At 61.6% G+C, this 111,902-nt stretch carries 116 protein-coding genes (2 of these 116 only partly in view); 58 read left to right on the top strand and 58 right to left on the bottom strand.

Going from position 1 to position 111,902, the window contains the following annotated elements; genetic code table 11:
- The 3 genes in view from H351_RS06060 to H351_RS06070 are tightly spaced (at most 3 nt apart) and all read right to left on the bottom strand, a layout consistent with a single transcriptional unit that may run on beyond the window.
- A protein-coding gene (locus tag H351_RS06060; RefSeq protein WP_020971053.1) for an MFS transporter crosses the window boundary here: on the bottom strand, positions 1-796 show its 5' portion. Its footprint begins 407 nt before the window's first position; only the first 796 of its 1,203 coding nucleotides appear in the window; it begins with the start codon at positions 794-796; its stop codon lies off the left edge, out of view.
- 3 nt (positions 797-799) lie between these two features.
- A complete protein-coding gene (locus H351_RS06065) occupies positions 800-1,828 on the bottom strand; it encodes a 3-oxoacyl-ACP synthase III family protein (RefSeq protein ID WP_020971052.1) in 1,029 nt (342 codons plus the stop codon).
- The gene (locus H351_RS06070) at positions 1,825-3,060 is read right to left on the bottom strand and encodes a sedoheptulose 7-phosphate cyclase (RefSeq protein WP_029256450.1); all 1,236 of its coding nucleotides are present in this window, start codon (positions 3,058-3,060) and stop codon (positions 1,825-1,827) included. Before H351_RS06070 ends, H351_RS06065 begins: the two co-directional genes overlap by 4 nt.
- A gap of 176 nt (positions 3,061-3,236) precedes the next feature.
- Here H351_RS06070 and H351_RS06075 point away from each other — a divergent pair, with 176 nt between their 5' ends.
- A complete protein-coding gene (locus tag H351_RS06075) occupies positions 3,237-3,851 on the top strand; it encodes a TetR/AcrR family transcriptional regulator (RefSeq protein ID WP_020909395.1) in 615 nt (204 codons plus the stop codon).
- Positions 3,852-3,944: 93 nt separating this feature from the next.
- On the opposite strand, the gene H351_RS06080 is transcribed toward H351_RS06075, so the two are convergent.
- From H351_RS06080 to H351_RS06095, 4 genes are all read right to left on the bottom strand, one after another.
- Positions 3,945-4,388, bottom strand: a complete 444-nt coding sequence (locus H351_RS06080) for a hypothetical protein (protein WP_244891447.1) — start codon at positions 4,386-4,388, stop codon at positions 3,945-3,947.
- A 21-nt stretch (positions 4,389-4,409) separates the two neighbouring features.
- A complete protein-coding gene (locus tag H351_RS06085) occupies positions 4,410-5,078 on the bottom strand; it encodes a FadR/GntR family transcriptional regulator (RefSeq protein WP_020909393.1) in 669 nt (222 codons plus the stop codon).
- 102 nt (positions 5,079-5,180) lie between these two features.
- Positions 5,181-6,389 carry an MFS transporter gene (locus H351_RS06090; protein ID WP_051636607.1) on the bottom strand — a complete coding sequence of 403 codons (1,209 nt, stop codon included), beginning with the start codon at positions 6,387-6,389 and terminating at the stop codon, positions 5,181-5,183.
- Positions 6,390-6,510: 121 nt separating this feature from the next.
- A complete protein-coding gene (locus H351_RS06095) occupies positions 6,511-7,485 on the bottom strand; it encodes a helix-turn-helix transcriptional regulator (RefSeq protein WP_029256447.1) in 975 nt (324 codons plus the stop codon).
- A 102-nt stretch (positions 7,486-7,587) separates the two neighbouring features.
- Between H351_RS06095 and H351_RS06100 the strand changes: the two genes are divergently transcribed.
- Positions 7,588-8,055: a VOC family protein gene (locus H351_RS06100; protein ID WP_029256446.1), complete on the top strand. Its 468-nt coding sequence runs from the start codon at positions 7,588-7,590 to the stop codon at positions 8,053-8,055.
- Positions 8,056-8,306: 251 nt separating this feature from the next.
- Here H351_RS06100 and aztD read toward each other — a convergent pair whose 3' ends face one another.
- The 3 genes from aztD to H351_RS06115 all read right to left on the bottom strand — a co-directional run bounded on the left by aztD (position 8,307) and on the right by H351_RS06115 (position 12,566).
- Positions 8,307-9,554 (bottom strand): zinc metallochaperone AztD, encoded by a 1,248-nt coding sequence (aztD, locus tag H351_RS06105; protein WP_037119876.1) that lies wholly within the window; start codon positions 9,552-9,554, stop codon positions 8,307-8,309.
- A 687-nt stretch (positions 9,555-10,241) separates the two neighbouring features.
- Positions 10,242-11,699, bottom strand: coding sequence for an APC family permease (locus H351_RS06110; protein ID WP_037120598.1), 1,458 nt, complete (start codon positions 11,697-11,699; stop codon positions 10,242-10,244).
- A gap of 273 nt (positions 11,700-11,972) precedes the next feature.
- Entirely contained in the window at positions 11,973-12,566 is a 594-nt protein-coding gene (locus tag H351_RS06115) for a TetR/AcrR family transcriptional regulator (RefSeq protein ID WP_019745642.1), read from the bottom strand.
- 341 nt (positions 12,567-12,907) lie between these two features.
- Between H351_RS06115 and H351_RS06120 the strand changes: the two genes are divergently transcribed.
- From H351_RS06120 to H351_RS06160, 9 genes are read left to right on the top strand one after another with little or no spacing between them, the layout of a single operon-like run.
- Positions 12,908-13,582, top strand: coding sequence for a hypothetical protein (locus tag H351_RS06120; RefSeq protein WP_019745641.1), 675 nt, complete (start codon positions 12,908-12,910; stop codon positions 13,580-13,582).
- Positions 13,575-14,954, top strand: coding sequence for a glutamine synthetase family protein (locus H351_RS06125; RefSeq protein ID WP_029256443.1), 1,380 nt, complete (start codon positions 13,575-13,577; stop codon positions 14,952-14,954). The genes H351_RS06120 and H351_RS06125 overlap by 8 nt, the downstream gene beginning before the upstream one ends.
- Positions 14,955-14,974: 20 nt before the next feature.
- Entirely contained in the window at positions 14,975-16,060 is a 1,086-nt protein-coding gene (locus H351_RS06130; protein WP_029256442.1) for a Zn-dependent alcohol dehydrogenase, read from the top strand.
- Positions 16,038-16,796 carry a gamma-glutamyl-gamma-aminobutyrate hydrolase family protein gene (locus tag H351_RS06135; protein ID WP_029256441.1) on the top strand — a complete coding sequence of 253 codons (759 nt, stop codon included), beginning with the start codon at positions 16,038-16,040 and terminating at the stop codon, positions 16,794-16,796. Before H351_RS06130 ends, H351_RS06135 begins: the two co-directional genes overlap by 23 nt.
- Positions 16,783-18,273 carry an amidase gene (locus H351_RS06140; protein ID WP_244891449.1) on the top strand — a complete coding sequence of 497 codons (1,491 nt, stop codon included), beginning with the start codon at positions 16,783-16,785 and terminating at the stop codon, positions 18,271-18,273. The genes H351_RS06135 and H351_RS06140 overlap by 14 nt, the downstream gene beginning before the upstream one ends.
- On the top strand, positions 18,270-19,754 hold the full coding sequence (locus H351_RS06145; protein WP_019745636.1) for an aldehyde dehydrogenase family protein: 1,485 nt from the start codon (positions 18,270-18,272) through the stop codon (positions 19,752-19,754). Before H351_RS06140 ends, H351_RS06145 begins: the two co-directional genes overlap by 4 nt.
- Positions 19,755-19,769: 15 nt before the next feature.
- Positions 19,770-21,251 (top strand): flavin-containing monooxygenase, encoded by a 1,482-nt coding sequence (locus H351_RS06150; RefSeq protein WP_029256439.1) that lies wholly within the window; start codon positions 19,770-19,772, stop codon positions 21,249-21,251.
- 5 nt (positions 21,252-21,256) lie between these two features.
- Positions 21,257-22,132 carry an NAD(P)-dependent oxidoreductase gene (locus tag H351_RS06155; RefSeq protein WP_037120596.1) on the top strand — a complete coding sequence of 292 codons (876 nt, stop codon included), beginning with the start codon at positions 21,257-21,259 and terminating at the stop codon, positions 22,130-22,132.
- 10 nt (positions 22,133-22,142) lie between these two features.
- On the top strand, positions 22,143-23,033 hold the full coding sequence (locus H351_RS06160) for a phytanoyl-CoA dioxygenase family protein (protein ID WP_020971037.1): 891 nt from the start codon (positions 22,143-22,145) through the stop codon (positions 23,031-23,033).
- Between the two features lie 186 nt (positions 23,034-23,219).
- Here the strand turns inward: H351_RS06160 and H351_RS06165 are convergent, their stop codons facing one another.
- Positions 23,220-24,848 (bottom strand): 4-hydroxyphenylacetate 3-hydroxylase family protein, encoded by a 1,629-nt coding sequence (locus H351_RS06165; RefSeq protein ID WP_020971036.1) that lies wholly within the window; start codon positions 24,846-24,848, stop codon positions 23,220-23,222.
- 11 nt (positions 24,849-24,859) lie between these two features.
- Positions 24,860-25,429 carry a flavin reductase family protein gene (locus H351_RS06170; protein WP_019745631.1) on the bottom strand — a complete coding sequence of 190 codons (570 nt, stop codon included), beginning with the start codon at positions 25,427-25,429 and terminating at the stop codon, positions 24,860-24,862.
- A gap of 275 nt (positions 25,430-25,704) precedes the next feature.
- Here H351_RS06170 and H351_RS06175 point away from each other — a divergent pair, with 275 nt between their 5' ends.
- Positions 25,705-26,643, top strand: coding sequence for an AraC family transcriptional regulator (locus H351_RS06175; RefSeq protein ID WP_020909386.1), 939 nt, complete (start codon positions 25,705-25,707; stop codon positions 26,641-26,643).
- On the opposite strand, the gene H351_RS06180 is transcribed toward H351_RS06175, so the two are convergent.
- The gene (locus H351_RS06180) at positions 26,640-27,410 is read right to left on the bottom strand and encodes an IclR family transcriptional regulator (protein WP_037120593.1); all 771 of its coding nucleotides are present in this window, start codon (positions 27,408-27,410) and stop codon (positions 26,640-26,642) included. The genes H351_RS06175 and H351_RS06180 overlap by 4 nt on opposite strands.
- Positions 27,411-27,608: 198 nt before the next feature.
- Between H351_RS06180 and catA the strand changes: the two genes are divergently transcribed.
- From catA to catC, 3 genes are read left to right on the top strand one after another with little or no spacing between them, the layout of a single operon-like run.
- Positions 27,609-28,448 carry a catechol 1,2-dioxygenase gene (catA, locus tag H351_RS06185; RefSeq protein WP_029256437.1) on the top strand — a complete coding sequence of 280 codons (840 nt, stop codon included), beginning with the start codon at positions 27,609-27,611 and terminating at the stop codon, positions 28,446-28,448.
- Positions 28,449-28,477: 29 nt separating this feature from the next.
- The gene (locus H351_RS06190; RefSeq protein WP_029256436.1) at positions 28,478-29,599 is read left to right on the top strand and encodes a muconate/chloromuconate family cycloisomerase; all 1,122 of its coding nucleotides are present in this window, start codon (positions 28,478-28,480) and stop codon (positions 29,597-29,599) included.
- A gap of 13 nt (positions 29,600-29,612) precedes the next feature.
- The gene (gene catC / locus H351_RS06195) at positions 29,613-29,894 is read left to right on the top strand and encodes a muconolactone Delta-isomerase (protein ID WP_029256435.1); all 282 of its coding nucleotides are present in this window, start codon (positions 29,613-29,615) and stop codon (positions 29,892-29,894) included.
- A gap of 20 nt (positions 29,895-29,914) precedes the next feature.
- On the opposite strand, the gene H351_RS06200 is transcribed toward catC, so the two are convergent.
- Both H351_RS06200 and H351_RS06205 read right to left on the bottom strand, forming a co-directional pair.
- Positions 29,915-30,544: a response regulator gene (locus tag H351_RS06200; RefSeq protein ID WP_020909383.1), complete on the bottom strand. Its 630-nt coding sequence runs from the start codon at positions 30,542-30,544 to the stop codon at positions 29,915-29,917.
- Entirely contained in the window at positions 30,541-31,710 is a 1,170-nt protein-coding gene (locus H351_RS06205) for a sensor histidine kinase (protein WP_029256434.1), read from the bottom strand. The genes H351_RS06200 and H351_RS06205 overlap by 4 nt, the downstream gene beginning before the upstream one ends.
- A 184-nt stretch (positions 31,711-31,894) precedes the next feature.
- Between H351_RS06205 and H351_RS06210 the strand changes: the two genes are divergently transcribed.
- Both H351_RS06210 and H351_RS06215 read left to right on the top strand, forming a co-directional pair.
- Positions 31,895-32,485 (top strand): GlcG/HbpS family heme-binding protein, encoded by a 591-nt coding sequence (locus tag H351_RS06210; RefSeq protein ID WP_029256433.1) that lies wholly within the window; start codon positions 31,895-31,897, stop codon positions 32,483-32,485.
- A 201-nt stretch (positions 32,486-32,686) separates the two neighbouring features.
- The gene (locus tag H351_RS06215; RefSeq protein ID WP_029256432.1) at positions 32,687-33,682 is read left to right on the top strand and encodes an alpha/beta hydrolase; all 996 of its coding nucleotides are present in this window, start codon (positions 32,687-32,689) and stop codon (positions 33,680-33,682) included.
- A gap of 57 nt (positions 33,683-33,739) precedes the next feature.
- Here the strand turns inward: H351_RS06215 and H351_RS06220 are convergent, their stop codons facing one another.
- The 3 genes from H351_RS06220 to H351_RS06230 all read right to left on the bottom strand — a co-directional run bounded on the left by H351_RS06220 (position 33,740) and on the right by H351_RS06230 (position 38,149).
- A complete protein-coding gene (locus H351_RS06220) occupies positions 33,740-34,855 on the bottom strand; it encodes an NDMA-dependent alcohol dehydrogenase (RefSeq protein WP_029256431.1) in 1,116 nt (371 codons plus the stop codon).
- Positions 34,856-34,934: 79 nt separating this feature from the next.
- Positions 34,935-36,662: a PucR family transcriptional regulator gene (locus H351_RS06225; protein WP_244891450.1), complete on the bottom strand. Its 1,728-nt coding sequence runs from the start codon at positions 36,660-36,662 to the stop codon at positions 34,935-34,937.
- Between the two features lie 77 nt (positions 36,663-36,739).
- Complete coding sequence (locus H351_RS06230) at positions 36,740-38,149, bottom strand: ABC1 kinase family protein (RefSeq protein ID WP_019745620.1); 1,410 nt, start codon at positions 38,147-38,149, stop codon at positions 36,740-36,742.
- A 132-nt stretch (positions 38,150-38,281) separates the two neighbouring features.
- Here H351_RS06230 and H351_RS06235 point away from each other — a divergent pair, with 132 nt between their 5' ends.
- The 5 genes from H351_RS06235 to H351_RS31355 are packed head-to-tail and all read left to right on the top strand — an operon-like array spanning position 38,282 to position 42,164.
- On the top strand, positions 38,282-38,701 hold the full coding sequence (locus tag H351_RS06235) for a MerR family transcriptional regulator (protein WP_007729752.1): 420 nt from the start codon (positions 38,282-38,284) through the stop codon (positions 38,699-38,701).
- A 46-nt stretch (positions 38,702-38,747) separates the two neighbouring features.
- Positions 38,748-40,124: an MFS transporter gene (locus H351_RS06240; RefSeq protein WP_029256429.1), complete on the top strand. Its 1,377-nt coding sequence runs from the start codon at positions 38,748-38,750 to the stop codon at positions 40,122-40,124.
- Positions 40,121-41,140, top strand: a complete 1,020-nt coding sequence (locus tag H351_RS06245; protein ID WP_021331795.1) for an ABC transporter substrate-binding protein — start codon at positions 40,121-40,123, stop codon at positions 41,138-41,140. Before H351_RS06240 ends, H351_RS06245 begins: the two co-directional genes overlap by 4 nt.
- A gap of 21 nt (positions 41,141-41,161) precedes the next feature.
- The gene (locus H351_RS06250) at positions 41,162-41,881 is read left to right on the top strand and encodes a 2OG-Fe(II) oxygenase (RefSeq protein WP_021331796.1); all 720 of its coding nucleotides are present in this window, start codon (positions 41,162-41,164) and stop codon (positions 41,879-41,881) included.
- Complete coding sequence (locus H351_RS31355) at positions 41,871-42,164, top strand: Ada metal-binding domain-containing protein (RefSeq protein WP_078377346.1); 294 nt, start codon at positions 41,871-41,873, stop codon at positions 42,162-42,164. The genes H351_RS06250 and H351_RS31355 overlap by 11 nt, the downstream gene beginning before the upstream one ends.
- On the opposite strand, the gene H351_RS06255 is transcribed toward H351_RS31355, so the two are convergent.
- From H351_RS06255 to H351_RS06265, 3 genes are read right to left on the bottom strand one after another with little or no spacing between them, the layout of a single operon-like run.
- Positions 42,127-42,555: a VOC family protein gene (locus H351_RS06255; protein WP_019745616.1), complete on the bottom strand. Its 429-nt coding sequence runs from the start codon at positions 42,553-42,555 to the stop codon at positions 42,127-42,129. The genes H351_RS31355 and H351_RS06255 overlap by 38 nt on opposite strands.
- A gap of 40 nt (positions 42,556-42,595) precedes the next feature.
- Positions 42,596-43,078 carry an SRPBCC family protein gene (locus tag H351_RS06260; protein WP_029256428.1) on the bottom strand — a complete coding sequence of 161 codons (483 nt, stop codon included), beginning with the start codon at positions 43,076-43,078 and terminating at the stop codon, positions 42,596-42,598.
- A 2-nt stretch (positions 43,079-43,080) separates the two neighbouring features.
- The gene (locus tag H351_RS06265; RefSeq protein ID WP_029256427.1) at positions 43,081-43,425 is read right to left on the bottom strand and encodes an ArsR/SmtB family transcription factor; all 345 of its coding nucleotides are present in this window, start codon (positions 43,423-43,425) and stop codon (positions 43,081-43,083) included.
- A 94-nt stretch (positions 43,426-43,519) separates the two neighbouring features.
- Between H351_RS06265 and H351_RS06270 the strand changes: the two genes are divergently transcribed.
- Both H351_RS06270 and H351_RS06275 read left to right on the top strand, forming a co-directional pair.
- Complete coding sequence (locus tag H351_RS06270) at positions 43,520-44,176, top strand: alpha-ketoglutarate-dependent dioxygenase AlkB family protein (RefSeq protein ID WP_029256426.1); 657 nt, start codon at positions 43,520-43,522, stop codon at positions 44,174-44,176.
- A gap of 218 nt (positions 44,177-44,394) precedes the next feature.
- Complete coding sequence (locus tag H351_RS06275) at positions 44,395-44,901, top strand: hypothetical protein (protein ID WP_020909371.1); 507 nt, start codon at positions 44,395-44,397, stop codon at positions 44,899-44,901.
- Between the two features lie 218 nt (positions 44,902-45,119).
- Here H351_RS06275 and H351_RS06280 read toward each other — a convergent pair whose 3' ends face one another.
- Entirely contained in the window at positions 45,120-45,962 is an 843-nt protein-coding gene (locus tag H351_RS06280; protein WP_029256425.1) for an NAD-dependent epimerase/dehydratase family protein, read from the bottom strand.
- Positions 45,963-46,048: 86 nt separating this feature from the next.
- On the opposite strand from H351_RS06280, the gene H351_RS06285 reads away from it, so the two are divergent.
- Complete coding sequence (locus H351_RS06285; RefSeq protein ID WP_003940238.1) at positions 46,049-46,693, top strand: ScbR family autoregulator-binding transcription factor; 645 nt, start codon at positions 46,049-46,051, stop codon at positions 46,691-46,693.
- 38 nt (positions 46,694-46,731) lie between these two features.
- Here the strand turns inward: H351_RS06285 and H351_RS06290 are convergent, their stop codons facing one another.
- Positions 46,732-47,619, bottom strand: coding sequence for a ScbA/BarX family gamma-butyrolactone biosynthesis protein (locus tag H351_RS06290; RefSeq protein WP_029256424.1), 888 nt, complete (start codon positions 47,617-47,619; stop codon positions 46,732-46,734).
- A 167-nt stretch (positions 47,620-47,786) separates the two neighbouring features.
- Positions 47,787-48,332 (bottom strand): helix-turn-helix transcriptional regulator, encoded by a 546-nt coding sequence (locus tag H351_RS06295; RefSeq protein ID WP_244891451.1) that lies wholly within the window; start codon positions 48,330-48,332, stop codon positions 47,787-47,789.
- Between the two features lie 633 nt (positions 48,333-48,965).
- On the opposite strand from H351_RS06295, the gene H351_RS06300 reads away from it, so the two are divergent.
- On the top strand, positions 48,966-50,465 hold the full coding sequence (locus tag H351_RS06300) for a flavin-containing monooxygenase (protein ID WP_029256422.1): 1,500 nt from the start codon (positions 48,966-48,968) through the stop codon (positions 50,463-50,465).
- Between the two features lie 101 nt (positions 50,466-50,566).
- Here the strand turns inward: H351_RS06300 and H351_RS06305 are convergent, their stop codons facing one another.
- The gene (locus H351_RS06305) at positions 50,567-51,025 is read right to left on the bottom strand and encodes a hypothetical protein (protein ID WP_029256421.1); all 459 of its coding nucleotides are present in this window, start codon (positions 51,023-51,025) and stop codon (positions 50,567-50,569) included.
- Positions 51,026-51,102: 77 nt separating this feature from the next.
- Here H351_RS06305 and lexA point away from each other — a divergent pair, with 77 nt between their 5' ends.
- Positions 51,103-51,792, top strand: a complete 690-nt coding sequence (gene lexA / locus H351_RS06310) for a transcriptional repressor LexA (protein ID WP_201026962.1) — start codon at positions 51,103-51,105, stop codon at positions 51,790-51,792.
- A gap of 13 nt (positions 51,793-51,805) precedes the next feature.
- On the opposite strand, the gene H351_RS06315 is transcribed toward lexA, so the two are convergent.
- The 4 genes from H351_RS06315 to H351_RS06330 are packed head-to-tail and all read right to left on the bottom strand — an operon-like array spanning position 51,806 to position 55,162.
- The gene (locus tag H351_RS06315) at positions 51,806-52,219 is read right to left on the bottom strand and encodes a (R)-mandelonitrile lyase (protein ID WP_020971009.1); all 414 of its coding nucleotides are present in this window, start codon (positions 52,217-52,219) and stop codon (positions 51,806-51,808) included.
- Between the two features lie 29 nt (positions 52,220-52,248).
- Positions 52,249-52,635 (bottom strand): DUF2255 family protein, encoded by a 387-nt coding sequence (locus tag H351_RS06320; protein ID WP_029256419.1) that lies wholly within the window; start codon positions 52,633-52,635, stop codon positions 52,249-52,251.
- Positions 52,610-54,082, bottom strand: a complete 1,473-nt coding sequence (locus H351_RS06325) for an MFS transporter (RefSeq protein WP_029256418.1) — start codon at positions 54,080-54,082, stop codon at positions 52,610-52,612. The genes H351_RS06320 and H351_RS06325 overlap by 26 nt, the downstream gene beginning before the upstream one ends.
- Before the next feature lie 42 nt (positions 54,083-54,124).
- Positions 54,125-55,162, bottom strand: coding sequence for a zinc-dependent alcohol dehydrogenase family protein (locus tag H351_RS06330; protein WP_029256417.1), 1,038 nt, complete (start codon positions 55,160-55,162; stop codon positions 54,125-54,127).
- A 167-nt stretch (positions 55,163-55,329) separates the two neighbouring features.
- Here H351_RS06330 and H351_RS06335 point away from each other — a divergent pair, with 167 nt between their 5' ends.
- Positions 55,330-56,214 (top strand): helix-turn-helix transcriptional regulator, encoded by an 885-nt coding sequence (locus H351_RS06335; RefSeq protein WP_029256416.1) that lies wholly within the window; start codon positions 55,330-55,332, stop codon positions 56,212-56,214.
- Positions 56,215-56,240: 26 nt separating this feature from the next.
- On the opposite strand, the gene H351_RS06340 is transcribed toward H351_RS06335, so the two are convergent.
- The 5 genes from H351_RS06340 to H351_RS06360 all read right to left on the bottom strand — a co-directional run bounded on the left by H351_RS06340 (position 56,241) and on the right by H351_RS06360 (position 60,066).
- Positions 56,241-57,383: a GGDEF domain-containing protein gene (locus tag H351_RS06340; protein ID WP_020909360.1), complete on the bottom strand. Its 1,143-nt coding sequence runs from the start codon at positions 57,381-57,383 to the stop codon at positions 56,241-56,243.
- Positions 57,384-57,501: 118 nt separating this feature from the next.
- Positions 57,502-57,966 (bottom strand): RrF2 family transcriptional regulator, encoded by a 465-nt coding sequence (locus H351_RS06345; RefSeq protein ID WP_020909359.1) that lies wholly within the window; start codon positions 57,964-57,966, stop codon positions 57,502-57,504.
- A gap of 62 nt (positions 57,967-58,028) precedes the next feature.
- Positions 58,029-58,778, bottom strand: coding sequence for an SDR family oxidoreductase (locus H351_RS06350; protein ID WP_029256415.1), 750 nt, complete (start codon positions 58,776-58,778; stop codon positions 58,029-58,031).
- Positions 58,779-58,852: 74 nt separating this feature from the next.
- Positions 58,853-59,701 (bottom strand): LLM class F420-dependent oxidoreductase, encoded by an 849-nt coding sequence (locus H351_RS06355; protein WP_029256414.1) that lies wholly within the window; start codon positions 59,699-59,701, stop codon positions 58,853-58,855.
- 44 nt (positions 59,702-59,745) lie between these two features.
- Complete coding sequence (locus tag H351_RS06360) at positions 59,746-60,066, bottom strand: GYD domain-containing protein (RefSeq protein WP_007729728.1); 321 nt, start codon at positions 60,064-60,066, stop codon at positions 59,746-59,748.
- Positions 60,067-60,147: 81 nt separating this feature from the next.
- On the opposite strand from H351_RS06360, the gene H351_RS06365 reads away from it, so the two are divergent.
- From H351_RS06365 to H351_RS06380, 4 genes are all read left to right on the top strand, one after another.
- Positions 60,148-60,330: a hypothetical protein gene (locus H351_RS06365; RefSeq protein ID WP_007729726.1), complete on the top strand. Its 183-nt coding sequence runs from the start codon at positions 60,148-60,150 to the stop codon at positions 60,328-60,330.
- A gap of 44 nt (positions 60,331-60,374) precedes the next feature.
- Positions 60,375-61,190 (top strand): DUF72 domain-containing protein, encoded by an 816-nt coding sequence (locus H351_RS06370; protein WP_019745594.1) that lies wholly within the window; start codon positions 60,375-60,377, stop codon positions 61,188-61,190.
- A gap of 70 nt (positions 61,191-61,260) precedes the next feature.
- The gene (locus tag H351_RS06375; RefSeq protein ID WP_029256413.1) at positions 61,261-61,770 is read left to right on the top strand and encodes a hypothetical protein; all 510 of its coding nucleotides are present in this window, start codon (positions 61,261-61,263) and stop codon (positions 61,768-61,770) included.
- Between the two features lie 33 nt (positions 61,771-61,803).
- A complete protein-coding gene (locus H351_RS06380; RefSeq protein WP_029256412.1) occupies positions 61,804-62,259 on the top strand; it encodes a PPOX class F420-dependent oxidoreductase in 456 nt (151 codons plus the stop codon).
- A gap of 2 nt (positions 62,260-62,261) precedes the next feature.
- Here the strand turns inward: H351_RS06380 and H351_RS06385 are convergent, their stop codons facing one another.
- Complete coding sequence (locus tag H351_RS06385) at positions 62,262-62,705, bottom strand: winged helix-turn-helix transcriptional regulator (RefSeq protein ID WP_029256411.1); 444 nt, start codon at positions 62,703-62,705, stop codon at positions 62,262-62,264.
- Between the two features lie 118 nt (positions 62,706-62,823).
- Between H351_RS06385 and H351_RS06390 the strand changes: the two genes are divergently transcribed.
- Complete coding sequence (locus H351_RS06390; protein WP_019745591.1) at positions 62,824-63,228, top strand: PaaI family thioesterase; 405 nt, start codon at positions 62,824-62,826, stop codon at positions 63,226-63,228.
- Between the two features lies 1 nt (position 63,229).
- Here H351_RS06390 and H351_RS06395 read toward each other — a convergent pair whose 3' ends face one another.
- Positions 63,230-63,745, bottom strand: a complete 516-nt coding sequence (locus tag H351_RS06395; protein WP_019745590.1) for a MarR family winged helix-turn-helix transcriptional regulator — start codon at positions 63,743-63,745, stop codon at positions 63,230-63,232.
- A gap of 58 nt (positions 63,746-63,803) precedes the next feature.
- On the opposite strand from H351_RS06395, the gene H351_RS06400 reads away from it, so the two are divergent.
- Both H351_RS06400 and H351_RS06405 read left to right on the top strand, forming a co-directional pair.
- The gene (locus H351_RS06400) at positions 63,804-65,237 is read left to right on the top strand and encodes an FUSC family protein (protein WP_051636510.1); all 1,434 of its coding nucleotides are present in this window, start codon (positions 63,804-63,806) and stop codon (positions 65,235-65,237) included.
- Between the two features lie 75 nt (positions 65,238-65,312).
- Positions 65,313-65,912, top strand: coding sequence for a TetR/AcrR family transcriptional regulator (locus tag H351_RS06405; RefSeq protein WP_029256409.1), 600 nt, complete (start codon positions 65,313-65,315; stop codon positions 65,910-65,912).
- Positions 65,913-65,933: 21 nt separating this feature from the next.
- Here the strand turns inward: H351_RS06405 and H351_RS06410 are convergent, their stop codons facing one another.
- Entirely contained in the window at positions 65,934-66,374 is a 441-nt protein-coding gene (locus tag H351_RS06410; protein ID WP_029256408.1) for a VOC family protein, read from the bottom strand.
- 175 nt (positions 66,375-66,549) lie between these two features.
- Here H351_RS06410 and H351_RS06415 point away from each other — a divergent pair, with 175 nt between their 5' ends.
- Entirely contained in the window at positions 66,550-67,713 is a 1,164-nt protein-coding gene (locus H351_RS06415) for an alpha/beta hydrolase family protein (protein ID WP_007729711.1), read from the top strand.
- A 64-nt stretch (positions 67,714-67,777) separates the two neighbouring features.
- Here the strand turns inward: H351_RS06415 and H351_RS06420 are convergent, their stop codons facing one another.
- Positions 67,778-68,509: a TetR/AcrR family transcriptional regulator gene (locus H351_RS06420; RefSeq protein WP_019745586.1), complete on the bottom strand. Its 732-nt coding sequence runs from the start codon at positions 68,507-68,509 to the stop codon at positions 67,778-67,780.
- A 146-nt stretch (positions 68,510-68,655) separates the two neighbouring features.
- Between H351_RS06420 and H351_RS06425 the strand changes: the two genes are divergently transcribed.
- From H351_RS06425 to H351_RS06450, 6 genes are read left to right on the top strand one after another with little or no spacing between them, the layout of a single operon-like run.
- Complete coding sequence (locus tag H351_RS06425) at positions 68,656-69,678, top strand: ABC transporter substrate-binding protein (RefSeq protein ID WP_029256407.1); 1,023 nt, start codon at positions 68,656-68,658, stop codon at positions 69,676-69,678.
- The gene (locus H351_RS06430) at positions 69,675-71,222 is read left to right on the top strand and encodes a multicopper oxidase family protein (RefSeq protein WP_029256406.1); all 1,548 of its coding nucleotides are present in this window, start codon (positions 69,675-69,677) and stop codon (positions 71,220-71,222) included. Before H351_RS06425 ends, H351_RS06430 begins: the two co-directional genes overlap by 4 nt.
- 10 nt (positions 71,223-71,232) lie before the next feature.
- Positions 71,233-71,580: a plastocyanin/azurin family copper-binding protein gene (locus H351_RS06435; protein ID WP_029256405.1), complete on the top strand. Its 348-nt coding sequence runs from the start codon at positions 71,233-71,235 to the stop codon at positions 71,578-71,580.
- Positions 71,577-73,391 carry an ABC transporter ATP-binding protein gene (locus tag H351_RS06440; protein ID WP_244891452.1) on the top strand — a complete coding sequence of 605 codons (1,815 nt, stop codon included), beginning with the start codon at positions 71,577-71,579 and terminating at the stop codon, positions 73,389-73,391. The genes H351_RS06435 and H351_RS06440 overlap by 4 nt, the downstream gene beginning before the upstream one ends.
- On the top strand, positions 73,388-75,121 hold the full coding sequence (locus tag H351_RS06445) for an ABC transporter ATP-binding protein (RefSeq protein WP_020909347.1): 1,734 nt from the start codon (positions 73,388-73,390) through the stop codon (positions 75,119-75,121). Before H351_RS06440 ends, H351_RS06445 begins: the two co-directional genes overlap by 4 nt.
- 25 nt (positions 75,122-75,146) lie before the next feature.
- The gene (locus H351_RS06450; protein WP_019745580.1) at positions 75,147-75,836 is read left to right on the top strand and encodes a SanA/YdcF family protein; all 690 of its coding nucleotides are present in this window, start codon (positions 75,147-75,149) and stop codon (positions 75,834-75,836) included.
- A gap of 95 nt (positions 75,837-75,931) precedes the next feature.
- Here the strand turns inward: H351_RS06450 and H351_RS06455 are convergent, their stop codons facing one another.
- The 8 genes from H351_RS06455 to H351_RS06490 all read right to left on the bottom strand — a co-directional run bounded on the left by H351_RS06455 (position 75,932) and on the right by H351_RS06490 (position 82,432).
- Positions 75,932-76,768: a hypothetical protein gene (locus H351_RS06455; protein WP_021345733.1), complete on the bottom strand. Its 837-nt coding sequence runs from the start codon at positions 76,766-76,768 to the stop codon at positions 75,932-75,934.
- 74 nt (positions 76,769-76,842) lie between these two features.
- Positions 76,843-77,166 carry a cupredoxin domain-containing protein gene (locus tag H351_RS06460; RefSeq protein WP_019745578.1) on the bottom strand — a complete coding sequence of 108 codons (324 nt, stop codon included), beginning with the start codon at positions 77,164-77,166 and terminating at the stop codon, positions 76,843-76,845.
- Positions 77,166-77,513, bottom strand: coding sequence for a plastocyanin/azurin family copper-binding protein (locus H351_RS06465; RefSeq protein ID WP_003940240.1), 348 nt, complete (start codon positions 77,511-77,513; stop codon positions 77,166-77,168). The genes H351_RS06460 and H351_RS06465 overlap by 1 nt, the downstream gene beginning before the upstream one ends.
- A gap of 27 nt (positions 77,514-77,540) precedes the next feature.
- On the bottom strand, positions 77,541-79,130 hold the full coding sequence (locus H351_RS06470) for a multicopper oxidase family protein (RefSeq protein ID WP_029256403.1): 1,590 nt from the start codon (positions 79,128-79,130) through the stop codon (positions 77,541-77,543).
- Positions 79,127-80,446, bottom strand: a complete 1,320-nt coding sequence (locus H351_RS06475) for a hypothetical protein (RefSeq protein ID WP_020909344.1) — start codon at positions 80,444-80,446, stop codon at positions 79,127-79,129. The genes H351_RS06470 and H351_RS06475 overlap by 4 nt, the downstream gene beginning before the upstream one ends.
- Complete coding sequence (locus tag H351_RS06480; RefSeq protein ID WP_029256402.1) at positions 80,443-81,114, bottom strand: methylamine dehydrogenase light chain; 672 nt, start codon at positions 81,112-81,114, stop codon at positions 80,443-80,445. The genes H351_RS06475 and H351_RS06480 overlap by 4 nt, the downstream gene beginning before the upstream one ends.
- A gap of 75 nt (positions 81,115-81,189) precedes the next feature.
- Complete coding sequence (locus H351_RS06485) at positions 81,190-81,798, bottom strand: redoxin domain-containing protein (protein WP_019745575.1); 609 nt, start codon at positions 81,796-81,798, stop codon at positions 81,190-81,192.
- Between the two features lie 43 nt (positions 81,799-81,841).
- A complete protein-coding gene (locus H351_RS06490; RefSeq protein WP_029256401.1) occupies positions 81,842-82,432 on the bottom strand; it encodes a MauE/DoxX family redox-associated membrane protein in 591 nt (196 codons plus the stop codon).
- Positions 82,433-82,780: 348 nt separating this feature from the next.
- Here H351_RS06490 and H351_RS06495 point away from each other — a divergent pair, with 348 nt between their 5' ends.
- Entirely contained in the window at positions 82,781-84,319 is a 1,539-nt protein-coding gene (locus tag H351_RS06495) for an APC family permease (protein ID WP_020909340.1), read from the top strand.
- Entirely contained in the window at positions 84,316-85,101 is a 786-nt protein-coding gene (locus tag H351_RS06500) for an IclR family transcriptional regulator (protein ID WP_051636509.1), read from the top strand. The genes H351_RS06495 and H351_RS06500 overlap by 4 nt, the downstream gene beginning before the upstream one ends.
- A gap of 2 nt (positions 85,102-85,103) precedes the next feature.
- Here H351_RS06500 and H351_RS06505 read toward each other — a convergent pair whose 3' ends face one another.
- Genes H351_RS06505 through H351_RS06520 form a run of 4 tightly spaced genes read right to left on the bottom strand, consistent with a single transcriptional unit; the run spans position 85,104 to position 89,212 of the window.
- Positions 85,104-86,426, bottom strand: a complete 1,323-nt coding sequence (locus H351_RS06505) for a bifunctional adenosylcobinamide kinase/adenosylcobinamide-phosphate guanylyltransferase (protein WP_029256399.1) — start codon at positions 86,424-86,426, stop codon at positions 85,104-85,106.
- On the bottom strand, positions 86,426-87,214 hold the full coding sequence (locus H351_RS06510) for an ABC transporter ATP-binding protein (RefSeq protein WP_020970985.1): 789 nt from the start codon (positions 87,212-87,214) through the stop codon (positions 86,426-86,428). The genes H351_RS06505 and H351_RS06510 overlap by 1 nt, the downstream gene beginning before the upstream one ends.
- Positions 87,211-88,245 carry a FecCD family ABC transporter permease gene (locus tag H351_RS06515; RefSeq protein WP_019745569.1) on the bottom strand — a complete coding sequence of 345 codons (1,035 nt, stop codon included), beginning with the start codon at positions 88,243-88,245 and terminating at the stop codon, positions 87,211-87,213. The genes H351_RS06510 and H351_RS06515 overlap by 4 nt, the downstream gene beginning before the upstream one ends.
- A gap of 7 nt (positions 88,246-88,252) precedes the next feature.
- Positions 88,253-89,212: an ABC transporter substrate-binding protein gene (locus H351_RS06520; protein ID WP_029256398.1), complete on the bottom strand. Its 960-nt coding sequence runs from the start codon at positions 89,210-89,212 to the stop codon at positions 88,253-88,255.
- 308 nt (positions 89,213-89,520) lie between these two features.
- Here H351_RS06520 and H351_RS06525 point away from each other — a divergent pair, with 308 nt between their 5' ends.
- The 3 genes from H351_RS06525 to H351_RS06535 are packed head-to-tail and all read left to right on the top strand — an operon-like array spanning position 89,521 to position 91,858.
- Positions 89,521-89,937 carry a GntR family transcriptional regulator gene (locus H351_RS06525; protein WP_007729675.1) on the top strand — a complete coding sequence of 139 codons (417 nt, stop codon included), beginning with the start codon at positions 89,521-89,523 and terminating at the stop codon, positions 89,935-89,937.
- The gene (locus H351_RS06530) at positions 89,934-90,803 is read left to right on the top strand and encodes an ABC transporter ATP-binding protein (protein WP_029256397.1); all 870 of its coding nucleotides are present in this window, start codon (positions 89,934-89,936) and stop codon (positions 90,801-90,803) included. The genes H351_RS06525 and H351_RS06530 overlap by 4 nt, the downstream gene beginning before the upstream one ends.
- Positions 90,800-91,858 (top strand): hypothetical protein, encoded by a 1,059-nt coding sequence (locus H351_RS06535; protein WP_020909333.1) that lies wholly within the window; start codon positions 90,800-90,802, stop codon positions 91,856-91,858. Before H351_RS06530 ends, H351_RS06535 begins: the two co-directional genes overlap by 4 nt.
- 1 nt (position 91,859) lies before the next feature.
- Here H351_RS06535 and H351_RS06540 read toward each other — a convergent pair whose 3' ends face one another.
- Positions 91,860-92,501 (bottom strand): DUF4232 domain-containing protein, encoded by a 642-nt coding sequence (locus H351_RS06540; RefSeq protein WP_029256395.1) that lies wholly within the window; start codon positions 92,499-92,501, stop codon positions 91,860-91,862.
- Positions 92,502-92,692: 191 nt separating this feature from the next.
- Here H351_RS06540 and H351_RS06545 point away from each other — a divergent pair, with 191 nt between their 5' ends.
- Both H351_RS06545 and H351_RS06550 read left to right on the top strand, forming a co-directional pair.
- Positions 92,693-93,538 carry an alpha/beta hydrolase gene (locus H351_RS06545; RefSeq protein WP_029256394.1) on the top strand — a complete coding sequence of 282 codons (846 nt, stop codon included), beginning with the start codon at positions 92,693-92,695 and terminating at the stop codon, positions 93,536-93,538.
- Positions 93,539-93,562: 24 nt separating this feature from the next.
- Entirely contained in the window at positions 93,563-94,636 is a 1,074-nt protein-coding gene (locus H351_RS06550; protein ID WP_020909330.1) for a VIT1/CCC1 transporter family protein, read from the top strand.
- Between the two features lie 8 nt (positions 94,637-94,644).
- Here H351_RS06550 and H351_RS06555 read toward each other — a convergent pair whose 3' ends face one another.
- Together H351_RS06555 and H351_RS06560 are read right to left on the bottom strand one after the other, a co-directional pair.
- A complete protein-coding gene (locus H351_RS06555) occupies positions 94,645-96,477 on the bottom strand; it encodes an APC family permease (RefSeq protein ID WP_029256393.1) in 1,833 nt (610 codons plus the stop codon).
- Positions 96,478-96,571: 94 nt separating this feature from the next.
- Positions 96,572-97,783 (bottom strand): DUF2254 family protein, encoded by a 1,212-nt coding sequence (locus tag H351_RS06560; protein ID WP_029256392.1) that lies wholly within the window; start codon positions 97,781-97,783, stop codon positions 96,572-96,574.
- A 117-nt stretch (positions 97,784-97,900) separates the two neighbouring features.
- On the opposite strand from H351_RS06560, the gene H351_RS06565 reads away from it, so the two are divergent.
- Both H351_RS06565 and H351_RS32075 read left to right on the top strand, forming a co-directional pair.
- Entirely contained in the window at positions 97,901-100,267 is a 2,367-nt protein-coding gene (locus H351_RS06565; protein WP_029256391.1) for an arylsulfatase, read from the top strand.
- Positions 100,268-100,314: 47 nt separating this feature from the next.
- Positions 100,315-100,452 (top strand): hypothetical protein, encoded by a 138-nt coding sequence (locus H351_RS32075; RefSeq protein WP_153211511.1) that lies wholly within the window; start codon positions 100,315-100,317, stop codon positions 100,450-100,452.
- Between the two features lie 8 nt (positions 100,453-100,460).
- Here the strand turns inward: H351_RS32075 and H351_RS06570 are convergent, their stop codons facing one another.
- From H351_RS06570 to H351_RS06580, 3 genes are all read right to left on the bottom strand, one after another.
- The gene (locus H351_RS06570; RefSeq protein WP_029256390.1) at positions 100,461-102,116 is read right to left on the bottom strand and encodes an FAD-binding dehydrogenase; all 1,656 of its coding nucleotides are present in this window, start codon (positions 102,114-102,116) and stop codon (positions 100,461-100,463) included.
- Positions 102,113-102,778: a TetR/AcrR family transcriptional regulator gene (locus tag H351_RS06575; RefSeq protein WP_020909325.1), complete on the bottom strand. Its 666-nt coding sequence runs from the start codon at positions 102,776-102,778 to the stop codon at positions 102,113-102,115. Before H351_RS06575 ends, H351_RS06570 begins: the two co-directional genes overlap by 4 nt.
- A 141-nt stretch (positions 102,779-102,919) precedes the next feature.
- Positions 102,920-104,251: an MFS transporter gene (locus H351_RS06580; RefSeq protein ID WP_020909324.1), complete on the bottom strand. Its 1,332-nt coding sequence runs from the start codon at positions 104,249-104,251 to the stop codon at positions 102,920-102,922.
- A gap of 157 nt (positions 104,252-104,408) precedes the next feature.
- Here H351_RS06580 and H351_RS06585 point away from each other — a divergent pair, with 157 nt between their 5' ends.
- The 3 genes from H351_RS06585 (at position 104,409) to H351_RS06595 (ending at position 106,979) form a co-directional block, all read left to right on the top strand.
- Positions 104,409-105,572 (top strand): LLM class flavin-dependent oxidoreductase, encoded by a 1,164-nt coding sequence (locus H351_RS06585; RefSeq protein ID WP_003940457.1) that lies wholly within the window; start codon positions 104,409-104,411, stop codon positions 105,570-105,572.
- Between the two features lie 150 nt (positions 105,573-105,722).
- A complete protein-coding gene (locus H351_RS06590; RefSeq protein ID WP_007729952.1) occupies positions 105,723-106,259 on the top strand; it encodes a hypothetical protein in 537 nt (178 codons plus the stop codon).
- An 87-nt stretch (positions 106,260-106,346) separates the two neighbouring features.
- Positions 106,347-106,979, top strand: coding sequence for a hypothetical protein (locus tag H351_RS06595; RefSeq protein ID WP_003940176.1), 633 nt, complete (start codon positions 106,347-106,349; stop codon positions 106,977-106,979).
- Positions 106,980-106,989: 10 nt separating this feature from the next.
- Here H351_RS06595 and H351_RS06600 read toward each other — a convergent pair whose 3' ends face one another.
- A complete protein-coding gene (locus H351_RS06600; protein WP_003940315.1) occupies positions 106,990-107,505 on the bottom strand; it encodes a CGNR zinc finger domain-containing protein in 516 nt (171 codons plus the stop codon).
- Between the two features lie 25 nt (positions 107,506-107,530).
- Here H351_RS06600 and H351_RS31875 point away from each other — a divergent pair, with 25 nt between their 5' ends.
- The 4 genes from H351_RS31875 (at position 107,531) to H351_RS06615 (ending at position 110,615) form a co-directional block, all read left to right on the top strand.
- Positions 107,531-107,722, top strand: a complete 192-nt coding sequence (locus H351_RS31875) for a hypothetical protein (protein WP_021331840.1) — start codon at positions 107,531-107,533, stop codon at positions 107,720-107,722.
- Between the two features lie 103 nt (positions 107,723-107,825).
- On the top strand, positions 107,826-109,433 hold the full coding sequence (locus H351_RS06605) for an AMP-binding protein (RefSeq protein ID WP_029256389.1): 1,608 nt from the start codon (positions 107,826-107,828) through the stop codon (positions 109,431-109,433).
- Between the two features lie 127 nt (positions 109,434-109,560).
- Positions 109,561-109,845, top strand: coding sequence for a hypothetical protein (locus H351_RS06610; RefSeq protein WP_003939785.1), 285 nt, complete (start codon positions 109,561-109,563; stop codon positions 109,843-109,845).
- Positions 109,846-109,883: 38 nt separating this feature from the next.
- Complete coding sequence (locus H351_RS06615; protein ID WP_019745548.1) at positions 109,884-110,615, top strand: hypothetical protein; 732 nt, start codon at positions 109,884-109,886, stop codon at positions 110,613-110,615.
- Positions 110,616-110,629: 14 nt separating this feature from the next.
- Here the strand turns inward: H351_RS06615 and H351_RS06620 are convergent, their stop codons facing one another.
- On the bottom strand, positions 110,630-111,902 hold the 3' portion of the coding sequence (locus H351_RS06620; protein WP_244891453.1) for an ABC1 kinase family protein. The gene runs 683 nt beyond the window's last position; 1,273 of the gene's 1,956 nt are visible here — the last part of the coding sequence; its start codon lies off the right edge, out of view; it ends in the stop codon at positions 110,630-110,632.

The raw sequence follows: 111,902 nt of genomic DNA on the forward strand, positions 1-111,902 counted from the left end.
ACCCGACGCCGAATACGAACAACACCACCGTCACCGTCGACACCGAGATGCCGGCATGCTCGGTGAGATACGGCGAGATGTAGGTGAACACCACGAAAAGCGCTGCCTGACTGAGAGCGGTCAGCCCGATCGCCCACAGAACTGGGCCCCGGGTGAACACCCGTAGCTCTGAGCTGACGTTGCCGGTCTGGTGCGAGGGAGCGGCGTTGCGCGTCGAGGCGATCAGCGCAGCGGTGACCAGCAGTTGGAAAACGGCGATGATCGCAAAAGACCAGCGCCAACCCAGTTGTGTACCGATGAGAGTTCCCAAGGGGACGCCGAGGACCGTCGCCAGGTTCAGTCCGAGGGTGACGCGGGCGATCACACGCCCTTGGAATTCAGGCGCCACCAACGACGTCGCCAGCACCAGGCACAGAGCGAAGAACGTCGCGTGTGGCAGAGCAGTGATGATCCGAAATATCACCATGGTTGCGAAGTTCGGTGCCAGCGCAGTTCCGATGTTGCCGATGACGAAGAGAGCCATCAGAGCCGCGATGAGAGGTGTCCGCGGCACCCTGGTGGTAGCGATCGTCAGTAGAGGGCCACCGATGACCACTGTGACGGCATAGATGGTGACGAGCAGTCCGGCTGTGGAGGTGCTGACCCCGAGGTCGGTGGAGATGTCCGGAAGTACGCCGGCCACAAGGTATTCGACAGTGCCGACGCCGAACACTGCCAGGAGCATCCAGATTATTGCGGCATTCGCGTTGGTAGAGCGAGCCGTTGTCGTCAATTCGTGCGGAGTTTCGACCACCATGGCCTATCCCTTCTCGTATCCGGTGTATTCGACGACTGCGCATCCCCATGTGAACCCGACGCCGATGCCGGTGAGCATGATCCGGTCTCCGGGGTGCAGGGCCTTGCTGCGGCGGAGCAGGTCGAGGCCCAGTAGTGGGTCGGCAGCACCGGTGTGGCCGATGGTTCTGCCGAGTTCGACCAAGGTCTGCTCGGCGCGGATCTTCAGCGGCTCGAAACATTGTTTGCGGAGTAGGACGTTGCCGAAATTCGGTACGATCCAGGTGGCGATGTCACCGTGATGAGTGGCGGCATCACCCAAAGCTGTTTCAGCGCATCGAGACAGAGCGGCCGCGTTGCGTGACCAGAACTCGTCGATGGAGTGAGTCTCGGTGAAGCCCCCCACCCGTGCTCGGAGATCGATCGGGTCGGCGGTGCCGTAGACAGGCATGCTTGTGCGCTCGTGCCCGCGGTGCATCTGCTCGAGGTGTGCATCAGTGACTACGGAAGTCGAAAGAATACGAAAGGGACCCGGATCCGGGCCGATGACAGCAGCGGCCGCGCCGTCTCCGTAGGCGAGACCGCTGTCGGAATTCCACCGGTCGAACAGGGGGAGACGCCAAGCGTCGGATGCAGTTACCAGGCCTTTGCCGTGTCCGTCGAACCAGCGGCCGATCAGTTCGATTCCGACGATTGCTCCGGCGCAGGCTGTTCGGATCTCGATCGGCAGGCAGTCGTCGATGCCAAGTTCGTTCTGAATGTAGGCGCCGCAGTTCCACGCCTCCAGGCCGTTGTGCAGAACCACTGCATGCACGAGTAGGTCGATTTCGTTGCTGCTGATTCCGCTGTCGGCCAACGCAGCTCTGCCTGCGAAGACTGCCATCTCCGGCGCGGATTCGCCGATATCAGGGTCCGACACTGCAACCGAAGTCTGTCCGGTCTTCTGCTGTTCGACGGGATCGAACCGTCCTTCGGTCACCATGTCGGAGGCTTGTTCCCGCCTGTCCGGTAGGTATGAGCCGAAGCCTTCGATGTAGAGGCCGCCCCACCTCATGACGCGACCTTCGTCACCGACGTCTCACGGACGCGTAGCTCGTCGCTCTTCCTGTTCAAAAGGGCGGAGGCAGAGTTGATTCCGTCGATCGTGACATCATTGACGAAGTGGTGTCCACCGATCCCGACCGGCAAAGGCAGCCGTTGCCGCCCGTCCCGATGACGCACTGTGTCGGCCAATGCGGCGCCGAGGACGCCCGGTGTGGACAAGACGTCGTTCCAGGTGGGAAGGCCGAGGCGCCTCATTACAGTCAGGGCGCGATCAAGTTCAGCTTCACTGATACTTCCCCGCAAATAACCCAGTGCAGACGTCAATGCCATGTCGACAGCTACGGCTTCACCGTGCAGAAGTTCCGGTAGTGCTTCCATCTCGAGCGTGGGCGAGAATGTGTGGCCGTAGTCGACGCAGCGTTCGAGGCAGGATTCCCACAGATTGGGCTGCAGTTCCTCGAGCATCAGGTGGATCGACTCGGCGATGACTTGTGTTGCTGCTGTGTCGAGTTCGTCGGAAGAGCCCTGAAACCTGTCATCGATCAATCGTTCCCCGAAGATTTCCAGCAGTTCGAAGAGGTCGAGGGATTTGATCAAGGCCATCTTGAGTATCTCGGCAAGGCCGTTGGACAAGTGTCGGTTGTCGAGGGTACGCAGGAATGCTCGGTCGACAAAAGTTGCCAGGGCCGGTGCATACGTCCCCAGTCGATTCTTGCCCATGCCGTAGTTGACTCCGGTCTTGACGCCGACCCCGGCGTCGACGAGGCCGATCAGTGTGGTGGGGACCCGGATGTACGGCGTTCCGCGGCGGTAGACGCTCGCGGCGAAACCGACAATGTCGAGTAGAACACCCCCGCCGATCGCGATTACCGGCTCCCTGCGTCGGTCGATGCCGAATCCGTTCATCGCGTCGACCACCCGCACCGCAGAACCCCACTCTTTGACCGTCTCGTCGGCTCGCATCGGTACGAAGGATGCTCGTATTCCGTGGTGTTCGAAGTAGCCTCGAATTCTATCCCCGTGAATTCGGTCGACGTTCGCGTCGATGATGATCAAGCGTCGGTCTCCGCGGTGTAGCGACGCTGCGCTGCACCCGTCGAGTAGTCGAGTGCTGTCCTTGGCGAACAGATTTCGTGCGGCAATCACGTGATACTCGACCTGTTTGACCGCTTCGACCTTCCATGTCGAATCGGTGGCCGCGCTGTGGCTGAGACCCAGTTTGAATGAAGCGGCACTACGCATGTCGATCCCCCTAGACGGTGTGAAAGAGCGTTCGCGAGCTGTGTCAGCAGTACGGCGGTACTTCAGTGAACGAAATGAACTTTCGAGGAGAACAGTAGGACATTCGCATAGTGATCGCTACAAGAGTAGAATAGATCACATTTGGATCGGTAGATGCTGCGGAATTGGGAGGTTGCATGGCCGGGGTGCCGGGACAAGGGCGGAAGTTCGACGTAGACGCGGCCTTGGACAAGGCGATGTATGCCTTCTGGGAGCACGGCTACGAGGGGACATCCGTTGCCATGTTGACTGCTGCGATGCAGATAAATCCACCGAGTCTCTACAGTGCTTTCGGCGGCAAGGAAGGAGTGTTCTTTGCCGCCGTCGATCACTACAACGCGACTCGCGGCGACTTCATGGACCGGGCGTTCGCCGAAGAGCGCGAGGCATCCGAATTGATTCGCCGCCTCTTGAACGACGCGGCGTCCCATTACACCGACGAGTCTTGTCCGGGTGGTTGTCTGATCATCAGCGCGGCGGTCAGCGTGACCGACGCCAACAGTCACATAGCAAACCGATTGCGCGACATGCGAAATGCCAACGTGGTGTTGCTGTCGCAGAGGATCGCAGCCGATATCGCCAACGGACTCATGCCCGCTGACTCCGATCCCGAGGACCTTGCCGAGTTCATCGGTGTAGTCATCCAAGGCATGTCTCAGCGCGCCCGAGACGGTGCAACACAGAGGCAATTGGAACTCGTAGCGAACAGGTCTTTCGACTCGCTGAACTTCTCGAAAGACCTCATCGGCTGAACAGATTTCAGTTGACGGTCGGGGGTCGAGCTGGATTGGGCGATGGAGAGCATCGAGGTCGGTCCTAGTGACCTTCTATCCCAATGTAATTCGTCACTGACCGTGATGGCTGTCGGTTCGTTGGAGGAAGGGGCGGGGCCAGGCGCCGAGTGCGAGAACGGCGAGGATCGTCTGGACTAGTCCGGTGGTGAAGAAGATGCCCTGCAGCGGCGACCAGGCGAGAACGATGGCGATCTCGACGAAGATCCAGATCATCATCGTCAGGCCGGCGGCGGCGTGCAGGCCCCATGCCAGGCGGAACCTGTTGTGCTGAGCGAAGAGTGCGACGGCTTGGATGCCTCCGACGACGACGCCGAGGAGGATTCCGGGCAAGAAATATGAAGGGAAGACGGTTCCCTCGATCCACTCCGGAGGCAGGCCCATCCCGCCGCCGATCGTCAGGCCCGCCATTCCTACGAGCGCAGAGAGCAGGTTGAGCCACGCGATGGCGGACAGACCGATCCGGAGACCCCGTGGAGGGAGCGATGTGGACGTCATGCCTGACAACGATAGAGAGGGTCAGTCGAGCCCGTCCATGTTCCTGCGCGTTGCCGCGCTGGCAGCGTCGGCATCACCCGCGACGATTGCTTCCACCAGATCTCGGTGGGCAGCGGCTTCGTCGTCGATGGATTGGGGGTTTCGTGCCGTGACGTCGGTGATAACGTCCAGGGCCGAGTTGCGGAGCGTTTCGATGAATGAATCGAACACCATCGACAACACGCTGTTGTGCGCAGCATTCACCACGGCGCGATGTAGTTCCATGTCAGCGTCGACAAATTCTGTTGGTGTCGAAGCATTTTCACGGGCTTCGAGTGCTGCCCGTAACAGGTCGACGTCGGCAGAGGTCCGACGCATGGCAGCCAGGCGGCCAGCTTCCACTTCCAGAAGTCGGCGTACTTCGTAGACTTCGCGGCGGTCCGAGCGTTTGAGTTCTCGCTCGAGTTCTGTGACCGGAGTCGAGGACATGACGTAGGTGCCGGATCCTTGATGAGAGTAGAGCTGTCCCGACGCGATCAGTGCACGCACGGCTTCCCTGCCGGTCGAACGCCCGACTCCGAGGAGCGTGCTCAGATCCTGCTCGTTCGGGATTTTCGTCCCGACCGGCCACTCGCCGTCGCCGATGAGGCGCGCAAGTTCGTCTGCGGCTTTCTGTACCAGTGACTGCTGCTTGACCTGGCGCACTGCCATGTGTCTGCTCCTGACTGACTCGGTGAACCGCCGTGGAGCGGCCCACCGAGTGACACTTCATGTCCTCCGATGAATCTTCAGACTACGGTGCAGTCTGTCGGGTTATCGAAGGGCGATGACGTCCAGTTCGCGCTCCGTCTCGTCCTCCGGGTCGAGGCGTCGATCGCGCAAGGTGAATGCGATGACGGCTCCGACCAACAGCACTGCAGTTGTCGCCCCGATCGCCATGCGCGGTCCGAAGTGATCTGCCAGGTAACCGAACAGCGGAGAGGCGATGCCTCCCACTGACATTGCGAGTCCGAGGGTCACCCCACTTGCCGTGCCTGGGCGGTTCGGTAGGTAGTCCTGCGCCAATGTCACCTGTGGCGCGAAGGGCAAGAACATCGCGAATCCGAGACAGACGATTCCCAATTCGGCAATTGCCACGTTCGGAGCCGCGGCGAGCAATGCCAGTGAAGGTACCGCAAGCAGGTAACCGAGTCGGATGGATGCACGTCGACCACGACGGTCCGCGAGGACTCCGCCCAGTAGCGTGCCGGCCGCTCCCGCCAAGGTGAAGGAGGACAACACGATTGCTGCACTCAAGGACGATCCGTTCAGTCCGTTGAGTACGTACGGTGAGACCAACGACAGCGTGGTCACATATGGAATTGACCAACACACCGTTACCAGCACGAGTCGGGTGAACGAGCGCCAATCATCTGACACGGGACCGTTCGCTGCTAGCTGCAAACTCAACGGCTGGGCTGATTCGGCGTCCGTGCCCGTGCCGGCCGATCGTGATTGGGCGACGATCCACCAAATAGCCGCTACCACTGCAGGAACTGCGAGCAGGTAGCCGCCGGACAATCCGAGCGAACCGACCACGAGCGTGACGAACGGTGGCGCCAGTGAGGCTCCCAACGTGCCGCCCACGGAGAACACGCTCATGGCCTTCTGCGAGTGACCTCCAGCTGCGCGTGCCAAATTTGTGGCGGGCGGATGGTATGCGGCAATGCCGATGCCGGCCAAAGCAATTGCCAGCCAAGTAACGATGTAGGTGGTGCTCATCGCGGCCACGACAATTCCCGTTGCGGCCGTCACAAAACCTGTGGGCACCAGCCAATTCCGGCTCTTTCGATCGACCAGCATGCCGAATGCGGGTTGCACGACACTGGATAGTCCGGTCGCGGCGAGCGTGATTCCGGCAACCGCGGAGTAGGAATATCCGCGTTCCAGCATCATGAACGGCAACAGTGCAGGCACAGCCCCCTGGTACAGATCGTTCACGACGTGTGTGCCGGTGAGAAACGCAACTTGCCCCTTCTTCATCTCCTTGGGCATCCCTTCGTTCAGGTCTTCAAGTCCTCAGGTCCTCTGAGGACTTGAAACCTACATGAACTCACGAACGCACGGTTGTGTTGGAGACCTGGATCTCATTCGCGACGACTGCCTAACTCGCAGCAGTCGCGGTATTGCGGGCGGCGAGTTGTGCGAAAGCGTGGGTCAGTTCTGCCGGGCCGACGACATCGATGTCGGTGTCGAATCGGTTGAAGGAGGCTGCCAGCGCCGTCCAGGACCATGATCCGGCTTCGAGGCTGCACTGGTCGGGGCCAAGATCTTCGACGATTCCGTCCCCGACAAAGGGAAGAACATAACTGGCTGGTCGATGGAGAACGACCTTGCCATGGCACGGCCAATTGTTGATATGTTCCGATCCTTTGAAGCGCGCGGAAACGTATTCGCTGACGTCGCCGCCGGGGATTTCCTTCGGTGTGAACCGCGGGCCGTTCGGGGTGCGTGGAGTGATGCGATCGGCGCGGAAGATTCGCCAGTCGTCTCGCTCGAGATCCCACGCGACGAGGTACCAGCGACGCTTGGAGGTCACCAGATGATGTGGCTCCACGCGGCGTGGGGGTGTTATTTCGATGTTGTCAGTTGAGCGCCCGTTCGAGTAGTCGAAGCGGAGCACCTCGCGAGCGCGCACTGCTGCGGAAATCGCTACGAGCACCTCAGGGGACACCGAGTCTGCGTCGCTGGAATCGGTCGAAATCGTGGTGAACGTGAGTGCGTCGAGGCGATGGCGCAGACGCGACGGCATCACTTGCCGCAAGGTGGTCAGCGCACGCACTGCGTCCTCTTCGATGCCGACGCCGGTCAGCGTCGCCGCCTGCAGAGCGACTGCCAAGGCGATGACCTGATCGTCGTCGAACAGCAGGGGTGGTAGCTCGCTGCCGGCGTCGAGTCGGTATCCGCCGTCCGGGCCCATGGTCGCCGCAGTGCTGTAACCCATCTCCCGGAGCCGGTCGATGTCGCGGCGGACCGTGCGGTGGCTGATGTCGAGCCGCTCGGCGAGTAGAGCGCCCGGCCAGTCGCGCCTCGTCTGCAAGAGGGACAGCAGATTCAAGAGCCGAGTGGTGGTCGCCATGTCGTGAGACTACGACGAGTCTAGGACGAAAACAGTCCTATACGGCTGTGAGAGTCGACGTTGTCAGGGAAAACCCGGGCGACGTTCGTACTAGGAGCAGACATGAGCATCAAGACAACGACCCACCTCAACTTCCGCGGAGACGCCCGCGCGGCTCTGGAGTTCTACCAGTCCGTCTTCGGTGGCGAGGTCACGATCGCAACCTACGGCGACTTCGGAATGCCCAAGGATGTGCCTGGCGCTGAGAACATTGTCTTCGGCCAAGTCGAAACCGCGGACGGCTTCAGCGTGATGGCGTACGACATCCCAGGACAGTCGGGCGGTTCGACCGCCAATGCCGGCACGACGCACCGTGAGAACGGCACCACGATCACCGACCAACCGTTCTTCGTCTCGGTTCGCGGTGAATCGCTCGAAGAGGTGCAGGGTTATTGGGCCAAACTCTCTGTCGGTGGATCCATCATCGAGGGTCTTGCCGCGGCGGCGTGGAGCCCCGGATTCGGCATGCTCACCGATGCGTTCGGGGTGACGTGGATCCTCGACGTCGCTGCCGGCGAAAACCCGGCCTGATCATTCAGACGACAAAGCCGCTGGCACCGAAAGGTGTCCAGCGGCTCCAGCGCGTCGGTGCCCGTCTTGCGCCTCTCGGCAAGTGGCCACTCGAAGTGGCAATTCTGGGGTGGTACCCGGGGCAAAGAACCGAACACCGACACCATCTACAACGAACCTCTGCGGAGAGTTATTCCAAGCTGACTTGTGCCGCGGTCAATCGTGGTCCTGCTCATCGCTCAGCTCCAGCAGAGCTGAGATGAGGATCTGAATCAGCCGGTGACACCGGTCAATTCGTTGGGGGCGTGATCGAGGGTGGTCTCGGTCAGGATGCTGCCGTCTTCGAGGTCGACGGCGATCAGCTTCTTCGACGTGGGATCGGTGACGTACGCGGTGTGGTCTTCCACGAAGAGTGCCGGCCTGGGCTCTTGCCACTTGGTGGGCTCGGTCCATGCGTCGATGACGGCGATCTTCTTGGTGACGACGCCGGTGTTCGGGTCGACGACGTGGATGGCGCCGTCGGTGCCGAGCACCAGTGCCTCTCCGTGCGGTCCGCGGCCGAGTGAGCGGAAGGTGTAGCTGGTGCCGAGGTCGACGAGCTTGAGTTCGGACGTCGTCGTGTTGGTCAGCGAGACCCGTTGCGGACGTTCGAGTTCGGCGTCCTTGTCAGTCTTGTAATCACCCAGGACGATGTCCGACTCCTCCGAGCCTGCTTGATTTCCGATGCGGCCGTATGCATCCGGACTCTGGACCTTGGTGATCGCTCCGTTCTTGTACACGAGCAACCCGTCCTGGCAGCCCAGCACGATGGCTTCGCCGGCAGCGACTGCTTCGCCGTGGACACCGGGGCACTGTTCGTTGCGCAGGATTTCCTTGCGGTCGGCATCGAGGATGGCAATGCCGTTGCGGGACTCCGAATTTCCGATGGTCGTCAACAGGCTACCGTCGGCAAGTGCGACCGCAACGCCGTGATGGGGTTCTGGCGTGGTGTACGTCTCGACGCGAGGTTGGCGCTTTGCCAGTTGCGCCGGATCGAAGATCTCGACGAGTCCCGAGCCGTCGTTGAAGAGAACGGTTTTTCCGGCATGGCGTACAACGTGTCCGGGTTCGTTGGCTGCGAACTCGACCTCGGACATCGCGGGATCGGCTGTGTAGTAGTGGGAATGGTCGCCGTGGGCCGAGGACCACGTGCCGGTATCGAGCACCTTGAACGCCTCACCCGACGAGATCATGACGTGGCGACCGTCGCCGGCCGGGTTGAGTCGCGTGAAGCCGTCGATCTTGGTCTCGCCGACCACGTCGAGCGAAGTTGCATTTAACACCAGGATGCCGCCGTCGTAGGAGACTGCGAGACGCGGTGTTGCCGAGGCTTGTTCGGTGGGTGCGGACGCGGTTGTCGTGGTGGTCTCCGACGGGGCCGAGTCCTTGTTGTCGGACGAGCAGCCTGTGACGAGGGCGAGTGAGAGGCCAACTGATGTGGCAAGGGTGAGGCGCCGCGACATGCGGGTGTTGAGGTGCATGGGTATAGATCTACTGCTTAATGTAAATGATTGTCAAAGTCGAGTATGCGAATGTTCGCATGTCGGGCGTGGGCACCGCGCTCGAGCATTCGCGAGCCGACGACCTCGAACACGAGTTCCCAGAAAGGGCGTTCCGATATTGAGCGGTTGAGAACATGCCTGCGATTCTTTTGCCGCGTACGGAATCAGCCGCGTCGAACGCCTCGACATTGGATCATGGCCGTCGGCGTCAGTCATGACCCAGGATTCCAGGACTGGCAGCAGGCCTGGGCATAGTGTGTATTCCCGCCCAGGTCGGCCGGTGTTCGAGTATGTGGGTCCTGATGTCGGCCTGATGCCGAGGACTCCGAATTCGGTGTTGATCAGGAATCCGGAATCGCTCAGTATCGATCCGAAGGCTCCGTCAGCGAGTGCATGGTCGAAGGGCATTCCATGCGCCACAGCGTTGTTGGCTGCCGCGCACGCGTAGTAGCCGAAGGGGCTGCGTCCGAAGGATGGCGCGTACGCGACGTAGCGACGGCTTAAAGGGCCATGTCTTTGGCCCACTGATCCAACTCGAGCAAATTGGCGCCGACGGCGCTTCCGCTTTTAGTTCCAGTGCAGGTTGGGCGGCGTGGTTTTCATGCTCCAGTGGGCCCGTGCCTCGCGACGGGGAAGCCGGTTTGTTGGCTTGAATTTGAGGTTCGTCTACTGCTCTCGGGCCGTCGCTCGTTCCGAGTTCAGGTGAGGTGGCGGCTGGGAGGCGTCAGCGTGGCTTCGACGCCCCATCAGGTAAAAGGCGATAGTGGCCGGCGTGATGGTTGCGAGCGCAACGTAGGACATGGCACTGACTGGAGACGGTGCGGGGAAGAAGATTCCGTTGAGATAGATCCATGAGGTTGCGACGGCACCGGCGATCAGTGCTGCGATTGTCACGGCGGTGGCTGCGCGCTCGCGGAAGAGGAGCATCACGGCGCCGATGCTGATGACGACGTATGGGCTCACCCAGAAATAGACGACCAGAGTTGACACTGCGTTATAGATGGAAGGAAGTGGGCCCGTGGCGCCGATCACCAAAGTGCAAATGCCGAAGAGGCCACCGAGAATGATCAGCAGGATTGCGGAAACAGGGCTGTGGAATCGGGAGTGTATGCGTGTGAACCTTTGTGGTAGAAGCTTTTCGGCTGACAGGGTGGCGACGAAGCGGGATCCGTAGTTGACGAATCCGATCAGTGCGGCGAAGGTCGCTACGGCGACAACGAGGTCCGTCATTTGTCCCATTGCGGTCGGTAAGCCCGCATTCTCGGCCAGGGCGGCGGGGGATGATGTGCCGGAGAGGATTTGGTCGGACGTCTCCGTGATTCCTGGTGCCTGTAGGAAGGTTGCGATCACGTACAAGGTTCCAAGCACGATGGGGACACTCATCACGGCGGCCGGCACATTCTTCTTCGGGTCGCGGGTCTCCGTGGCCAGGGCCGCGCTCCCCTCGAAACCGACCAGGAACGCAGTTCCGGATGCGATGCCGGCCACGATCCCGCTGACGGACGCGCCCTGAAGAGTCAGTTGTTCCTGCAGATGTAGACCAGTGTGAATCGCACTCGCCCCGGTAATGGCCAGCAACAGTGGAAGACAAATCGCAGTGAGTAGGACCGCGATTACGATCGAAACATCTAGGCCGCGACAGGTGATCGCCGCGACAATTGCTGCGGAGGCGAGGTAGATCGCGATTTGTGCAGGGCGATCGAGGCCGCCGTCGATGCCGATAGATTGCAGGAAGCTACCGCTGTACGCGCCGATGACCAGCAAAATGCTTGCGACCATCGCCAGATACCCGAGGAACAACGAGGCTGCGATCAGTGACTGTGCCCATCGCCCGAATACTTCGCCGGCGTAGGAGTAGAGCGATCCGGAGGCGACATACCGGCTAGCGAAGACGGTTACTGCTCTGCCGACGCAGATGACTGTCAGCGCTGCGAGCAGAGCAGCGACCCAACCACCGAGTCCTGCGTTGAGTACCAGCAGCATTGGAAACGACGCCATGCCGACGGCAGGGATCATTGACGAGATGGCCAGCGAGGTCAGTTGAAGGCGGCTGAGATGGCCGGATTCAAGGTTGATGGACTCCGTATCAGTCTGTGCTACAGCATTATTCGACGAGTGATTCATGTGTGCGTCCTTGAATTTGTGCACTGTCGAGTGCGGGCAGGGGCTATATGCCGGGATCGGCCGCGATCGCGCGTGTGAGGATCGGGATAGCCCTCAGGAGATGGTGATGTCAGTCACATGACTGAGTCGATCGACTGAGATTAGCTTCGCCCTTGCTGTTCGTCAATGAGTTCCGGGAAATTCCTTGAATGCAGCTGCGGGATTCCGATGATGACGGGCACGACTGCGGCCCGGCGCTGTCGATTGCAACGCCGGGCGGGAAACGGGAAAACTCTAGTGGGGCGGGTGGATCGAATCGATGATGCCGACGATTGCGGACGAGATGGCGTCGAGTTCGGGTGCGCTCACTCCGGTCGCGCCAGTTGCGAGATTTTGCATGTAGATTCCGTCGATTGCGCCGATCGTGTAGCGGGCGAGCAGTGTGGCGTCGCTGCCGGCGATGTCGGTTGCGTGCCGAAGCTCATCGGCGAAGGCGGATATGTACGTCGTGTAGCTGGCTCTGGCGAGTTCGGCCTTGTCCGGATTGCGCAGCGCCCACAGCAGCAGCTCGTATTGGGCGATCGGGACGTCCCGATCGGCGTGGAGAAGATCTTGGAAGCGTTCGAGCAATGAACGGATGATCTCTTGACGTGTCCAGCCAGTTGTCGGTACCAGGCGTGATCCCACTGTGGTGGCACGAAACATGTCGTCCACGGCGGTATAGATCTCTCCTTTGCCGTCGAAACTGTAGTGCAACGCAGCGAGGTTGACTCCGGCTTCGTCGGCGATGCGGCGGGTGGTCGCCGCGGCCAGTCCGTCGCGAATGATGACTCGGGCGGCGGCCTTGACGATCGCAGTCCGCCGCTCGGATGCTGTCAGATACGCCATTCGCTTTACCGTTCACCTTCTCGTTGTCGTGGGACTCCAGGGGTCGAGCGTATCGATGTCACTCAGCGTGCGTGACACCCTGGTCGATCCTTTATCTGCCCGGTGCGTTCCGGGTGCGTCGTTGCCGCTCTTCGGGATCTCTTGCAGTTTGCCTATTGACGCTAGCTCCGATCCGCCATAATCTCAGTCACATGAGTTAGTCATGTGACTGACTTCATTGCTCGACTATAGCGCTTGGCAGATCACACCAGGGCGAGAGCTGCGACATCGCACAAAACCGCGTCTCTCTGACGCGCAACCAAATCGCTTGCCCCATGCCCCGAAACTGGAGGGACCACCCCATGACCGACATCCGAGAGCGGGTGGATACAGATCCACCGCGACCCGATGAATCCCATACCCGGTGTGCGCCCGACGTCGCCGTCACGATGGAGTTCGACCCACCCCCGTTGGTACGAGCTGTCGTGACCCGCCTGCGCGTTGCTCTCGATTCCGACTCAGGCAGGAAAGCTCTCGAGGCAATGCCCCCCGAGGTCGACCTGCAGTCGACCAGTGATCCGCAAAGCGCGCGATTGACTCGAACAGCAACCGGCGTGCACGTCAGTAGCCCCGAGGGGTCGACAGTTCCTGTTGTCGGAATCAGCGTCGACGAACTGGCGATATCCGAGGACGAGCCCCTGGCGGGCACTGCGAATGTTGCCGCGTTAACCCCTCTTATCGAACCAGAGCCACCGACGCTGGACATCGCAGCGTGTGAATTCTGGGAGAAAGCTTCGGGCCTGCCTGGAATGCCCGGATTGTCATTGGCTGCTCTCGACACGGGCGCAGCCGTGCACGTGGGGCCGACAACGGATGCGTATGAAATTCACGGGCTCGAGATGGATCTACGTCGACTGCTAGCGGGTTTCGAGTTGTTCGTCTATTCCCTGCGCGCAGGGAAGTTCTACATCAAAGGCACGAACCGACAATTGTCGGTCGTCGCGGGAGCATCAATGAAGGCGGTCCTCCATGTCTGACACGACGAACCTCGGTGAATGGATCGGCAACAATTCCGTTCGCACGATTCGCGCACAAACCGTGACGTTGGATGGTGCCTTGGTCGGAAAACATCTGTCACCCAAAAAGTTTGAGTCCGGAGCGCAATCGGGCTGGGGATTCGCTGATATCGCCCTCGCAGTCGATCTCGGGAATACCGCTCAGCTCGGATTCGATTTCGGTGATTGGCGCGGTGAGATGCACGACGTCTTCCTTCGTCCCGACCTTACGACTCTGTCAACCGACGCATCACTACCAGGTCTCGCCACGGTGATGTGTGATCTGGTCGATCAACACGGGGCACCGCTTCCGGTGTGTTCGCGATCCACGCTCGCACGTGTGGTCAAAGAGCTTGCCGAGCTTGGATTTACAGGTAAGGCGGCCGTGGAGATCGAGGCCACGGTGTTCGAAGAGTCGATCGAGCAGGCCCGCGAAAAGCGTTTCACGAACCTGCATCCACTCGGCGGTACCCAGGGCGCGATCTACCTGTTGAGCAGATCACGGGACTACACGACGCTCATGGACGCAATAGCTGACCGCATCGAACGGGCCGGAATCCCTTGGGAAGGCTGGGCAGACGAGTCCGCGCACGGCCAAATCGAAGTAAATCTCCCACCGACCGACATTCTCACCGCAGCGGACTGGTACGTACGAACGAAGCAGATCATGCGGGAAGTCGCCTACGAGCACGGTCGCACCATCACCTTCATGGCTCGGTGGTCGCCGGACCAGTTCGGGCAGGGCGCTCACATCAACCTTTCGCTTCAACAGGACGGACGGAACGCCTTCTTCGATGAAGTTGAGCCCTCGCGCCCGTCGGAGACGATGCGGAACTTCATCGGTGGCGTCCTCGACACAATGGCGGCGGCCAGTTCTTTCCAGTATCCGACCGTGAACTCATACCGCAGAATCGCAGAATTCGACGGACCTCCCACCACCGTCACGTGGGGTGTTGACAACAAGAGTGCGGCCGTTCGAGCCGTCTGCACGACCGAGAAGCTCTCTCGTGTCGAGTATCGCGTCCCGTCGGCGGACGTGAACATCTATCTGTCGATGGCATCGTTCCTTGCCGGCGGTCTGATCGGCCTGCGCGATCACAGCGATCCTGGCCTCGAATGCACCGTCATGGCCTGGGGATTGCCGCCGGGAACCCCGAAGTTGCCAGCCAGCCTCTCTCGAGCGATCGCGGAATTGAGTGGCGATGTAAACCTGACGGAGGTTTTGGGGCGAGAGCTGGTGGAGTACTGGATCGGCACGCGCCGGTGGGAATGGTTGCAGTTCTTCACCACTGGGGGAGACCCGGCCGCAGGAGTCTCCGACTGGGAGCTCGAACGCTACTTCGAGCACGTCTGACAACGAGGACAGGTCTGAAGATGAAAGCAGCAATACTGAACGCTGCCCCTGGTCGGCTCGAGTTCGAAGAACTCGACATCGACGTGGCCGGACCTCGAGAAGTTCGCATACGTACAGCAGCCGTCGGGCTGTGTCATACCGATCTGCACTACGTGGACGCGCTCTGGCGAACAGAACTTCCGGAGGTGCTCGGTCACGAGGCATCGGGCATCGTCGAATCGGTTGGGTCAGACGTCACGGCTGTAGCGCCTGGCGACCACGTCGTGACGTGCATGACAGCTTTTTGTGGCCGATGCCGATACTGCATTGCAGGTCGACTCACCCTCTGCTCCAATCATTCCCGCCTCCGCTCGCGGCCCCAGCCGGCGTTGACGACCAAGGCCGGGCGCGCAGTGGGACGAATGGGTGGCATCGGTGGATTCGCCGAACAGATGCTCGTGCACGAGAACAGCGTCGTCCGCGTCGACGATTCGGTACCTCTCGATCGCGCGAGTTTGCTCGGGTGCGCCACCATCACCGGCGTCGGGGCGGTCTGGCACAGTGCTCGCATCGAACCAGGGTCGTCGGTTGCCGTCATCGGTTGTGGAGGCGTGGGGCTTTCGGTAATTCAGGGCGCCCGGCTAGCCGGCGCGGCCCGGATCATCGCGATCGATGTGGACCAGCGAAGTATCGATCAGGCTCTTCGAGTCGGGGCGACTGCGTCAGTGAACGCGGCTGAGATCGAGCCCGTCGACGCCGTACGCGCGTTGTGTCCGGGTGGGGTGGACTACTCATTCGAGGCGATCGGCCGCAGAGTCACTGTCGAGCAGGCATTCTCGATGCTCGCTCCCGGCGGAGTGGCCACGGTCCTCGGCATGGTTCCTGATGACGAGCCGCTGCGGATCACAGCGTCGGAATTGTTTTTCCAGGAGAAGCGATTGCAAGGCTCCCTCCTCGGGTCGAACCAATTCCCGACCGATATTCCGCGATTGGCCGAGCTGTACGTCCAGGGCCGACTCGAACTCGACGAGATGATCTCGTTGCGAGTCCCCTTCGACGAGATCAACACAGGAATCGCAGCGCTTCGTGAAGGAGGGGTGAATCGTGTCGTCGTCGAATTCGCCTGAGCGTGCGCGTCGCCCATTGATCGGAGTGACCGGTCGGCGCTCGAGCGCGGAACGCCTGGCCGTCGAACCTCGGTACCGCCATCTCGAGTTCGACATGCACTACTCCGATTTTCCCACCCGGCTGTCGTCCGAAGGCGCCCTGGTCGTCCAAATTCCCTATGAGGCAAGCGGAATCGACCTGATTGAGCGGCTCGACGGAATAGTCATCTCTGGTGGGCAGGATGTTCACCCCGAAACACTGGGTATCGACGCCGCGCCCACCGACCCGGACAGTGACCCGCGTCGAGATGCGTATGAGATCGAATTAATATCGGGTGCAGTAGAACTCGGTACTCCACTGCTGGGTGTCTGTCGCGGGATGCAGATGCTGAATGTGGCATTGGGAGGCACGCTCGTGCCTGATCTTCCGACCATAGACATCAACCACAAGTCACCAGGACTGGGCATAGCCGAGGAGACCCACCCCGTACGGATCGCCACTGATTCGACGGTGTTCGAGATATACGGCGCACACGTAGAGGTCAACTCCTTGCACCACCAAGCAGTGGACCGGCTCGGCCCGGGCCTCACTCCCAGCGGGTGGGCTCCGGACGGTGTCGTCGAAGCGGTGGAGATGCGCGGGAGACCGATCGTCGGCGTCCAATGGCATCCGGAATGGCGCCGGAAGGACCCCGTCTTCGCTTGGTTGGTCCAGGTCGCTCTCGCGCGAAAGGAAGTGCTCGATGGAGTTGCATGAATACTCGGACATGGACGCCACGGATCTGAAAGGTCGACTCGACCGGAAAGAAGTAACCCCTGCTGAAGTGCGCGAAGCCGCACTAGCTGCAATCTCCCACGTCGATACGCACCTCGGTGCCACCGTCGGTCCTCCACTCGACCCACCACCGACGTATTCCACATCCGGTCCTTTCAGTGGAGTTCCGTTCGCGCTCAAAGATCTCCTGTGCACTGCGGCGGGGATAGCGAACGAGAACGGTAGCGCAGCAACCGCAGGCTATATCGCCACACGTGACTCCGATCTGATGGCTAGGTGGCGCGCTGCCGGACTGTCCGTGACCTGTCGCACTGCCACACCAGAATTCGGATTCAGCGCAACGACGGAATCGGCAGTGAACGGTCCTACCCGCAACCCCTGGAACCCACAGCGGGTCGCCGGTGGATCCAGCGGTGGCTCCGCGGCGCTCGTTGCCGCCGGGGCCTTGCCGTGGGCGCACGCCAACGACGCCGGCGGATCCATAAGAATCCCTGCCGCACTGTGCGGGGTGGTGGGACTCAAACCGACCCGCGGGCTCGTTCCACCCGGCCCGGATTCGGATGAACCGCTCTTCGGCCTCACGACTGAGTTCGCGGTCACCCGGACAGTTCGCGACGCCGCCGCGTTGATGGACGTAGTGCACGGCAGCGCACCGGGGGACCGGTACTTTCAGCCGCGTCGAAGCCCCGGCCACTACAGCCGAGCAGTCGGCCGGCGACCGAAAGGCCTCCGGATCGCTGTGTCGACCGAATCACCTGGCAGTCGTCACGCTGCGGACCCCGCCGTGACAGCCGAGGTGATGCGCATCGCGCGCTTGCTCGAACAGTTCGGCGGCCACGTCGAGATTGCGGCACCAGATGTTGACCCCGAACTGTTTCGGGATCTCAATCTCACTTTCTGGTCTGCGTCGATCGCAGAGTCCATGCGCGCACTGACCGGAGTACGCGCCATCGAGGACATGTACTCCTCGCTGGAGAGCTCGACTGCCGCCATGGTTCGTCACGGATTCACCGTGGAATGGGCGGACATCGCCCGCGCCCGCCGCTACCAGAATCACCTGACCCGTGGCACGGCGAGCTTCTTCGAATTCTTCGACCTCACTCTCACGCCCACCACACCGACGACCGCCTGGCACGTCGGCGAACTCGACTCCAACCGGCGGGGTATCACCGCCGGCGAGTGGGTGGACACCTTGGCGAAGTACTCGCCCTTTACTGCCATCTACAACGTCACGGGCCAACCGGCTATCTCCATCCCCACAGGAATGTGTGACGGACTGCCGATCGGAGTGCAGCTCGCCGCAGCTCCCGGCCGTGACGATCTGTTGCTTGCCGTGGCCGCGCAACTCGAGGAAGCCGTCCCATGGGCAGGCCGCGTCCCACCGATTCATGCCGGCAAGCCGCTCCTCCCAGAAACGGAAAAAATGCCGACCCTCTACTCGGAAACGGAACGCACATGAACACCCGCGAGGAATGGACACGATTCGCGACGTCAATCGAAGCGCCATCGGCTATGTGGCTGAACGGTCAATGGTTCAACGGTGACGGGAGTGAGCGCCACCATGTCTTATCCCCGCATGACGACACCGTCGTAACCAGTGTCCCGCTGGCCACTCACGCCGACGTCGACAGAGCCGTCGAAGGTGCTCGCGCGGCGTTTCTCGATGGCCGGTGGGCGAGGATCAGTGCGCGCGAGCGTGGTGCGGTACTGCAGCGGTGGGCAGAGCTCGTCTACGAGCACCGCGACGAACTCGCTGCGCTCATCACACTCGAGATGGGTAAGCCGATCCAGATGGCACGTGATATCGAGCTGCGCGCCGTCGAGAACACCTTCCGCTGGTATGGAGAACTGGCTGACAAACTCTACGACGAGTCGCCACGCGGCCTGATCGATGCGGTCGCGTTGGTGAGCCGTGAGCCGGTGGGGGTGGTCGCGGCGATCACCCCATGGAACTTCCCACTCACTCTCAGTAGTTGGAAAATCGCCCCTGCGTTGCTTGCAGGCAACAGCATGGTCATCAAGCCCGCTACACAGTCACCGTTGTCCTTGCTTCGCTTGGCTCAGCTGGGTTCGGCTGCAGGACTTCCCGACGGCGTGCTGCAAGTTGTCACAGGTAGCGGTGGACAGGCCGGAGCTGCCCTTGCTCGCCACAACGGCGTCGACTGTCTCACCTTCACCGGATCACCGGACGTCGGCAAACAGCTGCTGATCTACGCGGGTGAGTCGAATGCGAAACCCGTGCATCTCGAACTCGGCGGCAAGAGCCCACAGTTGGTATTCGCCGATGCTCCGGACCTCGCCGTTGCAGCGCGCACCGTGGCGTGGGCAATTACCTTCAACGCCGGACAGATGTGCACTGCAGGTGCTCGCTTGTTGGTCGAGGAAACGATCGCGGATCAATTCGTCGCCGAGGTCGTTTCGGAAATCAAGCGCTGCACTGTCGGTGACCCTTTCGATCCCGATACCCACATCGGGCCCGTCGCGAGTCGGGCGCATCGCGCGGACGTCCTCGAACACGCGAGAACTGCTCACACAGAAGGCGCAACGCTCGCCCACGGTTCGCTGCAGGAACGAGCAGGTTCGGGGGCGTACCTGGATCCGATCGTGTTCACCGATGTTCAGGCCGAGCACCGCCTGTTCCTCGAAGAAGTTTTCGGACCGATCCTCGCAGTCACCCGTTTCACTGACGACGCTGACGCCGTCAGGTTGGCTAACGCCACACCGTTCGGTCTCGGAGCGGGGGTGTGGACGTCGAATCTCACACGAGCCCATCGGCTCACGCGCGAAATCGACGCAGGTCTTGTCTGGGTGAACTGCTACGAGGAAGGGGATCTCTCCGTCCCCTTCGGCGGTCGCAAACTCTCAGGCCACAGTGTGGACAAGAGCATCCATGCACTCGACAAATTCACGTCGACGAAGTCGACGTGGATCCATCTCTGAACAAAGGCACAGCACATGTCATCACGGGTCAACGACGGCCACATCGCGATCATCGGAACCGGGTTTTCCGGGCTGTGCATGGCGATCGAACTGAAGAAGAAGGGCATCGACGACTTCGTCCTGTACGAACGCGCCGACGATGTCGGCGGAACCTGGCGCGACAACACATACCCAGGGGCAGCCTGCGATGTGCCCAGCGTGTTGTATTCCTACTCCTTCGCTCAGAACCCGAACTGGACCCGTATCTTCCCGCCATGGTCGGAACTGCTCGACTATCTCAGATCTGTTGCTGCGCAGTATGATTTGCTGCCGCACATCCGCTTCGGTGTCGAGGTCTCCGAAATGCGGTTCGACGAGGACCGGCTCCGGTGGAACATCCAGTTCGCATCCGGCGAATCAGTGACGGCGGCCGTTGTCGTCAACGGCTCAGGGGGCTTGAGTAATCCGTACATCCCGCAGCTACCCGGACTGGAATCATTCGAGGGTGCCGCATTCCACTCCGCCAAGTGGCGACATGACCTCGACATGTCGGGAAGGCGTGTCGCGGTGATAGGTTCCGGCGCCAGTGCGATCCAGTTCGTCCCCGAAATCGCCCCGCACACCGAGACCCTGCATGTGTTTCAGCGATCACCCAACTGGGTCATGCCACGTGGTGATGCCGCGCTGTCGCCCGCCACCCGCGAAAGATTCTCACGGCGTCCTTATCGTCAACGGTGGCTGCGATGGCGGACCTACTGGGCATTCGAAAAGCTCGCCAGCGCCTTCCTCGGAAATCGCAAACTCGTCGAACAGTACCGATCCCAGGCGCTCGCCAATCTTCAACAGCAAGTGCCGGATTCGGACTTGAGGCAGAAGGTCACCCCAGATTACGATCCCGGCTGTAAACGTCGCTTGATATCCGACGACTGGTACCCCGCGCTGCAACGGGAAAATGTGCACTTGAACACCTCGGGGGTTTCCGAGATCCGCCCGCATTCGATCATTGACTCAGAGGGAGCGGAACACGAAGTCGACACCCTGATCTTCGCGACGGGATTCCAGGCAACCAGCTTCCTGGCACCGATGAAAGTATTCGGCCGCGAAGGAGTCGAACTCTCCGACAGTTGGCGCGAGGGCGCCGCAACAAAGCTCGGGCTTGCATCCGCCGCGTTCCCGAACCTGTGGTTCCTCAACGGCCCGAATACCGGTCTCGGTCACAACTCGATCATCTTCATGATCGAAGCACAAGCCAGATACATCGCTTCGGCAGTGCAGTACATGCGCCGAAAGAGTATCTCTGCCCTCGAACTCGATCGCACCGTCCAGACAGGCAGCTACGCCGCCACCCAAGAACGCATGCGCCGAACTGTATGGGCATCGGGTGGCTGCGACAGCTGGTATCAATCCGCTGACGGTCGAATCGACACCCTGTGGCCGGCCAGCACAATCGAATACTGGTTGCGCACCAGGCTATTCCGCAAGTCCGACTTCCGTGCACTGACGACAGGCAAAGGATGAACAACATGGACGTATCAATACTCGGCACCGGCTTGATGGGAACAGCTCTCGCTCAGGCGCTCATACGCAGCGGGACAAAGGTGACGGTGTGGAATCGAACCGCCGACAGAGCGTTACCCCTCGCTGCGACTGGAGCTACAGTCGCCGAATCTCCACAATCTGCGATTGCGGCCAGCCCGCTAATCGTCATCAGTCTCCTGAACTACGAGATCGCCAAAGATGTCGTTACAGAAGCAGATTCGATTGCCGGAAAAATCATCGTCAACACCGCAACCGGTACGCCGGAGGAAGCGAACCAGTTCGCCGAGTGGATCGCAGGGCGAGGCGCTCGGTACCTCGACGGAGCCATAGCTGCATACCCGGAGGACATCGGAACCGAAAGTTCAGGGATCAACTATTCCGGAGACGAGGACGTGTGGGAGGACGTCCAGAGCCTTCTGACACCCATCGCCGCCCAATCACGATATGTCGGAGCCCGTCCCGGTGCCGCCAACGTGATCGACGCGGCCATGGCAGGCGCATTCTTCAACGTCGCGCTCGGTGCCTTCCACGAAGCAGCAGCGTACGTGCGGTCCGAGGACGTCGCGATCGCGGAGATGCGCCACAGTTTGCACCTGTGGACCGACAAACTTCTCGAACTCCTTCACGAAGCACTCAAAGCGTTCGAATCTGGAGAGTACGAGACCGATCAGGCAACCTTGAACGTATACGCAGCCGCAGTAGAAGCCTGGCAACAATCGATGCAGCGAGCAGGCCAACGCGCCGCTCTGATGACGGCGAATCTCGACAACTTGCAACGTGCATGCGCAGCCGGGCACGGGGACAAGGGCATCTTCGCCCAAATCGAAACACTCTCCGCCAACCCTCAATCCGCAATCTAAGGAGACATCAATGACAACCATGGCCAATCACCTCACCGCCCTGCCCTCGACAACAACAGTCGACGAGATCGTCGACGTGATCCACCGTGACGGCGGTGTCATCGTCGAAGATTTCCTCGACACCCCCCAGCTCGACGAGCTGCGCGCCCAACTTGGCCCCGTCCTTGAAAGCACCGGCTACGGAGAAGACGAATTCTTCGCCGGAACCCAAACGCGAAGAGCAGGAGGGCTGTTCGGTCGGATCGACCTCATGCCCCAGATCGCGCTCCACCCGCTCTACTACGGGGCCGCCAAGAAGATCCTTCAGGTGCCCCTGTCCGTCTGGGTCGGAGACGACCAGATCGAAATCACGCCTGATATCCAGATCGGTGTCACTCAGGCAATCGAAATCCACCCAGGGCAGGGTGCCCAGCGTCTCCATCGAGACGACACGAGCTTTCTGTGGCGCCACCCCGACTACGGACGCGAGGGCCGACTGCAGATCATGGTGGCGGTCAGCGATTTCACAGCAGAAAACGGCGGCACCCTCGTCATACCCGGAAGCCATCGGTGGGACGACCAACGAGGCCCGAAACAAGCCGAAGCGGCGCCGACCGTGATGCGGGCCGGTGCTGCCCTCATCTGGACCGGTTCTACGTACCACGGCGGTGGTAACAACTCGTCCGAGGCGCCACGGACCGGCTTGACGATGGCATTCGACCTCGCCTGCTTACGTCAGGAAGAGAACCAATACCTGTCAATCCCGCGTGAAAAACTGCTTGATCTTTCCGAAGAGGTACAGCGACTGCTCGGCTGGGGGTCCGGAGCGAACCTGATGGGTTACGTCGAACGGGGCGGTCAGATGATCGACGCACACGTTCTCCTCGAAAACGGCGCCGTCGAACTCCCGACTGCCCGCTGAACCCTCGATCCTGCACGTCGCTTGCCACCCGCAACCCAACTCGCACAGTAGTTTCTGGGTTTCGAATCGAGAAACATATCCGTCATGGGCATACTCCAGCTGATTCACCTTGACATCGTGTGTCTCAGGTCAGGACTAGGCAATTGCCTAGTCCTGATCAAGGGTGCAGTGTTCGTACCGCGTGAGCTACCGGTTCTTGAAGAACGAGACGTCGTCGTTGCCGATGAGGTCAGGGACCGTCCAGCCGTCGAGGTCGTATTCACTCAGACACTGCTCGGCCAGTCCCTTCATGGAACTTGCGTGTCCACGATTCTGGGCTGCGAACAGCAATTCCGCCTTGACGTTTTCGTGGTTGCCGGAGTAGTTGCGTTCGTAGAGCTCGTGGCGCCCGCCGAACTCGGTGCCGATCGAATCCCACAGAGCCTTCATGACTTTCACCCGGTCGACGGCGGTGATGCCGTCCGAACCACGAACGTACTTGTCGAGGTACGGACGCACGTCCGGGCTCTTGAAGTCGAGTGAACTCGAAGGCAGGTAGATCAGGCCCGACGCCACGTCCTGTTCGATGATCTCCTTGATCCGCGGGTACCCCTGGATCATGAACATTCGATAGGTGAGGCCGTACTCGAGCTTCGGGATCACCGAATCGCCGACCCACTGTTCGGGATCGCGTGCCATCGATTCGGTCAACGACCAGAAGAGGTTTCGCCACCCGATCACCTCGCCGACACGGGTCTGAACTCCGCGGAAGCCGCCGGCGCCGGTGGCTTCGAGTGCTTTCATCAACAGTCCGGCGATGAAGTCGAGCTTGACGGCCAGGCGAGTGCAGCCCTGAAAGGTGAAGCGCGGCAGGAAACCCGACTGAGGGAAGAATGCGTTGATCCGGTCGACGTCGCCGTACATGAAGACGTTCTCCCACGGAACCAGCACCTTGTCGAAGACGAAGATGGTGTCGTTCTCGTCCATGCGGCTCGACAGCGGGTAATCGAACGGACTGCCCATCACCGCAGCATGTTCGGTGTACGAGGTGCGGCAGATCAGCTTCACACCCGGAGCGTCCATCGGTACCGTGCAGATCAAGGCGAACTGCTTCTTCTTGATCGGCAGACCGTAGTGAGCGATGAAGTTGTAGTTCGTGATCGCCGATCCGGTGGCGACCACCTTGGCGCCGCTGACGATCAAACCGGCGTCGGTTTCCTTCTCCACCTTCATGAAGACGTCGCCGACTTCGTCCGGTGGAAGTTGGCGATCCACCGGGGGATTGATGATCGCGTGGTTCCAGTACAGAACCTTCTCCTGCGATTCGCGGTACCAGCGCTCGGCATTGTCCTGGAACGGTGCGTACAACTCTTTGTTGGCGTGGAGGGTTCCCAGGAAACTTGCCTTGTAGTCGGGGGAGCGGCCCATCCAGCCGTAGGTCATACGTGCCCACGTCGCGATGGCGTCGCGTTCCTTGAGTAGATCAGCCGACGACGTCGGAGTGCGGAAGAACGGCATGGTGACACCGCCGTTGCCCGTGTCCGTCGGAACGGTCAAGGCGTCCACGTGCTCGCCCGTGTGCAGAGCGTCGTACAGCCTTGCGGTCATGCGGATCGGATTCCGGAACGCGGGGTGCGTCGTGACGTCCTTGACGCGATCACCGTGAAGCCAGATCTCGCGACCGTCCTGCAGGCTCGAGATGTACTCGTCACCCGTCATCGGCCGGGTGGCGAAGTTCTTCGTGCGGTTGGCTTCGCTGTCGGCGGCCGGATTGACCTGTGGCGCTCCGGAATCTGCGGGGTCGACGCCGGTGGGAGGAATTTCGGTGGTCGTCATGGCAAAGCCTTTCAGATCGTTTGGGGTGCGGGCTGAAGATGAATCGGGGTGAAGGAAGTGGTGGCGTCGAACCATCCGCTGTGGGGGTCGTCCTGACTGCCGTTCCAGACTGTGGTCGACGAGGTGGCGCCTAGGTCGTGAAAAGTGCTTCGGTAGAACAGAAGCGGATCCTTGCCACTCGACTGCGCATCGACGATCTCACCGATGAAGATGATGTGGTCACCACCGTCGTACTCCTTCCACGGGACGCACGAGATAGTTGCTGCGGCGCCGTCGAGCAGGGGAGCGGTCGGCCCGTCGATCCACTTCGGTTCGGTGCGCTGCGGTCGGCCGGCAAAATGCATGGCCGTGTCCACTTGGTCGGCGGCAAGGATGTTGACGGCAAACGGCGCGTTGCCGAGGTAGCCGCACGCTTTGGACTTTCGCGTCATCGTGATCTGGCACAGGCGTGGTTCCAGGGAGATTGCCGTGAATGCGGTGACCGTGGCCCCATGTGGCTGACCGTCGGCGTTGGTGCAGGTGATGACGGTGACGCCGCTGGCGAATTGGCCGAAGATGCCTCGAAGCTGATTTTGTTCCATGACCGGACCTCCTTGTCGGATGGCTGGTGAGTGAGGGTGCCGCGAAGTGCGGGAGGCGGAGGTGCTGGACGACTCGCGCCGGGAGTGAAGACGAACGTACGGCGAGCGCGGCGTTCGGTCGATCCGTACAGCGCGGTGTCTATCCGGATTGCGCACCCGATCGAAGTCTGTATCCGTTTCCTCTTGGAAGTGACCGGGGACACAGTGTTCAATGATGTTCAGCGCTCATGCTCGGCAATGTGGCTGGTCACGGGTTTGGAAGGTGAAGAAGGGCGATGGTCGACTCCATGATCGGTACAGCTCCCCGCGACTGGGACGAGGCGTGTGATGCGGTTTCGGACGCCTATTTTCCGCACACGCTCACGCCGTTGTCACGGCACGCGGCCAGCGGCGTCGGGGTGTGCACCGCCGAGTTGGGTCCACTGCGGATCGCTCATATTCGATGGGGAGCAGACGTCGCGGTCGAATCCGAGCATCCCGGTGCCTACGGGGTGAACATCCCGCTCTCGGGCGAGCTCGAGTCGGTGTTCGCGGGCTCGCACGTGCTCTCGACGGAGGGCGTTGCGACGGTGTGTCCGCCCGACATCACCACAAGAATCACGCGGTGGAGCGCGGACTGCGAAATTGTCGGAGTCCGGATGGACCGTCAGTACCTCGACCGCGAGATGGAGAAGGTACTTGGCCGGCCCGGAATGCACTTGCCTGATCAGGTGGATCTTCGGGGAGACGACGGAGCCAGATGGCTGAAATTTGTTCGCTCACTGTCGGATCAGATACTCGGCCCGGTCGGCGTGCTGCACAACGAACTGGTGGCAGCTCAGCTCTCCGGTGCCGTGGTCACGGCATTCGTCCTCGCTGCAATGCCCGAAAGTGAGGACGCGGTGCGACATGCCAGGCCACGCATCGTCAAGCGGGTGCTCGACGAGATGCACGACGACCCGGCCCGCGTGTGGACCGCAGCAGAGATGGCCGAGGTGGCGGGCGTCAGCGTACGGAGATTGCAGGAGGGATTTCGGCAGTACGTGGGCCGGAGTCCGTCGGAATGCCTGCTCGACATCCGCCTCGGGCGGGTCCACGCAGATCTGGTGGATGCCGACGACTCGACGACGGTCACCGATGTCGCTGTGAGATGGGGTTTTACGCACACCGGACGATTCGCGTCGTCTTTTCGGCGTAAGTACGGTGTGTTGCCTTCCGAAGTATTGAGAAGTTAGCTCCGGTACCCCATGTCCGCGCTGAGCTGATTCGCCTTCTCGACAAGGAAAGGCGCGACGTCGGTGCGGAAAGCTTCCGGGGTTGTCCTGCCTGCCGAGGTCGAACACGCTGCCACGCCGACGACGCTTCCGCCGGCGTCGCGGACGGGGGCGGCGAGGGAAATCAGGCCGTCTTCCAGTTCCTCGGACGTGAGTGCGTAACCCTGCTCACGCACCACTCGAAGTGCGGTGTGGAATGCGCCTTCGTCGGTGATCGTGGTGGGTGTGAGGGCGTCGAACGTGGAGTTCGCGATGACGTTGTCGACGATTTCGGTTGGCGCCCAGGCTAGCAGGGCGCGGCCCATGGAGGTCGCATATGCAGGCACTCTGGTACCGACGCTGACGTTGATGCTCATGATCCGGCGTACGGGTACTCGCGCGGCGTAGACCACGTCGACGCCGTCGAGGACCCCGAGCGACGCCGACTCGTGGGTGTGTTCTGCGATCTCCAACAGGCGGGGGAGCGCCGCCTCGGTCAAGGCATGTGATGCCGAGAAGTGCTGCCCGATGCTCAGAACGCGTGGGGTGAGCGACCACCGACTGTTGTTGCCGGTGACGTATCCGAGTTTCTGCAGGGTGAGGAGGATACGTCGGACCGCGGGGCGGGAGAGCCCCGTTTCGGCGGCAAGATCTGCGAGCGACGGGTTGGGGTTCTTCTCGTCGAAGGCCATCAGCACAGCGAATCCACGCTCGATGCTCTGGATGTAATCGCGATCGTTCTCGCTCACGAAATGACCTTTCATCTGCAGGTATGTCTGATCAGTGCCCTCGAAGGTTGACAAACCCTGTGACTGGGCGCACAGTACAAGCGTACGCAGAGCGTAACAGATGTACGCAGAGCGTACAACCAGACTTGGGAAGCCGACTCAGCCCAGCAGTACGGCACCCACCCGGTAACAGCCACATACGGCCCCGAGGAGGACCACATGACCACTTCCGAGAGCCCCACCGCTGTAGGTTCGGGCACGGCCGCCACCGACAAGTTCCTCCAGGAACGAGTCAGCGCGGACACCCCGCCCGAGCGCGTCTCGGCCATCGCCAAGGACGTGCTCGAGGCACTTGCCGGCGTCATCGACAAGCACGGCATCACCTACCCCGAGTACCGCGTACTCAAGCAGTGGCTCATCGACATCGGCCAGTTCGGCGAGTGGCCCCTGTGGCTGGACGTCTTCCTCGAGCACAACGTCGAGGAGGTTGCGTACCGCGGCCAGCACGGCACCAAGGGAAGCATCGAGGGCCCCTACTACGTCGCCGACGCCAAGACGTTGCCATCCAAGTGTGAACTTCCGATGCGTGACAACGAGGTTGGATCGAAGCTGGTCTTCGAGGGCCAGGTTCGCGATCTCGACGGCAAGGGGTTGGGCGGTGCAACCGTCGAACTCTGGCACGCGGACGACGAAGGCTACTACTCCCATTTCGCGCCGCACATCCCCGACGGCAACCTCCGCGGAACGATCGTCGCCGACGACGAGGGACGCTTCGAGATCACCACGATTCAGCCTGCGCCGTACCAGATCCCGACCGACGGCCCCACCGGCTGGTTCATCGAGAAGGCCGGCTGGCACCCGTGGCGTCCGGCTCACCTGCACCTCATGGTGAAGGCTCCCGGTAAGCGCACGATCACTACCCAGCTCTATTTCAAGGACGGTGAGTGGATCGAGAACGACGTGGCAACTGCCACGAAGCCCGAACTGATTCTCGATCCGAAGCCGGGTGCCGATGGAATCAACCGGGTCACGTACGACTTCGTGCTCGACCCGGCCTGATCCACAACTGTTCGAAAGAAAGTGATTTGATGACAGACCTGTCGATCGTCTCCATCGAGACGACCATCCTCGACGTTCCGCTGGTTCGCCCCCACAAGTTCGCCACCACGTCGATGACGGCGCAGCCGTTGTTGCTGGTCGCGATTCGCACATCCGACGGTGTTATCGGATATGGCGAAGGTGTCGTTCCGGGCGGTCCGTGGTGGGGCGGCGAATCGGTGGAGACGATGCAGGTCATCATCGAGAAGTACATCGCGCCGGTGGTGGTCGGCAGGCGCGTGGATCAGATCACCGCGATCATGGCCGACATCGAAAAAGTTGTTGCCAATGCACGATTCGCGAAGGCCGCCGTCGACGTGGCGTTGCACGACGCCTGGGCACGTAGCCTGGGAGTCCCCGTGCACACGCTCCTCGGCGGGGCTTTCCGCGAGAGTGTCGACGTCACGTGGGCACTGGGTGCTGCGCCGGCGGACGAGATCATCGAAGAAGCTCACGAAAAGCTCGAATCCCGGCTCAATTTCACCTTCAAACTGAAAATGGGAGCACTCGACCCGGCGGTCGACGTCGCGCGCATCGTCAGCATCGCGCAGGCGCTCGACGGCCACGCCGGCGTCCGCGTCGACGTCAACGCGCGGTGGGATCGCTTCACGGCGCTGCGGTACCTGCCACAACTCGCAGACGGTGGAGTCGAACTGATCGAACAGCCCACTCCGGCAGACCAAATCGAGGTCCTCGCCGAACTCAGCAGGCTACTACCGATTCCGATCATGGCCGACGAGAGTGTGCAGACCCCACACGACGCTCTCGAAATCGCCCGCCGGAGCGCCGCCGATGTCATCGCCCTCAAGACCACCAAGTGTGGTGGCCTCCAGCGCAGCCGCGACATCGTCGCAATTGCCAAGGCCGCCGGTATCGCGTGCCACGGTGCGACGTCCATCGAGGGTCCGATCGGTACCGCGGCTTCGTTGCACTTCGCGTGCGCTGAGCCCGGAATCAACTTCGGAACAGAGCTTTTCGGCCCACTGCTCTTCAGCGAAGAGTTGCTTCAGGAACCCCTGAAGTATTCCGAGGGTCAGTTGCACCTCCCCGCCGGACCTGGCCTGGGAGTCGAACTGAACATGGACGCCGTCAAAACCTGGACCAGGAACTAGAGGATAGAAGAACATGGCACTCTTTCACGTTCGAATGGACGTCGATATTCCACGCGATCTGGATCCGGCAGTTCGCGCCGAGACCGTCGCAACGGAAAAGGAGTACTCACAAGACCTTCAGCGCCAGGGAAAGTGGGTGCATCTGTGGCGAATAGTGGGACAGTTCAGCAACATCAGCATCTTCGACGTCGAGTCGGCTGACGAACTCCATGACATTCTCTGGAATCTCCCCTTGTTCCCGTACATGACCATCGAGGTCATGCCGTTGACGCAGCACGGATCTTCGATCAAGTAGAGCCTGCGCGGGCGGGCGGGTCAGCGTATTCCGTCGCGGCGCAATGCGACGGACACTGCGGCAGAGCGGGTTTCGACGCCGAGCTTGGCGTAGATGTGCCCAAGATGGGTTTTCACCGTCGCTTCGCTGATGAAGAGTGCCTTACCCAGCTCGCGGTTGGTCATCCCCTCGGCGAGCAGGCTGAGCAGTTCGGACTCACGGGCGGTGAGCGCTTCCTGTGGGCGCTGCATCTGCTGGACAAGACGAGAGGCCACAGTGGGAGAGAGAACGCTGCGCCCGGCTACCGCGCCGCGCACCGCGCCGAAGATCTCGTCGGGCGTTGAGTCCTTGAGTAGGTAACCGATGGCACCGGCGTCCACGGCCCGCACGACGTCGGCGTCGGTGTCATACGTCGTGAAAACCAGTACGGGAACATCGACACCGTCGCTTCGCAGGCGTTTGATCGCTTCTGCACCGTGCATGCCGGTGCCCATGTCCAGATCCATCATCACCAGATCCGGTGAGGCCGACGGTATCGCCGTGGCCGCCCCCTCACCGGACGATGCTTCGCCGACTACTTCGACGTCCGGCTGAGTGTTCAGCAGCGCTCTCAGCCCGGCTCGCACGACCAGATGATCGTCGACGAGGAACACGCGAATGGTGGTGGTCACCGGATCCTCCGTTCGAGAGGGAACTGGGCCGCGACGACGGTGCCGTCTCCCGGTGCACTTTCCACGGTGAACGATCCGCCGAGCTGTGCGATGCGACTTCGCATCGCACGTAGGCCGTATCCACCGTACCGAGAATGGTCGGCGAGCTTTCCCGGATCGAAGCCGACGCCGTCGTCGAAGATGTCCACGGAGACGGAGTCGTCGAGATACGTGATCGTCACGCCCGCCGTTTCGGCGCGAGCGTGGCGGGCGATGTTGGAGGACGCGCTCGAGACCACTCGCACGATGGCATGAGCTACGTCCGAGGGCAAGATGACGGCTTCACCGACGGTGCGGATCCGAACGGTCGGGACGAACTGGCGGGCGGCGGCCACGACCAAGGCGTCGAAGTCGCCCGTACCGCCCTTGGCCGGTGCCAGATCGTGGACGAGGTCGCGACTCTGCATCAAGCTCGTTCGGATGTTCTCTGCTGCGGCATCGACATCGGCTCGAGACGGCGAACCCGTTGTATTCCAAGTTTGTTCGGCTGCCTCGAGTCGTAGAAGAGCGCTCGCCAGTCCCTGAGTAACGGTGTCGTGGATTTCGCGCGCGAGGCGCTCTCGCTCAGCGGCAACGCCGGCAGCACGTTCGGTATCTGCCAATGCAGATTGCGCTTCTGCTACCTGACGTAGAAGCCGAAGGCGTTCTCGGGCATATCGTTCCATCTGCCCGTACGCTGCCGCGACCAGTGCCGCGGTGCACAGAGGTCCGAGCAGTGTCACCAATTCGGCACGACCGGTGACTCGGTAGAACGCGATTCCGGCGAGGACGCCCAGGATCCCGACGAGGGGGTAGGCGATCTTGCTCGGGTACAGACGAATACAGAGGAAGAGAACGGGGAACGCACACCACGCGAAACTCGGCGCAAGCCAGACCAGCGCTGCCCAGGTGCTCAGTACCGGCCACATCCACAGTCGTTGGCGAACCACATCTCGCGAGGACACCGTAGCCATGACGGCGTAGAGCAAGGCGAGGACCACGGCCAGGACGAGTACCACCCCGAACCGACCGCTGGTCCCGTGGACTGTGACGTACCGGACTCCTGACGTGGACAGCAGTACGAAGAACGACGCGTGGATCGCATATGCCAACGGGCCGCGCAGGCCGAGTTCGGCGTCGGCGTTCATGGCTCCGTTACTCATCCCTCGAATATTACGGAGGGTGCCAGGCCGTCGTATCAACCATTCGGATGATATCTGCACAACCAGACGGGGCACGGTTCGTCACCCGAGCGCCCGATGCGCGACCCCTCCCCAGGACGCGACGCTGTAGTGGACGGTTTCGAACCATTCGACTGAAAGTGTGCCCGACATGAAACACCGCATTTACACACGACTTCCCCGTACGCTCGCTGTCGCCGTTCCGGTTGTCGCAATCCTTGCCAGCGCCGCGTGCTCGACCACCGACACACCGGTGGCGAACGCATCGAGCACGACGTCGATTTCTGCCACGCAGCAGCCTGCTGCGACCGGCGATTCGGCGATTGTCACTCAGAATCGACTCAGCGCCGACGCAGCAGTGAAGGCTGCTGGTGCGGCCCTGGCAAAATGCCGGGCGGACGGGCTCGGATTTGTCACCGTCTCCGTCGTCGACCGTGCGGGAAATGTCATCGCCATGGTGCGCGGCGACAACGCAGCCCAGCACACGGTGGAGGCCTCACGTGAGAAGGCGTACACCTCTGCAGCTTTCGGAGCCGACACCAGTGACCTCTCGCAGCGTACCAAAGGCGAGGGATCGACCATCGCCGACCTCCCTGGCACTCTCTTCCTTGCAGGTGGAGTCACTGTGAAGGCTGGATCCGCGTCGATCGCCGGCATCGGTGTCGGTGGTGCACCGGACGGAATGCAGGACCAAGCGTGTGCTGCAGCAGGTCGTGATGCGATCGCTTCGTCACTCGGCTGAGTGAGCGCATTCAGCGTGCTTCGTGAATTGTGCTTTTCGCCACCTGGATTCGCTCGGCACGACAGTTGTCCGATTGTTGCGATGACCTCGACTTTGTAACACCGGAGCCCCCGGAAAGGGACAAACACGTCGACAGTGGAACCGACGATGCACTTACCGAAGCGAGTTTCTTGATGCGCAGTTTCGGGGAAAGACACAACCTTGCAGAGAATCAGATTCAGGTTGCCCGAACGCAATACACGGCGGGCGCGGGTGCTCGTAGCGGCGTTGTTGTCGATATTCCTCCTCGGCGGCATGTTCGGTCCGACCGCCGCGAGCGCTACTCCGGCGCACACGGCGCCATGGGGTGGTTACGACGAGTTGTGGGTCCCGTCTTCGATGGGAAACGTCAAGGTTCAGGTGCAGTGGGCCGCGCGGGGCGGCAACGCCGCGTTGTACCTACTTGACGGTCTTCGCGCGCAAAACGACAGGAATGCTTGGAGTTTCGAAACCAACGCACTCGATCAGTACCGCAACGACAACATCACGTTGGTGATGCCGGTCGGCGGTGAGTCGAGTTTCTACACGGACTGGTACGCGCCGTCCAATTTCAATGCTCAGCCCATAACGTACAGGTGGGAAACATTTCTCACACGCGAGCTTCCGGACTTCCTTGCAGGGTATGGTGTTTCACCAACCAACAATGCGATCATCGGGTTGTCGATGGGCGGCAGTGCCGCGTTGAACCTGGCGGGGCATCATCGGGATCAGTTCAAGTTCGCGGGCTCGCTGTCCGGCTACATCAATATCTCGGGCCCGGGTATGCGTGAGGCGATCCGCGTAGCCATGTTCGACGCCGGCCGGTACAACGTCGATTCGATGTGGGGCCCGCCGTGGTCATCCGGGTGGCTTCGCAACGACCCGTTCGTCAACGCGGAATCGCTTCGCGGACTGTCGATGTACATTTCGTCGTCCAACGGCATCCCGGGACCGTACGATCATCCGTCTGCGCCGATCGATTACTTCCACACGGCGACGGGTATGGGGCTGGAGGCGCTCTCGTGGGTGCATGCGCGTGCATTCGAGATTCGTCTGAAATCCATGGGAATCCCAGCGACGTACAGCTTTCCGCCCGCCGGGATTCACTCCTGGCCGTATTGGTCTGCTGAATTGTGGATGGCCAGAGGACAAATTCTCGACACCATGAACGCCTGGTGACGCAGATGTGAGGATCTCTCCGGACTGGCGTATGCGTCAAGTCCGGAGAGATCTCGCTCAGAAGGTGATGATTCCGCGGAGGTTGCGACCGGCATGCATGTCGGCGAAACCGTCGTTGATCTGGTCGAGGCTGTACCGGTTGGTGATGAGTCCGTCGAGTTCGAGCTTGCCGCTGGTATAGAGATCGATCATCCAGGGAATGTCGGCGGTGGGATTGGATGCGCCGAACAAGGATCCTTGAATTCTCTTCTGGTACAAGGTGAGTTCCATCAGGCTCACGGGAATGCCGATGTCCGTCATCTTCCCGAGACCGGTGACGACGCAAGTTCCTGCCTTGCGGATTGACGAGAACGCCTGCGCGACATGTTCTCCGGTGGTGACGCCGACGGTGACGATGGCGGAATCCGCGCCCTGGCCGTTGGTGAACGAGCGCGCGATGTCCGTGGCTTCCTCCATGGTGGCCACGGCATGGGTCGCCCCCAATTTCAATGCACTGTCGCGCTTGAACGCAACCGGGTCCACCGCGATCACGTGGGCGGCGCCGGCATGCGAGGCGCCCTGTACCGCGTTGATTCCGATTCCGCCGACTCCCATGACGATGACGGTCTGCCCGGGGTACACCTGAGCGGAGTTGACCGCGGCGCCCCAACCGGTTCCGACGCCGCAGCCGAGCAGACACAAAGCGTCGAGCGGCAGGTGCTTGTCGACTTTCACGGCCGAGAGAGTGCTGACCGTGGTGTATTCACTGAAGGTGGACAGGCCGCAGGTTTGTGCGACTGGATGACCGTCGAGAGACATTCTGTAACTGGAGGTTTCGCCGGGCCTGCTGCCGGTCATGATGGCAGCACCGTTGTCGCAGAGGTTCTGGATTCCGCTTGCGCACCAACGGCAGCGGCCGCAGGCGGCGAGGAACGAGAACACGACATGATCGCCCTCGGACCATCCTTCGGTGTTCGGCCCGACCTCGACGACGATTCCGGCGCCTTCGTGTCCGCCGCAGATGGGATAGCGGCCGACTCCGTGGTCGCCGCTGGCGATGTGATCGTCCGAGTGGCACAGGCCGGAGGCGACCATCTTGACAGCGAGTTCGCCGCTGCGGGGTGAATCGAGTTCGAGGTCGACCACCTCGTATGTGCCTGGTGCTTGGCGAATGACGGCTCCACGAGTGCGCAAGTTGTCTCCTGAGGTGAGAGTTGTTCTTCGGCTACCTCAGTTGTCTACTCGAGAGTTCAGGACGGGCTCGAGGCCCATCTCACTGATCGGACGTTTCGTATTTTTCGGATTCGTCCGGGGTTCGTCCCAAGATGGCGAGTTGCAGTTCGGTGAGCAGTCGTGTGTCCGGCTCGTCCAACGAAATGCCCATGATCTGTTCAGCGCGCCGAATGCGGTAGCGCAGCGTGTTCGGATGTACTTTCAGAGACGAGGCGGCCTTCTTCACATCCCCGAAAGCTGTCAGGTAGGCCGTGAGCGTGAACTGCATGTCAGAGGTGTTCTTGTCGTCGTACGAGACGAGTCTGTCGATACGAGGGTCTCGCAATCGCTCGTGATCAGCAACGAGGTCGAGTATCTCGCCCAGCAATACCGCGGTGCGTGACGCAGCGAGTGTGGTCACCTTCGAGGTTTCGTGATCATCGGTGGTATCGAGCACGCGGTCCACCTCTCGACGCGCCTCGGGTACGCCGTGCAACCGCGCGATCGGGACCGCGACTGCGGCGCGCACGCTGATGCCCGCACGGTCCTCGACTACTCGCACGGTGTCGTAAGCCCAGTCGCTGACAGCGACCTCGTGGTCGGCCTGAGGGAACAATACGTAGATCCGGTTGTCGATGATCGTCGTGACCGCGTCGCTGCGGAATGCGCTGGCGCGCAGGCGCAAGGCGTTGGTGATTCGATCGAGATTCGATCCGGGCGAGAGTGATGTCGCAAATCCGATGACCGCAGACGGTCCGTCGGTGTTGATGCCGAAAGAACCGGCCAGCGAGTGCATGTCGACCCCACCGGAGCGAACACCGAACAGCCTTTGCACTTGGGCATTCTCGCGGCTGGAGGCGTCCAAGGTACGCATGAGAATGCGTGCGGCGACCGCCGCTGCACCCCGCAATACCGCTTGGGCGTCGTGGGAAAGAGGTCCAGAGGCGCGCTGCACCCAGATGCTGCCGAGATTGTGTTGGTGTGCAACAGAACCCGTCGGCGCTGACAGGTCCGGGCGGGTGATGCTCACAGCCAGCCTCTGCGCGGCTCCGATGCTCGGCTCGGAGGGCAGACTGATGACCTCGTCCGATCGCCTGAGATGCTCGAACACGCCTCTGCTCTCTATCCATTCGGTGTATTCGATCGGCCACTCCCGGCCGAGTATGGAGAGCTGACGGAGTTCGTCTTCGCCTTCGTGAGCAGAGGAATATGCGATGACATGGAGTGCCGTGTCGTCGATCGTCACGAGTCCGCTAGTCAATTCGGCGATCGTTTCCGAGAGCGCGAACAGATCCGAATCACCACCGGCCACAGCTCCTGCGACGGCCCGCGAACGGTACATGCTCTGTGTCAGAAGCCGTAGTACGAGCGAATAGACGTGCCCGGAACTAGCCTGCGGATGTACCGCGGCCACTGCGATCCCGATGTTACGTGCGGCGGTGAGAACCGTCGTCGCCTCGCGCGCATTCTTGACGAGCAGAAGCTTCGGGCGACGCCTCGCCGGCCTGCCTTCGAACTTTCGCAGCCACTGCGTCAACGTCGATTCGGGCACCCCTACGGGGAGGTAGATGTCGGAGATCGCACCACGGCTGTCGGTGCCGTCGATATCGGAGGACTCGACGAGGGCGATCGAACGGATTTCGACATCGAGTCCATCCGGGCTTTCCAGAAGTTCGATCACGGACTTGTCCGTGGAATGCATGAGGGCGCCGAGGGTGGTGCCGACACTCGGCCCGTTATTCCTCGGACCTGTCGACGCTTGCGGGAGGGCTACAGAAAGTGGCTGCACATTTGCTCCTCGGCCGGTGGGTCATTACAGGCTAACCCCGACAGACGAAATGCAGAATAAGGAAATAGGGGACAAATTTATTCGTCAGGCATGGTGATGCCGAGTTCCTGCACCTTTTCGGCGACTGCCTCTGGAAAAACGTTCTTGAACAGATAAAGGTCTTGTCCGATCACCCAACCAGGTGCCAACGCCGTCGCATATCGCTCGAAGTATCCGAGTTGTTTACCGAAAAGAACCAATTCCTCGGGACTCGCAACACCCCACTGCTTGCCCAACTGAATCAGTGCCATGATCAATTCACTGAGCTTGAGTTCACCGAGGTCACGGCCGAGAATCGGGGCCAGGGCCGTTGCGACCTGCATGCCGAGCTGATCGTCGTCGACTTCGTAGTCGGTTGCATATCCCAAGGATCGAATTCCGCGGGCGACACGGGCGAAATCACCGTCGATGAGGGTGGCTCGGAACATGTCGGAAAGGATGGATCTCCATGTCTCGGGAAGGACGCCGACGATGCCGAAGTCGAGCATCGCTATCCGGCCGTCGTCGAGGACCCACAAATTTCCCGCATGGACATCTCCGTGGAACGGACCGTGAACGATGACTGATTCGAGCCAGACCTTCACTCCGCGCCGGATCAGCATGCGGGCTTCGTCGATGCCGTCCGGACCGGCGACGAACCGATCCAGTGGAACGCCGCGCATGCGTTCCATACAGATGACGCGGGGACCACAGTAGTCCCAGTACACCTCCGGTGTCGTGACTCCTTTGTTGTCACCGAATGCGCTGATGTTGTTCCGGAATGTGGTTTGCCGGTCGGCCTCGACCGCGCTGTTCAATTCCGTCATCGTTGCATTGTGCAGATCGCGAATGATGGCGGTGGCATTGGCAATTCGAAGGAACTCGACAAACTTCTCGAGGATGTTCGCACCCCAGTACGCCGCCCGCAGGTCGATCAGCATCCGCGCATAGATGTCCGGACGCTGGATCTTGATGACGGCTTCGCGGCCATCGTGCAGAACGCACGCGTGTACCTGCGCTACCGACGCGGCCGCGAGAGGTACGTCGTCGAATTTCGCGAACAGGTCGTCTACGGAGTATCCGAGGTCCTCGTGTACGACGCTTCTGGCCTGCTCGGCAGGAAATGACGGAACGTCGTCGAGGCAACGTAGGCATGCATTGGCGACGGGGGCCGGGAACAGGCCGGACGACGACGCGACCAGTTGACCGAGCTTGACGAAGGTGGGACCCAGAGCGATGAAGCCGTCGACCATCCCGTCAGAGGCAGCGTCAGCCCACGTGCGTCCACGCTTGCGGAAAGGCCACACGATCAGTGCCAGCATGATCGACGTCGACAACACGACGGCGATGATCGCGGAACGCCACAACTGGGCGAGGCCGAAGCGTTCGAGGTCCGGCATGTGGACTTCGAGGGCAGTGGCGGGCACTCCTGACGAGTACGGCCCGACAGGTCGCGTTGGATCCAGCACAGCTCTCCCTCGTTCTACGAGCGCATCCAGCATTTTGCCGTGAGATCACTTACGCGACCCCTTCCGTTAGTCAGTATGCCAAGTCACACATAACTGCCGGAACCGCCTACGCGTTCAGCCTACGATCGGTGAATGCGTGAGCACTTGATCCCGATCGGCGAGGTTGCAAAATCGTTCGGAATTGCGGCGTCGACCTTGCGCTACTACGAGGATGAAGGACTGCTGTCCGCGCGGTCGCGAACTGGCGGCAAACGCTGGTACGGGCAGCGTGAGCTGCGCCGGCTGGCATTGATCCGGATGTACACCGAGACGGGAATGTCCTTGGAACAGGTGCGGTCCTTCATCGAAACCGACACCACGTCCGACCAGTTCTCGACGGTTCTCGCAGATCAAGTGTCGACACTCGAGGCACAGATCGCCGCTGCTACGCGAGCGAAACTGATCCTCGAGCATCACCTGACGTGTCGGCAAGAGCGTCCGATGCAGTGCCCGTGGTTGCTCGAGCAGCTCGACATACGCGTCGAAGCGGCCCTTGACTTCAAGTTGACTTGAACCTCCATAGTTAGGGCGCACTTACCGCCCTATTCGGAGGTTGACCATGTCGGCACGACGATGGCTGCCGCTCATCGCCGCATGCATCGGAACTTTCCTGTTACTGACGTACGCCACCATCACGACAATCGCAGTGCCGGCCATCGCAGTCGGTTTGGACGGCAGTACGGGCGCGATGTCCTGGGTCGTCGACGCCTACACGCTGGCTCTTGCCGCGCTTCTGGTGGGCATGGGCGCACTCGGCGATGCATGGGGACGTAAACGCCTCTACATCTGCGGACTGGTCGTGTTCCTGGTTGCAACGGCCGTGTGCGCGATTGCTCCGGACGTCACGGTTCTGGTCGTTGCTCGCGGCGCGCAAGGAATTGCCGGTGCGGCGATGTTCGCGACGCTCCTGCCTCTGCTCGGCGACGCATATTCGGGCCGCGATCGTCACGTCGCCTTTGCCGCGTGGGGCGCCGTCGCTGGATTGGCGGCGGGAATCGGGAACGTTGCAGGAGGGCTGCTGACGCAGTTCTTCGACTGGCGTGCGGTTTTCTATTTCGGAATCCCCGTGGCCGCAGTAGCGCTCGCAATGGCTGTGTTCTGTTTCGCCGACAGTGAGCGCGGCGACGACAACATCGACTGGGCCGGAATCGTTTTGTTCACCCTCGCTGCCGTTGCCGCGGTTCTCGGCGTGACGTGGGGCGGCGACATCGGGTGGGCTTCGTCGTCGACAGTCCTTGCCTTCCTGATCGCAATCGGTGCGCTGACGGCGTTTGTGTCCTGGCAGCGTCGAGGCAGCAGTCCGATGCTCGATCCGGCATTGTTCCGATCCCTGAAATTCGACGGCGTCCTCGTCGCTGCGTTCGGGTACTACCTCGCGGCCTACGGCCCGCTCGTAGTCCTTTCACTGTGGCTGCAGAACGGGCTGGAACTGTCGGCATCGGCGGCCGCACTCGTGCTCTCGATTCAACCGCTCGCTTTTGTCTTCGTGTCGGCGCTGTGTGGATCACGGCTTCAGCGAGTCGACCTTCGACTGTCGCTCGGATTCGGGACGGTTCTCTGCGGAATCGGTTGCGTGGCCATGCTGTACGTTCTCGCCGAGCCGGTCTGGCCCGCGCTGATCGCCGGGCTGATTCTGACCGGTGTCGGTTCCGCGATGGTGTCGCCGGTGCTGCCGGGTGCCGCGATGTCGGACGCCCCGGCAGAGCGCGCCGGGACGGCTTCGGCGACAGCCAACTCGTCGCGTCAATTCGGGCTTGCCGTCGGAATTGCGTTGTGCGGCTCGCTCTTCGTCGGTCCGGACGAGTTCGCCTTGCTGTGGCCGTTGGTCTTCTGTGCCGGCGTCGGAATGCTCACAGGTTTTACATCGATCCTTCTCTTTTCTCGTTCGTCAACTCCTGCAACAGTTCAACCAATCGCCGAAAGGGCACACACATGACCAGGCTGTTCACTCCACGACCGCACCGGCGTATCGAGATGGACTGGAATCGCCGCAGGTTCCTCGGCGCTGCAGCAGGATTGGCTGCTGCGCTGGCAGCGGCCGGTTGCTCGCGTTCGGACGCAGACGCCGGGGGCGAAGGCGATGCAGGCTGGTCCTTCACCGATGATCGCGGCAACCTGATCGAATTGGATTCACCGCCAAGGACATTTGTCACCTACACCGGTATTGCGGGTGCTCTCTGGGATTACGGACTGGTGGCTGTCGGTGTTTTCGGGGCGCTGACACGATCACCGGGATCAACGGACACCAGCATCTCCGGCAACTTGGATTTCTCGAAGACCGACATGGTCGGGCAGCTCTGGGGACAAGTGGAACTCGAGAAGATCGCTGCGCTGGAGCCGGACGTCGTCATCGTCCCTCAGTTGCGTGGTTCGGCACTACTAGACGAGGCGAACTTGGATGCGGTGAAAGGCTTGTCGACAGTACTGTTCGTGGAAACGGCAGCAGGAACCATCGACCGAACCGTGCAAGAGATCGTGGAACTGGCCGTGGAACTCGGAGCGGACCAGGATATGGAGGCTCAGCGAAAAGACTACGACGCAGCGCGTGCGCGGATCTCCGAAGTTGCTTCTTCGCTGAATAATTCACAGGTTTTGTTCGCGTCCGCAGATCCGGACACGATTCGTGTCAGTCTTTCGGGATTCCCGATCCTCGCAGACCTGGCGGGTCTGGGCCTTGCCGTCGTCGATCCGGCCGAGGGATCGTCGGTCTACGTCGAGAAACTGGCTTGGGAGATGGCGGACCACTATCCGGCCGACATGATCTTCCTCGACGATCGCCCGTCCAGTTTGCAACTGGATACGCTCGGAACCAATCCTGCGTGGTCCAACTTGCCCGCGGTGAAGGCGGGGAAGATCGGGACCTGGAATCCGGAACCCGTGCTCAGTTATGCCGGGATCGCCCGTACGTACAACAATCTGGCTGACCAGCTGCTGGCATTCTCACATTCCTGACCGCCGCGTCGTCTACGACGTATGGACCTCTTCACCGATCTGTCTGCTCGAGTTGATTCCCTCGATTGGCCTGCGCTGATCGAGGGAATCAACTCCAGTGGGTGTGCCCAGACGGCGCCGATACTCGACGAGTCGGAGTGCCGCGAAATTGCTTCCTGGTACTCGGACGTCGACCGGTTCCGGAGCACCATCGACATGGCTCGATACCGCTTCGGCCAGGGGGAGTACCGGTACTTCAGCGATCCCGTACCGGAGCCGATCACGGCTATGCGATCCGCCTTCTACCGACACCTCCTGCCCGTGGCGCGGGAGTGGGCGTTCAAGCTGGGCGAGGGTGCACCGTGGCCGGATTCATTCGAAGAATGGATCGATCAGTGTCACGACGCCGGTCAGAATCGCCCTACCCCGATCCTTCTGTCCTACGGACCTGGTGACTGGAATGCATTGCATCGGGACTTGTACGGAGAGTTGGTGTTTCCCTTGCAAGTCGTGATCGGGCTCGACAGACCTCGCATCGACCACGCCGGCGGCGAGTTCTTGCTCGTGGAACAGCGGCCGCGCGCCCAGTCGAAAGGGACGGTGACAGTTCTCGAGCAAGGTCACGCGTTGATCTTCACCACGCGGGATCGACCGGTGCAGAGTTCGCGGGGGTGGTCGAGAGCCCCTGTGCGACACGGTGTCAGTGTGGTGCACTCCGGCACGCGTCGAACATTGGGATTGGTGCTTCATGATGCCGAGTAAAACGTACACTCTCCGCGACGCTCGCAACAAACCCTACGAGAGTTCGACGCCCGGTGTCCTTGGCGGGCACCGGAAAACGAAGATCTACGGTCGACTCGACTGTCGAGGGGCTGCGCAGGCAATCGCGCGTGGTGGGTATGTCGCCAGTCGGGTGTTCTTCGCGGACGAGCCGACCGCGATTGCGGCCGGCTATCGCCCCTGTGCCGTCTGCATGCCAGAAGGTTACGCAGCCTGGAAGGCAGTTGCTACGCGCCGAAGCGGTCGCGGTACTCCTTCGGAATGAGCGGCTTGTCGCCGCGGACCTTCAGCTGCTGGACAGCCCAGGTATTGCCGTCCGGGTCGGCGAATCCGAAGAAGGTGCCCCCGTCACGCTCGTCGAAGACGGTGACCTCACTGGCATCGACGCCGCGGTCGATGAGCTCCTGGCGAGCCGTTGCAGCGTCGGCCACGACCAACTGCAATCCCTTCAACGAACCAGGGGCCATCTCGGTTTGCGACGGCAGGTTGCCGATGACGATCGAGCAGCCCGAACCACGCGGAGTGAGCTGGGCGACCGTCATGTGTTCGTTGACGGTGTGGTGGTCGAGATCGAAACCGACCTTGTCACGGTAGAACTCGATGGAGCGGCCGAGGTCACTGACGGGAACGATGACTACTTCGAGGGTCCAGTCCATGAAACTGCCTTTCGCTGAAGAGGTTCGGGTAAACAGGTGGTCAGAGTTGCGCGACGATCTTGTCCAGGCGTTCGTAACCTTCGGTGACGCCGAGCTCCATATTGCTCTCGATCATTCCGTCTCGCGCTTCGAGGCTCGGATATACGGAATGGCCGGAGAGACGGGTGCGTCCGTTGCCCAGGTCCTCGAACGTGATCGATTCGATGCTGACGACGTCGGGAAATCCCTCGTATTCGAAAGTCTGGATGGCAAAGTCGTTCTCGCGAACAACGTGAAATACACCGTTGAACCGGAACTCTTCGCCCTCGGGGTTGCGATGGACGTACTTGTATCGACCGCCGCTCACGAACTCGTATTCGTCGATTTCCATCTCGTATCCGTTGGGGCCGAGCCACTGCTTGACCAGTTCGGGATTCGAATGAGCTGCGAAGACGGCACTGACGGGTGCGTCGAATTCGCGGGTGATGTCGATGTACGGCACGCCCTCAGGAGCCGTGATGCTGACGGGATTGGTGGTAGCCATGGCTAAGTCTCCTTCTGTGTGGTGCTGAGTAGGTGATCGAGCTTGCGGAACTGTTGTTCGTGGATCAGTCGATAGCGGTCGATCCAGGCGGTCAAAGCCTCGAGAGTTGCGGCGTTGAGATGTACCGGCCGCCTCTGGGCTTCGCGGCTGCGAGTGACCAAACCCGCGGCTTCGAGTACCTGAATATGTTTGGAGACGGCCTGTTTCGTGATCTCGAATGGCTCGGCCAACTCGTTGACCGTGTGGGGGCCGGTGCTCAGGCGGGCGATGATCCGCCGTCGTACCGGGTCGGCAAGCGCCATGAACGCTTTGTCGAGGCGCTCGTCTGCCCCTGGATCCACGATCACTTGTCAACCATCTCCTTTATCAACCAATCTGTTGATTACGATACGAGCCTAGGCGGAGGGTGTCAATGCTTCGAAACGGATTAGCGTGGAATTCATGAACGCTCTGATTCCTCGGCCACGAATGGAAGTGGCGCCAGGGGCGATTCTCGTTCCGGATTGGCTCAGCATCGAACACCAGCGCACCCTGGTGGCCGAGTGTCGACGGTGGGCGACCGCGCCCGTGCCGATGCGCTCGGCCGTCGTCCCTGGTGGGCGCAAGATGTCGGTGCAAACAGTCTGTCTCGGTTGGCACTGGCAGCCGTACAAATACACGCGCACCGCCGACGACGTGAACGGTGAACCGGTTGCCGCTGTGCCCGACTGGCTCGTTGGCCTCGGCCGTAGCGCAGTTGCCGCTGCCTATGATGATCCGACTGTGGGGGAGCGGTACACGCCGGACACTGCGCTGATCAATTTCTACGACGAGGGCGCTCGGATGGGCATGCACCAGGACAAGGACGAGCGCTGCGACGCTCCCGTCGTCTCACTGAGTGTCGGGCAGAGTTGTGTCTTTCGATTCGGGAATTCCGAGAACCGGAACAAGCCGTACACCGACGTCGAACTCCATTCGGGTGATCTCTTCGTCTTCGGTGGGGAGTCTCGGTTCGCGTATCACGGAGTGCCGAAAGTTATTGCGGGAAGTGCAAGTCCCGACATCGGTCTGCCGTCCGGGCGGCTGAACATCACCCTGCGGGATACCGGAATGTCGTGAGTCTCAGGCTGATTTCGGCCTCGCGAATCGAGGGGATCGGTGGGCAGCACTCGAAGAAGAAACGGGCATTCAATTTATCGACATCCCAGGTCATTCTGAAATAGCCACCAACTGTGGTCTTTAGCTAAGACATCAATCTACGTTGAATCCGTCCAATTGGTCTCGTTTCATGTCAAGATCAACTGACGACCTTTCAGGCTGAACGAGATGGAGATTCGATGCATTCGATCACACGAGCGGCCCTCATCGGTGCTGCCGCTCTTCCGTTGGCAATGGCTGCTCCCTCGCTGGCCTCAGCTTCCACAGCTGCCGACGTCACCTTCGCTTACAGTGCTTCCGGCTCGACCGTGAGCAACACCATCACCAACAATTCGGGTGGAGCTCTGCAATGCAGCACCTCGCTCGCGAACGCGCCCGGCGGAGTGCTGCCACCAATCGAAGCCACGATCGGTCCAGGACAGACGATCTACGAGAGCGGCGTGATCCCCACCGGTACAACAGTTCAGACGATCAACGATATCCCGGACGGCTCCTACGTCGTCCTGGCATCCTGCGGCAGCGTCGATGAACCGACGAGTATGTGGGTATCGGACTACCCAGGACTCGAGCCCTACCTGGCGATGTTCCCGTACACCACATACGCGGTGCAACAGGCATCCTGGGTGGTCTCACTGCCCAGCGCTGGTGCGCCCACATCAACCCCTGGCATGAACTTCGGGAGCTGACACCGGTAGTGGAACTGTGGATCGCCATCTGCCCGAGAGAATCGGTGTCGGGCGCGACCACTGCCGTCATTGTGCAGTCATTGTTTTCGTCCATCAGAGCTCGCACTGTTCGTCTGTAGTGACAGCGCAATAGGTCCTGTTCACTGCGCAGGATGATCCCGAATGAGAACTGAAGAGTTTGGGAGGCAGTTGTTCTGGCGAGAGCAACCTTTGTGTCATCAGTACAGTCTCGACCGAAACCAGTGATCGAGACTGATCATGTCTATCTTGTGCATGTCGAGACCCAGCTGGGCAGCAGCTTTCACTGCGTCGGCGCGGGGGATAGAGCTTTGGGGCAGAGTCCAATTGGTCTCCCGCGCATGATGCTCGAGAAGGTCGATGACTGCCCGCGGGACAGGTTCGTTGACGTGAAGTGTTGAGCCGTAGCGAAATTGTTGTTCTGTCGACAGTTTGTAGATAGATCGGGCGAGTAGGTTTACGTCGACTACTGACAGGATCGCGCTACCATTGTCGATGATCGAGTCGAGTCGAGAGACGATTCGCGTCAGTGTCGGCAGAAACCATCTGTCGCCGGGTCCGTACACGAGATGGGGCCGGACGACGAGGCCTCCGGCGTCGCGCACGAACTCCTCGGCGAGGGCGCGCGTGCGGCTGGCAGGTGAGAGGGGTTTGAGAGGTGCGCCGTTGACGGGCAGGTCTCGAAACGGGCCTGGCCCGTACACCGCGGCGGTGCTGACGTAGAGCAGCCGTTCGACGCCGACGGCGGCGGCGATCGACGCAACGTTTCGTATGCCGTGTTCGTTGACGTGAACGCACTGTTGTTCGTCGTCGCCCACGTACGACACGCAGCAAATGACGGTGGACGCCTGGCTCATAGCAACTCGTAGAGAGGCGCTTTCGTTGATGTCACCGATAGTGGCGGCAATTCCGTTGCGGCTGAGTTGTTTGGCTGCGCTGTCCGTGCGAACGAAACCGATTGCAGCGTCTCCGTTCCGGGAAACCAGCTGGTTCATCACTGCTGAGCCGATGAAACCAGTGGCCCCGAGTACCAGAGTCGTCACGGTGTGTCCGTGTCGAGGGCGTTGCTGCCGGGTCTTTCGACGTATCGTTGAGATTCATTCCGTCGGCAACGAGAGCTGGGTAGATCATGCAGGAGCGTGCGGTCCTCACGCGCCAGGCCGTCATTTTGGGTGCTGCGAAGAGCTTCGAGAAGTTCGGGTACTCCGCCAGCCTGGGCACGATCTTGCAACACGGGGGCGTGTCCAAGGGTGCGATGTATTTTCATTTCGCGTCGAAGGAGGAGCTTGCGCACGCGGTCATCGCAGCGCAGCACGGTATGGCGATGGAGGGTACCCGGCGGGTTGCTGCGCATTCCGACATCGCGGTCGAAACCCTGGTGCTCGTTTCGCAGGAGATGGCTCGGCAGCTTGTGACCGAGCCCATCGCGCGAGGTGGCATGCGGTTGACGATGGAGATCGGCAGTATTCAAGGTCCCATCGAACAGCCGTACCTCGATTGGATCGAGGCTATCAAGCAGGTGGCAACGCAAGCGGCCGAAGCCGGCGATATCGTCCCGGGCACCGATATCGACGCGTTGGCTCGATTTGTGGTGGGGTCGTTCACCGGAGTGCAGATTCTCTCGGAAATGCTTACGGGCAGAACCGATCTGTACGAGCGGTTGAGTCAGATGTGGAACTTGGTGCTGCCAACGATCGTCCGCGAGGACAAGTTGGCGCACGTCATGCAACTGGCGGCGCTTGCACCGAGAGAGTGGGAAGCACCGAGCGCTTGACGTGGAAGACGCGACGAGAAGAACGTGTTCGTTCCCTCTCATGATTGGTCCGCAACTGTAAGTTCAAGTTCCGCGGTGGTTTCCAGTTCTTGAGTGAACCGAACTCGGTGCACATGGCCTGACGCGTCAAGGGGGGTCGTTGACACCTCGCACGGCGTTTCCCATTCAGTGAACCTCGGAAAGACCGCCGAGAGTGAGGCGATCTTGGTTGCTGAGTTGCCGATGTGGAATCGGACCGCTTGTCGGGCGGCCTCGAAAAGAATCATTCCTGGGATGTGGTCGACGGGGTGGTCGAAAAGGGAGTGGTTGCGCGGATCGGGAGTGCAGAACATCGTGTGCCGAGCAGGATCAGTGCTGATGAGCACATCTCCATCGGTTAGGCGTCCGACTCGCTCCGATCCGACCACCGCGGTTCCGGAAGGAAGGATGCGCAGGCTCGGGCGGTGGTCTTCTCGTCCTTGCCGAATTCGACGGTATCCTTCAGGGCTGACTCCTCGCGCAACAGCTTTGCATCTGGCGACGTGCCGGTTGCCCTCTCTGAGGATCCCCGACACTTCGACCCCCGAGACCGCTCCGTCGCGATGAGTGAGGTTGTCCGCTGTCATCGAGAAACTCAACGGCTCCGCGACTGGTTGCACGTCGAGCGCATCCAACATCTCGAAGCTGAATGTTTCCATGAGGAACTTGTAGTGCAGTGGAATCTCGTATCGGGTGTGGCAGAGAAGCACCACTGCCTGTCGAAATGCTTCTGCCACCCCGAGTGGATCGTGTTGCTCGCTCGATACGTCGAATATCCGGTGCGAGACCGGGAGTTGCACAGCAACCTGGTACGCCGAGTCCGATTCGATCCGGTAGTCCGTCAAGAAAACCTCGGCAACAGCATGTCTGTGGACGAGATGCCGCGGCACTGTGCGTGTGTATTCCATTGATTGAATGCACCTTTCGATGTTCGCTCGTGTCTTCGGTGTCGTGTAGGAACCAATTTTCGACGTCCGGACACGTCGTCGAATCGTCAAAATTGACGATCTTTGCGAAGGTCGAGTTCGATCAGGGGTAGCACCCATCTCAACGAGTGTGTCTGGGGCACTTCCTGCTAGAAGCGTCCGATCCGAAGTTCCAGTGGGTGTCTACGTGCGTCGTGACCAGAGCGGCGGAGCATCGCGCATGCCTCCAGTTGGGAGTGCACCCCCAGTTTCTGCAGGATGCTTCGGACGTGGGCGCGAACCGTGGTCGGTGCGATGTGGGCGGTTCGAGCAATCGAGTCGACATTCGAACCGCCGTAGAGAAGACCCACGATCTCGAATTCGCGATCGGTGAGACTGCCGATTCGTGCGGATTCTTCGGTGCGCAACCGGATGCGTTGTACGAGCGAGGACTTCTCGTGTGCAGGTTGAGTGGAATTGGGGTTGAGTGCGGCCTGCAGCTCATCGAGCAGCGATGCGAACGGGAGTTGAGAGTTGAGCGCGGAGTGGGCGCCCGCAGCAAGTCCCCGAATCATGGAGCGGCCGCTACTGAGATCGCCGACCAGGACCGATCCCTCGAGTGCGGAAAGCTCCTTCACCTGCCAATCGACGCCCCCGCTGGGTAGGAGAACAAGCGCTCTACCGTGATCGCTGGTGTGGTGCCTTAACAGGCTCATGTCTGCGGTTTGTGGCGCGGAATAAGCCCCGGCGCTTATTCCGGCAGCGATTGCATTGGCGAACCCTCGATCGCTATGAGTGGTGTACACCGTGACTGTGCTGGAGTGTGTCATAGCGACTACATCACCGGCGGAGGTCCAGTCCGCCCGTTTTCCGCGTTGCGAATCCAAAACCGTTGGTTTCAGCGTGGTTTCGTCAGCGGGCTCGTTATCGGAGTGACCTCTTCACTGATGCGCACGAAGGGTGACAGCGATAGCGCAGTTGTCCGTCCGCCCATGGAGACTCGCGCGTCCGACACCTGATCGTGGACCTTCGAATTATGCTAGGGCGCTGAATATTTGGGCGATGAGTATCCCGCGTAGACGAGCCATTGGACGTTCCGTCGACGACGTGAACGACTCTCCAGTGGCTGGCGGCATTCAGTCGTCTCGATCGAGTTTCCGCGAGCCGGTGCGTCGCACTCTCAATGTTCTGTACCCAGTCGGGTCGAGATATTGACTGTTACCGGCAGTTGCACATACCCTGTACATTGGCGCTGACCTTAGGGAACCCGGCCTGAACCGGCCGATCGTTCTCGGCCACTGCCGACGCCAGATGTAGCTTCGCGACGACCTACGAAACGAGTTTCCTCCATGACAAAGCATGTCGACGTACTGATCATCGGCGCTGGCTTGTCCGGAATCGGCGCGGCTTGCCACCTCATTCGTGAGAAGACCGGAAGCACTTACGCGATCCTCGAGCGTCGCGAGAACATCGGTGGCACCTGGGACCTGTTCAAGTACCCGGGCATCCGTTCGGACTCCGACATGCTCACCTTCGGATTCGGTTTCCGTCCTTGGATCGGCACCAAAGTGCTCGCAGACGGCGCCAGTATCCGTGACTACGTCGAGGAAACCGCCAAGGAATACGGCGTCACCGACCACATCAACTTCGGCCGCAAGGTCGTGTCTATGGACTTCGACCGTACCGCCGCGCAGTGGTCCGTGACCGTCCTGGTCGAGTCGACGGGGGAGACCGAGACGTGGACCGCGAACGTCCTCGTCGGCGCCTGTGGTTACTACAACTACGACAAGGGCTACCGCCCCGCCTTCCCCGGTGAGGACGACTTCCGCGGTCAGATCGTGCACCCGCAGCACTGGCCGGAGGATCTCGATTACACCGGAAAGAAGGTAGTGGTCATCGGTTCCGGCGCCACCGCGATCACGCTGATCCCGTCGATGGCCCCCACCGCCGGTCACGTCACCATGCTGCAGCGCTCGCCCACGTGGATCCAGGCGCTTCCGTCCGAGGACCCTGTTGCCAAGGGTCTCAAGCTCGCACGCGTTCCCGACCAGATTGCTTACAAGATTGGTCGAGCCCGCAATATCGCACTGCAACGCGCCAGCTTTCAGCTTTCTCGCACCAACCCGAAGCTGGCCAAGAAGCTGTTCCTCGCCCAGATCCGCCTGCAGCTCGGCAAGAACGTGGACCTGCGTCACTTCACTCCCAGCTACAACCCGTGGGATCAGCGCCTGTGCGTGGTTCCCAACGGGGACCTGTTCAAGGTGCTCAAGAGCGGCAAGGCCGACATCGTCACCGACCGTATCGCCACGTTCACCGAGAAGGGCATCGTGACCGAGTCGGGCCGCGAAATCGAGGCCGACGTCATCGTCACGGCGACCGGCTTGAACGTACAGATTCTGGGCGGCGCAACCATGAGCATCGACGGCGAGCCGGTCAAGCTCAACGAGACTGTGGCCTACAAGAGCGTGCTCTACTCCGACATCCCGAACTTCCTGATGATCCTCGGCTACACCAACGCGTCGTGGACGCTCAAGGCTGACCTGGCCGCGTCCTATCTGTGTCGCGTGCTCAAGATCATGCGCGATCGCAGCTACACGACTTTCGAGGTTCACGCCGAACCCGAGGACTTCGCCGAAGAATCTCTCATGGGCGGAGCCCTGACCTCGGGCTACATCCAGCGCGGCGACGGAGAAATGCCGCGTCAGGGTGCCCGCGGCGCGTGGAAAGTGGTCAACAATTACTACCGCGACCGCAAGCTGATGCACGACGCCGAGATCGAAGACGGTGTGCTGCAGTTCAGCAAGGTCGATATTGCTGTCGTGCCTGATAGCAAGGTCGCCAGCGCATAGTCGACTCCACCTGAGGCGAACCGGTCGCACCACCCAGACGTCGGTCCGACGTCTGGGAAGGCTGAACGTGACGCTGCGAGATATCGGTATGGCGTGACTGCTCAGGCTGATTCTGTCCGCTTGACCCGCACGTTATGCACAACCATCGGGACAGTTATTGCCAAGACCATCGCTATCACGAACACCGATATGAAAACCCAAGGACGTTCTGTATCGGATGCCCGGACGGTCAACACCGCTCCACTCGTAAGCAGGGGCATCCCTGCTGCCGCGAGTAGATCGACGTGCCGCGGGGCGACAGGAGGTCCGGCGAAGTATGGAACTCGAACCCCGGAGTTCTCTCGAAGCATCCGTCGCTCCGACATCGCGTAAGTGCTCGCGCCGACTGCGAAAATGACCAGTCCCAGTACGACAAGACCAATTCCCGTTCGGGTGGTGAGTGCGGCAAACATGAACACCGATGTCACTGCCGGATAGAGCACCACCAGCTTCCAGAGTGGAGTCTTGGTCCGCGTGTCGACTGCAACACTGACCGGGCGCATCGGTTCGAGAGGCTCCATCAGCTCAGCGTGCCATGCGCCGCTCGAGAAACAAACTGTCTGTGCCGTTTCTGGAAGACTCCGGCTGCCTGGCCTGGATGTCGGGACCCCTCACTACGATTCTCGTCGTGACCGATTACGACGATCTCGACATGTTCGGTGGCCTCGACGCCTCCTCCCTGCCGCTCCGCCAGCAGCAGATTCTGATGACCATCCGGGATCTCGTGGCTGCCAACGGGTGCACACCGAGCACGCGGCAGATCGGAGACTCGGTTGGTCTGCGCTCGACGTCGACGGTATCCAAGCACCTCAAGAGCCTCGAAGAAAAGGGCTTCCTCCGTAGGGGAGCGGCCATGGCTCGGCAGTTGGACGTGCGGCCGTTCCTCGTGGGAGCGAAGGAACAGTCGTCGTCGAACACCGTGACGGTTCCGGTCGTCGGTGACATTGCGGCCGGCGCGCCGATCCTCGCGGAGGAGCACGCCGACGAGGTGCTGGCGCTTCCTCGCGAGCTCGTGGGCTCCGGCACGGTGTTCGGACTTCGGGTGCGCGGTGAGTCGATGGTCGACGCAGCAATCTGCGATGGCGACGTCGTCGTGGTGCGGCGCCAGGACGAGGCCCATTCCGGCGAGATCGTCGCCGCGATGATCGACGGCGAGGCCACCGTGAAGGTGCTCCGGCGCCGCGACGGTCACGTGTACCTCGAGCCTCGTAATCCCGCATACAGCGTCATCGACGGCGATCGCGCGGCCATCTTGGGCAAGGTTGTTTCGGTGATGCGACGTATCTGAGTGGTGTCCGGTCTCAGCGATGGTTGGCGCGGGGACCGTTGTATTCCTCATCGGTGACTTTGTCGCCCCATGTAGTTTCGGTGCTTCCGTCGCCGGGTCCTTCCCACAGCGCAAGGTGGGTCATGAAACGGTCGGGTGCCGCGCCGTGCCAGTGTTCCTCTCCTGCCGGGGTATAGATGGTCTCGCCCGGGTGAACTTCGACGATCTCGCCGCCGCGAGCTTGAACCAGCGCGGTCCCGGAGACGATGTGGAGGGTCTGCCCGAGGACATGGGAATGCCAGTCGGTTCGCGCACAAGGTGCAAAGCGAACCATGTTGGCGCGCATCCTCGACGGCTCCTGGCCGGCGTAGATGACGTCCCACCAGACGTCGCCGGTGAACCAGTCGCTGGGTGCTTTGCTGGTGGGCTGGGGCTTCAAGAGTTCCATGAGGTCTCCTCGGAATCGAAAGGGGCGGTTCAGTTCTGCGTCAGCGGAACAAGTCGAATGGTGTTGGGTGCGGCGGCGCGGCCGGTGACGGAGCCGACGATCTGCGGGCCGTAGCGGTCGTACTTGGTGTGGTAGGCGGAGTCGATCGCCGAGTGCGCATCCGGTGCGGCGGACTCGAACACCACGTCCCGCTCAATTCCTCCTGCGCGGATTCGGCCCCTTCCACTTGCCGTTGCTCGGACGAACCACGGGTTGTCGGTTCCGTATGCCGAGCGCACGTACAGTTGGTTGTCGGCACGGACGACCCAAATCGTGACGCACGGCCTTGCGGTGCCGTCGCGGCGGTTAGAGGAGATCTGCAATTCCTCGGCACCACCGATCTTGGTCAGTTCAGCCTCGGTCCACGAGTGCGACATCTCGGCTTCCTTTCTCCTGTTCGAATTGCTTTGTGGTACTTCGCGTTCTCGTAGCCGGGACGATCAGTGCGAGGACGATGACGAGACAAGCGGCCAGCAGGGCGGTGCCTGCGGTGAGAGCCGTTGATACGTGATCGGTGAGTGCCGTTGTAGCGTCGTCGGCAGAGGCTCCGGCGCCCGCGGAAACTGCGACGAGGATGCCGAGTCCGAGAGCACTGCCCAGTTGGTGTGCAGTGTTGACCAATCCTGATGCGGCACCGGCATCCTCGGCCTCTACCCCGGAGATACCGGCAGAAGTCAGCGGAGCGAAAGCCAACCCCTGCCCGGCGCCGATCAATATCATCGGAAGTGCTATCGCAGTGAGATACGTGCTACCGGGATGGACCAGACTGAGCCACGCCATCCCGGCGAGGGTGACGGCAATGCCAACCGACAGAATTGCGGAATTTCCGAATCGTGGTGTCAGTCGCGGAATCAGCATCGCCACAGCAAAATTGACGATCGTCATCGGGAAGAAGGCGATGCCAGCTTGGAACGCGCTGAAGCCCATGACGCCTTGGAGTAGCTGAGTCGTGAAGTAGAAAAATCCGATCATGGCACCCAGATAGAGCATTCGGGCGGCGTACGCCCCGGATCGCTCCCGGCTGCGGAACAACCGCAGTGGCATGATCGGCTGCTCCGCTCTAGCTTCGTTGAGGAAGAGCAAGGTCAGTAGTATCGCCCCGGCCGCCAGTGTCGCAACAGTGATCGGTGAGGTCCACCCCGCTTCGGCCGAGTCGACGGTGCCGAAGACGAGTGCGGTCATGCCGAGTGTGGCGAGAACAGCGCCCGCCACATCGAAACGTCCGGAGTTGGGTTCGGTTTCCGGAATGAACCGGGGAGCGAGCGCGATCATCGCGATTCCGATCGGAACGTTGATGAAAAAGCCTGCGCGCCATGACACCCAGTCGGCAAGGGCGCCGCCGATCACGAGGCCGAGGCTGGCGCCTATTCCCGCCGCAGCGCCGTACCAGGCAACAGCGCGCGTTCGCTCCGGGCCGGGCGGGAAACTGGCAGTCAGCAGTGACAGCGACGCCGGGGCCACCACTGCGGCTCCGACGCCTTGGAGAGCGCGCGCCGCGATGAGCCACCAGCCGTTCGGCGCGACCCCGACGAGAAACGACGCAATCGCGAAAATTGCGAGACCGGAGACGAATACGCGACGACGGCCGAAGATATCCCCGAGACGAGCGCCCAGCAGGAGAAGGCCGCCGAACACCAGGGTGTAGGCGTCCTGGACCCAGGACAGCCCGGTTGCCGAGTAACCCATGCTGCTTTGGATGCTGGGTAGCCCGGTGAAGATGATCGAATTGTCTAGCAGGATCATGAAATAGCTGATCAGAATGATCGCCAGGATCGCGGTGGAATTGATGCGACCGGCAACGGGACGGTTGGCAGTGTGGGTCACGCGCTTCTTCTTCGCAAGTGGTGGACGTTCGCAAGTGGTGGATTACGGGCGGACGAGGACCTTCAACGATTCACGGGAGTCCATGGCTCGATAGCCTTCCGCTACGTCGTCGAGCCCGACGGTGTGGTCGAAGACCTTGCCCGGCTCGATCTTTCCGTCGAGCACATCCGGCATCAGCTCTTCGATGTACGCGCGCACCGGAGCCGGTCCACCGGTGAGCGTGATGTTGGGTCCGAAGAGCGTCCCGAATCCGATTGGGGCTTCTTCGTATTGGGGTACTCCGACTCGGCTGATGACGCCGCCCGGTCGGACAACTCCGAGTGACTGCTCGTAGGCAGGCATGTGACCTACCGCTTCGAGGACGACATGAGTGCCGTCGCCTCCGGTCAGTTCGCGGACTTTCTCGATGCCCTCGTCCCCACGTTCGGCAACTACATCGGTGGCTCCGAACTCGAGGCCGAGGTCCGTGCGGGTCTTGTGGCGCCCCATGAGGATGATGCGCTCGGCGCCGAGGCGTTTGGCGGAGAGCACTGCCATCAGCCCCACGGCTCCATCGCCGATGACCGTGACCGTCGTGCGTTCGTTGACGCCACCCTTGACCGCCGCGTGATAGCCGGTGCCGAAGACGTCGGAGAGCGTGAGCAGTGACGGCAGGAGTTCGGAGTCCTCACCGACCGGCGCCTTGACCAGGGTGCCGTCTGCCAACGGCACTCGGATGGCCTCCGCCTGCCCGCCTCCGATCCCGTTTCCGGCCCAGAAGCCGCCGTGGCGGCAAGACGTCTGCAAGCCTTCGCGGCAGAAGTCGCACGTCCCGTCGGACCAGGCGAAGGGGGCGATGACGAAGTCGCCCTTCTTCAACGTGGACACCTCGCGACCGGTCTCTTCGACCACTCCGACAAATTCGTGGCCCATCGGGGAACCACCGGGTGTTGCCGGCATGTTGTGGTAAGGGTGCAGGTCAGAGCCGCAAACGCAGGCCCTGACGACCCGCACGATCGCGTCCGTCGGCTGCTGCAGTACCGGATCGGGCACGGTCTCGACCCGAACGTCTCCGGCGCCGTACATGATGGTTGCTCGCATGGTGTCCCCTCTTGCTTCTGGTGTCGCGTGCTTGGAAGTCGACGTTTCTGCGTGAACCGGTCGACTGCAATCAGTCAACGCGGCGCCTCGCGAGCGCGGGAGTGTCTGTTGTTCCAGGTAACGGCAGTACCTCCCTCGGTCTTCGCCGCTCGAGTAACGTGAACTGCATGGACAACCGAGCCGAGATCCGCGAATTCCTCAGCTCCCGTCGTGCTCGCATCACACCCGAGCAGGCAGGGCTCCCGGCTTACGGCGGAAACCGTCGCGTCAAGGGGTTGCGCCGTGAGGAAGTCGCTCTGCTCGCCGGTGTGAGCATCGACTACTACGTGCGCATGGAACGCGGAAATCTGGCGGGAGCGTCGGACTCGGTACTCGAAAGCCTTTCCCGGGCATTGCAACTCGACGAAGCCGAAACTGCCCATTTGTACGACCTCGCGAAGTCCGCCAGTGCAGGCGCACCGAGTAGAAAGCGCCCCGCCCCCAAGGGCGTGAGCCCGGCGATTCAGCAGATACTCGACGCCATCACCGACGCGCCGGCGTGGGTACGCAATGCCAGGCACGACATGCTGGCGGCCAATCGCATGGCGCGCGCGTTGTATTCGCCAGTCTTGGCTGATCCGCGTAGGCCGGCGAACAACGCCCGCTTCGTGTACCTGGACCCGGCGTCGCAGGACTTCTTCGTAGATTGGGAGCGCGCGGCAGACGACATCGCCGCGATGCTCCGTTCGGAAGCGGGGCGCAATCCCCATGACAAGGCGCTGACCGAGCTCATCGGTGAACTTGCCACTCGCAGTGAGGTATTCCGCACCCGGTGGGCGAAACACAATGTGCGCTTTCATCGGACGGGATTCAAGAAGGTTCGTCACCCCGTCGTCGGCGACCTGGAGCTGAACTTCGAGGCGATGGAACTGCCGTCCAATCCCGGGCTGACACTGCTGGTCTACACCGCGGCGCCGGGGACGCCCACGGCTGACGCACTCAAACTCTTGGCGAGTTGGGCGGCAACCCAGGATCAGTTGGATCCGGCGAACGACAGCGAAGCGGCGCTCTGAGTTCGGTCGGCAAGTAGACCTGTCGATCAGCTCAGATGCGTTACCGCCCAGGCCACCTGGTCTCCACCCCGTCGCTTGGCTCGATACATCGCGTTGTCGGCGTCGGCAAGTATCCGATCGATGGTTCCTGAAGCGTCCGGGATTGTCGAGGACAGCCACACGCTGGCTCCGACGCTCACGGAAATCGACTGCCGACCGGCGGGCCGCGATATCGAATTGTGAATGTCGACCACGGTTTGTTCGATGCGACGTGGCTCCACGGGCATGAGAATCACGAACTCGTCGCCGCCTGTCCGGGCAACCAGCCCGACCTCTCCGACCGCTGAGTTCAGACGCCGACCGACTGTCACCAGCATCCGATCACCTTCTGCGTGACCCAGTTTGTCGTTGACGCTCTTGAACGAATCGACATCGATCACCACCGCGAGGACAACGTGTCCTTGGAGTTCGCCGACACCGAACAGTTGTTGCCAGACGTTGTGCAGCCCACGTCGGTTCAGAGCAGCGGTGAGTGGATCGCGCCAAGAGTGTCGTGCATCGTCGGTCAGGTACAAGACGAGGAAATGCACGGTCATCGCGGCGGACGCGATAACACACCCGATGACGAATCCAGTGGACACCGACAGCGAAGAATCGGTATCCGGATCGGTTACAGCGCGAATTGTCAGTAGGGCAACGACGAACAGCGCGCCGACGATCTGTGCCGTGACTATTCGAGGGCTGTGGAATACCGACGAATAGTTCGCGACGACCACGAACAGAACGGCGCCGGTCAACGCCAGGAAGCTCGAATGGATTCCGGCGAGAAGTATCAAGGACAAGCAGATATTGGTGAGCGAAATGAAACGAACGGATTGGTGGTGGCTCGGCCAAGACCGTCCGAGTGACCAGCGAATCATGCAGTAGAGCGCGATCATGCATGCTGTGCCCGCCGCGAGCCGTTCAGGGAGGTCGGTTGCGCCACCCTTCACGAATTGAGCCAGTACGGCGAGTGCCACGAACACAGCGCACCAAAAGGTGACGACCACTCTGGCTGTCCCCAACATCGATCGAGCAGCCAGAAACCGAGGGAACCATTCACCGTCGTACGCAAGAGACCACCAGCGACGCAACAGTCCAGTTGTTTGACGAATGTTCTGCCCCAACCCCGCAGCGCCACTGACTCCCATGAAACCCCCTCCGAGATCTTGCGAAAATTCCCGGAAGATTCTTCGTCAAGATTTGATCCCCGAACAAGGTACCCGATAGTTGAACGATGGATTGATGCCTCGTGAGGTGTGGGCCGCTCTAAGGTGCGATCGGTGTGGTCAGGATCTTTCTGAGTGCCGGAAGATCCAGGGTTGCAGCAAGATCTGCAATCGTGACTCCCGACAGCGATGCGCGCCAGGCTTTTTCGGCGTCGGCCATGACTTTGGCAATTCCGCAGGCGGAACGGCACTGCTCCGGTGGAGCGGCGAGGATTCCTTGCTGTCGAATCTCCGTGCACCGGAACGCAGGTTCGGTGCCGTCAACGGCCTGGACGACGTCGAGAACGGTGATTTTCTCGGGAGCCCGGGTGAGGACGTACCCACCGTCTCGGCCCTCGGTCGGATTGACCAGACCAGCGTGCGCGAGCGCTCGCAGGTGCTTCGCCAGGTATGTCTTCGACACCCCGTGAAGTTCGGCGAGTCTGGCTGTGGGTACCGGCCCCTCGGCCTGGCTGAGAACCACACAGCAGTGGAGTGACCACTCCACGCCTCCGGAAAGCTTCATGGTTGAACTCTATCGACGTGGTGGAACGTGATGCGGGCCGGACGTCGCTCGAGTGGTCGACGTCAGGCCTTCTCGGCAAGCCACGCGTCGTACGTTGTCGGCGCGATCCATGCGTCGGCGCCGGGTGTCGGGGTGAGTGCCGAGTTGTCGAGTTTCGCACCGAAGTACCCGGCCTCGGGGTCGGAGATCACCGAGCGCTTGTCGCCGGTGACGACGAACAGGCGCCGGACCAGTTCGTCGATGCCCAGTGGTTCGGGCCCGGCGATCTCGACCGTGCCGTTACGCGGCGCACCGGTCACTACCTCGGCGACGTGAGAAACGACGTCCCGTGATGCGATGGGCTGCAGATGTGCCTGTGTTGCATGGACCGTGCCGTCGGTGGTTCCGGCGTCGGCGATTCCGGCGACGAACTCGAAGAACTGGGTCGATCGGACGATCGTGTATGGGGTCGGGCCGGCTTTGACCAGGTCTTCCTGGGCGATTTTGGCTCGCATGTACCCGGAATCGGGCAGTCGATCGGCGCCGACGATGGACAGGATGACGTGGTGACCGACGCCCGCCTTCTCTTCTGCGGCGAGGATATGGCTGGTTCCGTCACGGAAGAAGGCCAAGACGTCTTCGTCCGACCACGACGGAGAATTGGTCAGATCCACGACGACGTCGGCACCATCGACTGCTTCGGCGATTCCTGCGCCGGTGGTGATGTCGATCCCGTCTGCCCGACCGAGCGCCTTCACGTCGTGCCCGGCGTCAGCGAGCTCGGCGGCGACCTGGCTTCCGATCAGTCCGCTTCCGAAAATGACGATCTTCATGATTTTCTCCTTTACTCGGATAAGTCGTGTCCAAGTATACTCGGACACAACTTATCCAAGTCAAGGGTGTCTGATCAGCCGAAGAGTTCGGCTGCGAGTGCTTCGTAGGTCGCGAGCGGATCACCCTCGGCGGGAAGTGCTTGGATCGCAACGTGATCGGCACCTGCCGCGACATGCTCCCGAAGTCGATCCGCGATGGACTTCGCGGTACCGCGCGCAACCAGAGCGTCGATGACGCGATCGTTTCCTTCGTTCGCCAACTCTTCGGGCGCAAAACCGAGGCGCTCGAGATTGCTCGTGTAGTTGCGCAGATACAGATACGGGTTGGCGACGGCGGGGCGACTGATTGCTCTGGCCTTCTCCGGATCGGTTTCCAGAACAACCTTGTGCTCAGGGGCAAGAATCTTCGAAGGGCCGAGGATTTCACGAGCTTCGGCGGTGTGTTCGGGGATGGTCAGGTACGGATGCGCGCCGGCAGCGCGATCTGCGGACAGTTTCAACACCTTCGGTCCCAGTGCGGCGAGGACGCGCCGCGATTCCGGGACCTGGGCCTCGTCGAGTTCGTCGAGGTACGACACGAGCGAGGCGTACGGCTTGGTGTAGTCGCCGGTCGCCTCCGGATGTCCGACGCCTACGCCGAGGAGGAATCGCCCCGGATGCGCGGCTTCGAGTCGGTGATAGGACTCCGCCACCTCGGCTGCAGGTGAGGACCAGATGTTGACGATTCCGGTCGCCACGGTGATGTGCTCGGTCGCGTCGAGAAGTTTCTCGGCGATCCGTAGATCGGCGCGTGGTGAGCCGCCGATCCAGATGGTGCCGAAACCGAGTTTCTCGATCGCTGTTCCCAGTTCGGGCGGCAAACCAGCCGCTCCTCGCCAGATTCCGTAGGTGCCCAGGTCAGGTGTTTTCGTAGTCTCCGTCACAGCGGGTGCAACTCGGCTGCTGCCGGGATCTATTCCTTCCGTCGTCATTTGCCCGGCGCGCGGTAGTCGGTCGGTCGCTTGACTGCCTCGTCGATCTGCTCCGGCGTGAGCAGCGTGATCGACTCCGAGCGTGCTGCACCTGCCGCAGCCGTGCGAATGCTCAATGCGGCTGCCGCGACGTCGTCCGGCAGGTTGCCGATGACGAACATGTCGTGACCGCCCAGCGCGAAGTGGCAGGATTCGACTGTGCCACCGATGCTTTCGACCATTCGCGTTATCGCGTCGCGCCGCGCAGTGCCTCCCTCCTGCTGTAGACCGGCGGCGCCGGAGGGTGAGTACGTCACTTGCCAGAGGTATTTCGGCATTTCCACTCCTTGCTCGGGATGGGTACTTCGATCGTGTACCCGTAGGGCGCTCGGTGGCAATGGGTAGGGGACAATCACGGCATGGTTGGAACTCCGGTGATCGTGACTATCGTGTCCGTGTGTGTGGGTTTTGTGATCTTCATGCTGGCTGCCAGTGGTGCACGCGGAAAGTGGGACCGTCGCCTCGTGATCGCGTTGTTCGTCGGCGCGGTGGTGTGCCTGACCGTCGTACCGGTATCCGTCGCGCTCAGTGCCGGAGTTTGAAACACGGAGTGTCAAAACGCTCGAGTGCCGCTTAGTCTGAATCGATGGCAGATATTCGGGTAGGTATCTCCGGGTGGACGTATCCCGCGTGGCGCGGAGATTTCTATCCGAAAGGTCTTGCTCACCGCAAAGAATTATCTTATGCCGCAGAGAGATTGACGTCGATCGAGATCAACGGCTCGTTCTATGCGCTGCAGAAGCCGGAAAGCTACACCAAATGGCGCAGTGAAACTCCCGAAGATTTTGTGTTCGCGATCAAGGGTGGCCGGTACATCACGCACATGAAACGACTGCTCGACGCCCGTGACGGACTCGCCAACTTTTTCGCCGCCGGAACACTCGCCCTCGGCCCCAAACTCGGACCGATCCTGTGGCAGCTACCTCCGACGCTGCAGTTCGAACCGCAGCGGTTGACCGACTTCTTCGACGGTCTTCCCCGCACCACCCAGGCGGCAGCCGATCTGGCAGCACAGCACGACGACAAGCTCACCGAAGACCGAGTGTTCGCCCAGACCGAGAGGGACGTGCCGATTCGCTACGCGGTGGAAGCGCGGCACGCCAGCTTCGAGACCGACGAAGCCGTGGACCTGATGCGCGAGCACTCCATCGGTTTTGTCGTCGCAGACACCGCCGGCAGATATCCCCGCATCACCACTCCGACTACCGATTTTGTCTACGTGCGGATGCACGGGGACAAGGAACTGTATGCGAGTGGGTACACCGACGAAGCTCTGGACAAGTGGTCCAAGCGCTTTCGGGATTGGATGGACGAAGGCCTCGACGTGTACGTCTACTTCGACAACGACATGAAAGGCTTTGCGCCGCACAACGCAATGTCCTTGTTGGAGCGGCTGCGCTGACGGATCGCCTGGCCTGTCGGTGGGATGTGGAAGGCTTCCGCATGAACGCGAGGACCGAGGAGATACCACGATGACGCCAGACCAGCGGACGCCGGAACAGAGCTGGCCGACGCATTGGCCGAAGGTCGCCCGTGACATCGCCGATGCCACGGCCGACGCACTCGCCGCGGTGCGGGCGGCAAATCGTGACGGACTGCTCGTGGCTGTCGAGGAACTGCGCGGGCTCTCGTTCGAGCAGGTCAGCTCGGTTCACGCGGCGATCGTGCGCGAATTGCTCGAGGACACGCATCCGGACGGCTTGTCCAGCGAGGACGTGCAGGATGCGCTCACTGTTTGCGCCAAGTCCACAATCGTGTGGCTGCCGGATCTGGACGTGCAGGCGCTCGCTGCGGTCTACACCGGGGCGCTCGGGATTTCGGATTTGGAGGACGATTCGTTCCGCATCGGGCACGGCGCGTACCTGCGTTCGGCGGTTCTGGTCATCGGAAGTCTGTCGACCGGAGTGAAGAAAGCTCAGAGCGCGTACATCATTCGTGCAATCGACGAAATCGCACGTGCTCAGACCATCGAGATGCCCTGAGCGTCAGCTCGTAAATCGAATTAGGCTGAGGTCATGTCCAAGATCGCCAGCGCAGATCGTGTTTCGTTTGCCGAACTCCTCGAGTTCATCAGGCCGCGCCATCGGGCCACGCTCGTCACGGTGAAGAAATCCGGCGAGTTGCAGATCTCTCCGGTGACGTGCGGAGTCGACGACGAGGGCCGGATCGTCATCTCCACGTACCCGGAACGGGCCAAGGCCGCGAATGTTCGCCGCACCCCGGCGGTGTCTCTGTGTATCCACTCCGACGAGTGGAACGGTCCGTACGTCCAGGTGAACGGAACCGCGGAGTTGATCGACCTCCCGGACTCGGTGGAACCGTTGGTCGACTACTACCGATCCATCGCCGGTGATCATCCCGACTGGGACGAGTACCGCGAAGCCATGCGCAAGCAGGGTAAGAGCCTGATCCGCGTCACCGTCGACTCCTGGGGTCCGATCGCAACAGGCGGGTTTCCGCCCGGACGCTGACGCTATCGAGCAGGTGGCGAGAGTTCGATTACGTGCGCATCTCTGGCGGCCAGCGGTTCTTTGCAGTGTGCGCACACAACTTGGGCGTGCAGGATCTCACCGCAACGATGCTCGACGACGGTAGGCGGCGGACCCGTCGTCGCAAAGGTATCTCCCCATTCCATGAGTGCCATCAGGATCGGGTAGAGCGCCTTCCCTGATTCGGTGGCGACGTATTCGTAGCGCGGTGGATGGTCTTCGTAGCGACGCTTCGTGAGGACGTCGGCCTCGACGAGGGTGCGCAGACGCGCGGCGAGGATGTCGCGGCTCGCACCCGTGCCCGCGGCGATCTCGTCGAACCGTCGTTGCCCGAGGACGATTTCTCGGAGCACCAACAGTGACCACTTCTCGCCGACGACCTCCAAGGCGTTGGCGATGGAGCAGTTGCGTCCTTTTGTCGCCGTCATCTCTGGGGCCCCTGTTAGTTGGAAAAGTTAGTTGGGAATTCCAACTTAGCACTTGACGGTATGTATTCGAGGGCGGAAGGTAGGTCGAGAAATCCAACGGAGCAGATGAGGGGTCGTCATGACGGAATTGAATCTCGAGGCAGCAAGCGGATTTGTCAGCGCTGCCGGATTGCAACTGGACGAGGTGTCCGGCACGAAGGTCGTCGGGCACATCGATCTGTCCGAGGCGCATCACACTCCGTGGGGTGTAGTTCACGGCGGTGTCTACACGACCGCCGTCGAGTCGGCCGCGAGTATCGGAGCCAGCACTGCAGTGGCGGATCGTGGCGAATTCGCCGTCGGCGTCCACAACGGAACGGATTTCCTGCGGGCGCGTACGGGTGGGCGCGTGGACGTCGTGGCTGTGCCGATTCAGCAGGGACGCGTTCAGCAGTTGTGGTCGGTGGTCATCACCGATCCGGAATCGGGCAAAGAGGTGGCTCGCGGTCAGGTGCGATTGCAGAACGTACCGCTGCCGAAGTAGGTCAGTCCCAGATTCCAGAGTCGATGTTGCGTGAGATTCGTTTGAGCAGTGCCGTCAACTGGGCGCGTTCGTCCTCGTCGAGTCCGGTCAGTACTTGACGGTCTCGCTCGACGCGTCGGGGAAACTCTGCCTCGACCAATGCGCGACCGGCATCGGTGAGTTGAAGCAGAACCACCCGTCCGTCGTGTTCGAAACGCTGACGCTCGACAAAGCCCAGCTTGGCCAGACGGTCTGCGTGTTTTGTGGTGGCGGCGCCGCTGACCATCGTGACGGCGGTGACTTCGCTCGCTCGCAGGGGGCGGTCACTGCGAGCGAGTGCACTCATCACGTCGAATTCGGCGCGAGAGACCCCGCTGGACGCCAGGGCGCGGTCGAGCTGGTGAAGAGACTGAGCGTTGATGCGGGCGATCCGGCCCATAACTTCGACGGGGGCGGTGTCGAACTCCGGGTAGGCGCGCTTCCATTCGCGACGGACTTTGTCGATGAAGTCGTCTTCGGATCTGTCAGTCGCACCCATGGCCCCATCTTAGCGACAGAATTCACATTACTTCACAAGTAATTTACTGGTGAAATAAATGTATGCTGAGTCGGTGACCCGAACCGAAACCGCAGCCAGGACGCCCAGCCGTCTCACTCATTCGAGTGAGGCCATTGCACATACGGTCTCCGGGGCGACGTGGCGAGCGGCTTTTCGCGTCGGATCCGCCGACGCGACCATCGCCCCCGCGATCAGGGTCGGGCTCGCCACCGCCGTAGTCCTCGTGGTCGGCGGACTGCTCGGGCATCGGGAGTTGGCCGGCTTCGCGGCCTTGGGCGCGCTGTGCGCCGCGTTCGGTAGGTACGAGCCGTATCCCCGGTTGGCGGGCAAGCTGGCGATGGTCGGTGCCGCATTGGTGGTGTCCATCGCTTTCGGCAGCGCAATGGGTGTTGTGGGCGTTCCGATGTGGTTGCAGATCGGCATCCTGTCGTTGCTGGCCGGTGCGTCGTACTGCTTCATGTCGGGCTTCCGGATCACCGGACCAGGGCCCGTCATCCTCGTCTTCGCGGCGACCGGTGCAGCCGGATATGCCTCCAGTGTCGATGATCTGGCGAGGCTGGTGACTGCCGGTGCGCTCGGAGTTGTGGTCGGTTGGGTGGCCGCGATGCTCCCAGCGCTCGTACTGCCGATGGGGCCTGCCCGTCTGGCAGTTGCTCGTGCAGTCTCCGCGGTGGGGCGTCTCGAACAGTCCGGCACAGACGCAGTGGAACCGGCGCTCGGATCGATTGCCAACGCCCGCTTGGTCATTGCGTCGAGCGGTCGGATCAAGTCGACCGTCGATCACGGACGCGAACTGGTCGCGGTGCTCGACGAAGCAGAAGCGGCAGTACAGCAATGGCAGTTGCACGGCGACGCGACTTTGATCCGGAGTATTGCTCAGCACGAGAAGGAGCTTCGGAAGCTCAAGCGCTCCAGCATGATCGAACACGACCTCGCGCCGGCGCCCACGCTTGCCGCCCCCGAGGGCTATTTTCTCGAAGGATTGCGCCGACTGTATTCGCGCCCGGTGCGGATGAATGCTCTCCGCATTGTGGCGGCCTCGGCTCTGGCCGGTTGGCTCGCGGCAGGAGCCGGGTTGGAGCATCCGCTGTGGGCGTCGATGGGTGCCATCGCCGCGATGCAGGGACTGAACTACAAGCAGACCGTCCAGCGCGGGATTCAGCGGTTGGTGGGAAATGTCGGTGGCGCCGTCGTGGCCGCTGGGCTCATCGCTTTGACACTCGGCTACTGGCAAGCCGTTGCCGTGATCGTGATTCTGCAGACTGCTGCGGAGCTGCTCGTGATCAAGAACTATGCGCTGACGTCACTCGCCGTCACTCCGATGGCACTGCTTCTCATCGGTTTCAGTGCCCCGATCGGGACCGAAGCGGCAGTGGCTCGCGTCGCAGACACTCTCATCGGCGTGGTGATCGGTATCGTCGTCGCCGCTGTCACGATCAGTCGATCGGATCGCCACCACGTCACCGTGTAACCGGTACTGCTGTGCTTCCGGTACTGCTGTGCTTCCGGTACTGCTCTGTTTCCGGTACTGCGTAGGCTCCTGCAGGTGGAGGACAGCACGCCGATCGACGGCCGGAAACTGCGTTACCAGCATCGCCGTGCCGAATTGCTCGCGCAGGTAACCGCGTATGTCACGGCGAACGGCGTCGGTGAACTGTCCATGCGGCCGTTGGCCAAGGACCTGGGGATCAGCCATGCGACACTCATCCACCATTTCGGTTCGAAGGAACAACTACTCACTGAAGTAGTCGCCACCCTGCGAGACAGCTCTTCTCTCGACATCTCTTCCGGGACCGACATCGTCGAGATGTTGACGAGTTACTGGAATAGGCGCACATCAGCGGAATCGTTGCCGAACTTTCGCTTGATGTTCGAGATCTACGGACAGGCGTTGTTGCATCCGGAGCGGTATCGCGAGTTTCTCGATCATGTGGTGGGGGACTGGTTGGGTGGTTTGACGGAAGCTGCGCTCGCGCATGGATGTCCGCCCGATCGCGCTGATCGCTACGCGACGATCGTGTTGGCGCAGATTCGGGGGTTGACGCTCGATCTCGTGACGACCGGTGACCGCGTCAGAATCGACGCGGCGTTTGCCGAATTCGCGGCCGCGATGGGCGCTCTGGTCAGCTCGTGGAAGGCGATCTGACGGTCCGATTGCCGTGACGCTTCAGGCGATCTGCTCGAACAGGGACACAATGATCCCTTCCGGCCCACGCACGTAGGCCATGCGCACGCTGTTCTCGTACTCGCCGATCCCGCCGATGAGCCCGTAACCATCCGCAGCCACCGCGTCGACCGCCGCCTGGAGATCGCCCACCTCGAAAGACACGTTGCGCAGACCGATCTCGTTGGCCATCGGAGCAGGCGATCCGGGTACGTGGTCGGGCGTGACGAAGGACGAGAGCTCGAGCCGTGACCCTTCGCCCGGAGGGCGCAGCATGGCGATTTCACACTTTGCTCCAGGGATACCGCAGACGGTTTCCACGAACTCGCCCTCCACGGATCCGGTGCCCTCCACCTCGAGACCCAGACCGACGAAGAACGCCGTCGCTGATTCGAGGTCCGCGACGGTGATGCCGATGTGGTCGAAACGCTGTACGTGTGCCATGGACACATCCTCCTACTGTTTCTTCGTGCCGGTTCGATACTGGGTCGGAGTCGGGGCCGGGATCTCGACATGTACGTGTCGCAAAGCTGCAAGATTTTGCTTGACCGATCGGTTAAACAAAATCTACGATAACGTCCAACGAGGTCGCCCACCGCACGAACCGGAGTCGTCAGACGTGAAATTCCAGTCGAAGTCGTTTGCCCGCATATCCATCGCAGCCCTCTGTGCTGCAACGATCGGCTCCGCCGTTGCTGCGCCCATCGCGTCCGCGCAGGCGCCGAGCGCGTCGCAAGCCACCGGCACTGTGGTGTCGAGTGAGCCGCTACCGAAGGATCTGTGGATTCCGGGTACCGCCGACGCCAAGCGATTCACGTACTGGACCATCGGTTCCAACGGCGGGCCCGCGCTGAGCAGTGGCGCGTACTACGTCCCGGCCGGCCCGGCACCGGAAGGTGGTTGGCCCGTCATCGCCTGGGCGCACGGCACCACCGGACTCGACGATTCCTGTGCCCCTTCGCTGGTCGGTCCCGGCCTGCCCGAACGTGACTACCCGTACCTGGGGCGCTGGCTCTCGGAGGGCTACGCCGTCGTCGCCACCGACTACGTCGGTCTGGGTACACCAGGGCTGATGCCGTACCTCGACGGAAAGGTGGAGGCGCACAGCGTAGTCGACTCGGTCAAGGCGGCCCGGGTCATCGACTCCTCCATCTCGAATCGTTGGGCAGTGGTCGGACAGTCGCAGGGCGGCGGTGCGGCCATCACGACGGCCCGCTACGCAACCGAGTACGGAGGGGATTCGCTCGACTACCGCGGTGGCGTGGGTACCGGAGTGCCGGCCAACATCGAGTTGACCCTCCTGCCTGCCGGTCCGGGCTTCCCTCCCATCGCCCTCGGCGGCGGGTTGACGTCGTACGCGCTCTACATCCTCGCGGGCTTGCGGGAAGCGCACCCCGAGATCGACTTGAATTCCTACCTGAACGACTTGGGGAGGGAAAAGGTCGACTCGGCCGAAAAGCTCTGCGCCGCAGACCTGGACGAGGCATCCAAGGATCTGGTCCTCGGTGACATCTTCTCCCGCCCGCTCAGTCAGATCCCGAACTTCCAGGGTCTGCTGAACGATTACATGGGTGTACCGACCAGTGGATACGACCGCCCTATCTTTATCGGCCAGGGCCTGCTTGACGTGGATGTCCCTGCACCGTCTGCACTTTCGCTGGTTGCAGCGTTGGTCGCCAACGGTGAACCGGTCACGTTCAAGACCTACAACACCGATCACAGCGGCGCTTTGGTCGAATCGCAGGCCGACACGATTCCGTTCGTCGCGAACCTGTTCCGCTAGGCATACCGAGAATCCAGATCATCCGCGGGGTCGCTGTCGCACAAGTGCGACAGCGACCCCGCGGTCATTTCTGTGACTCTTTGATTGCGTCCAGTCGCGCCTCTAGACCGTCGAGGACACGGTCGAGTGTGTAGCGATAGTGTTCTGCCCGTGTTGCTTCCGCAGCATCCGGTGGACCGGCAAATTTCCCGATCAGTGTCTCCATCGATGAACGGGGATCTGAGGGTCCGTCGTTGCTCAGGCGTTCCAGCATCGCGCTGTGATCGGGTGAAGGCTGTCCGCTGGGAATGCGCCTGGCGTCGTTCATGGCAATCAGTGTGGTTGTCGAAGTGAAGGCGACGGTGTAAGCCTGAGCGGCTTCTTCCCCGAACCCGGCGGCGGTCAGTGAAGCCAATCCGGCCTCCATGAGTTCCCGGCTGCGCTGGGTGGCAACTCCGTTCATCAGCAGCCACTGTGCCGCGCCTGGACACTCGATCAAGGCCTCTCGCATCTGCAAGAGCAGATGCGTCAGCCATTGACGCCAATCTTCTTGTGCGGATGGCACGTTCACGGCCGACACCGCACTGTCGACCACCGCAGCCGAGAGCGCGTCCCGATCTCCGACGAGTCGATAGACGACGGAGAACGACGTATCGAGTTCGCTGAGCAGCTGCCGCAGCGACCAGCCCTCGACTCCGTGCTCGCGACTGAGCCCGAGCGCCACGGTCAGCACGGCGTCCGCAGTGATCCCGGTGTTGTAACTCCGGCGGCGCTGTGATTTCGCGGCGGACTTCTTGTCAGGTGATGGCGCAGTCATGGTCCGACCGAGCTTAGCGGCGTCGGATCGGGTCGCGTAGTCGACGCAACCGATTGACGGATGAACTTAGGTGAGGTTTACTTGCCAAATCCGAGCAGTGCTCCGATTTGTAGCGAACCCCCGATTATTCGAAGCTGAAGGACACCATGAAGTTGAAAACGCGACCCGGTTACCTATCGAGGCTGGGTGCTTCGCTGCTGGTCAGTGTCGTTGCCCTGACTGCGGCCGCCTGTAGCTCGAGTGAGGCGGGACCGACGACGGAACCTGCCGAGGGAACGCGTGTTGTGTCCCACGAATTCGGTGAGACGTCGGTTCCGGGCGACCTCGGGCGAATTGTTTCCCTCGACGAATACGCCGCACTCGGTCTCCTTGCCGTCGGCATCACCCCTGACGTGGTCTTCACGTCGTGGGGATCGGAGATCGGCCAGGACATCTTGGCGTCAGCGGGTACCGAGGTGGTCACGGTGCCGCCGCTCGGTGCACCCCCGATCGAGCAGGTCCTCGCCCAGGATCCTGGACTGGTCATCTTCACGTCGATGGGCGATCGGAGCTACTACGACTCCCTCGCGTCGACCGTCCCCACAGTGCCGGTCCCGGCCGTCACAACTCCGTGGCGTGAGAATCTTGCCTTCTTCGGACGCGCTTTTGATCGTCAGTCGGTTGCCGACAAGTTGACTGTCGCTTTGGAAGGCAAGATCGCTGACGTCTCTGCTCGGTCCGGTGGTGAAGCGAACACCGTGTCGGTGTTGATGAGCAGTTCTGGAATCCTTGCCACCACCACCGAGCAGGCGCCGCCGTCGTTGCTGTTGGCGGAGAGCGGCTTCGGGCGTTCGGAATCCCAGCGAGCGAATGCCGCTGGAGGACTGCCGTATGCGCCCCTGTCCGACGAGGCGATCCCGGCGCAGGATGCTCGGATCGTAGCCGTGTTCGACGAGGGCGTGTACGAGTTCGGCAAGGTTGCCGGTGTTCCCGGGTTCTCGAGTCTTTCAGCGGTGCAGGAGAACCGAGTGGCCAAGGTCAACGGAGACATGTGGCTCGCCACTCATCCCTTCGCCACTTTCTGGATGATCGAGGACATGGATGCCATGGCTGCCGGCAATCTGACCGGCACCGGAACCGAAGCTGTTGCCGCGACGCGCTATCAGGAATTCACGGCGCTGACGGCATGAGTTCGAGTGCGTTGAGTCGGCGCCTGGCTCTGCGATGGGGAGCGGTGACTCTCGGCTCTGCGGCTTTGGGTTCTGTGGCACTGAGTGCGTGCAGCCGTGGCTCGGCGAACGAAACCAGTTCTGAGATTTCACCGTTCGACGACGAAGTACGTGCTGCCGAACAGGCGAGAATTCGTAGCGGGCACACAGTCCAACGGAATCTGACAGCTGCACCGGCTCGGGTGAGTCTGGGCGCCAGAGGGGTGGACACATGGTCGTACGGTGCAGAAGCGGTGGGTCCGGAGATTCGAATCTCCAAGGGAGACCGACTCAACGTTCGGTTGCAGAACGACCTTCCGACGGAGACCTCGGTGCACTGGCACGGCATTGCGATCCGCAACGACATGGACGGTGTCCCACCGGTCACCCAGGAACGAATCCGACCAGGTGCCGAGTTCACCTACGACTTCGTGGCCCCGGATCACGGAACATATTGGTACCACTCCCATTCAGGATTGCAGGCCGATCGAGGGCTATTCGGTGCACTCGTGGTCGAGGACCCGAACGACCGGACCGGAGCCGACGAGGACGTCGTCATCGTGATCGACGACTGGCTCGACGGGCTGGGAACAACCCCGGATGCAGTGCTTCGCGCATTGTCACCGGACGTGCAGGGAGGACACCACGGGCACGGCGGAGCTCCACCGGAAGTCGATGATGCAGAGATTGATTCTGCCGCAGAATTTCTCGCCAGCGGTCACGGTAATTCCGAGGCGCTCGGTGGAATGGCAACGCACATCACGTATCCACTGCACCTGATCAACGGACGGCCTGTGGAAGATCCCTTCGTCGTCAGTGCAGCGGCCGGAACACGGCTTCGATTGCGGGTGATCAATGCCGGGGCGGAGACTCCGTACCGTTTCTCTGTCGCCGGGCACGAGTTGACCGTTGTCAGTGCTGACGGGCAGGACATCGCCTACACAGCCGGAGACGAGATTCTGATCGCACCCGCGCAGCGATACGACGTATTGGTGACGGTGCAGTCCGGTTCGTGGCCTATCGCCGCGAAGGTGGAAGGAAAGCCAGGTGGCGCCGCGTGCCTGCTTCGGACACCGGATTCGGTAGCGAGCGTCGACCTGACTTCTCCTGCAGTGCTGTCAGGGTCCGGCGGCCGACTCGTTCTGGAACCGACGCTTCGACCGTCGGGCGCGTGGGAACAGCGGGTACCGGATCGTGAGTATTCGGTTGATCTCATCCAGGCCGGGGATCGATACGTCTGGGGAATGGCGGGCACCGATGTGGGTCGGTTGATCATGAAGCAGGGCGAGCGAATACGAATCGTCATGAACAACAACACCGATATGTGGCATCCGATGCACACCCACGGGCACACCTTCTCGGTTCCCTCGTACGGCGGGCTTCGCCGAGACACCGTGATCGTACTTCCGCGTGCACAATTGGCGATCGACTTCGACGCCGACAATCCAGGACGGTGGATGTTCCACTGTCACAACGCGTACCACTTCGAGGCCGGGATGACTGCCGACCTCCACTACGTTCGATGAGGAGAGCAGAATGTCAGTTCGCACCGGGTTGACCACATTGATCGCTGTTGCAGCGGTGTTCACGCTGACGTCGTGCGGAGGTGAATCACGGGGTTCCACCGAGCAAGCGCCGGTCGAGATCTCGGTGAAGAACCTTGCGTACTCTCCGAACTCCGTCACTGTGCACACAGGACAGACGGTCACGTGGATTTTCGAGGACCAGGGAATGCCGCACGATGTCGTGTTCGCCGAGTTGGGGATCAAGAGCGATCTCCAAGGAAGCGGAACCTACAGTCAGACCTTCGACAAAGCCGGAACGTTCACCTACACGTGCACACCACATCCGAACATGACCGGCACGATCATCGTCGAAGAGTGAGTAACTCGATGACAGTGAAGGAGACTGTGGCCTTCGAAGGCTCGCCTGGTCTGGTCGACCGAGACGCTTTGGGCCGCATGATCGCTCCCGTGAGAAATCGCCTGCTCCTGGGTGCGGGTTTGTCGGCGCTGTCGGTGCCGCTACGATTCCTGCCCTACGTTTCGGTGGTCGAGATCGCGCGGGTGCTCCTGACCGACTCGTCGTTGAACCTGGTCTGGCTGTGGGCCGCAATCGGTGCAGCGGGCACAATTCTCGGTTTTGTCGTCTACAACGCAGCGCTGACCGTGTGCCACACCGCCGACGCGCATTTCAAATACTCGATCCGCTCGCGTATCGCTCGGCATCTGTCCCGAGTTCCTCTGGGGTGGTTTGCAAATGGTGGCACCGGTGAAGTGAAGCAGGCGATGACCGACGATGTGAAGCGGATGCATCTTCTCGTCGCTCACCTTCCCGCCGACGTGGTGCCCGCGATCCTGTCGCCGATAGTGGCCCTGATCTATCTAGTGGCGATGGACTGGAAGTTCAGCCTGGTCCTGGTCGGCTACATCGGAGTGTGTCTCGCTCTTGCCGCGCCGTCGATGCGCAGAGCCTATCGAACGAACGTCGACTCCTGGAATCTTGCAATGTCGACATTGACCTCTGCGACAGTAGAACTGGGCGACGGTATCGAGGTTGTCAAGACGTACGGGAGTGGGAGTCGCGCATTCGCGCGCTACTCGAGCGCTGTCGATTCGATGGTTGCGGTGTGCGTGCGATGGATGTCGGGGATGGGAAGGCCGGTGGTCGCTATGTCGATCCTCCTCTCACCGGCGGTACTCATCGTGGTCATCACGGCGACGGGAACTGCAATGTTGTCCGGGGGTTGGATTACCCCGGTAGCTCTTGTTGCCTTTCTGGTCGTCGGAATCGGTGTTCCGTCGTCGGTTCTGCACATGGGAACGATGGCCAACCTCTACCGCGAAGGCCAACTGGGAGCGACTCACGTCGAGAGCATCCTCGGCGAACCAGAGCTGGCCGAACCTCAGGATGCAGTGCCTGCTCGCAGCACTTTGGTCGAATTCGACAGCGTCGGCTTCGAATACACCACTGGGCAGCGCGTCCTCGAGAACATCTCCTTCGAGATGCAGCCGGGCACCGTGACCGCGATCGTTGGCCCCTCCGGCTCCGGAAAGACCACTTTGGCGCGTCTACTTCCGCGGTTCTGGGACGTGACGGACGGGTCTATTCGACTGGGCGGAAGCGATTTACGAGATCAGTCCAGTCGTGAAGTCTTGAGATCGATGGCCATCGTCTTCCAAGATGTTGTGCTCCTGCGGGACAGCGTGCGCGAGAATATTCGGCTCGGTCGACCGGATGCAACGGATCTGGAAGTGGAGACAGCGGCGAGGCGGGCGCAGATTCACGACGTGATCATGCGACTGCCGGACGGGTATGACACCGAGATCGGTGGTGGTTCGGGCAGTGAGTTGTCGGGTGGGGAGAAGCAACGCCTGACCATCGCCCGCGCCATCCTTCAGAACCCGCCGATCGTCATCCTGGACGAGGCGACTTCGCAGGCCGATCCCCACAGTGAATCGGCCGTTCAACGCGCACTGGGCGAGATCAGTGCAGACGGCGGCACCCTGATGGTGATCGCTCATCGACTGCACACCGTCCGATACGCAGATCAGATACTCGTTCTCGACGCCGGACGGATCGTGGAAAAGGGTACGCACGAACAGTTGTCGGCGCTCGGCGGAACCTACGCGCGGATGTGGGCGCTCCAGAACCCTCTCGTCGAAGACATATCTCCGCGAAAGGCGCTGCAATGATTCGAGACCTGGACGAAATCCTCGGGCGCGACAATGGGATGCGAGGTCAGATAGCAGGTTTCACGCTCGCCGGGATACTCGAGGGTGTCGTCTTTGCACTGATGATTCCGATCCTGAAAGCGGTGGTTCGCGGCGATTACGACGCCGCAGTTCCGTGGGTTGTCACGGCTGCTCTCGTGGCGGTGGCCTGTGGCGCCGTACGGTGGATCGCCGAGAATCGGGCGTACCGCATCGGAATCGAGGGTTTTGCCGGTGGAATCATGCATCGCCTCGGTGAGCACTTGGTGCAGGTTCCGCTCGGGTGGTTCAGCAAGGCAAACCGTGGAGCGTTCACTCGCCTGGTCACCGAGGGCACGGCTATCTTGATGAGCATCCCGGGAATGATCATCGCGCAACTCGTCACCGTCACGGTGACTCCAGCGACAGTGGCGATCGCTGTCTTGTTTGTGGACTGGCGACTGTCTCTCGCGATGGTCGTCTTCGTTCCACTGGGGATTCGGGCTTACCGCAACGTGCAACGGGCGGTTGTTCCCGAATACGAGGCGATCGGCAAGAGCGAATCCGAGTTGGCATCGCGCGTCGTCGAATATGCACAGGCGCAGCAAGTTCTACGTTCGGCCGGTAAGAGTGGCGAAGGCTGGACTCGGTTGGACGAAGCTCTTGTGTCCAACCGGGACGCACACCTGCAGGAAATCGGATCGGTCGACAAGTATCTGCTGCGCTTCATGATCGTCGTTCAGGTTGCCTTTCTCACCGTCCTGGTTCTGGCGGCACTGCTGGTCACCACCGGGTCCATCGACACAGCAAGCGTGATCGTTGTTCTCGTGTTGGCCGTGAGGTTTGTGGAGCCGATGCAAATGCTCGCAGGATTCGGTGAAGGTATCTCACTGGCCCGGGTGTCGCTCGGATCTGTCCGAGAGATGATCGATGTACCGGTGCTGGCAGAGCCTGAGGTGCCGAAAGAGCCTACCTCGTATGATATTCGGTTCGATTCGGTCTCCTTCGGCTACGGCCCGGATCGCGTGATTCGTAACGTGAGCCTCGAATTCCCGGACTGCTCGGTCACTGCTCTGGTCGGTCCTTCCGGTTCCGGAAAGACAACTCTGGTTCGGCTGATCTCCAGATTCTGGGACGTCGACGAAGGTGCGGTATCCATCGGGGGAGCCGATGTTCGCGACATCGGAACGAGAGCATTGATGTCTCGGATATCGACTGTCTCACAGCAGGTTTACCTGTTCGACGGAACCATCCTGGAGAACGTTCGGTTGGCGAGACCGGATGCCACCGAGTCGGAGGTCCGTCAAGCAGTGGTGGATTCCAGGCTAGGCGAAGTGATCGACCGTTTGCCGAGCGGTGAGGAGACCAGGGTAGGTGAAGGCGGATCACTGCTGTCCGGCGGTGAACGTCAGCGGGTCTCGATTGCGCGGGCATTCCTCAAGGACACTCCGATTGTTCTTCTCGATGAAGCGACTTCCGCCCTCGACGGAGAGAACGAAGTCGCCATCACCGAGGCAATTCACCGATTGGCCCGTGGTCGAACGGTGGTGATCATCGCTCATCGCCTGTCGACTATTCAGGGAGCAGATCGCATCGTCTACCTCGAAGCCGGAGGGGTGGAGGAGGTCGGTTCCCACGAAGACCTGATCGCGCGAGGTGGAAAGTACTCGGGTCTGTGGGCCGAGCGCAGTGGCGCGGAGGGATGGAGGATCGACCGAGCACTCGAGCCATGAGCAAACCGTGTGGTTTGATCGACGAATGGACGAAGCTGCTGCAGATCCAGTGAAACCGCCGCGCAAGCGCAGGTGGCCTCGTTGGGTCGCAGGCATTGCGGTGCTCGGAGCAGTTGTCTACGCGGGCTCGATCGTGTGGATCTCCGTGGCGTCGGCCGGACATACGTCAGACGCCGCCGATGCTCCCGACGCTCCGGTTGTGATCGTGCTGGGCGCGCAGATCAAGGACGGTAAGCCGATGGCTTTCCTGAAAGGGCGGCTGGACGCAGCAGTCGAACTGGTGGAAGCGGGAAAGGCTAAAGCGGTCCTGGTCTCCGGCGACGCGAACGGCGGCTCGGGTGACGAGATCGCGGCGATGACGAACTACCTGGTGGAGCAGGGAATAGATGAGCGTCGCATCGTGGGGGATCCGTACGGCCTCGACACCTATGACACCTGCTTTCGGGCCATACATACGTATGGGGTAACCAAGGCGTTGATCGTCACTCAGGGGTATCACGTGCCCCGCGCTGTTGCGTTGTGCCGAGACGTCGGCATCGACGCAGACGGTGTGAACAGCGATTGCGGGTGCGCAACTCCGACGCTGATCAAGAACGCCGCGCGGGAGTGGGTTCTTGCCAAGCCCAAGGCAGCGCTGGACATGCTCTGGAGTCGGGACGCAAAGGTGACGTCGCCGTCGGAGGACTCGGTCCAGGTGGCGCTGTCGATTCCCTGACGCGGGGTGAGTGCGCACGGTTTCTGTCGAGTGAACACACGCTCCGGAGAGTCGGGGCGTGTGTTCACTCGAGGTGAAGGGTGCTAGCTCGACAGTCAGATCAGTGCTGCGGCGGCGAATGCTCCCAGTGCGATCAATGCCGCGCCGGTGACGCTCTGCACGCGACGGTCCACGACGCACATGATCGAGAGGAATCCCGGCATCGAGCCACCGCGCTTGGTGTGCACGATTGCCGCGAGGCTGGGCATGCAGCGGCCAAGGGATACGACCGTGAACAGCGCCGCCCCGAGAGCCGGTGAACCCGAAGCCATGACGCCGAGTGCCAGGAGGTAGTACGCACTCGAGCGGATGAAGATCAGAAATCCCGGACCGATGATCGCGCCGAAGATCAGCGAGACCTTCCAGGGCGCCATTGTGCGGCGCAGATGGCGCGGAAGCTGTTGGCGCCGCATCGGAGTCGGCATCCTCACTGCACCCAACTCGTGCAGCCCGTACGCAACCGCGACGACGGCCCAGATGCCCAGTGCCCAGCCGATCGGGACGTAGCCGGACATCGCCGCACCGAGAGCGCCGATCAATGCCCCGGTGACGGCTCCCGTCGTGACCGAACCCAGAGCGTGCCAGCCGAGTCGGCGGACGGGAGTCGAGGATCCCTTCCGATCTACCTGCTTCGGCGCGGCAACAACTCCGGCGACGGACATTCCGCAGGTCGACCAGTTCGCAGCCAGCGACGTAACCAGTCCGGCGCCGATAACAGCTGTGGTCAAAGCTGTTGTCGCAGATGGCGTGGCCACGAGTGCGAGGCCGGCACCCGCAGCAGCGCCCGCCGCGACGAGGCTGACACGGGTCGCGGTGCCGACCGAGCCTTGAAGGGTCGGCCGGATGTCAGGGACATCGGTCTGCAGTGGGCCGTGTGAGAGAACAGTAGTCATCAGATCCTCCGAAGTGTTTGTGGTTCAGGAAAAGTGTTGAGCCGAAGTCGCAGCGAAAAGTGATGAGCCAGAGTTCACAGCACTGTGATGACGCCGATCATGTACGGGTGGACGGAGCACGAATATTCGTAGACTCCGACACTTTCGAACGTGTGCCGGAACGTTCCGTCTCCGGTGATACCGCTGTCGAACAGGCCGGGTGATTCCACGTGATGCAGGAGTCCACCGTCGTCGAAGCGCCACTCGACGGTGCCGCCGTGTTCCACGGTGACGTCCATCGGGCTGAACTGAACATTGCTGATCTCGACCACCACGTCGGGGACGGGATCTTCTGTGCCGCAAGCTGGGACACACGTCGCCGCGACAGCGAGGCCGAAGCCGACGATCCACCTCCTCACTATTGAACGATCACGGTGCCCACCATCATCGGGTGGGGCGTGCAGTGGTAGGTGAAGGTTCCGGCGTCGTCGAACGTGTACGAGAAGGTTCCCTCGGTGAGCAACTCGCTCTTCAGTTTCCCGTCGAGATCACCGTTGCCGACCACGTCGTGGGGGAGTCCGCTGTCGTCGAACTTCCATTCGACGGTCTGTCCCTTCTCGATGGTGACCGATGCCGGTGTGTACGCCATGTTCTTCACCTCGATCACGACTGCAGGTTCGTCCGACGACGCACCGGCATCACTACTGCAGGCGGTGAGGCTCAGGGCAGCGCACGCGGCCAGGAAAGCGGGAACGAGTTTCTTCATGAGGTGTTCTCTCCATTCTTCGACTTGTCAGCGGACGTAACGCAGATTTGCCGTCATGCCGGCCTCGAAGTGGTAGGCGTTGTGGCAGTGGAACATCCACTCGCCGGGATTGTCGGCGTCGAACTCGATGGCAAGCTCGGTGCCGGGTAGGACGTTGACGGTGTCGCGGCGAAGTCCGCCGTAATCCGGTACCGCAAACGTGTGGCCGTGGGTGTGCATGGGGTGCCACATCGTGGACGTGTTCTTCATCGTGATCCGGACCCGTTCGCCCTGTTTCATGACGAGCTTGCCCGCATCGGCTCCCGCCATTCCCCAGACGTACCGATCGCCGGCCTGGATCAATTCGATGTGGTAGTCGCGATCAGGCGACTTCGTCTCGAGCCGTGCGGATTCCGTGGGCCGGAGTTCGCTTTCGATGACCAGTCGGCCGGCCAGTTCCGAGAGGTTTCCGCCCACATCCGGATTCGCCAGCGCCAACGCGTCGGTGCTGCGTAGGACGGTCGACGCATAACCATCTCGGCCCTCGACCTTCGCCACCACCGGCCATGTTCCCGACTTCACCGTCACCAGTACGTCGTAGCGTTGGGCCATTCCGACGATGATGGTGTCGGCGGGAGTTGGTTCCACGTCGTAGCCATCGGTAGCGACGATTGTCATCTCGTGACCGGCCACAGCAAACCGGTACGGAGTTTCGGCGGCTGCGTTGATGATTCGCAGTCGAAGGGTCGAACCGGGCGCTGCAGTGACGACAGCAGGATCGTTGGGTGGCCGCCCGTTGATCAAGTGCAGTGGATACGCGATGTGTTGAGTCATCCCGCCGAGTGGTTCGGAAGAACCGTGTCCACCGCTCACCAACTGTTGCGCGACGGACATGTCGGCTTCCGAGTGTTCCGCCGGAGTCGTTGCCCCACCGCCGTGTCCGCCGTGCCCGCCCGAAATTGCCGGGTTCAGGGCCATCAGGACGGAATCCGGTGTGGTACCCAATCCGTCGAGCCAGTCGTCGAGCACCAGAACGGCATCGGCGTCGGCCCCGGTGATGTCGTTCGGATCCTCGACGATCATGGCGCCGAAGAGCCCCCGATCGGCTTGTAATCCGCTGTGCGAGTGGTACCAGTACGTTCCCGGATCCGGTGCGATGAAGTTGTACTCGAAACTCGAACCGGCGCCGATGGGGGCCTGCGTGGTGGGTGCCGCGCCGTCCATGTCGTTGCGGATTCGAATTCCGTGCCAGTGCAGTGTTGTTTCGGCATCGAGGCCGTTCTGGACGCTGACGTTCACCCGGTCACCGGACTTCAGTCGAAGTTCCGGAGCCACCGCAGCGCCTCCGTACGTCCACGTGTCCACGAGGCGTCCGCCAAGATCTACCGTCGAGAATCCGGCGGCAAGGGCAAACGCAGCGGTGGTCCCGTTCCAGGCTCGCGCCGATTCTGCGGCGGCAACTTCGGGGTCGGCGGGCAGGATGTAGTCGAGATCGGTTGTGGGCGTCGGAGATGCTGCAGTGGAACTGCATCCGGCAATTGTCCCCATTGCGCCGAGCCCGAGTGCTCCGGCGCCGAGTGCTCCCAAACTCAGGAAGCGGCGCCGGCCCATCACCACACCGGATCCGGGACGACTCATCGGAGTACTTCTGGTGTGATCAATCCGCTGACATCACCGACGTTGCCCGAGACATCGACGGAACTGACCTGCTCGCCGGTGCTCGCGTTGTAACCCACGATCTTCTGCGGAGCGGAGCCTTCGACCTCAGGTCCCGAACCGAGCACGTAGAACGTGGCGCCGTCGACGGAAAAGGTCATGCTCTTGATGTCTGTCAAGCCGAGGTCTGCCAGCGTCAAGCTCTTCACCGGGGCGAAGGTCGTTGCGTCGGACAAGTCGATCTTGACCAGTGAGCCTCCCCGAGCAGAGTCCGGATGAATAGCCGTGTCCGTGTACGCGATTGCGAGCCGGGTTGCGTCGGCATTGATGACGTTCTCCGAGAATCGACCGGAGTCCTGCCCGGCGTTTCCGATCGGCTTGACACCTTCCTGAGGCAGTCCGTTGGAGAAGTCGAAGACGTACACATCGCCGTTCTCACTGACCAGCAAGGCTTTATTCGCTTCCGATGCCCACGTGACCTTGCGGGTGGAGACAAAATCCTCGGGTAGGACCTTGCTTCGGGCGGTTTCCTTCGGAACACCGTCGTCACCGATCGTGACGTGCAGCAGTTCCCGGGTGTCCTCGCAGACGCTGTACAGCTCGTGATCGACCATCCACGTGAACGGACCGCAGCCGACTATCTGGAGTGCACCGGTCGCTTCCTTCTTCTCGAGGTCGACCACTCTGATGCCGTACAAACCGTCGTCCCACGTGACGAAGAACTTGCCGTCGGACGTCACGGCGTTCGAGCCGGGACGGGAATGTACGCGTGCGACGTCCGGAAGCATGACCTCGGCTGGTTCCAGCAGGTTTCCGGAGTAGGTGCTGACCGTGAAATCTGCTGCGCCGCGTGAACCTCGGGGGCGCCACACCTCGGCAGCGAGCACCGCAGGATCCTCGGCGGAATCCCCGACGAATCCGTGAATGACCGGATCCCAGATACCCGGGCCGACGGTGATTCGGCTCTCGGCCACACCGGTTTTCGGATCGATGACGTTGACGCTGAGCTCGAGTTGGCCGAATCCACCTTCGACGCCCAGCAAGCGGTCAGCTGCGATCGGGGTGATCGAACCGACGTGCAATGGCTCGGGAATGGTATCGCCGATTTCCTGGTCGTCGTGACCGAGGGAGATCCCCTCGCCCGGAGCAGTGAACGGAACTGTCGGATAGGTGACATCGCCTGCGCTGGAAGGTTCGTCGTTGTCGGACGAACTGCAACCGGCCAGCGCGAGTACGACGGTGAGTGGGATGACGGCAACGGCGGGGCGCGCCAGTTTTCGGGTTCGCGAACTGCTCATGATCCGGCACCGACCTTGGGGCGCTCGGCCGGTCGAGTCTGGCAGTCCTCACCGATGATGGGCGCCATCGTGCAGGTGTATGCCTGAGACTCGTCGGAGACACACCAGATGATTTCCTGGTCGTAGCTTCCGGAGACCGGGTTGTACATCACGGCCTGCATGTCCGGTTCGCCGCAGAATGCGTTGGAACACGAAGGTGCACCGCAGCAGTCGTAGTAGGCGATCAGATAGGTCTTGCCGGTATCAGGGTTGGTGCAGCATCCGACCCAGAACTCTGCGCCGGGCTTGCTGCCGGGGGCGCAGGTGGTGACACCGCCGCCGTTGCATGCGGCACAGGACGTTCCGTCCATGTTGCACCAGCGCCAGTACTCGCACTCGGCCGGATCTTTACCGTCGTAGACAGGGACAAGAGGTTCGGGGCCAGGTGCCGGCGCAGGAACCTCGGGCTCTTGGGCGAAGGCACTACGTGTCACAGGAAGTGTGCTGATCAGTGCCACTCCTGACACACCCATGGTCCACTTGCCGATCCGGCTGATCATGGACCGCCGCGAAACGCGTTCGGAGAGTTTGCGTCCGGTTCGACTGGTGAGCGAACCGCCCTGGCCCGCCATCCATTCGGCCTGGGCCTGAACTGTTGCCTCGTCGACGGGATATCGGTTCTCCGTCATGTTGTGCTGCGGGAATTCATTGTCGTCCAACGATTTTCTCCTGATTCGTGAAGAGGATCGAACTGTGCAGGAAGATCAGGCCGCGCTGCCGGATTTCGCCTGGGCATGAAGGTGCTGGAGTGAGGGGGTGCCGGATTCGAGCGCATTGAGCAGGCTTTCCACCTGAGCCATGTGATTGCACAGGCCCTTTCCTCGGATCTTGCCGTGCTCGTCGAGAATCACGCCGTACGGAGTGGTGCCCACCTGGTACGCGATACCGACGTCTCGAGCGTCGATGTAACTGAGCTCGGAACCGATCCCGCTGCCGGCCAGGAACTCGCGATGCTCTTCGGGTGTTCCGTCGGAGATGATGATCACGTCGAGATCCGATTCGGCTCGGGCCATTGCCCTTACGCCGGGAAGAAGGCTCTTGCACGTCGAGCAACTCGGTGCTGTGAACAGCAGGAGTTGAGGTTTGTCGCGGTGACCACCGACTCCGACGGTCCGTCCTTCCTGATCGATGAGACCGGCAAACGACGGGCCGGCCTGTTCGACCTTGGGGCCGGTATCCATCATCCGGGCACCGAGAGGTCCGAGACGTACTTGTACGCGGCCGATTTCACGAGCCAGAGCAAGAACCATCAAGAACAGTACGGCTACGGCGATCACCAGGATCACTGTCGCGACAAGGAGGAAAGTGGTCATCGTGGTAGTCCTGCCTTCGAGTTTTCAGTGGTGGGGATGTGAGTCACGAGCCGTACCGGGACGCGGTTTCGGCGGTTCGTAGGCGGATGGAGGCGCTCGACAGGTAGTCGTCGACCGGGCGTCGTCCGAGGTGGACCACCGAACGAATCTGTGCGAGCGCAACTCCAGCCAGAACGAGGAGGAATCCGAAGGTCGCCGCCACGACCTGGACGCCGATCTCAGCCTGTCCGGCGGTGACCGACAGTGCCACAGCGATCACCGTGAGTGTTCCGGCGCGAAGGGCGTGGAACCATCCGATACGCGGAATCTCGCCGACTCCGAATGCAAAACATCCGCAGTCCAGATCGCGTCGCCCACGCAGGAGGTTGATCGTGAGGCCCGTGAAGAACGACGCGAACATGACGGCAGCAACCAAGGCGGCGAGGCGATGGGCCACGCCGAGAACCAGAAGGATGCCTACGACGGTTTCCGTGACGGGAAGGATGCGAGCGATCGGTACTTCGAGTCGCACCGGCAACACTTTGTATCCGCGCACCGAACGAAGGACCCCGTCGTGGTCGTTCAGCTTGGGAATGCCGGCGAGCAGGAGAACAAATCCGATGATCGTCGAAGTGGTGGCGCTGACCAAGTCCATGCTTCCTCCGTTCCTCTCGGGTAGTGCCGGTGGTGTGTGGGACACATCCTGTACGGGCGATGCTGCGAACCCGCGTCGACCGCGCTACGCCTGGACGAGGTGCAACTGAGAGAGCAGTTGTCGTGTGAGAATCGGAGAACTCACAGGTCAAGGTGCTGCCGGAGGGGCCGGATACCGTCGGCCGCCCTTGATCCGGCATGACGCTGGGTGGGAAACAGAGTCGGATTCTCACTTGAAAGTTCTGTGCGCGCCATCGTGGAAACTGCGCGGAAACATAAGCGGACTAACTTGACCGAATTCTGACAATTCGCTCGTAGGTTCGGGCCTGGACGCGACGGACGGTGACACATGGCCGTGAGTGCGGCACTGCGTGCGGCGATCACGCGAGCGCAGAATGCGGATCAACACAGTGAGCCCGTGTTCTCCCCGCTCCGTGGTCTCGGACGAGGACGTTTGACCCCGATCGACCTGTTGGGGCAATCACTCTCCACGATCGCTCCGGCAACGGGAATGGTGTTCATCGCCCTGTGGATGATCACCTACAGTCCCGGCTACGTCGGGTTGGCTGCGATTGCTGCGACAACTTCGGCGGTGTTTCTCGTTGCGTTCTGCATCACTCAATTCACGCGGAGACTGGCCGCAGCAGGATCGTTGTACAGCTTCGTCTTCCAAGGCTCCGGTATCCGGGCGACACTGACGGCGGGCGCCGCACTGGTACTCGGGTATCTCGGAATCTCGGTTTCGGTTTTCTCGCAGGCGGTTCCGAGTCTGCTCGATACCATCGCCATTGTCGGCCCCGACGTGCGAGGAACTGCCGCGACAGTGATCACGACGGTGGCGATTGCCCTGGCCGTAGCGTGGATTGCAGTGCGCGGCGTCCGGTTCGCCACCCGAGCGATCCTGGTCGTCGAAGCGTGCTCGTTGATTCTCATCGTCGTGGTCATGCTGGCGACGCACAGTGACACGACAACTGCTGTTGCCCTGCCGAATCCGTCGCTGAGTGCAGTTCCGTTTCTCGCGATGCTGACGGTGCTCAGCATGGCGGGCTTCGAAAGTTCGGCCTTCTTCGGTCCGGAAGCGAAGCGACCACTCATCAGCGTCACACGCACGGTTCTCATTTCGCCGATCATCTGCGGGGTCCTCTTCGTTTTTGCGGCCTGGGCGGCGATGACCGGCCACGGCGCGACGATCGTCGGAGCGTACTTCGAGGGAACGGCATCCGGGGCCAGCGCGGAGGTGGTTCTGGCAGTCAAGATCGGAATGACGTGTTCCTGGTTCGCATCCACTCTCGGTTGTGCGCAGGCGGGTTCGCGGTTGTTGTATTCGATGGGGATCGAACGGGTACTGCCTGCGCCGCTCGCTCGCGTGCACAGACGGTTCCGCACCCCGTACGTTGCGGTACTTGCGTTCGTCGCGGTAAGTGCGGCAGGCGTATTCATCTATTCGGATACGGTTCGCGACGATTCGGGATCCTTCGACGGCGTGGTGGAGACCGCGTTGGTCTGCGCTTACACGCTGGTGGCCTTTGCTTCGTGGAAGTTCTTGCGCCGAATCGGGGAACATACGTCGCTGACCCGGATATGCACCCTGTCCGTGAGTACCGCCGGTGCTGGTCTACTGGTCTACATCGTTCTCGATGGTGCGGTTCACGGGATGTGGGCACTGCCGATCGCTGCTCTTGCTGTTGCGGTGTCGGGGACAGTGTGGAGTTCATTGCTTCGAAGAGCCAGACCGGAAAGCCTTCTGATGGTCGGCGCTTTCGACAGCGTCGAGACGGCGGACCTGTTGCCCGGTGCTGGCACTCTGCTGATCGACGGTGACGGGCGAAGGCGACTCGTTCCGGATCGTGGGACCGCCGAGGGTGACTCGCCGGAGCATGGGCGGTGACCGCGGACCGTGCAACCGCTGGTCCACGATCAGGCAAACAGATCGGCGACGAGACCCACTTCAGTGGACAACAACCGCGTGCGGTTCAGAAGGCGCTGGGGATGCTCGAGGCGGTGGCTCATCTGGGACCGGGAACAACCGCGAAGGAGATCGCCACTTTTGCAGGCGTTCCATCGGCCACGGCGTACCGGATGCTGAATCTGCTGGTGGCGGAGGGCTTTCTCGTGCGGGTGCCGGACCTGTCAGGGTTCGCGTTGGGACGTCGGACTGCCGAGCTCTCGCATGCGGCGTCGTCGAGTGGTCCGGCGCCGACGCTGCACGAGCGCGTCGAGGACATGCGGACACACACGAGGTTCGGATTGCACGTCGCGTCATTCGCCGGTGGGCGCTTGCGGTTCGTCGACAAGGATCCGGATCACGAGATCATCGGAATAGCGGCACTGGCCAAGAACCTTCACGCGAATGCGCTGGGGAAGGTTCTGTTGGCGCACGACGAGCGGTTGCTTTCGGGTTTGGAACTTCGCCGGGTCACGGAGTTCACCCTCGATGATTTCGATGCGTTGTATGAGCAGCTGAGGTCTGTTCGCCTGCAGGGTTTTGCATTCGAGAACCAGGAATGCCGCCTGGGTCGATCCGCGGTAGCAGTACCGGTTCGAGATCACGCAGACCAGGTGGCCGGCGGGTTGTGTGTTCAAGGAGCGAGCGGGCGAGTGACGGATGAGGATCGAGAGTTGGTCGGTTTTCTACTCGATTGTGCGCGTCAGCTCACCGGATTGCTCTGACGTCACACGCGCAGGCTCAGTGGGAGCCCGGCGGTCATCAGGACCACGGACTCCGATTCACTGGCGATTCGGCTGTTCACCAGACCGAGTAGATCGCGGAACAGCCTCCCGGACTTCGTGTCCGGGACGACGCCGCTTCCCACTTCGTTCGTGACGGCGACAATCGGAACCGGACAGGCGGTCCAGGCGTCGGCTAACCGGTCGATATCTGCGTGGACGGCGCTGAGATCTTTTGTCGCCCACGCCTGGTGTCGGTCCAGACGTGCGGTCAACCACGTGCCGAGGCAATCGAGCAGGATCGGTGTTGTTGCGGCCGCGAAAATCTCGGTCACGTCGGAGGTCTCTACCGTCGTCCACGTCGACGGCCTCCGCGCGCGATGCGACGCAATTCGTTCGATCCAGTCGGGATCGTCGTCCTGCGGATCCCCCGTGGCGATGTACGTGACGTTCCGGTAGCCGGCAAGCAGGCCCTCCGCGTAAGTGGACTTGCCCGAGCGGGCGCCACCGGTGACCAGAGTTCGATGGCTCTGTCCTACCCCGATCTCGAGCACAGCTCCATCCGGAACCGCTCGCGCCCCGGAAAAGCGAAGTGCTTCCGAGAGTTCGTTTTCGACTGGGTTGTGGTGCCCGAGGTGTACGGCGACCACATCGGTTCGATCGGTGATCGCGGTGCAATTGCGTAGTCGGGTCACCGTCTCCGCGAAACTCGGCAGATCATGGTGCCCGGTGCCGTGGTCAGTTTTGTAGCCGAAGGTCTCTTCGAGAAAGACGGCGTCGAAACGGGCGTCGGCAAGGGCGTCGACTGTGGATTCGGGCAGAGGCCCGGTGTCGGTGGCCCAGAAGATTCGGGTTCCGGATGCGTCGGTGATGTCGTAGAGAAGGGTGGGTACTTCGTGCGCGGCTTCGAGTGCGCGAACACGATAGGTGCCCAACATGATCGACTGGCCGGTCTCGAGCGGTGTGAAAGTCACCGAGTCATCCGGGCCCACCCAGTCTCGGCAGAGAGCGAGCGCGTCGGGTGGTCCGAGAACCTGTAGTGGTTCGGTGCGCGATGCCCAGGACCGGAACAGCAATGCCATCGGGCCGAGGTGATCGGGATGAGAATGCGTCAGCAGGATGTGTTCGACGTGTGCCAGCGTGCGACCGAATCGCGATGCGGCACGCGGTACTTCGGGTCCACAGTCTAACAGAATTCTGTTGTCCACCAGGGCGGCAGTGTGCCCGCGAATGGTTTCACTCGACAGGGCAGCCAGGCAGGAAGGGCAAGTACAGAACGGGTTCGGCCAACCGTCGGCAGCACCGGTGCCGAGCATCACCAATTCCATCAGCGGGTGCCTTCCTGCCGAATCGGAACAACTATGGGACCGCTGGGCCGGTCCAGGATTTCGACCCGGGCGCCGTACACGCGGCCGAGGAGGTCTGCCTCCAGCACCGCTGAGGGAGTGCCGTCGGCAACCACGCTGCCCTTGTCCAGCAGCACGATTCGTCGACCGTACTGACCCGCGAGAGTGAGGTCGTGCATCGCGGCGATGACCGTGATGTTGTCGGCTTCACGCAGTTCCTCCACCAAGTCGAGAACCTGCTGCTGGTGACCGATGTCGAGCGCGCTGGTGGGTTCGTCCAGGAGCAGTACCTGTGGTTCTTGAGCCAGCGCCCGAGCCAGGACCACGCGCTGCAATTCGCCACCGGAAAGTTCGGTGGCTCGTCGATCTGCGAACTCGGTGAGGTCGAGCCTCTCGATCACCGAAGAGATCACCGAACGGTCAGTGGCGGTTTCGGTTCCGAAGCGTCGTAGATAGGGAGTGCGGCCGAGCGCAACCAGTTCCTTAACCGTTGAGCCCTCGGGTACTACCGGACGCTGAGGCATCAACGCGACGACGGCGGACATCGCCTTGCGGCTGGAATTGCGAGGACTCAGTCCCCCGACCGAGAGCTCACCGGTAGACGGAATCAATCCAGCGAGGGCATGCATCAAGGTTGTCTTGCCGGCGCCGTTCGGCCCGACCACGGCAACCCAATCGCCGGGTGTCACATCGAGATCGATGCCGTCGACGACGTCTTTGCCGCCGAGGTTCACTCGGAGGTCGCGGCACCGCACTGCGCTGTCGGTCATGCCGAGACCCGGCTGCGGCGCAGAACCAGAAGGAAGAACGGAGCGCCGATCATCGCGGTTACAACGCCGATCGGGAGTTCGGCCGGTGCCATGACCGTGCGGGCGGCAACGTCGGTGAGGACGAGAAACGCCGCTCCGAGCATGAGTGACAGGGGCAGAAGCAGTCGATGCGACGGGCCGACGACCAGTCGAACCGCATGGGGAACAACGATTCCGACAAAGCCGATCAGTCCACTTGCACTCACGACCGCCGCCGTTCCCAGAGTTGCGGCGAGCACCAGTACCAGGCGTGATCTGGCCGGGTCGACGCCGAGGCTGGCGGCTTCGACGTCACCTACGGCCATCACGTCGAGTACGCGTCGGTGTACCAGGATGACGGCAGATGCCAGCGCGACGTACGGCAAGACAACCAGAACTTCCGACCAACCGTCGGTGGATAGTCCGCCGAGCAGCCAGGAATAGACCTCGCGGAGTGAATCGTCGAACCGCTGCTGGACAAAAGTCTGCGCTGCATTCGTGAACGCTGCGACTGCGACACCGGCGAGGATGATGACTACCGCGTTCTGCGGCCCGCCAATGCTTCGGCCGAGCGAATAAGTTGCGAACACGGCCAGCACACCACCGACGAAGGCGGCCATGGGAATTCCGAACATGCCCAGCGCTCCACCCGAAACGATGGCGAGGGTTGCGCCCAGTCCGGCTCCGCTGGAAACGCCGAGGAGATACGGATCTGCCAAGGGATTTCGGAACACGCCCTGGTAGGCGGCACCGGCAACGGCCAACATTGCTCCGACCAACGCGCCCAGTACTACTCGCGGAAGCCGGATCTGCCAGAGAATCGCCTGCTGTGTCGCGGTGAGACCGGAATCGAGGTGGATGCCGGGTATTCCGTCCAGAAGTTCGAGAATGGTTCGGTCAGGCGTCAAACCGGCCGGCCCCACCAGAACACCGATCAGCAAGGCAGCGCACAGAATCAGCGCGGCGCCGAGCAGAACGGCGGTCCGATGTTGGGAGATACCGGCTTTGATCATCGAGTGCTCAGGCCGCGGGAACTTGGGCAACGATGGCCGCGACGGCCTTCACCTGATCGGCGACACGGGGTCCCCACCGGCTGGAGAGGTCCTCGTCGAGCACATGGATCTGGTTGCCGGTAACCGCTTTCATGCCGCTCCACCCGGGCCGAGCGGCGACGGATTCTGCAGTCACTCCGCAGCATTGGGAGTCTGCGAGAAAGATGAGATCGGGATTGGCCTGCACCACGAATTCGGCGGACAGCTGCGGATAGTCGCCCTGCCCCGCGGCGTCGGCGATGCTCTTCATTCCGAACAGCGAGTAGATCTGCCCGACGAAGCTCGAACTCGTGACGGTGTAGAGCGTGGAGTCGAGTTCGTGGAAGTACGTCAGCGGCTGTTGGCGCGCAGGAACACTGGCGACTGCGGCGTCGATGTCCGAGCGCATGGTGTCGACAACTTCGGTGCCCTTGTCCTCGTGGCCGGTGGCCTTCGCGACGCGCTCGATCTGGGCGTAGACGTCGTCGATGCTTGTGGCTGCCGGTAGTAGGAGTGTCGGCACCTTCGCCTTTTGCAGCCCGGAGACAAGATCGTTCATGTCATCCGATGCGATCACCAGATCCGGTGCGTAGCCGAGGATGGCTTCGACGTTCGGTTGAAAGCCCGAGAGATCGGTGACCGGGATACCGGCCGGGTAGTCGGACTGATTGTCGACGGCCTTCACCTGATCGCCCGCGCCGACGGCCCACAGGGTCTCGGTGGCGCTGGGACTGAGTGACACGATCGACTGCGGACGTGACTCGATGGTGATGTCCGTGCCGGAATCCGTGGGACCGGAAACAACAGTCACCGGGAACGAGCCGTCCGAGGCGGCTGTGGTTGCGGGTGCGTCGGACGTCGAGCTACTGCAGGCACCGGCAAGCAGTGCGGTGCTCACCGTCAGTGCTGCAAGTACAGATCTGAATCTACGTGTCGGCCGAGTACTCACAGCCACCCCTCCGCTAGTGGTGAAGGGTCGCGAGCAGCGCGGCCGCGAGGCGAAGCGCCACGAGCGGTCCTTCGTCCGAGAACCATCGTGTCGCCACGAGGCCGGTGACCTGACTCGTTCGCCTCGAGTAGTGACGGGCGAATTCACAGTTGCGTCGACAGTGCCGGGGTTTCACCGAACTTCACACGAGCAGCGTGGCACCCCGGTGAACCGGGGCATCTGCACTTTACAGGGGTCGTCTGGCTTGACCCGGGAGGTCAAGGCAGGGTAAATATCTATTCCACTAATGAACTAGTGAAAGGGTTCGGATGATCGACTTCCGTATCGACCGCCGATCCGGCATTCCCACTTACGTGCAATTGGTCCTTCAGGTGAAGCAGGCGCTCAGGCTCGGTGATCTCCAAGTCGGGGATCGGCTGCCCACAGCCAAGGACGTCGTGGGAGCGCTCGCGATCAACCCGAACACAGTCCTGAAGGCCTACAAGGAACTCGAGCGCGACGGACTTGTCGCCCCGCGGCCCGGATTGGGCACGTTCGTCGTGAAGTCCCTGGCAAAGCCCGGTATGGCGGAAAGCTCTGCGCTACGTCGTGAGTTGGCGCGTTGGGTTGCAGATGCCGTGGCCGCCGGACTCGAGCGCACGGACATCGAAGCATTGGTGAGTTTGGAGCTCGAGAAGACGTTCATCGAATCGGATCCGTCCGGAAAGCAGGGGGAGACATCATGACTGCGCAAGAATCGGCACTGACGATGCAGGACGTGGACAAGCGCTTCGGCAAGAAGAAGGTGCTCGACGCCTGCACATTCGAGGTCGCGACAGGAAGCATCACTGCCCTGGTCGGGGTGAACGGAGCGGGCAAGTCCACACTGATGTCCTTGGCGGTCGGGTTGACGATGCCTGACCACGGTTCGATCTCCGTCCTGGGCAGCACGCCGGATCAGGACGGCATCTGCCCAGGCCTGTCGTACCTCGCTCAGCACAAGCCGCTGTATCCCAAATTCACTGTTGCAGAACTTCTTCGATTCGGCGCATACACCAACGACGAGTGGGATGCGAAGTACGCTCTGGATCTGGTGGAGCGCGCTGGGATTGCTCTCGGTGCAAAGGCGAAGACTCTGTCACCAGGTCAACGAACAAGGGTTGCACTGGCTTTGGCGCTCGGGCGCAGACCGCAGTTGCTTCTTCTCGACGAGCCCTTGGCGGATCTTGATCCCGTGGCGCGGCGGTCCGTCGCGACCACTCTGCTCGAAGACGTTGCCGAGTACGGCACCACGGTTCTGTTGTCGTCACACATCGTCTCCGAATTGGCAGACGTCTCGGATCGACTTCTTCTGCTGGGCGGCGGAAACGCGAGATTGTCCGGTCCGTTGGATGAATTGATCGCTGCCCATTACGTATTGATCGGGGACGGCGATCCTTCGGACGTGGTCGGTGCCGGTGCGGTCATTCATACCGACAAGGGGATGCCGTCGAATTCTCATGTGGTGGAGGGAATCCGTCCGAGCCCTCGGGCCGGCTGGGTGATCGACGACGCAACTCTCGACGACGTGGTGCTCGGGCACCTGAGCGCGGAAACGATGGTGGCGGCATGATCTGGGTTACGTGGCGGCATCACCGGACATCGCTCATTGTGTCATTGGGATTCATCGCAGCTTTGGCTATAGCAGCGATAGTCGGCGGAATCGGAACTCGAAGTAGCTTGGGGGCAGAGGGCCGAGGAACGTACTTCGGGTGTGTCGGGGTCGGATGGGACTGTTGGGCGGATACCGCCGTTACCGGTGTGAACACGATCGCCGCTGCCCTGCCGGTACTACTCGGGGCGTTGGTGGGTGCGACCGTCTTCTCCCGTGACATCGACCAGCAAACGCATGTTCTCGGTCTGACGCAGTCGGTCAGTCGAGCGCGGTGGTTCTGGATGCGAGTTCTTGTTGTCTTTCTTCCGCTCACTGTCGCAGCCGCGATCCTCGGCTTCATTCTCGAGGCCGCGCGGGTCGGGTTCGAGAGTTGGAGCTATGTGGTCAACGTCGGACCCGTTCAGTCGTACGGAATGAGTTCAATGATCTTCCCCCTGTTCAATTCCAGCGGATTAGTCTTGGGTGCATACACTTTCATGGCTCTGGTCGCCGGTGCTGCGGTATCCCTGCTGGTGCGATCACCCATCGCCGCGGTGGCCGTCACCTTGGTCGCCGTCGCAGGTTTGATGGTGGGATTTCAGAATCTGGCACGGCCACACTATGCCGAGCCGACTGTGCTGACACAAGGTATCGACCATGACACTTTCTACGCGACATACGCTATGGATTCCTCGATGGCGTGGATCGTGCGGAGCGGATACACCGATGCCAACGGCAAGCCGGTCGAGATCGACTATCAGGCGTGCACTACCGATGCAGCCGGTAGTGAACATGATCAGCGATCCGACGAGAGCGACGTGGATTTCTATGTTCGCCAGAAAGCCTTCTTGGCCCAACTCGACGCCGAATATCGTGCGTGTGTGCTCGCGCAGGGAGTGGACCACTACGAAACCTGGTACCACTCGGTCGACCAGGTCAGACGATTCCAATTCACGGAAGCTGGACTAGTCCTAATCCTTTCGGGATTGTTCCTCCTGCCGGCGCTCTGGGGCCTACGACGCCTCAAGCCGTGACTCAGCGGGCGACCGGCGCGACCGTCAGCTGGTTGATGTTCGCGCCGGTCATCGAGCAACCCTTGGTGGGGTAGGCAAGGAAGACCGAGTCGTAGCTGTTGGGCGGGTAAACCCTGAGTCCCGCAACGTCGGTCACGCCGCACTGATCTGCCGGGTAGTTCTCGACGTTCGTAGCTCGCACCAAAGACGTTGCGGCAGAGCCAGGGGCAAGGGAGACGAGTGAACCGGATCCGGAGCGGCCGGCGGCAGCACCCACTTCGCTTCCGGACGCTCCCGTGACATAGGAGACGCCGGGGAAACCGTCGAGCGTGCACGTGCGGCCGCCCGTGTTGGTGAAGACCACCGGAAGCTCCACAGAACCGGCGGCGCCACTCGACTCGCCGAGGGTGACGTTCAGTTCCCCGATCGCGCAGCCTTCGGGATTGGGTGCCGTCGAGGTTGTGGTTTGGGTGTGGTCGGTATGGGTCGTCGAAGGTGCGGCAGTACCGGTCTGGGTCGTCGGCGCCGAGGCGCTCGTGGTTGAGGCGGGTGCCGGTGAACTCTCGGCCGTTCCCGTTTCGTCCGAGCCGCAACCGCTGAGAAGGGCGAGAGCAGCAAGTGGAGCCGCCAACAAGCCGACGTTGCGCATGCGGTTCGAATTCATCGCTCTGTACTCCTCAAGCTGGTCGACAACTGGCTCCGGAACATCCGTGTCCGGTATATCCGAATCCGAGGCCGGATGTGCAGAAACGAATCAGGCTCGCCGGTGATCAGGACCTACTTCCCGGATGGATTGCCGCTGCGGATCTAGCATGAGAAATGACCTGTCCGGATCGCGACCACCGGGAGTAGCGCATGTTCACCTTCACCAGCGACGACGGAGTGGTCATTCATGTCCACGAATGGCCCACCGAGCAGGAACCTCGAGGGGTTGTTCAACTCGCGCACGGTATGGGTGAGCACGCAAAACGCTACGCACACGTTGCCGAAGCCCTGAATGCTCGCGGTTTCCACGTCTACGCGGCGGACCACCGCGGCCACGGTGAGAGCATGCACGCCGGCCCAGGCAACATCGGCGACGACGGCTGGAACCGCTTGGTGGCAGACATGGTGACCCTCACGGGCATCATCCGCGACAAACGCCCCGGCCTGCCCGTCGTACTGCTCAGCCACAGCCTCGGTTCGTTCGCTTCGCAGCAGTACATCCTCGATCATTCGCACCTGATCGACGCCGTCGCACTGTCGGGGACTACCGCGGTCGATCAACTGATCGAGAGCCTCGTCAACGACGGCCCGGACGTCCTCGCCCAGTTCAACGCCGAATTCGAACCGGCCCGAACTCCGCACGACTGGCTCAGTCGTGACGAAGCGCAGGTGGATTTGTACATCAACGATCCGCTGTGCGGTTTCAGCCTGGACGACGCCGGCATGGGCGGACTTATCGCAGCGGGACCGAGGTTCGTCGACGTCGAGGGTGTGCGACAAGACCTTCCGATCCTGGTCTTCGTCGGCACCTCGGATCCTCTCAACGCCGCGCTGAGCCGTACCGACGTCGCAGTCGAACGGTACAACTCGGCGGGGATCGAAGACGTCACCTATTACACCTATCCGGGCGCCAGGCACGAGATCTTCAACGAGACCAACCGCGACGACGTCATCAATGATCTGACGACGTGGATGGACCGCGTACTCGAAGCGTGACCGCCTCACCGGAAGGGGAACACGATGTCCACAGTTCCGGCCGCACGACCCGATCCAGACCCGCGAGATGTCAAGCGCTGGAGACGATACCTCGCCGACGAACAAGCCGAGGCCGCCGTCTACCGCGACCTCGCGAGTAGGCGCAGCGGCGAGGAACGCGAAATCCTTCTCGCCCTGGCCGACGCGGAGGGCCGACACGAGGCGCACTGGCGAGCGCTTCTCGGCGATCACGTCGGCAAACCACTACGCGGCGATATCCGCACTCGGATACTGGGCTTTCTGGCCAGGCGCTTTGGCTCCGTGTTCGTGCTCGCTCTTGCCCAGCGCGCGGAAACACGATCCCCCTATCCGAACGATGCCGACGCGACCGCATCGATGGGCGCGGACGAGAAGATCCACGAAGAAGTGGTGCGGGCCTTGGCCACTCGAGGTCGGAACAGACTTTCGGGGACGTTTCGTGCCGCCGTCTTCGGAGCCAACGACGGCCTCGTCAGCAATCTCGCTCTCGTGCTCGGCATCAGCGGTAGCGGCGTCTCCAACCAGATCGTTCTGATCACCGGCATGGCCGGGCTTCTGGCCGGCGCCCTGTCGATGGGAGCCGGCGAGTACGTTTCAGTCCGCTCGCAGCGAGAGTTGTTGGAAGCGTCCAATCCTGGTCCGGCTGCCAGCGAAGCTGTCGGCCTGCTCGACGTCGACGCCAACGAATTGTCCCTGGTCTACCGGGCCCGCGGCATGTCCGCCGAGGAAGCGGACCAGCGCGCCGCCGAGGTCCTCGCGAACAGCACCTTCGGCGCCGCGGACGTTGTCGACGACCATGAAGCCGTCGGAACCGGATTGGGCGCAGCGGCGGCAAGCTTCTGCTTCTTCGCCTCGGGCGCCATCATTCCGGTGCTGCCGTATCTGTTCGGCCTGGAAGGCATGACGGCTCTGATCGTCGCATCTGTTCTCGTGGGGATCGCGTTGCTGACCACCGGCGTTGTGGTCGGGTTGCTGTCGGGCGGGCCGCCATTCAAGCGGGCGCTACGCCAACTTGCGATCGGCTACGGCGCTGCCGGCGCAACGTATCTGCTCGGCATGTTGTTCGGGACCTCGCTCTGAGCGTCGGCTCATGCGCGTAGGGCGGGATCGCGGTGAGCGGGATCTATCCGGACCGGAATTTGGCACACCACGGCCTCGGTGTGTTTGCGCAGTGCATGAGCGATCTCATCGGTCCGTTGGCTCGGGAGGAATCGGTGCCATCTGGTCGCCGGGTCGATGGTGGCGACGACAACAAAGGTTTCCCGGTGGGGGAAGTGTGTGCGGATGTATCGAGCGAGGGTGTTCCCCACGGAGTTCTCGGTGTCCTCGATGACGATCAAACGCGAATTCGGGTGTCGGGCTTGCCATCGGCGGGTGAAGTCCGTCGTCGATTCGTGGGCCAGGCAGACTCGAATTGCGATGGGCTGCGAGGACATTGCCGTTGCCGCGGCCATCGCGCGGGTGGAGAGCGACGTAATTTCGGACACGGGTACTAGGACCGCTGGTTTGTATCCGATAGACAGAGAATCGTTCTCACCCTGAACGGTTAACCGAGTACCGATATGTGTGTACGCACCGCGGATGCGTTCCATGCCGAGGACGAGCGCAGGGAGCGCGAGAGCGATCAACCAGGCGCCCTCGGTGAACTTCATGGCGGTAGTCACCACTGCTGCGATCGAAGTCAACGCAGCCCCGAAACCGTTGAGCGCTAGGCGCCACTTCCAGCCCGGCGTCTGTTCGGCGAGCCAGTGGCGCACCATGCCGAACTGCGCGAGCGTGAATCCGATGAACACACCGATGGCGAACAGCGGCACCAAGGTGTTCATGTTTCCGCCGGATCCGATGAGCAGGAGTGCACCGATGCCTCCGAGCGACAAGACGCCGTACGTGAAGACGTCGCGCGTCGACTTCCGGCTGAAGCGGTGCGGGAGCACGTTGTCGTCGGCGAGGATCCGCATCAGGTTGGGAAGTCCGCCGTACGAGGTGTTCGCGGCCAACGCCAACAGAATCACGGTGGAGAATTGGACGACGTAGTAGCCCACACCATTTCCGAGGGCAGCGGAAGTGAGTTGCGACAGGACCGTTGTTCCAGGGACCGGTGCGAGTGAGAACTTCTCGATCAACACGGCAAGGCCGATCAGCATGGTGCCCAACAGGATTCCCAGAGCTACTTCGGCACGCTGAGCGCTACGCACGCGAGGCTTCTTGAAGCTGGGTACCGCGTTGGCGATGGCTTCGACTCCGGTCAATGCGGCGCAACCACTCGAAAAGGCTTTGAGCAGAAGGAGAATGCCGATCGTGTGTGCGTTGTCGGCGAGGAAGGGAGCCGTGGCGGCGGCAGGGTTTTCCCGAAGTAGTCCGGCACCGATCACCGTGAAGATGCTGACGACAAAAACCACGGTGGGCAACATGAATACCCGCGCGGAATCTGCGATGCCCCGCAGATTCAGTGCCGTGATGCCGCCGAGTATCGCCAGTGCGATCCAGACCGTGTAGGGAAGAAGCGCAGGGAAGGCGGAGGTCAGAGCCGCGACACCGGCTGCGATCGACACTGCGACGTTGAGGGTGTAGTCGACGATCAACGATGCGGCAGCGGTCAGGCTTGCGCGCGGGCTCAGATGCTTCTTCGCGACGGCGTATGCGCCACCGCCTTCGGGAAATGCGGCGATCACCTGGCGATACGACGCCACGAGGACCACAAGCAGCACGGCGATGGCGATCGTCACCGGCACGGTGAAGCCGATCCCCGCGCCGCCGGCGAGGGCCAACACCAACACGATGGCCTCTGGACCGTACGACACCGAGGCCATCGCGTCGAGCGACAGACCCGCCAGTCCGGTTGCGACGGAGAGCTTTTGCTTCTCAGGTTCGCCGCCGGCGCGGGTGGTCGACGATATGACTCCACGGTGTCCGAGTATCACTGCATGTCTCACCGAGTCAGTATCGTCATTTCCCGTAGCTCTGAGACTGATCTTGACGATGCCTTGACGCGATCACCAACAAATCTGTACGGGTTCACAACGGCGGTTCGAGTCGCGGGAAGCCTTGTGACAGCTGATCAATCCAGCGGGCGCGCATGGCGAGAATATCGCGGTTCCGAGACTCCGATTGGGCGGCGACGTGCGAAAGTAGGTCGCGAAGTCGGCCCAAAACGAGTGGTGAGTTCGATGCCGAGGCTATGACGTCGTCCAGTCCGGTTCTGACGAAGGTCGTGAAGTCGGGTAGCGGAATCACCACACGCAGATCACCACGCTCGTCGACGACCCGGATCGAATCTGCGCGCACGGAGGCCACCAGAGAGAGGAGGTCCTCGATCTCGTCCAGAGCCTGCACGGCCGTCGCAGGATCGTTGATAGCGGGTGAGAGCGCTCTGAGCGCGATGTCAGCCAACAACCGAATCGCGAGTAGGGGGTCCTGGGTGAAGGTTCGCTCACTCCCACTGACCAAGGCGTCAAGAATCGTGTTGGCGGGCATGGGTCCGCCGTAGACGTCGGCGAGCGGCAATCCGTTTCGCAGCGTGCTACCCGGCGACACTCGGAGGACCACCATGGATCGGCAGGATCGAGCGCTCTGCAGCAGATCTTCGACGAGGATCTGCTGCAGAACGGCTGGCGGTCGATGCCACTCGATAGTCGTGATCACCGGAAGTGTTGGTAGAGGAGGCAACTCCAGATCGGTGGCGGGGTACACGGCGGCGAAGACTGCTCGGCCACGACTCGAGATCGAGGTCAGTACAGGAGCCAACTGGATGGCCGAGAATGCGCGCAGCTGGAGCAGCCTGATCAGCGTCAGCGTGGCCAAGAGTGCCAGCACTGCGAGACTTGGCACGACCACGGACACATCCGTTTCGTTACTGATGGCGAGCGCTGCAGTGATGTCGAAAACCGACTGGCCTATGGCGAAGGCAAACGTTCGCCACACGATGGGGTCGTCGCGGAACAACAACAAGCGAGGAGTGAAGGTGGTCGCGGCCCACTGGACGACAAGGAACAGTAGCGAGAAGATCACTGCGACTACACCCAGTAACCCCAGCCCGAGTGCAACGAGCATCTCGCTGACCTGACGGGCGGGAATCATTGGGCCGCTGCGTAAATATGGCATCGCCAGTCCGGCAGCCAGTCCTACGACGACGCACAGGATCTGGGTCAGGCCGGCACGCACACGGCGCCGGGGGACGAGGAAGGCATGCCCGATCGGGGTGGGAGCGAAACGTCCGGGCTGATCCACCCTTCAAGCCTCCACGCTGCGGCAATGGTGCGCCTTCACCCGAAACGGATGATGTCGACGTCGTCGTGATCCTGAAACGCTTGAAAGGCCCATGTGAGAGACAGAAGGCGAGACGTCATGACGGATCCGACAGGCCAGAGCCGCGCTGTACTACCGATTCCGGATCGACAACATCTTGGTCTGGTGACGTACGACGCGAAGGATCCGGACACGGAGTTTCCGCCGATCACTCCGCTACTGCCGCCGGCCGGGGCACCCAATGTTCTGGTGGTCCTGTTGGACGACGTGGGATATGGCGCGAGCAGTGCCTTCGGCGGACCAGCGGACACACCGACTGCTGAGCGATTGCAAAGTAGTGGGCTCACGTACACGCGGTTTCACACGACTGCGCTGTGCGCACCGACCCGCGCCGCACTGCTGAGTGGGCGCAACCACCATTCGGTCGGTATGGGCTCGGTCACCGAAACCGCGACCTCGGCTCCTGGACTTTCCGGTCTGCGCCCGAATACCAAAGCCGCACTGCCGATGACGTTGAAACTGAACGGATACTCGACGGCGCAGTTCGGCAAGTGCCACGAGGTACCGCCGTGGCAGACATCCCCGGTGGGGCCGTTCACATCGTGGCCGACGGGAGAAGGCGGATTCGAGCACTTCTACGGATTCATCGGCGGGGAGAACAACCAGTACTACCCGGCGCTGTACGAGGGTGTCGCGCCCGTGGAGGCGGACAAGACACCGGAGGAGGGTTACCACCTCACCGAGGACCTGGCCGATCACGCCATCGACTGGGTTCGGATGCAGAAGTCATTGGCTCCGGACAAGCCGTTCTTCGTCTACTTTGCACCCGGCGCCACACATGCACCGCACCATGTTCCGAAGGAGTGGGCAGACAAGTACGAGGGCCGGTTCGCAGGAGGTTGGGACGCGCAACGCGAATCGATTCTCGAGCAGCAGAAGCAGCGGGGAGTCGTCCCCGCGGATGCGGTCCTCACCCCGCGCCCCGAGGCCATTCCGGCGTGGGAGGACATGAGTGAGGAGATGAAGCCTGTCCTCGAACGCCAAATGGAAGTTTATGCAGGGTTTCTCGAACACACCGATTTCCATGTCGGCCGGCTTGTCGATGCGATCGAGGAACTCGGAGCTCTCGACAACACCCTCGTGTACTACATCATCGGCGACAACGGAGCGTCCGCAGAGGGGACGATCAACGGAGCCTTCAACGAGATGGCCAACTTCAACGGACTCGCCGCCATCGAAACACCCGAGTTCATGGCGGAAGTGAAAGACAAGTTCGGTACCAAGGACGCGTACAACCACTACTCCGTGGGGTGGGCATGGGCAATGTGCACGCCGTACCAGTGGACGAAACAGGTTGCCTCGCATTGGGGTGGCACTCGCAACGGAACGATCGTGCACTGGCCGGCGGGGATTCGGACCAAGGGTGAGACGCGGTCGCAATTCACCCACGTCATCGACGTCGCACCAACGATCCTCGAGGTCGCGAAACTGCCGGAACCGACCTTCGTCAACGGCGTCCAACAATCACCGATCGAGGGGACCAGCATGGTCTACACCTTCGACGACGCCGAAGCCGCCGAACGTCACGATCTGCAGTACTTCGAGATGGCCGGCAATCGCGGTATCTATTACAAGGGTTGGAGTGCGGTCACCAGACACAGCACTCCGTGGCTGTTCGCGGAGGCACTCCCCGCTCTCGACGACGACGTGTGGGAGCTCTACGACGGGTCGCAGGATTGGACGCAGTCCAAGGATTTGGCGGCCGAGTTGCCGGAGAAACTCGCTGCACTGCAACGCTTGTGGTTGATCGAAGCAGTCAAGTACAACGTGCTTCCGATCGACGACCGAAGATTCGAGAGGTTCAACCCTCACATCGCGGGGCGTCCGCAGTTGGTGTCCGGGAACCGACAGGTTCTGTTTCCCGGAATGAAACGGCTGAGCGAGCACAGCGTGCTGAGTATCAAGAATCGATCGTTCAGTGTCACAGCAGCAGTCGACATCGCGGATGGCATTGCTGCCAACGGTGTGATGATCGCGCAGGGCGGCAGGTTCGGCGGCTGGGCACTTTACGCGCGGGAAGGTCGCGCCAAATTCGTCTACAACCTGCTCGGCATGACCGAGTTCGTCGTCGGGTCCGACGTTGACATTCCGGCAGGATCACATCAGATCAGAGTTGAGTTCGCCTACGACGGCGGTGGTCTCGCGAGGGGCGGCGGTGTCACGATCTATCACGACGGTCACGAAGTGGGTTCGGGTCGCGTCGAGCAGACCCAACCGATGGTCTTCTCGGCGGACGAGACCACCGACATCGGTGACGATTACGGCATGCCTGTCAGTGTCGACTACAGTGGCGCAACCACATTCAACGGCCGTATCGAGGTAGTGCAGATCGACGTCGGCGACGATGACCATACCCACCTGATCGACCCGGAGGAGGTGGCGCGAGTGGCGTTGTCCAGACAGTGATTCCACTGACAAGAGCAGCAGTCACAATCTCCTGAGGGAGGGTCGCAATGCCGACCGTCATCCGTACTGTTCACGATCTGGTCCGCCACGCGCGCGGGCCGACGCACCATCACCACCATCAATCCGTGCACGAGGCACGGCGAATGCGCGCCCACCACATACTGGTCACGCATTCGCTCGCCTGATTTCGGGGCTACAGGTCGCGCGCCAGTGCTCGTCCGGCTGCGCGGCCGGAGAAGATGCAGCCACCGAGGAAGGTCCCTTCGAGCGCGCTGTAACCGTGGACTCCGCCGCCGCCGAAGCCCGCGACCTCACCGGCTGCGTACAGGCCGTCGAAGACACTGCCGTCGGCCTTGACGACCTGTGAATCCAGGTTGGTTTCCAAGCCGCCGAGGGTCTTGCGGGTGAGCAGGTGCAACCGGACCGCGATCAGTGGGCCGTTCTTGGGGTCCAGGATCTTGTGCGGTGCAACGACACGCACGATCTTGTCTGCCAACAGATTACGGGCCCCGTGGATGGCGGTGACCTGGAAGTCCTTGCTGTACTTGTTGTCGACTTCGCGGTCGCGGGCGATCATCTCGCGCTCGATGTCCTCGTAGTCGAGAAGCGGTTCGTCGGTGAGGGCGTTCATACCGTCGACCAGATCACGAAGGTTGTTGCGCACCACGAAGTCTGCGCCCTTCTGCTTGAACGCCTCGACTGGTCCCGGCGCGCCCTTCTTGATTCGTTCGAGGAGGAGCTTGAAGTCGCGGTTGGTGAAGTCGGGGTTCTGTTCCGATCCCGAGAGTGCGAACTCCTTCTCGATGATCTTCTGATCGAGGATGAACCACGTGTACTCGTGGCCGCTGTCGAGGATGTACTTGAAGGTTCCCATCGTGTCGAAGCCGGGGAAGTTGGGGACCGGCAGACGCTTGCCGGTGGCGTCGAACCACATCGAGGACGGTCCGGGGATGATTCGGATTCCGTGGTTGGGCCAGATGGGATTCCAGTTCTGGATGCCTTCGGTGTAGTGCCACATGCGGTCGCGGTTCACGATGTTTCCGCCCGCGGATTCGGTGATTTCGAGCATACGTCCGTCGACGTGTGCAGGTACTCCCGTCAGCATGTGCTTCGGTGCCTTGCCGAGTCGCTCGGGCCAGTTCTTCTTCACCAGTTCGTAGTTGCCGCCGATTCCACCGGAGGTGACCACGACGGCCTGTGCAGCGAACTCGAATTCGCCGATGGGGGTGCGCGAACTCTTCACGCCGCGCAGATCACTGGAAGGTTCGAGGACGGTTCCGCGGACACCGGTGACCGCACCGTCGGTGACGACGAGTTGATCGACTTGGTGGCGGTGCTTGAACGTGACCAGTCCACGCTTCTGAGCGGCGATCACCTTGGTCAGGAAGACATCGACCACGCCGGGGCCGGTTCCCCAGGTGAGGTGGAATCGCGGTACCGAATTGCCGTGTCCAAGAGCCATTCCGCGGCCACGTTCGGCCCAGCCGACATTCGGCATCAGACGGAGCCCCAGATCGTGCAGGTACTGACGCTTGTCGCCGGCCGCGAACTCGACGTACGCCTTGGCCCACTGGCGAGGCCAGTGATCTTCGCGCTCACGGTCGAATCCGGCAGTGCCCATCCAGTCCTGCATTGCCAACTCGAGAGAGTCCTTGATGCCGAGTCGGCGTTGCTCGGGGCTGTTCACGAGGAAGAGTCCGCCGAGCGACCAGAATGCCTGCGCGCCGAGGTTGGCTGCGTTCTCCTGTTCCACGACAAGGACTTTGCGGCCGGCGCGTGTCAGTTCGTAGGTGGCGACCAGTCCCGCCAGCCCTGCCCCGACAACGATGACGTCAGCTTGTTCGCTCACGACAGCTCCTCTTTCGATTGGTTGTTCTGGATTATTTCGCTGTAGGACAGCAGGATTCGAGTGAAGATATCGCGGCGCAGTGCGAAGGCGGCGTTGGTGTCGGTGTCGACGAGACACTGCACGCTGGTGCCGTCGTGCACTGCGACCAATGCCCGTCCCAACGCAGTCGGGTCGCCGACGATTGTTCGCCCGACGTCGCTGAGTGCGGACTCCACAATGGGCAAAAGGGTGCGAAGGATCGCGTCTTCACGGTCGGCAAGGGCTTTGCGAAGTGCCGGGTTGCGGAGCGCGTGAGCGGTGAATTCCGCGTTGATCCGGTACCACTGCGGGTCGACCGGAACCACCGCCACGATCCGGGCGACAGCGGCATGGATGTCGACGGTGTTGCCGGCGGTGATCGACTCCGTCGCCAACCGCAGATCGGCGAGCATAGCTGCAGATCGTTGCTCCCACATCGCGAAGAACAGTTCGTCGAGTGAATCGAAGTTGGAGTAGAACGCGCCTCGGGAGTAACCGCCGCGTTCGCAGATCTGCTCGACCGTGGCGTGCCCGAACCCCGATTCAGAGAAGGCGTCCGCAGCCGCGTCGAGCAGGCGCTGCCTGGTTTGACCACGGCGTTTGGTGACACGCTTGGCCGGCGAGTTGTCCGTTCCAGTCGTCATCGGCGCCTCCGTCGGGGTGGAACCCAAACGATACACCGATGTATCCGATGCGAAGACGTATCTCGATTAGATCTTCTTGGCTGGTGTTTCTATCTATATCTAGCAAATATGCAAGATAGGAAGATATTTGTATGACGACAGCTACAAGTGCAGATCACGCTTCCTGATCGCTGCAGTGGCGACGACGCTGATCGCCGAGGTGGCCACGAGATATCCACATGCCAGCCACGGTGAACCGCCACTGGCGCCGATCAGTGCCGTCAGAATCAGAGGTGTGACGCCGGAGGCGTAGATACCAGAGAACTGGTAGACGACCGACAACCCGGTGTACCGGATTTCTGTGGGGTAGAGGCTCGCATACAGGGTTCCCTGGGCACCGTAGAACAAGGCATGAATCACTCCGAAGACCACGACCATCGCGACTCCGAAGAGCAGGAGATTCTCAGTACCGAACAGTGCGAAGGCGGGGAAGATCGCGAGGCCGTACGCGGCGATGCCCACGATGTAGACCCGTTGCGGGCCGAACCGATCGGTGAGTAAACCGGAAAACGGCAGCAAGATCGCCATCACTACTGCGGCCACGGTGACCACAAGAAGTACGGGAACCTTTTCGAAATGCAGAGTCTTGGTTGCATACGTGATTGCGAAGACGCCCCAGGTGTTGAACGCGGCGCCCTCGCCCCAGCGAGACAACATGCCCAGTACGGTGTTTCGCGCGGCTTTTCCTTGAAAGACTTCCCTGAGCGGGGCGGACGAGCGCTGTTCGAGGTCGCGAACGGCCTGAAAGGCGGGCGTCTCGTCCACCTTCAAGCGGACCACCAACCCCACGATCACGAGCACCAGGCTCAGGACGAAGGCGATGCGCCAGCCGAAACGGAGAAACTGGTCGTCGTCGAAGACTGTTTGAAGCAGCGCGAACATTCCTGTGCCCAAGGCCAACCCGAGAGCCAATCCGATCTGCGGGATGCTGCCGAACAGTCCACGCTTCTTCTCCGGACTGTGTTCGACTGCCAAGAGAACAGCTCCGGCCCACTCGCCACCGAGAGCGAATCCCTGCAGGATACGAAGCAGCAGAAGCAGAATCGGTGCAACGACTCCGATCTGAGCGGCGGTCGGAAGAACGCCCATCAGCGCCGTCGCGATACCCATGATGAACATCGTGAGAGCAAGCGTCTTCTTGCGCCCGATGCGATCGCCGATGTGACCGAACACCACTCCACCGATGGGGCGAACGAGAAAGCCGACTGCGAAGGTCGCAAAAGAGAGCATGGTCCCGACGAACGAACTCTGGTTCGGGAAGAACAGTTGGTTGAAGACCAGACTCGCTGCCGTTGCGTAGAGGAAGAAATCGTACCACTCGACCGTCGTGCCGAGCAGGCTCGCGGCGACGACGGTTCTCAATCTGGATCGCCGCTCGTCGTCGGTCTCGTTCGAGAACGGTGAATTGTGCTCGACTTCGGCAAACGTGGTCATCGGAGCCCCCGGGTCGCGGTGCAAATTCACGAAGGTATCGCCGGCGCCGAAAGTGGGCACCCCTAGCGATCAGGGTGATTTCAACCCTGTTCTTCGAGGTGGACTGTGGTTGTAATGACAGAAGAGTTCTGCCTGTACGTCGACGAAAGGAATCACCGTGTCACTGCGCTTCCACTGGTTCTTGCCTACTTACGGTGATTCCCGGAATCTGATGGCGGGTGGGCACGGCAGCTCGATGTCCGGTGATCGTCCGGCGACGCTGAAATACCTCAATCAGATCGGCGCGGCCGCCGAGACGAACGGCTTCGAAGCCGTCCTCACGCCCACCGGCGCGTGGTGCGAAGACGCATGGCTGACGACGGCGATGATGCTCGAGACCACCGAGACACTCAAGTTTCTGGTTGCTCTGCGCCCGGGATTGCTCAGCCCCACGCTTGCCGCTCAGATGGCCGCAACCTTCCAATGGCAGTCGGGCGGTCGTCTGCTGCTCAACGTCGTGACCGGCGGGGAGGACCACGAGCAGCGCACGTTCGGTGACTTCCTCGACAAGAACCAACGGTACGCACGATGCGGCGAGTTCCTCGACGTGATCCGCCAGTTGTGGTCCGGTAACGGTCCGGTTGATTTCTCCGGCGAGTACGTCAACGTGGAAAAAGCTACGCTGCAGCGTATTCCGGATCCGGTACCGCCCATCTTCTTCGGCGGATCCTCGCCGGCGGCCGGCACCGTCGCATCGCGCTACGCGGATACCTACCTCACCTGGGGTGAGACGCCGTCCGCTGTTGCCGCCAAGATCGCCTGGATCCGCGACCTCGCGGAAGTCCAAGGTCGTCACCTCGACTACGGAATCCGTTTGCACGTCATCAGCCGGGACACCTCGGAACAGGCATGGGCAGAAGCGGATCGGCTGCTCAGTGCGCTCGATCCGGCGACCGTCGAGCAGGCTCAGGCGAGTCTTGCGCGATCCGGCTCCGAAGGTCAGCGTCGGATGCTCGAATTGCACGGCGGTGGTTCGGCTTACAAGGAGGGCGTCGGAGCGAGGTCGCTGGAGATTGCGCCGAACCTGTGGACCGGCGTCGGATTGGTGCGAGGGGGAGCAGGTACCGCATTGGTCGGTTCGCACCAAGAAGTGGCTGATCGGATTGCCGAGTACGCGGCGATCGGACTGGATCACTTCGTATTGTCGGGCTATCCGCATCTCGAAGAGGCGTATCAGTTCGGTGAGGGTGTGCGTCCGATCCTCGAAAAGCGTGGATTGGTAGCACCGCACGGTTCGGTCGGCGGACCGGTGCGAACGCCCTTCGTCTCCAGTGGGAACTGAGTCGAAAAGCTAGCTCTTCGAGAAGGGGACGTTTGTCCCGATCTTTCGGGCATGCCCTCCCGGCGGGGCAATTGGGCCATTTCGGGCGCTAGATCCGATCTAGGCTGCGCACTGTTGCCGAACTCAAGGCGCAGTACGAAAGGATCCTCGATGAAGCTGGGCACGAGTGGAGTACGTCGCGTAGTGGGAACCGTGGCAGTCGCCGCTGCAACCGCGGCAGGCGTCGCGATGGTCAATCCTGCGACTGCGTCGGCCGAGGTGGTCCCGCCGGTCGTCTCGTACAAGGTGACCGGAAACGATCTGGCACTGACGATCACGAACAACAACACGGGCATTGCCCCGTTGTGCCAGGCGTTTGTCGTCAACGCCGCGGATTCTGCTGCTGTGCTTGATGATCCGCTGAAACTGCTCGATCCGAACCTTGTGGTTTACCCCAAGATCACCGACCCGTCCTCATTGTTCGCCGTCGGTAAGGGGCAGACGGTCACCAACACCGTGACCGATGTTCCGGACGGAACCTACGCCGTGCTCGGTGCCTGCTCCGATCTTCTCGATCTGGAGACGTTGGGTAAGCCCGTTCCTGGCGTGCCGAGCCTCGTTGTCATCGGTGGACCGTTCAGCGGCATCAATACCGGGAGCCTGAGCGACCTGTTCGGTAGCGGCAGCCTCGAAGGACTTTTCGGGTAGCTCGCTGCTTGTCTCCCCAATTTTCCGACTGAGCGGTCTATTCTTCATGCATCTGGTGATCTGACCGACTTGCCTGGAGGTTCGGAAATGCGAAGTCGTGGATTCAAACGCGCTCTCGGAAGCATTGTCGCGGCGTCCGCCGCCGTCGTGGGACTGGTTGTCATGACTCCGGCGACGGCGTCGGCAGCACCAGCGATTCTTCCGCCTCCGGTATCGGTGAGCGCAGCGGACAATGCGATCACCTTCACCATCACCAACCCGAACCCGCGGTTCAGCTTCATCAACTGCACGGTGGCGATCCTCAATGCCAGGGATGTCCCCGACGTGATTCGCGATCCGGCAAAGCTGCTCCAGCCTGGCGTGTTGGTGTACCCGACCGTCAGTAACATCCTCGATCTGTTTGCCGTTTCGCCTGGGCAGACGATCACGCGGACCGTCGGTAATCTGCCGGCCGGGGTTTACGCCGTTGCGGGAGCATGCGTTCGACTGCTCGATCCGACCAACCCCACTATCGCGATTCCGCAGGCAGTTGTGGTCGGCGGCTGGTTCGAGGGCGCGGGAACCGGAAGTCTCTCAGGATCTTTGGAGGATCTGGGATACAACACGGTTCAGGACTTGATCGACGCGTGGAATCGGATCAGCTCGGGAAGCAGCGGCGGTAGCTTTCAGTTCGAGTACCAAGGTGGCTCGGATTTCGAGGTAGTGGGTCCCACGTCGTAGTAGGTGCAACTCACTTGCGTGCACGATGACGCCGCACCGCGTCGCGGTTCGCGCACGTGGGGGAGCAGTACCGCTGATTGCCGTTGCGGGAGGTGTCCGCGTAGATGTTGGTGCACTCGTCCAGGGTGCATCGACCTAATCGGTGCATGCCGCGGCCGACGAGGTGTAGCGCCGTGCCTACCGAGAAGAGTGCCTTGAGGACCTCGGCGAGCGACTGTTGGGGATCGCGGTAGTGCAGATGCCAGCCGTCGTTCGCGTGGTTGGTCATGCGCGGATACGCCGACGCTTGCTCGAGCATGACGTTCACCAGTTCGGCGCGGGCTGCCTCCTCCGTGACGTCGACGATTTTCGACCACTCGATCAGAAGGTCGAGGGTCTCGTCGAGGTCCTTCTCGGCGATGGGGAAATCGAGAATGATGCCTGCATCGACGCAGCGTTCGACGAGTTCGGCCAGGGTCTCGGGGTTTCGATTGGCCAGGTCGGCGGCCAGCGTCACCGCATATTCGCCGTAAGGGTTGAGATGCACAATGCCATTACATCATGCTCGTTGCATGAAGAAAACAGAGATCACGCCGATCGGTTGCATCCATCGCTGGGAGGTCGAATCCCGGCACCGAACCAGCGAGGGGACGGTCACCTACCTGCGCTGCCATTGCGGGTCGTGGCAGACCTTGCTCGCCGAGTGGATGTCGGGTGGGGCAGCCTCGGCCGTCGCCGCACCGATAAAGGTCAGGTCCAGGTAATGATCAGCTAATCGTTCCGTTTTACCTCCGGCGACATGGAACGTGTTCTAGATTCAGGGTTATCTGCCTCGATGTCGCGGCGCGGACTCTGAAAGGAAAGACAATGCAGTTCAATCTTGCTGACATATTCGAGACCGTTGCCGGCTCAGTCCCTGATCGCGTTGCATTGACTTACGAGGGAGAGAACTTCTCCTACTCTCAGTTGGATGCGGAGGCTAACCGAACGGCCAACCTGTTCGCGCAAGCTGGCATCTCGAGCGGCGATCATGTAGCCCTGTTCCTGAAGAACAGCGTCGAACATGTCACGTCGATCCTCGGGTTGATCAAGATCCGTGCGGTCCCGATCAACGTGAACTACCGGTACACACCCGCGGAACTCGAGTACATCTTCACCAACTCCGACTCGGTCGCAGTGGTCGTGGAACTCCCCGAGCATCAGCGTGTCCTTGCTTCCCTCTTCGGTGCATGCCCGAAGGTGAAGACGGTGATCGTGATCGGCGAGATCGACGCCGAACTGGTCGCCGCAGCAAAAGCGCATGAAGTTTCTGTGGTTTCGTTCGACGACGCTCGTGAACAGTCGCCGGTGGGGGAGTTCGACGCTCGTTCTGGCGACGACGTGTACCTCCTCTACACCGGCGGGACCACCGGATACCCGAAGGGCGTCATGTGGCGTCATGACGACTTCTTCCGTAAGCCGCTCTCCGGCGGCAATCCGTACGGTGAGGGAGCGCGGCAGGACCTCGCCGAGATTGCCAGTGCTGCAAAGGAATTTCCGGAACTTTCGTTCCTCATTGCTGCCCCGCTGATGCATGGCGCCGCGTTGTACTCGCTGTTCACCTTCCTCACCCTCGGTGCGCGAGTTGTTCTACGACGCGAGTTCGACGCGGAGAAGGTCGTCGAAGCGATCGAGAAGGATTCGGTACAGGTGATCTTGATCGTCGGCGACGGCATGGGACTGCCGTTGGTCGACGAGATGGAACGACGCAAAGACGAGGTCGATTTCAGCACCCTGTTCTCGATCACCTCGGGTGGCGCGATCTGGTCCACCAGCGTGCGGGATCGCATGCTGGCGGTGAAGCCGGACCTGCTGCTGCGGGACAACTTCGGAGCCTCCGAGTCCGGTAACGACGGCGCCTTCTCCATCGACGAGGCGGGCAATCTGCGAATGCCGCCCTCGCCGAACATGATTCTGGTCGACGAGCGCCTCGAAGAGATTCCAGCGGGCTCCGACGACGTGGGCTACATCGCGCGCATCGGAAACGTCCCGCTCGGGTACTACAAGGACGAAGAGAAGACCGCCCGCACGTTCCCGACCCGCGCCGACGGCACCCGCCTTTCGGTGCTCGGCGACATGGGCAAGGTGGAAGCAGACGGCACCATTGTCTTCCTGGGGCGTGGCTCGCAGTGCATCAACACCGGTGGCGAGAAGGTCTTCGCCGAAGAGGTCGAGGCTGCCCTTCACGCACATCCGGCGATCTCCGACGCGCTCGTTGTCCCAGCCCCCGATGCGCGCATGGGGCAGCAGGTCGCAGCGGTGATCGCGACCTACCCCGGATCCGACGAGCTGACTCTCGAAGCGGTACAGGAACATTGCCGCAAGACGTTGGCCGGATACAAGGTGCCGCGCACGATCGTGCTTGTCGATGAAGTCAAGCGAACCCCCGCCGGTAAGGCGGACTACCGCTGGGCGACGACACTGGCATCGACCTAGCAACGTGGAATGGGCGACGGCGATCTTTCACACGGATTTCACCACGACATAAGAGACATACCGGAAAGATGGTGCAGAGTAAGTCGTTCGCGCCTTGCGTCGTCACTCCACGAAAGGGCCTTGTCTCATGCTCATCATCGGAATACTCCTGTTCGGGATCGTCATCGGAGCGGGAGCCCAGCTGATTCTGGGGAAAACGACCGCACGAGTGGACTGGACCTTCGCGTTCATCGCGGGAATCGGTGGTTCGCTGGTCGGCGGATTGCTCGTGAGTTTGATTGCAGGCGACGGATTATCATTGCGCCCGAGCGGCATCCTCGGGTCCCTTGCCGGCGCTGTCATCATCACCGCGGGGTGGCAGTGGTACCGCGGGAGGAACGCAACTACAACTACGCGTCCGTCTGATCGCTGATTTCCACAGTTCCGTCAGGGGACGGAGAGCGTCGACATATGAACGAACTACTCGATGAAGTCCTCACCGCACATGGCGGAGTCGAACATTGGCAGTCCGTTTCAGCGATCACGGCACGGGGACGTTTGGGCGGTCTGCTGCCCCAGCGCTTCCCAGGCAACAAGCTGGCGAAGTTCACGGTCGAGGTTGAAGTCGCCGAGCAACGCACTGTCCTCCAAGACTTTCCGCGTGTCGGCGAGTGCGCTGTGTTCGACAAGGGCGTCGTGCGGATCGAAACTCGTGACGGCGAAGAACTCGGGAGTCGAACCGACCCACGTTCAACGTTTTTCGGGTTGAGTGGAGTCCGGCGCAACCTCCACTGGGACGCACTCGACACCGCTTACTTCGCTGGCTACGCCTTTTGGAACTATCTGACGGCACCGCTGCTGCTCGCCCGCGACGACATCACTGTCACCGAAGCCGAACCTTGGCAGGAATCCGGGCAGCAATGGCGACGACTTCAGGCAACGTTCGCGCCGGCGATCGATACCCATTGCCGGCAGCAGACCTTCTATGTCGACAACGGTGGCCTCATCCGCCGTCACGACTTCGTCGCCGAACCCGTAGGTAAGTTGGCTAAAGCCGCACTCTACTGTGACCATCACCGTCAGTTCGACGGCCTCACGTTTCCCACTCGACGACGTGTGCTCCCGAGAGGGCCAGGCGGCCGCGTTCTCTCGCGCCCGACGCTCCTGGCGCTCGACTTCGACGACATCGAGATCAAGCGATGAAGATCAGTTCTCGGTTACCTGTTGTCGAGTGTGAACAAACGGAACACGGTCCGCATGCACAGAACGACGCCGACGAAGCCCAGTACAGCACTCACGAGTGCGTAGGCCGACAGCTGAGGTGTGAGTTGTGGTCCGCCAGGTACGAACAGCAGGATCGCTGCGACAATCAGCGCGGTCACTCCCGCCGCCATACCCAGGGCGTTGTTCGCCGACCGTCGTAGCCATCGCCTGTCGTCGGGGTGTGCGACCGAGCGAGTGCGAAGTGTGAAGCTTCCCGATGCGATCGAGGTCGCGATCTGGTCGAGCTGACCAGGCAGGCGCCTGACCACCGCGGTTGTGACCGCCGTCGTCGACAGGATTGCCTGCGCGGCTGCAGTCGGGCTGGCGACCTGGGTCAACAGTCGGGGTACTTCGGCCCGAACAGCAGCGACGAGGTCGATCTGCGGATCCAGGAGCCGGAGGGCGCGCTCCAAAGACGCGAGCGAACGGAAAGCGGCGGCGACGTCTCCCGGCACTCCGATTCGGTGTTCTCGAAGCACGGTGAACATTCTCGCGAACGATGCCATGGAAACATTGGGTTGGACACTGAGTAGGGTGATCTCTCGGCCCACCTGGTGACGTAGTGCTCCGCGATCCACTTCGGGCGGTACGTCGAATGCCATCAGCATCGCGTCGACTGTCGCCACCGGATCACCTGCGAGGGCAGCGTTGAGGAGCACGGCGAACAAGATCCGTGTCTCGCCGTCCAGAACCCCTACTGCGCCGAAGTCGAGGAGCCCGACCCGGCCGTCATCGAGGATCATGATGTTGCCGGGGTGCAGGTCCGCGTGAAACACCCCGTGGACAAAGATCCCGTCGAGCAACGACGCAAGAAGTTCGTTGGCGACGCTGCTGCGGGTGTCGCGGTCGAGGCCGATGAGCGCGGCCTCACCGTCGGAGAGCGGTGTGCCGTGAAGACGTTCCATCACGAGCACCCGTCCGCTACTGAGGTTGGGGTAGATATGCGGAACGACGATATCCGGGCGGTTCGACATGGTGGAAGCAATCGCGCCGGTGTTCGCTGCTTCGGTGCGGTAGTCGAGTTCCTCGAGCAGTGACGTGACGAGGCCCCCGGCGAGTCGATGAACTCCGATATCGCGTGCCCAGGGAAAACGGGTCTCCGCGAGCGCCGAAACGCGAAGGAAGATATCGCAATCCACGCTCACTTGTGCGCTCGCCTCGGGGCGTTGAACCTTCACCACAACGTCGACGCCTTCAACGGTGCGCGCGGAATGTACCTGTGCGACA

The organism is Rhodococcus erythropolis R138, from assembly GCF_000696675.2.
In the GTDB taxonomy this organism is placed as follows: Bacteria; Actinomycetota; Actinomycetes; order Mycobacteriales; family Mycobacteriaceae; genus Rhodococcus_F; species Rhodococcus_F erythropolis.

Excerpts from the sequence above, each read along its gene's own strand:
- H351_RS06160 (WP_020971037.1), top strand. The coding sequence starts at position 22,143 with ATGACAACCATGGCCAATCACCTCACCGCCCTGCCCTCGACAACAACA.
- H351_RS06445 (WP_020909347.1), top strand. The coding sequence starts at position 73,388 with ATGATTCGAGACCTGGACGAAATCCTCGGGCGCGACAATGGGATGCGA.
- H351_RS06205 (WP_029256434.1), bottom strand. The coding sequence starts at position 31,710 with ATGAACGCCGACGCCGAACTCGGCCTGCGCGGCCCGTTGGCATATGCG.
- H351_RS06365 (WP_007729726.1), top strand. The coding sequence starts at position 60,148 with ATGGTTGGAACTCCGGTGATCGTGACTATCGTGTCCGTGTGTGTGGGT.
- H351_RS06150 (WP_029256439.1), top strand. The coding sequence starts at position 19,770 with ATGTCATCACGGGTCAACGACGGCCACATCGCGATCATCGGAACCGGG.
- aztD (WP_037119876.1), bottom strand. The coding sequence starts at position 9,554 with ATGCACCTCAACACCCGCATGTCGCGGCGCCTCACCCTTGCCACATCA.
- H351_RS31875 (WP_021331840.1), top strand. The coding sequence starts at position 107,531 with ATGAAGAAAACAGAGATCACGCCGATCGGTTGCATCCATCGCTGGGAG.
- H351_RS06315 (WP_020971009.1), bottom strand. The coding sequence starts at position 52,219 with ATGGAACTCTTGAAGCCCCAGCCCACCAGCAAAGCACCCAGCGACTGG.
- H351_RS06170 (WP_019745631.1), bottom strand. The coding sequence starts at position 25,429 with ATGGAACAAAATCAGCTTCGAGGCATCTTCGGCCAATTCGCCAGCGGC.
- H351_RS06145 (WP_019745636.1), top strand. The coding sequence starts at position 18,270 with ATGAACACCCGCGAGGAATGGACACGATTCGCGACGTCAATCGAAGCG.
- H351_RS06370 (WP_019745594.1), top strand. The coding sequence starts at position 60,375 with ATGGCAGATATTCGGGTAGGTATCTCCGGGTGGACGTATCCCGCGTGG.
- H351_RS06110 (WP_037120598.1), bottom strand. The coding sequence starts at position 11,699 with ATGAATCACTCGTCGAATAATGCTGTAGCACAGACTGATACGGAGTCC.
- H351_RS06080 (WP_244891447.1), bottom strand. The coding sequence starts at position 4,388 with ATGACGTCCACATCGCTCCCTCCACGGGGTCTCCGGATCGGTCTGTCC.
- H351_RS31355 (WP_078377346.1), top strand. The coding sequence starts at position 41,871 with ATGCCGAGTAAAACGTACACTCTCCGCGACGCTCGCAACAAACCCTAC.
- H351_RS06065 (WP_020971052.1), bottom strand. The coding sequence starts at position 1,828 with ATGAGGTGGGGCGGCCTCTACATCGAAGGCTTCGGCTCATACCTACCG.
- H351_RS06615 (WP_019745548.1), top strand. The coding sequence starts at position 109,884 with ATGAACGAACTACTCGATGAAGTCCTCACCGCACATGGCGGAGTCGAA.
- H351_RS06535 (WP_020909333.1), top strand. The coding sequence starts at position 90,800 with ATGATCTGGGTTACGTGGCGGCATCACCGGACATCGCTCATTGTGTCA.
- H351_RS06295 (WP_244891451.1), bottom strand. The coding sequence starts at position 48,332 with ATGAGCCTGTTAAGGCACCACACCAGCGATCACGGTAGAGCGCTTGTT.
- H351_RS06515 (WP_019745569.1), bottom strand. The coding sequence starts at position 88,245 with ATGATCAAAGCCGGTATCTCCCAACATCGGACCGCCGTTCTGCTCGGC.
- catA (WP_029256437.1), top strand. The coding sequence starts at position 27,609 with ATGACCACTTCCGAGAGCCCCACCGCTGTAGGTTCGGGCACGGCCGCC.
- H351_RS06390 (WP_019745591.1), top strand. The coding sequence starts at position 62,824 with ATGACGGAATTGAATCTCGAGGCAGCAAGCGGATTTGTCAGCGCTGCC.
- H351_RS06575 (WP_020909325.1), bottom strand. The coding sequence starts at position 102,778 with ATGACGACTGGAACGGACAACTCGCCGGCCAAGCGTGTCACCAAACGC.
- H351_RS06260 (WP_029256428.1), bottom strand. The coding sequence starts at position 43,078 with ATGGCTACCACCAATCCCGTCAGCATCACGGCTCCTGAGGGCGTGCCG.
- H351_RS06165 (WP_020971036.1), bottom strand. The coding sequence starts at position 24,848 with ATGACGACCACCGAAATTCCTCCCACCGGCGTCGACCCCGCAGATTCC.
- H351_RS06540 (WP_029256395.1), bottom strand. The coding sequence starts at position 92,501 with ATGAATTCGAACCGCATGCGCAACGTCGGCTTGTTGGCGGCTCCACTT.
- H351_RS06140 (WP_244891449.1), top strand. The coding sequence starts at position 16,783 with ATGGAGTTGCATGAATACTCGGACATGGACGCCACGGATCTGAAAGGT.
- H351_RS06240 (WP_029256429.1), top strand. The coding sequence starts at position 38,748 with ATGTCGGCACGACGATGGCTGCCGCTCATCGCCGCATGCATCGGAACT.
- H351_RS06525 (WP_007729675.1), top strand. The coding sequence starts at position 89,521 with ATGATCGACTTCCGTATCGACCGCCGATCCGGCATTCCCACTTACGTG.
- H351_RS06155 (WP_037120596.1), top strand. The coding sequence starts at position 21,257 with ATGGACGTATCAATACTCGGCACCGGCTTGATGGGAACAGCTCTCGCT.
- H351_RS06235 (WP_007729752.1), top strand. The coding sequence starts at position 38,282 with ATGCGTGAGCACTTGATCCCGATCGGCGAGGTTGCAAAATCGTTCGGA.
- H351_RS06580 (WP_020909324.1), bottom strand. The coding sequence starts at position 104,251 with ATGACCACGTTTGCCGAAGTCGAGCACAATTCACCGTTCTCGAACGAG.
- H351_RS06345 (WP_020909359.1), bottom strand. The coding sequence starts at position 57,966 with ATGAAGCTTTCCGGAGGCGTGGAGTGGTCACTCCACTGCTGTGTGGTT.
- H351_RS06335 (WP_029256416.1), top strand. The coding sequence starts at position 55,330 with ATGGACAACCGAGCCGAGATCCGCGAATTCCTCAGCTCCCGTCGTGCT.
- H351_RS06175 (WP_020909386.1), top strand. The coding sequence starts at position 25,705 with ATGGTCGACTCCATGATCGGTACAGCTCCCCGCGACTGGGACGAGGCG.
- H351_RS06480 (WP_029256402.1), bottom strand. The coding sequence starts at position 81,114 with ATGACGGAGAACCGATATCCCGTCGACGAGGCAACAGTTCAGGCCCAG.
- H351_RS06290 (WP_029256424.1), bottom strand. The coding sequence starts at position 47,619 with ATGGAATACACACGCACAGTGCCGCGGCATCTCGTCCACAGACATGCT.
- H351_RS06320 (WP_029256419.1), bottom strand. The coding sequence starts at position 52,635 with ATGTCGCACTCGTGGACCGAGGCTGAACTGACCAAGATCGGTGGTGCC.
- H351_RS06375 (WP_029256413.1), top strand. The coding sequence starts at position 61,261 with ATGACGCCAGACCAGCGGACGCCGGAACAGAGCTGGCCGACGCATTGG.
- H351_RS06125 (WP_029256443.1), top strand. The coding sequence starts at position 13,575 with ATGTCTGACACGACGAACCTCGGTGAATGGATCGGCAACAATTCCGTT.
- H351_RS06275 (WP_020909371.1), top strand. The coding sequence starts at position 44,395 with ATGCATTCGATCACACGAGCGGCCCTCATCGGTGCTGCCGCTCTTCCG.
- catC (WP_029256435.1), top strand. The coding sequence starts at position 29,613 with ATGGCACTCTTTCACGTTCGAATGGACGTCGATATTCCACGCGATCTG.
- H351_RS06350 (WP_029256415.1), bottom strand. The coding sequence starts at position 58,778 with ATGAAGATCGTCATTTTCGGAAGCGGACTGATCGGAAGCCAGGTCGCC.
- H351_RS06435 (WP_029256405.1), top strand. The coding sequence starts at position 71,233 with ATGTCAGTTCGCACCGGGTTGACCACATTGATCGCTGTTGCAGCGGTG.
- H351_RS06305 (WP_029256421.1), bottom strand. The coding sequence starts at position 51,025 with ATGGAGCCTCTCGAACCGATGCGCCCGGTCAGTGTTGCAGTCGACACG.
- H351_RS06595 (WP_003940176.1), top strand. The coding sequence starts at position 106,347 with ATGCGAAGTCGTGGATTCAAACGCGCTCTCGGAAGCATTGTCGCGGCG.
- H351_RS06605 (WP_029256389.1), top strand. The coding sequence starts at position 107,826 with ATGCAGTTCAATCTTGCTGACATATTCGAGACCGTTGCCGGCTCAGTC.
- H351_RS06120 (WP_019745641.1), top strand. The coding sequence starts at position 12,908 with ATGACCGACATCCGAGAGCGGGTGGATACAGATCCACCGCGACCCGAT.
- H351_RS06400 (WP_051636510.1), top strand. The coding sequence starts at position 63,804 with ATGTATGCTGAGTCGGTGACCCGAACCGAAACCGCAGCCAGGACGCCC.
- H351_RS06485 (WP_019745575.1), bottom strand. The coding sequence starts at position 81,798 with ATGACCACTTTCCTCCTTGTCGCGACAGTGATCCTGGTGATCGCCGTA.
- H351_RS06100 (WP_029256446.1), top strand. The coding sequence starts at position 7,588 with ATGAGCATCAAGACAACGACCCACCTCAACTTCCGCGGAGACGCCCGC.
- H351_RS06450 (WP_019745580.1), top strand. The coding sequence starts at position 75,147 with ATGGACGAAGCTGCTGCAGATCCAGTGAAACCGCCGCGCAAGCGCAGG.
- H351_RS06300 (WP_029256422.1), top strand. The coding sequence starts at position 48,966 with ATGACAAAGCATGTCGACGTACTGATCATCGGCGCTGGCTTGTCCGGA.
- H351_RS06545 (WP_029256394.1), top strand. The coding sequence starts at position 92,693 with ATGTTCACCTTCACCAGCGACGACGGAGTGGTCATTCATGTCCACGAA.
- H351_RS06505 (WP_029256399.1), bottom strand. The coding sequence starts at position 86,426 with ATGGAATTGGTGATGCTCGGCACCGGTGCTGCCGACGGTTGGCCGAAC.
- H351_RS06475 (WP_020909344.1), bottom strand. The coding sequence starts at position 80,446 with ATGAGCAGTTCGCGAACCCGAAAACTGGCGCGCCCCGCCGTTGCCGTC.
- H351_RS06085 (WP_020909393.1), bottom strand. The coding sequence starts at position 5,078 with ATGGCAGTGCGCCAGGTCAAGCAGCAGTCACTGGTACAGAAAGCCGCA.
- H351_RS06190 (WP_029256436.1), top strand. The coding sequence starts at position 28,478 with ATGACAGACCTGTCGATCGTCTCCATCGAGACGACCATCCTCGACGTT.
- H351_RS06490 (WP_029256401.1), bottom strand. The coding sequence starts at position 82,432 with ATGGACTTGGTCAGCGCCACCACTTCGACGATCATCGGATTTGTTCTC.
- H351_RS06340 (WP_020909360.1), bottom strand. The coding sequence starts at position 57,383 with ATGGGAGTCAGTGGCGCTGCGGGGTTGGGGCAGAACATTCGTCAAACA.
- H351_RS06130 (WP_029256442.1), top strand. The coding sequence starts at position 14,975 with ATGAAAGCAGCAATACTGAACGCTGCCCCTGGTCGGCTCGAGTTCGAA.
- H351_RS06425 (WP_029256407.1), top strand. The coding sequence starts at position 68,656 with ATGAAGTTGAAAACGCGACCCGGTTACCTATCGAGGCTGGGTGCTTCG.
- H351_RS06255 (WP_019745616.1), bottom strand. The coding sequence starts at position 42,555 with ATGGACTGGACCCTCGAAGTAGTCATCGTTCCCGTCAGTGACCTCGGC.
- H351_RS06095 (WP_029256447.1), bottom strand. The coding sequence starts at position 7,485 with ATGGCGACCACCACTCGGCTCTTGAATCTGCTGTCCCTCTTGCAGACG.
- H351_RS06495 (WP_020909340.1), top strand. The coding sequence starts at position 82,781 with ATGGCCGTGAGTGCGGCACTGCGTGCGGCGATCACGCGAGCGCAGAAT.
- H351_RS06210 (WP_029256433.1), top strand. The coding sequence starts at position 31,895 with ATGAAACACCGCATTTACACACGACTTCCCCGTACGCTCGCTGTCGCC.
- H351_RS06465 (WP_003940240.1), bottom strand. The coding sequence starts at position 77,513 with ATGAAGAAACTCGTTCCCGCTTTCCTGGCCGCGTGCGCTGCCCTGAGC.
- H351_RS06385 (WP_029256411.1), bottom strand. The coding sequence starts at position 62,705 with ATGACGGCGACAAAAGGACGCAACTGCTCCATCGCCAACGCCTTGGAG.
- H351_RS06455 (WP_021345733.1), bottom strand. The coding sequence starts at position 76,768 with ATGACTACTGTTCTCTCACACGGCCCACTGCAGACCGATGTCCCTGAC.
- H351_RS06610 (WP_003939785.1), top strand. The coding sequence starts at position 109,561 with ATGCTCATCATCGGAATACTCCTGTTCGGGATCGTCATCGGAGCGGGA.
- H351_RS06510 (WP_020970985.1), bottom strand. The coding sequence starts at position 87,214 with ATGACCGACAGCGCAGTGCGGTGCCGCGACCTCCGAGTGAACCTCGGC.
- H351_RS06395 (WP_019745590.1), bottom strand. The coding sequence starts at position 63,745 with ATGGGTGCGACTGACAGATCCGAAGACGACTTCATCGACAAAGTCCGT.
- H351_RS06115 (WP_019745642.1), bottom strand. The coding sequence starts at position 12,566 with ATGGCGTATCTGACAGCATCCGAGCGGCGGACTGCGATCGTCAAGGCC.
- H351_RS06070 (WP_029256450.1), bottom strand. The coding sequence starts at position 3,060 with ATGCGTAGTGCCGCTTCATTCAAACTGGGTCTCAGCCACAGCGCGGCC.
- H351_RS06530 (WP_029256397.1), top strand. The coding sequence starts at position 89,934 with ATGACTGCGCAAGAATCGGCACTGACGATGCAGGACGTGGACAAGCGC.
- H351_RS06410 (WP_029256408.1), bottom strand. The coding sequence starts at position 66,374 with ATGGCACACGTACAGCGTTTCGACCACATCGGCATCACCGTCGCGGAC.
- H351_RS06285 (WP_003940238.1), top strand. The coding sequence starts at position 46,049 with ATGCAGGAGCGTGCGGTCCTCACGCGCCAGGCCGTCATTTTGGGTGCT.
- H351_RS06090 (WP_051636607.1), bottom strand. The coding sequence starts at position 6,389 with ATGAAGAAGGGGCAAGTTGCGTTTCTCACCGGCACACACGTCGTGAAC.
- H351_RS06270 (WP_029256426.1), top strand. The coding sequence starts at position 43,520 with ATGAACGCTCTGATTCCTCGGCCACGAATGGAAGTGGCGCCAGGGGCG.
- H351_RS06250 (WP_021331796.1), top strand. The coding sequence starts at position 41,162 with ATGGACCTCTTCACCGATCTGTCTGCTCGAGTTGATTCCCTCGATTGG.
- H351_RS06420 (WP_019745586.1), bottom strand. The coding sequence starts at position 68,509 with ATGACTGCGCCATCACCTGACAAGAAGTCCGCCGCGAAATCACAGCGC.
- H351_RS06075 (WP_020909395.1), top strand. The coding sequence starts at position 3,237 with ATGGCCGGGGTGCCGGGACAAGGGCGGAAGTTCGACGTAGACGCGGCC.
- H351_RS32075 (WP_153211511.1), top strand. The coding sequence starts at position 100,315 with ATGCCGACCGTCATCCGTACTGTTCACGATCTGGTCCGCCACGCGCGC.
- H351_RS06380 (WP_029256412.1), top strand. The coding sequence starts at position 61,804 with ATGTCCAAGATCGCCAGCGCAGATCGTGTTTCGTTTGCCGAACTCCTC.
- H351_RS06550 (WP_020909330.1), top strand. The coding sequence starts at position 93,563 with ATGTCCACAGTTCCGGCCGCACGACCCGATCCAGACCCGCGAGATGTC.
- H351_RS06590 (WP_007729952.1), top strand. The coding sequence starts at position 105,723 with ATGAAGCTGGGCACGAGTGGAGTACGTCGCGTAGTGGGAACCGTGGCA.
- H351_RS06430 (WP_029256406.1), top strand. The coding sequence starts at position 69,675 with ATGAGTTCGAGTGCGTTGAGTCGGCGCCTGGCTCTGCGATGGGGAGCG.
- H351_RS06565 (WP_029256391.1), top strand. The coding sequence starts at position 97,901 with ATGACGGATCCGACAGGCCAGAGCCGCGCTGTACTACCGATTCCGGAT.
- H351_RS06330 (WP_029256417.1), bottom strand. The coding sequence starts at position 55,162 with ATGCGAGCAACCATCATGTACGGCGCCGGAGACGTTCGGGTCGAGACC.
- H351_RS06360 (WP_007729728.1), bottom strand. The coding sequence starts at position 60,066 with ATGCCGAAATACCTCTGGCAAGTGACGTACTCACCCTCCGGCGCCGCC.
- lexA (WP_201026962.1), top strand. The coding sequence starts at position 51,103 with ATGTCGGGACCCCTCACTACGATTCTCGTCGTGACCGATTACGACGAT.
- H351_RS06245 (WP_021331795.1), top strand. The coding sequence starts at position 40,121 with ATGACCAGGCTGTTCACTCCACGACCGCACCGGCGTATCGAGATGGAC.
- H351_RS06470 (WP_029256403.1), bottom strand. The coding sequence starts at position 79,130 with ATGAGTCGTCCCGGATCCGGTGTGGTGATGGGCCGGCGCCGCTTCCTG.